Raw genomic sequence first — 112,293 nt, forward strand, 5'->3', positions numbered from 1 at the left:
TCCAAGGTAGTACCGCATGTCCTCCAGCCTAGCCAGCGACACCCCACGCCTGCCCTCCATCGACACCCTTTTGCGCCACCCTGCCTGCCTCCCGCTGATCGACCGCCACGGTCGCGACGCGGTCCTCGCCACCCTGCGGCAACTGCTCGACGACCTGCGCGACCCCGCCCGCACCGGCCAGCTCAGCACCGCCGAACTGGCCGCTGAAGTCCTGCTGGGCCGCACTGGCGAACGCTTGGCCACCCAGCAACGCAGCCAGGTCCGCCGAGTGTTCAACCTCACCGGCACCGTGTTGCACACCAACCTCGGCCGCGCCCTGTTGCCAGAGGAGGCCATCGAGGCCATGCAGACCGCCGCCCGCTACCCGCTCAACCTGGAGTTCGACCTGGCCACCGGCAAGCGCGGCGACCGTGACGACCTGATCGAGGGCCTGATCCGCGAGCTGACAGGCGCCGAAGCCGTCACCGTGGTCAACAACAACGCCGCCGCCGTGCTGCTGGCGCTCAACAGCCTGGGTGCGCGCAAGGAGGGGATCATCTCACGCGGTGAACTGATCGAGATCGGCGGTGCCTTCCGCATCCCCGACATCATGGCCCGCGCCGGCGTGAAGCTGCACGAAGTCGGCACCACCAACCGCACCCACGCCCGTGACTACGAGGCCGCCATCAGCCCGCGTACGGGCCTGCTGATGCGGGTGCATTGCAGCAACTACAGCATTCAGGGCTTCACTACCCAGGTGCCCACCGCCGAGCTGGCGCGTATCGCCCACCAACATGACTTGCCGTTGCTTGAAGACCTTGGCAGCGGCAGCCTGCTTGACCTTACCCGCTGGGGCCTGCCCTCCGAGCCGACAGTGCGCCAGGCCCTGGCTGACGGCGCCGATATCGTCACCTTCAGCGGCGACAAACTGCTGGGCGGGCCGCAAGCCGGAATCATCGTCGGGCGCAAGGAACTGATCGCCAGAATCAAGAAGAACCCGCTCAAGCGCGCGCTGCGGGTCGACAAGATCACCCTTGCCGCACTCGAAGCGGTGCTGGCGTTGTACCGCAACCCCGACCGCCTGGCCGAGCGCCTGCCCAGCCTGCGCCTGCTGACCCGCAGTCAGGCCGAAATCCAGGCCCAGGCCGAGCGCCTGGCCCCTGAAATCAAAGCCCGCCTCGGCGAGCAATGGGCGGTCAGTGTGGAGCCGGCGTTGGGCATGATTGGCAGTGGCAGCCAACCGGTGGCCCGCCTGCCAAGCGCGGCATTGTGCCTGCGCCCGCAGGTGTCGAAGAAGTTGCGCGGGCGCAGCCTGCATGTACTGGAGCGCGCCTTGCGCGGTCTGCCCGTGCCAGTGCTCGGCCGAATCGACGATGACGCCCTGTGGCTGGACCTGCGCCAACTGGATGACGAGGCCCAGTGGCTGGCTCAGTTGCCCACCCTGCAATTGGGGCCGGTACAGTGATCGTTGGTACCGCCGGCCACATCGACCACGGCAAGACCGCACTGCTCCAGGCCCTGACCGGCCAGGCCGGTGACCAGCGCCAGGAGGAGCGCGCCCGTGGCATGACCATCGACCTTGGCTATCGCTATGCGGCGTTGACCGAGGGCGCAGCGCTGACCGGCTTCATCGACGTGCCCGGTCACGAGCGCTTTATCCACAACATGCTGGCCGGCGCCCATGGCATTGATCTGGTACTACTGGTAGTCGCGGCCGACGACGGGGTGATGCCTCAAACCCGCGAGCACCTGGCGATCATCGAGTTGCTGGGCATCCCACAAGCCCTGGTGGCGATCAGCAAATGCGACCGTGTAGAGCCGGCCCGCCTGGCCGAAGTGCAGGCACAGGTCAGCGAACTTCTGGCGCCGGGCCCATATGCCGGTGCGCGGCAGTTTCCGTTGTCCAGTGTGACCGGCGAAGGTATCGATGCCTTGCGCCAGGCCTTGCTGGCCGCGCAACAGCGCGTGTGCCAGCGCAGCGTGCGCGGCGGTTTCCGCCTGGCCGTCGACCGCGCCTTTGCCGTTACCGGTGCGGGTGTGGTGGTCACGGGCACGGCGCTGGCCGGGCGGGTCAGTGCCGGTGACACCTTGTTACTGGGCAAGGCCGGCAAACCGGTGCGGGTGCGTGGCCTGCATGCGCAGAACCAGGCCGCACTGGTGGCCGAAGCGGGCCAGCGGGTGGCACTGAACATTGCTGCCGAACGCCTGGCGGTGGAGCAGGTGCGCCGGGGGGACTGGCTGGTGCCCGAGTGGCTGCATGCGCCTAGCGTGCGGGTGGATATCGAGCTGAACCTGTTGCCGGGCGAGACCCGTACCTTCGAGCATTTCAGCGCTGTGCACGTGCACCTGGGCACCCAGGATGTAACGGCCCGGGTAGCCTTGCTCGAGGGTGAAACCTTGGTGGCAGGCCAGCGCATGTTCGCCCAGTTGCTGCTCAACGCGCCGCTGCAGGCGGTACACGGCGACCGCTTGGTGCTGCGCGATCAGCGTGCCCAGCGCACACTGGGGGGCGGCAAGGTACTCGATCCGTTCGCGCCAAGCCGTCAGCGTCGCAGTGATGAGCGCCTGCGCCAATTGCAGGTGCTGCGTGATGCCGAGGACCTGGAGCAGGCCTTGCCGGCACTGCTTGCCAGCGCACCCGGGGGTATCGACCCGCAACGTGTGGAACGGCAGTTCAATCGCCTGCGCGAAACCTGGCAGTTGCCGGAAGATGTGCTGGTGGTGGCCACGCGGCAGGGCCAACTGCTGTTTGCCAGTGTCCGGTGGCAGACGCTCAAGCGCCAGGTGCTGGAGCAGTTGGTGCGGTTCCATGAACAGGAGCCCGACCAGCTCGGCCCGGACCGCGACCGCCTGCGCCGCTTTGCTGCCTTGCCGCTGGAGCGGCCCGCTTTTGTCAGCCTGCTGGATGAGTTGCTCGAAGACGGCGCCATTGCCAGCAGCGGGCCTTGGCTGCACCTGCCCGATCACAAGGTGCAGTTGAGCGAAGCCGACAGTGCATTATGGGCGAGTCTGCAACCGAAGTTGCTGGCGGGGCAATACGATCCGCCCTGGGTCCGGACGCTGGCGAGCGAGGAAAATTGTGCCGAAGCCGATGTGCGCCTGTTGCTGCGCAAGCTGGCCCGGTTGGGCCTGGTGCACCAGGTGGTGCGCGATCTGTTCTACCCCGAGGCGACGCTACAGCGCATGGCAGAGCTGCTGCTGGGGCAGGCCAGTGAAACGCCGATAGTGCAGGTTGCCGCGTTTCGCGATATGTTGGGCATCGGTCGCAAGCGCAGTGTGCAGATTCTGGAGTACTTCGACCGCATCGGCCTGACCCGGAGGGTGGCCGATCAGCGTCACATTCGCGCCGACAGCGCCCTGGCCCAGCAGCAGGCCAGGCACTGAGTTCAAGGAAGGCAATCGCGCCCGGTGGCGCGGCCGGGCTTCAAACCCGGTTGGGGACGGCAGCCGTTCCCGGGCAGGTTCGACTCCCGCTGCCTTCCGCCATTTTCTTTTGCCTGTCAGGGCCCTATCGCCGGCAAGCCAGCTCCCACAGGTACTCCACAGGCCTCAGGCCTTGTGTTATCCCTGTGGGAGCTGGCTTGCCGGCGATAGGGCCAGACCAGGCAACACTCAGGCCCGCTCCCCACACAGGTCCAGGGCAAACCACCGCTCCGCCGTGTCCACATCCAGCCCGGCCCCCAGCAACGCAACCATCTTGGCCAGCGCCGCCTCCCGGGTCATGCCCCCGCCACTGACCAGCCCGGCCCCGCGCAAGCGGTTACCCGCCGCATAGGTATCGAACACCACCGACCCCTCAGGGCACTGGCTGATAGCTGCCAGCATTACACCCCGCTGGCGTGCCGCGCTCAGCACATCCAGCAACGCCTGGTCATCCGACGGCCCGGTACCGCTGCCGTAGCACTCCAGCAGCAATCCCTGCACGCCGCTGCCCAGCAGTGCCTGCAAGTGCCCGGCCTGCAGGCCCGGGAACACCGGCACTATCGCCAGGTTGACCGGCTGGCGCGGGTGCTTGTAGCCAAGCTCGGCAGGGATCGCCGTTGCGCGCTCACTGTCACGATGGCGCGGCAGCGCGGCAAAGGCATCGAACGCCTCGCTGCGCAGCTTCGACGCCCGGCAGCCATGCAGCAGCTGCCCATGGAAGTACAGTTGCACGCCATCTTCCAGCCCTTGTTCGAACTGGCGCAGTGCGCCGCACAAGTTGCCCCAGGCGTCGCTGTCCGCGCTACCTGCAGGCAGCATCGAGCCGGTCAGCAGCACTGGCACCGGCAGGCCCAGCAGCAGGAACGACAACGCCGCGGCGCTGTAGGCCAGGCTGTCGGTACCATGCAGTACGAGCACGCCATCATGGCCAGCCACCTCTACCGCTGCGACGATGGCATCGCGCATCGCCAGCCAGTTGTGCTGTTGCATGTTGGCGCTGTCGAGCAGCGGGTTCAGTTCCTGCAAGGTCCATTGCACCTGGGGGGCGTCGGCCAACTGGGCAAAGTGTTCGCGCATGCGTGCTTCGAAGCCACCGGCGGGCGCCAGGCCTTCGGGGGTTTCGAGCATGCCGATGGTGCCCCCGGTATAGAGCACGAGGAGATTCTTTACTGCTCGCATGGGAAGTATCCGTAGCGGTGAGCGGAAGAAGGTAAGCCGCCCACGGACGGGGCGGCTGGCAGGGGAGAATATCAGCGTTGAGTCTGGACTTCGCCGACTGCTTTGTCAGTGGCTGTTTCCGCCTGCGGATTGGCAGGCCAGGCATTGCGATCCAGGTCCAGGTCGGCAAACTTGGCCGAGTCGAACACCGGTTGGTCGACGCCCGCCTTGCGCTGGTCGTCGTAGTCGCGCATCACCCGCAGGCCGACCTTGAACAGCAGGGCCAGGGCCACCAGGTTGACGAAGGCCAGGCAGGTCATGGTGATATCGGCAAAGGCGAACACAGTCGACAGGTCCTGCAACGAGCCCCATACAACCAGCGCCAGTACCAGGCCACGGAATACCATCAGTACCACACGATTGCGGCTGAGGAACTGCAGGCTGTTCTCGCCCAGGTAGTAGTTGTAGAGGATGCAGGTGAACACGAACAGCGACAGTGCCACGCTGACGAACACGCGGCCCCAGTCACCAACCACGGCGGCCAGCGAGTTCTGGGTCAGGACGATGCCGTCACCTTCGAAGCCCGGGGTGTAGAAGCCCGACAGCAGGATCAGCAGCGCGGTGCAGGTGCAGATCACGAAGGTGTCGAGGAACACGCTGAATGCCTGGACAACGCCCTGCGCACCCGGGTGTTTCACGGCGGCCACGGCTGCGACGTTTGGCGCACTGCCCAGGCCCGCTTCGTTGGCGAACACACCACGCTTCACGCCCATGACGATGGCACTGCCGAGCAGGCCGCCGAACGCTGGGTCGAGGCCGAAGGCACTCTTGAAGATGGTTTCCAGCATGGCTGGCACGTGCTCGATCTGGGTGCCGATCACGTACAGGGTCACGCCGATGTACGCCAGGGTCTTGACCGGTACCAGCAGGTCCGACACCGCGGCGATGCGCTTGATGCCGCCGATGAAGGTGATGGCCAGCAGCACGGCGAGGACGATGCCGGTGTGCTTGGGGTCGAAGGCGAAGGCGTTCTGCAGCGAGTGAGTCACGGTGTACGACTGCAGGCCGATGAAGGCGAAGCCGTAGGTGACCAGCAGCAGGACCGAGAACACGATGGCCATGCTTTTCAGCTTCAGGCCGTGCTGGATGTAGTACGCCGGGCCACCACGGTACAGGCCGTCGCCATCGGCGCGCTTGTAGACCTGGGCCAGGGTGCATTCGAAGAAGCTGCTGGACATACCCACCAGTGCGGTGACCCACATCCAGAACACGGCGCCTGGGCCACCCAGGGTCACGGCAATGCCGACACCGGCGATGTTACCGGCACCAACGCGGCCAGCCAGGCTCAGCATCAGGGCCTGGAAGGAGCTCAGCTGGCCTGCCTGGCCACGCAGCGATTCCTTGAACACACCGAACATGTGGCCGAAGTGGCGGAACTGGACGAACCGGGAGCGGATAGTGAAGTAGCTACCCAGCCCTACGATCAGCACAATGAGAAGTTTCCCCGAGAGGAAATCGTTGAGTACTTCGAGCATTGGAAAATGACCTCGATTCTTATTGTTCGTGTGGAAAGATCAGCGGACGGCAGGCGCACCGCTATTCGTGGGGCGCATGGTTGGCTATGACAAGAGCGGTTACAATTTCGCGGGTTGCTCTGATTTGGTGCAACTTGATGCTACAATTGCGCCATTCGCGTCATCTGAGTCCCGAGTCATGAGCGATCATTTCGCTACCAACCTCAAACTGGCCTGCAGCCACTACCGCTCTATCTCCGAAGTTTGCCGCCAGCTGTCGATCAACCGCGCGCAGTTCAACAAGTACCTGAGTGGGCAAAGCCGCCCGACGGCCTACAACCTCAAGCGCATCGGCGATTTCTTCGGGGTAGAAGATTACGAATTGCATTTGCCACCCGAGCAGTTCAGCCGCCTGATCGGTGCTCGCGTGTCGACCCCGGCCGAGCAGCCTGGCGACCCGATCAGTGATCTGTTCCGTCCGTTGCACGCCCATGCGGGGAACCTGTCGCGCTATTGCGGTTACTACCTGGAATATTCCAACTGCATGTCGGTTCCGGGCACGGTCCTGGTGTCATTGGTGCACCTGTGGGAGGAGCGCGGGCAGTTCCTTTTCGAACGCCAGGAACGCCAGGAGCGTTCCAGCGCCACCAACCCCCATGCCGAGGTGCGTTGCCGCTATCTGGGAGCGGCGTTCCAGCTGCAGGACCGGATGTTCCTGGTCGATTACGAGTCGCTGACGTTCAACGAGATGAGCCAGACTATCCTCATCCCCAGTTTCAAAAGCCGCATTACCCGCCTCAACGGCCTGAAGGCCGGCGTATCCAGCGGAGACCGGCGCAACCCGGCCTGCACTCGGGTTGTGTGGGACTACCTGGGAGAGGAGATCAATCGCATCAATGTCTACCGGCAGGTAAAACTGTACCAGCCGGATGATCCACGCATAGATGACGATGTGCGTGAGCGCCTTAGCGTGGGGCCGTTGCGTAACAGTCTGTTCGAAATCGAGTAATGTTTTTTCAGAGAACAAGTTGATGTAACCACTCGCCAACAGGGTTGCCTGGGTCGAGCAGCAACTTGATTGCCATGATGCAGCAAACACAGACCAGCAATGGTTTGATCAGACGGGGGCCAAAGTGTACTGCGCAGCGTGCGCCCAGTTGAGCCCCCACAAAAGCAGCGAATGCCATTGCCAGTGCCAGCGGCCAGATGATCGCCCCGCTCAGTGAAAAGACTGACAACGCGCCCAGGTTACAGGCTGCGTTCAAAAGCTTGCTTGTGCACACGGCTTGTATCAAGTGCTGGCCCAAGAGGATCACGCAGGCCAGCATGAAGAACGAGCCGACGCCAGGGCCGAAGATCCCGTCATAAAAGCCAATGATCGGTGCAACCGTGATGCAGAACAGGCTGGTCGATATCTTTGCCTTGCGCGCTTGTTCATTCGGCTTTGGACTGAAGGCAAAGTAGGCGGCTATCAGGATCAGCAGAGGTGGAACGCACGCCTGCAGAACGCTTTTGGGCACGTAAGTTATCGACAAGGCACCCAACGCCCCTCCGATAAACGACATGACAGCCATTGGACTGCCTTGTCTCCAGTCGATCATGCCTTTGCGGGCGAAGGCGCACGTAGCCGAAACCGTAGCCGAAGCCGCCTGGAACTTGTTGGTGGCAATTGCCGCCAAGGGTTCGATACCGGCAATGAACAACACCGGGAGCGTGATCAGGCCCCCGCCACCGGCGATAGCATCGAAAAAGCCGGCCATCAGTGCCACCAGTGCGAGGGTCAGAACAAGCGTTAAATCTAATTCGATCATTGCGTGTTTTCCTATGATCAGCCACGCACCAGCAGCGGGTCTTCAGCGAGCACCAGCGGTTCGGCGAAGGGGGAATATCCGAATTGACGGATAAGCAGGCGCCGGTTGTCCTGAACCATATCGCGGCCGTGCAAGGCTCGGCTGTTGTTGATCAGCAGTGCGGTGTCAGGCTGCAGGACAAACGCCAACGGTTGTGTGGTATCCAGTATTTTTTGAAAGGAGTCGAAAGCGCGCGCAGCAGCGCTGCAGGCGCGTTCATTCAGACTGAAGCGATAGCTATTGTAACGAACAGAGAAACCACCATTTGGCTCGAATTGCAGTATTGAAACTGCTTTGCCTGCATTGCCTTGTCCGTGACCGAAGCAGTCACTGCGGGTGAAGTCGAAAGACGCTGAAGTCAGTGCAAGTGTGCCCATGCTACCCAAGCGTTCAATGATTCCCCGGAGCGGGAAGACATGCGTAGGTTCATTGGCGGGGTTCCAGCGCGCAGTCAGAATCAGTGCAGAGGGAGCAGGGGAGTGAGCGTTGCTGGAAATTGTCGAGCAGTTGTAGGGCGCTTCAGTGTGCGGCCCCAAGCGCAAGCCCGCATGCGAGCTGGTTTCAACTTTCAGGCAGGGATCTTCGTCGAATCGCGGAATGCGGCCACCGCCCTTGAAGTTGCCTACCAGGCGAACCTGCTTACCCTCGTTATCTATATCGAAGGCGAAACTGCGGTGGCGCACGAGCTCCAGCAGCAGTTGATTGCGTGAGGCAAGGTATTGGCAGCGTGGGCTTTGCGCCAGGGCGGAAATGTGGGGCAGATATTCTGGTATTGGCTCGTCGGCACAAGGCATATGCCTGTACATCAAGGCAGATAGCTGGCCTTCACTGAAGCGTTGTAGCAACCCACGCTGTTCCACGCTCAAGGCTTGCTCGAGTTGATCGGCGAATATACGAGCCTGAAGTGCTACTCCTTTGGCCTCTGGGCCACCCAGGTCAGCAATGGTCTGGCTTGCAAAGGCTATGGCTTTGCTTTGCTCCGGGCTGAAATCCAGGTATGCAGCTTCCGAGTGAGGCATTGAACGTTCCTTGTACTTGTTTTTGTGAAGCTCCCCGGCTGGCAAGTGGGGGAGTCAACTATTCAATGCGGTTGTGCTGTTGCGCGGAAGTCGGCTCGTTCCTGGTATGTCGTAGGAGATTTCTGCGTGTTGCGGTATTGAACGGTGGAACTTTGAAATCACTACCGCCTGTGGCATCGAACGGGTCCGGTGTTGGACTTCCCCGCCCGGAAACCGCAAAATGACCCCTTTCCTTCAATCAACCTCTCCGGATCTGCTGACTCTATGCGTATGCGCCTAATGCTGTTGGGTGGTGGCAATGCCCTCGGGCAAGCGCTGATTCGTCTTGGGGCCGAGGAGGACATCGCATTCCTGGCTCCGCGCCCGCCCGAGAACGGCTGGACGCCGGCCAGCCTCACCCAGCTGCTCGACGATCATCGTCCCGATGCACTGGTCAACCTGGCCTATTACTTCGACTGGTTCCAAGCCGAGTCGGTCAGCGAGCAGCGCCTGGCCCAGCAGGAGCGGGCTGTGGAGCGGTTGGCAGAGCTGTGCCAGCACCACCAGATCACCCTGGTTCAGCCATCCAGCTACCGGGTGTTCGATGGTTCTCGGGCCACGGCCTACAGCGAAAAGGACGAGCCGGTACCGCTGGGCCTGCGTGGCCAGGCCCTGTGGCGCATCGAGCAGAGCGTTCGCGCGGCTTGCCCGCAACACGTGCTGTTGCGCTTTGGTTGGCTGCTCGACGAAAGCATCGACGGGGCGTTGGGCCGCTTCCTGACCCGCGCCGAGCAACCCCAGGAGCTGCTGCTGGCCGATGACCGGCGTGGCAACCCTACGCCGGTCGACGACGCCGCCCGGGTGATCCTGTCGGTGCTCAAACAACTCGATTGCAGTGCGCCGCTGTGGGGCACCTACCATTACGCCGGCAACGAGGCGACCACGCCGCTGGCGCTGGGCCAGGCGATCCTCGCCGAGGCAGGCCAGTACCGGCAGCTGGCCGTGCAGGCGCCGACGCCGCAGGCACATGCCGCACGGCCGGATGCCAGCGAAGAGCCGCAGCACGCGGTACTGGCCTGCAAGAAAATCCTTCATACCTTCGGCATCAAGCCGCGCGCCTGGCGCGCCGGCTTGCCGCCTCTACTGGACCGGTTCTACCGCCATGGCTGACGCCCCCATCCTGATCACCGGCGGTGCCGGCTTTATTGGCTCCCACCTGTGCGATGCGTTGTTGGAGAAAGGCTACGCCGTACGCATTCTCGACGATTTCTCCACTGGCCAGCGGGGCAACCTGCAGGTTGACCACCCTCGGCTGGAACTGGTTGAAGGCGATGTCGCCGATGCCAAGCTGGTCACGCAGGTTACGGCTGGCTGCAGTGCCGTGGTGCACCTGGCAGCGGTGGCCTCGGTGCAGGCCTCGGTCGAGGACCCGGTGCGGACCCACCAGAGCAATTTCATCGGTACCCTCAACGTGTGCGAAGCCATGCGCGTGCATGGGCTGCGCCGGGTGCTGTTCGCCTCCAGTGCGGCGGTGTATGGCAACAATGGTGAAGGCGAGTCGATTGCCGAAGACACTCCCAAGGCGCCGCTGACCCCCTATGCCGTGGACAAGCTGGCCAGTGAGCAGTACCTGGACTTCTACCGTCGTCAGCATGGCCTGGAGCCGGTGGTGTTCCGCTTCTTCAATATCTTCGGGCCGCGCCAGGACCCGTCCTCGCCGTATTCCGGGGTGATCAGCATCTTCTCCCAACGTGCTGTGCAGGGTTTGCCGATTACCGTGTTCGGTGATGGTGAGCAGACCCGGGACTTCCTTTACGTGGGCGACCTGGTGCAGGTGATGGTGCAGGCGCTGGAGCAGCCGCAGGTCGAGGAGGGAGCGGTGAATATCGGCCTCAACCAGGCCACATCGCTTAACCAGCTGCTGGCAGCGCTTGAGAAGGTGGTGGGTAGCTTGCCGGCGGTCAGCTATGTGGCGGCACGTTCGGGTGACATTCGCCATTCGCGGGCGGATAACCAGCGCTTGTTGGCGCGGTTCGAGTTTCCGCAGGCGACACCGATGGCCGAGGGCTTGTCGCGGCTTCTGGGTAAGGGCTGAAATTCTTGGGGGCGCTTTGCGCCCCTATCGCGACACAAGGCCGCTCCTACAGCGATCGCGCCAGGCCGAGGTTGCGCGGTAGCTGTAGGAGCGGCCTTGTGTCGCGATGGGCTGCGCAGCAGCCCCAGAATCACTCATGCCGCACCACTTTTCGCAGGCAATCCCCTGCCGCCAGCACCCGCCCATCCCGGGCCCGCACCTGCAGTGTTTCCAGCGCCTGCCCCGTATCACTATCCACCAACTCCGAACGCACCTCGCCCGCCTCGAACAGAAACCGCTCCCCCCACTGCCTCAAGCCAACCACCACCGGGAACACCGATCGCCCTTTCTCGGTCAGCACATACTCCTTGTAGGCACTGCCATCCGACGCCGGCTGCAGCGTCAGCAGCCCACTCTCCACCAGCCACTTCAGCCGTGAGGCGAGGATGTTCTTCGCCAGCCCCAGGTTCTTCTGGAATTCACTGAAGCGCCGCAGCCCATCGAATGCGTCGCGCAGGATCATCAGCGCCCAGCGGTCTCCCAGTACCTCCAGCGCCCGGGCTACGGGGCATTGCGCATTGTTTTCATCGAGCATGGACGGGGCCTTTCGTGATCATCTGGTTGCAGATTAAAACCACATTTGCTAAATAGCCAGTATGTGGTTTCAATTCGAAACCAGATTGACGAGACCAGCCCGATGAACCCTGCACTGACACGCTGGATAACCCTGCTGCTGGCCATTACCAGCGCCATGGCTGTGGCGACAGTGTATTTCGCCCAGCCTCTGCTCGAGTCGATGGCCGCTGACCTTGGCGTGGCGCAGCAGCAGATCGGTTGGGTAGTTGGCGCGACCCAGGCGGGCTACGCCCTGGGGTTGTTGCTGATCGTGCCGTTGGGTGACCTGATCGACCGCAAGCGCCTGCTGCTCGGGCAGTTGCTGTTCTCGGCCCTGGCGCTGGTTGGGGTAGGCATGGCGCCCAACTGGGCGCTATTGCTGCTGGCCCTGGCTATCACCGGGCTGATGGCGGTCATGGTGCAGGTGATGGTGGCGCATGCAGCGAGCCTTGCCGACCCCGGCCAGCAAGGGCAGGCCGTGGGCACCGTCACCAGCGGCATAGTGCTGGGCATTTTGCTGGCGCGGCTGGTCTCGGGCGGGCTTGCCGACCTGGCTGGCTGGCGCAGCGTGTACCTGATTACCGCAGGGTTGTTGATACTGCTGGCCCTGGTGCTGTGGCGCAGCCTGCCCGTGGGGCAACCGGTGTCGCTGCGGTCTGGCTACCGGGCGCTGATCGTTGCCCAGTTCAGGCTGTACCGGCACGACCGGCTGCTGCGTCAGCGCGGGTTGTTCGGCGTGTTGATCTTCGCTGCGTTCAGCGTGCTCTGGAGTGCCATGGTCATGCCCCTGAGTGCCGAGCCACTGGAGCTGAGCCATACCGCGATCGGTCTATTCGGCCTGGCGGGTGTTGCCGGCACATTGGCGGCAGCGCGCGCCGGTCGCCTGGCCGATCAGGGGCTGGGGGAGCGCACCACTGGGGTAGCGCTGATTCTGCTGGTGCTGTCATGGCTGCCCACGGCCTTCGTCGGGCATTCACTGATGGCCTTCGGGTTGGGTGTGCTGATGCTGGACTTTGCCGTGCAGGCGGTGCATGTCACCAACCAGAGCCTGCTGCTGGCCGGGCGTGGCGCAATGGCCAGCCGTTTGATCGGCGCCTACATGTGCTGCTATTCGCTTGGCAGTGGAGTGGGGGCAGTGCTGGCGAGCTGGGTGTATGCCCATTGGGGTTGGGCAGCGGTGTGTGGGCTCGGGATGGGCATCAGCTCGGTCGCGCTGGGGTACTGGTTATGGCTGCAACGCGCGAGGGCGGCCGAAGCCGCCCTGCAGTGTTCAGGTCAGAACTTGTAGCCAAGGCCGACCATGTACACCCATGGGTCGACATCGACGTCGACTTTGGTCTTGCTGTAGCCCAGTGCGGACGGGCCGTCCACGCTGGCCTTGGTGTCGATGTCGATGTACCAGACCGAAGCGTTGACCAGCAGGTTGTCGGTGATCATGTAGTCCATGCCCAGCTGGCCGGCGAAGCCGACCGAGTCCTGCAGCTCCAGGTTGCTGAAGCCCTGCTGCTTGCGGGTGCTGCTGAGGTCTTCATCGAAGAACAGCGTGTAGTTGATGCCGACGCCGGCATACGGCTGGAACTTGGAAGTTGGCTCCATCGGGTAGTACTGCAACGACAGGGTCGGTGGCAGTTGCTTGATATCGGCCAGCTTGCCGTCCAGGCCGCCGCCCAGACCTTTGACGCCGACGGTGTGCTTGAACGGGGTGGCCGCCAGCAGCTCGAGGCCGACATGGTCGGTGAGCATGTAGGCGAAGGTCAGGCCCAGTTGGGTGTCGCTGTCCAAGGTCGCCTTGGTGCCCGATACCTTGCTGCCGTCGAATTTCAGGTCGCCGCTGCTTTCGTTGGGGGCAACGGTGATGGCACCGGCACGGACGATGACATCACCCGCCTGGTGGGCGTGGGCGACAGGGGCAGCGAGCGCCAGGGCCGCGAGGGCGGCGCTGAGCAAGGACTTGTTCATGGAAGCTCCCAGAGGACGTGAGTAATCGAGTAGTCCAATGGTACGGATGCCGTTAAACAGAAAGTTTGACCCAGCTCAAAGAAGCGTCGTCACGAATTCGAAACAGTTCTCATCTCAGCTCATAAGCGTATATTTTCTCGGCTTCCATCTGGTAGCCGGCATCGGCCAGTTCGCTGCTGGAGGCTCTAACCTGCAGCTTCCCCTCGATCCAGTAGGGCTGGTAGAGGTCTTCTACGCGAACGCCCATTTCACTGAAGATGTGCACGATCTGGTTCGACGGTGGCGGTGGCACGTGGATGCACGCGCCGTAGTAGGGGACCAGCAGGAATTCGGTGGTGCGGCCTTCTTCGCTCACCTCCAGCGGCACGATGTAGCCGGGCAGTTTGATCTGCTGGCCGTCGAGGCTTTTTACCACTGGAGCATCGGGAGCCTGCTGGCGCGCCGGTGGGGCGGACTCGGCGGACAGGGCGTTGCTGAGCTGCGACATGTCGTGCAACGGCGCGAGTTGGGGCGGGATGACCGGGGCGCCTTCGGGGATGAGGGCGGGCCAGTCAAGTTCGCGGGGTTCCGAGGCCCACAGAGGCATCGCTGCTGTCAGCAGCAGGATCAGCAGCGTATGCAGTGCTGGCCTCTTCGCGGGCATGCCCGCTCCCACAGGGTTCACCACAGCCTTCGAACCTTGTGAAAGGCTTGTGGGAGCGGGCGTGCCCGCGAAGAAGGCAGTGAGGTATTGGATCATTGCACGCCCTCAGAGGTGAATGGACAAGCCGTCGGCCAGCGACTGCCGATAGGCCCGCCACGCCGGTACGCTGCCCATCAACAGCGCAGCTCCCAGGATGATAGCCAGCAACGTCCATTCATGAGCACTCGGCATGGCCAGCGGCAAGTACAAACCATAGTTGGCCTGCACATACCCTTGTGCCAGGGCGATTCCCGCATACAGCAAGCCAAGCCCTGCAGCGATCCCGACCGCCGCCAGCGACAGTGCCTCCAGCACCAGCAGCCCTGCGATATGCCACGGCCTGGCACCAACCGAGCGCAATATCGCCATCTCCCTGCGGCGTTCATTGAGGCTGGTGAGAATCGCCGTAAGCATGCCGATCAGGCCGGTCAGCACCACGAACAGCGACACCACGAACAACGCCTGCTCCGCGGTGCCCATCAGGCTCCACAGCTCCTGCAGGGCTACCCCGGGCAGGATCGCCAGCAATGGCTCGTTGCGGTATTCATTGATCTCCCGCTGCAGGCTGAATGTCGCGATCTTGCTGTTCAGGCCGAGCATGAACGCAGTGATGGCGGCAGGCTGCAGGTCCATGGTCCGTGCCTGCTCGGCGCTGATACGCCCGGCGCCACGGGCCGGCACCCCGTTGTGCCAGTCGATGTGGATGGCTTCCATGCCGCCCAGGCTGATATGCAGCGTGCGGTCGACCGGTGTGCCGGTGCGCTTGAGCACTCCGACTACGGTGAACGGCTTGTCGTCGTGCTTGACCAGGCTGATCGCGGCCACGCCGTGGGCAAGCACCAGCTTGTCGCCCAGCTTGTAGTGCAATGCCTCGGCCACTTCGGCACCCAGCACCACCTCGAACGGATCATCGGCAAACGCGCGGCCCTGGCTCAATTCCAGGTGCTGGCGGCGGCCGTACTGGTAATGGCTGAAGTAGTCGCCGGTAGTGCCCATCACCCGATAACCACGGTGCGAGTCGCCCAGCGAGATGGGGATGGCCCATTTCACCCGCGGGTCCTTGGCGTAGTGCTCATAGCTGTCCCAACGGATATTGTTGGTGGCGTTGCCGATGCGGAACACCGAGTACAACAGCAGGTTCACCGAGCCGGAGCGGGCGCCGACGATCAGGTCGGTACCGCTTATGGTGCTGGCGAAGCTGGCCCGGGCCTCGGTACGGACCCGCTCCACGGCCAGCAGCAGGCACACCGACAGGGCAATGGCGAAGGCGGTGAGGAATGCGGTGAAGCGGCGGTTGGCCAGGCTGGCCAAGGCAAGGCGGAGCAGGTACATCAGGCCTCCCGGGGCTTGGCGGCGCGGTTGAGTTCGGCCAGCGACAGGTGGCGGTCGAACAGCGGTGCCAGGCTCTGGTCGTGGCTGACGAACAGCAGGCTGGCACCGGCGGCGCGGCATTCATCGAACAGCAGGCGGATGAACGCTTCGCGGGTGTCGGCATCCAGCGCCGAGGTCGGTTCGTCAGCGATCACCAGTTCGGGTTGGCCGATCAGTGCGCGGGCGGCAGCGACCCGTTGCTGCTGGCCGATCGACAGGCTGTCGGCGCGGCGGGCCAGCAGGGCGGGGTCGTCCAGACCCAGGTGGGCCAGCAAGGTGCTGGCTGCCTGGTCGACACTGCCATGGCGTTGCTCGGCGCGGGCCTTGCGGCTGCGCGAGAAGCGGCAGGGCAGCTCGACATTTTCGCGTACCGAGAGGAACGGCAGCAGGTTGAACTGCTGGAAGATATAACCGGTGTGGTCGACCCGGAAGCGGTCACGGGCGCCTTGGCCCAGGCGGCCGAGGTCCTGGCCGAGCAACTGGATGCGGCCCTGGCCCGGTACGTTCACCCCGCCCAGCAGGCCCAGCAATGTGGTCTTGCCACTGCCGCTGGGGCCCTTGAGAAACAGGGCTTCGCCAGCCTCCAGGCGGAATGCCGGAATATCCAGCAGCGCCGGCTGGCCGGGCCAGGCAAACACCAGGTCATGCAGTTCGATCAACGGCTGGCGCATTCAGAACGCGACCGCAGCCTTGGCTGGCGTGGCTTCCGCGCCTTTCTGGCCATTGGGGCCGATCAGTTGAACGGTGATTTTCTGGGTAGCCGGGAACGCCTTGAACAGCGGAGCGAGGTCCACCTGCGCCAGTTTGTCGGGGTTGGCGCAAGTCAGCTGGTAATGGGCGCCGATGTCGCTGTGCTGGTGGCTGTGCTCGTGGTCGTCACCATCGTCGTCGGCTTTCGGGGCATCACCGAACAGCGGGCTTTCCAGTTCCTGCTGGTCTTCCTTGCAACCGGCAGCGGTGGGCAGGCCGAACAGCTTCAGTGGTTGCTCCAGCTGCTGGTGCACCGCCGCGACCTTGGCCTTGTCGGCGTCGCTGTTGGCGGCGTGTTCGAACCCGACCAGGTTCATTGCCGGGCTGTCCAGCTCCAGCTCCAGGGTGTTGCCATCGAGCACGGCATTGAGCTTGGCCACGCCATGCTCGTGGGCGCCGAGGGTGCCGTGGGCGTGGTCGTGATCATGGTCATCATCGTGGGCTTGGGCCACGGCCAGGGGCAGCAGGGCGAAGGGCAAGGCGAGCAACAGGCGACGCATGGACGACTCCGGAGCGGGCGGGAAGATCGGGTTATGTTATAACAACTTTTCCGCGTGCTGCCAGCCTGCGTGGCGCAGGTTTCATGTTGGGGTAGGATGGTGGCATTGACTTGGGTTCAGGGAATGCAGCATGAGAATTCGTGGACAGATTGGTGACTGGCCTGTGGATCTGACCATCGAGCTGGCGCCTGAAGAGTGGGCGCAACTGGGGCGGCGGATCGAATTGCCTGCGGTGGCACAGACCGCAACAGCGGAAACCGTGGCGACAACTCGTCAGGATGACGGGCAATGGACTGCGGCACGTGAGGTGTTGCGCCTGGCAGGGCAGATGAGCGGGCCGGAATTGCTGGATCGGTTGGAGGGGCTGGCTGGGAGTACGGCGGCGGGTAAACGGCTGCTGGTGCGCTTGCGGCATAGCCGTGAAGTCAAGGTGGAAAGTGGCGTGGACGCGCCGGTGTATCACTGGGTGGGATAAATCTGTATTGCCTGTGCTGGCCTCGTTCGCGGGCTTGCCCGCTCCCACAGGTATACCACCGGTATTGAATTCAGTGCGTACCCTGTGGGAGCGGGCGTGCCCGCGAACGAGGGCAAAGCCCTCGCAATAGGCCTCAGGTCAGAACATCGCCGCCGACAACTTGCGACGATACACGCCGACCAGCGGGTGATCACCGCCCAGCAGCTCGAACACCTGCAGCAACGCCTTCTGCGGCAGCCCGTTCTCATAACCACGGTTACGCTGGAACAGCTTCAACAACCCTTCCAGCGCCGCTTCATACTGCTGGCGCGCCAACTGCTGCACGCTCAGCTGATAAGCCGCTTCATCATCCTGCGGGTTCTGCGCCAGGCGGCTTTTCAGGTCAGCCACTTCCGGCAGACTGGCGGCCTGGCGCAGGAAGGTCAGTTGTGCCTTGGCGCCGGCCAGTGCAGCTTTGTGCTCGTCAGTCTTGACCGCATCCAGCACCACCTGGGCTTCACCCAGCTCCCCGCGCTCGGCCAGGCAACGGGCATACAGAATCAGTGCCTCGGCATTGCTGTTGTCCTCACCCAGCAGTGCCTGCAACAGTGCTTCGGCCTCGGCAAAACGGCTTTCGGCAAAAAGTCCCTTGGCCTGCTCCAGCGGCGAGGCGGTAGGCGCGGCAGGCAGTTGCACGTGCGGCTCGAGCATCGCGCGGATCGCCGATTCCGGCTGCGCACCGGCAAAACCGTCCACCGGCTGGCCGTCCTTGAACAGCACCACGGTCGGCAGGCTGCGGATGCCGAACTGGGCAACTACCTGTTGCTCCACGTCACAGTTGATCTTGGCCAGCAGCAACTCGCCCTGGTAACCCTCGGTGATCTTCGCCAGCAGCGGCATCAGTGCCTTGCACGGCGCGCACCACTCAGCCCAGAAGTCCACCAGCACCGGTTTGTGGAAGGAGTTCTCGATAACCAGTTGCTGGAAGGTGGCATCGGTAGCGTCGAAAATGTAAGGCGTGTCTTGGGTCATCGCGACTCTCGCAAACTCGTGGATAACACCACTATAAGGTGTCGCGGCTGGCGTGGTACAGGCTGACCCGGCGGAATTCGTGCGGCTCGGCCAGGTCCGGCAGGGTCAGCGCTTCCAGCACGCCCAGCTGCTGGTACAGCGGGTGGCTGAAGTCGCGTACCCGCGAGTCGGCCACCAGCGCCTGGCGCCCGCGGCCGAGGAAGGCATCCAGCAGCGGCAGGTTGGCGCGGTCGTACAGCACGTCGGCAACCAGGATCAGGTCGAAGCGATCGTCTTCGGCGAAGAAATCGCTGCTGTAACCCAGTTCCACCCCGTTCAGCGCGGCATTCGCGCGGCAGGCATCGAGTGCCAACGGGTCGAGGTCGCAGGCCACCACTTCCAGCGCACCGGCGCGGGCGGCGGCAATACCGGCGATACCGGAGCCGGCGCCAAAATCCAGCACGCGCTTGCCGGCTACCCATTGCGGGTGCTCGGCCAGGTAACGGGCCATGGCCAGGCCGCTGGCCCAGCAGAAGCTCCAGTAGGGCGGTTCTTCAAGAATGCGCCGGGTCTCTTCGCTGCTGAAGGCGCGGTCCATGTTCTGGTCGTCGATCAGCCACAGCTTGAGGTCGCAGCCGGGCAGCTCGCTGACGACAAGACGCGCTTCGCCGATCATGCCGCTGAGGGCCTGTTGCAGGGGCTGTTGTAGGGAGACTGGCGCCACTTACGGCGCCTTCTCGAAACGCAGCGGGCCGATGGCCTGGGTCTGGGCCTGGGTAATGCGCACCGGCGGCAGGTGCATGATCAGCTGGCCAGAGCTGCTGGCGCGGCCGCGCAGCTCGACCCGGGCACCGGCGGGGAAGGCCTCGGGGTTGAAGCGCAGTTGGTAGGGCAGGGCCTGGCCGGTGCCGGTCAGGTTGCTGCTGGCCAGCAAGCGTTGTGGGCGGTCGCGTTCGTCGATGACCAGCAAGGCCAGCTCCACGTCGGCACCGGCGGGGATTTCCAGCAAGGTGCCGCTCAGCTCGCGCTGGTAGGCCGGCAGCGGGCCCAGTACTGCGGTCGGCTTGGCCGTGCGGGCTGGCGTGGGTGCCGGAGGGGTGTCGGGCTTCGGCCTGTCGCTGCTGCAGGCGGCGAGCAGGGCGGCGCAGCACAGCACGACGAGCGCTCGATAGTGCATGGGGTAGTCCTTCACGGGCAGATTTCCCATGGATGTTAACCCCTTTGGCTTGTCTTGCCAGTGGGATGCGCTACCATGGCCCTCCCTTTTTTTGTTGCCTGCCACCATGCACTGTCCCTTTTGCGGTGCCAACGACACCAAGGTCATCGACTCTCGCCTCGTCGCCGAGGGCGAGCAGGTGCGCCGCCGCCGCGAATGCGTCGCCTGCGGCGAGCGCTTCACCACCTTCGAAACCGCCGAGCTGGTGCTGCCCCGGCTGATCAAGCAGGACGGCACGCGCCAACCCTTCGACGAAGAAAAACTGCGCGCCGGCATGCAGCGGGCACTGGAAAAACGCCCGGTCAGCGTCGAGCGTCTGGAAGCTGCGCTGGCGCATATCAAGAGCCGCCTGCGTGCCACCGGCGAGCGTGAAGTCAAATCGCTGGTGGTGGGTGAGATGGTCATGGCCGAGCTGCGCAAGCTCGACGAAGTGGCCTATATCCGTTTTGCCTCGGTTTACCGGCGCTTCCAGGACCTCGACGAGTTCCGCGAAGAAATCGACCGCCTGGCTCGCGAGCCGGCTAAAGAGTGACCATGCCCAGCCAAGCTGCCATCCTCGACGCCCACTACATGGCCCGCGCGCTGGAGCTGGCGCGCAAGGGCCTGTACACCACCCACCCGAACCCGCGCGTAGGCTGCGTGATCGTGCGCGATGGCGAGGTGGTCGGCGAAGGCTGGCATGTGCGCGCCGGCGAGCCGCATGCCGAAGTGCATGCCCTGCGACAGGCTGGTGAGCGTGCCCGTGGCGCCTGTGCCTATGTCACCCTCGAGCCGTGCAGCCACCATGGCCGCACGCCGCCGTGCGCCGAAGCGCTGGTCAAGGCCGGGGTAGCACGGGTGGTAGCCGCCATGCAGGACCCCAACCCGCAAGTGGCGGGGCAGGGCCTGCGGCGCCTGGCCGAGGCCGGTATCGAAGTGGCCAGCGGCGTGCTCGAGGCCGAGGCCCGCGCACTCAACCCCGGTTTCCTCAAACGCATGGAGCACGGCCTGCCGTTCGTTCGCGCCAAGCTGGCCATGAGCCTGGATGGCCGCACCGCCATGGCCAGTGGCGAAAGCCAGTGGATCACCGGCCCGGCCGCCCGCTCGGCGGTGCAGCGCCTGCGTGCCCGCTCCAGCGTGGTACTTACCAGCGCCACCAGCGTGTTGGCCGACAACGCGCGGATGACCGTGCGCGGCGCCGAGCTGGGCCTGGATGCCGAAACCACTGCCCTGGCTCTCAGCCGCACACCGCTGCGAGTGCTGATCGATGGCCACCTGCGCCTGCCGCTGGATGCGCCGTTTTTCCAGGCTGGCCCGGCGCTGGTGGTGACCGCTGTCGCAGATGACCCGCGCTATGCCGCTGCCGGCCACGAACTGCTCAGCTTGCCGGGTGACAATGGCCATGTAGACCTGTCGGCGTTGCTGCAGGCCCTGGCGGCCCGCGGCATCAACGAAGTCCTGCTGGAAGCCGGTGCCGGCCTGGTCGGCGCCTTCGCCCGGCAAGGCCTGATCGACGAGTACCAGCTGTTCGTCGCCGGCACTTTCCTTGGTTCCCAGGCCCGTCCGCTGTTGGACTGGCCACTGGACAAGATGAGCGAAGCGCCGCGGCTGAAAATTACTGAAATGCGCGCAGTGGGCGATGACTGGCGGGTCACGGCCATCCCCCTGCCGGCACCCCGCGTATAATGCCTGGCTTGCCCTGCGCAAAACGTTTTTGAGGAAGACCCCATGTTCACCGGCATCATCGAATCCATCGGCACCATCCGCAGCCTGACCCCCAAGGGTGGCGACGTGCGCGTATACGTCGAAACCGGCAAGCTCGACCTGGGTGACGTCAAGCTCGGCGACAGCATCGCCGTCAACGGCGTGTGCCTGACCGCCGTCGAACTGCCGGGCGACGGCTTCTGGGCCGACGTCAGCGTCGAAACCCTCAAGCGCACCGCCTTCATCGACCTCAAGAGCGGCAGCAAGGTCAACCTGGAAAAAGCCCTGACTCCCACTACCCGGCTGGGCGGGCACCTGGTCAGCGGCCACGTCGACGGGGTCGGCGAAATCATCTCGCGCAGCGATAACGCCCGCGCCATCCAGTTCCGCGTGCGTGCACCGAAGGAACTGGCCAAGTACATCGCCCACAAGGGTTCGATCACCGTCGACGGCACCAGCCTGACGGTCAACGAGGTCAATGGCGCCGAGTTCGAGCTGACCATTGTCCCGCACACCCTGTCCGAAACCATCATGGCCGACTACCGTGCAGGGCGTCGGGTAAACCTTGAGGTCGACCTGCTGGCCCGTTACCTGGAGCGTCTGCTGCTGGGTGACAAGGCTGCCGAACCGAGCAAGGGCAGTGGCATTACCGAAAGCTTCCTGGCCGCCAACGGCTTCTTGAAATCCTGATTGAGAAGGGGGTGCCGCGTGGCGCTCAACAGCATCGAAGAACTGGTCGAAGACATCCGCCAGGGCAAAATGGTCATCCTCATGGATGACGAAGACCGCGAGAACGAAGGCGACATCATCATGGCGGCCGAGTGCTGCCTGCCTGAGCACATCAACTTCATGGCCAAGCACGCCCGCGGCCTGATCTGCATGCCGATGACCCGCGAGCGCTGCGAGACCCTGAAGCTGCCGCTGATGGCGCCGCGCAACGGCTCGGGCTTCGGCACCAAGTTCACCGTGTCGATCGAAGCCGCCGAAGGTGTCACCACCGGCATCTCCGCCGCTGACCGCGCACGTACCGTGCAGGCGGCAGCCGCCAAGGACGCCAAGGCCGAAGATATCGTCAGCCCTGGCCACATCTTCCCGCTGATGGCCCAGCCTGGCGGTACCTTGGCCCGTGCCGGCCACACCGAGGCCGCATGCGACCTGGCACGCATGGCCGGTTTCGAGCCAAGTGGCGTGATCTGCGAAGTGATGAACGACGACGGCACCATGTCGCGCCGCGCCGAACTGGAAGTGTTTGCCGCCGAGCACGGCCTGAAGATCGGCACCATCGCCGACCTGATCCACTACCGCATGATCCACGAGCGCACCGTGCAGCGCGTCTCCGAGCAACCGGTCGAGAGCGAGCTGGGTGAGTTCAACCTGGTCACCTACCGCGACGCGGTGGAAGGCGACGTGCACATGGCCTTGACCCTGGGCAAGATCTGCGCCGAAGAGCCGACCCTGGTCCGCGTACACAACATGGACCCGCTGCGCGACCTGCTGCTGGTCAAGCAACCGGGCCGCTGGAGCCTGCGCGCCGCCATGGCTGCCGTGGCCGAGGCCGGCAGCGGCGTGGTATTGCTGCTGGGGCACCCGCTGGACGGCGACGTGCTGCTGGCGCACATCCGCGAAAGCGCTGGCGATGCACCAGTCAAGGCACCGACCACCTACAGCACCGTGGGTGCAGGTTCGCAGATCCTGCGCGACCTCGGTGTGCGCAAGATGCGCCTGATGAGTTCGCCGATGAAGTTCAACGCGATATCCGGATTCGATCTGGAAGTTGTAGAATACGTGCCCTCCGAGTGACTTGAGGCGGCAGTGACGCCCTCCAGCTCGAGTCCATACCCCTGTCGAGGCCGCCAGCATGCGGCCTCGCTCTTGAAGATGAGAATATCGGAATGACCCTGAAGACCATCGAAGGTACCTTCATCGCCCCCAAAGGTCGCTATGCTTTGGTGGTTGGCCGCTTCAACAGCTTCGTCGTCGAAAGCCTGGTAAGCGGTGCCGTTGATGCCCTGGTACGCCACGGTGTCAGCGAAAGCGACATCACCATCATCCGTGCCCCGGGTGCATTCGAAATCCCGCTGGTGGCACAGAAGGTCGCCCAGCAAGGCGCCTACGACGCGATCATCGCCCTGGGCGCCGTGATCCGTGGTGGTACCCCGCACTTCGAATACGTGGCGGGCGAATGCACCAAGGGCCTGGCCCAGGTGTCCATGGAGTTCGGTGTTCCGGTGGCCTTCGGCGTACTGACCGTCGACTCCATCGAGCAGGCCATCGAGCGTTCCGGCACCAAGGCCGGCAACAAAGGTGCTGAAGCTGCCCTGTCCGCTCTGGAAATGGTCAGCCTGCTGGCGCAGTTGGAGGCCAAGTGATTAGCGACGAAAGCGATCGTTTCAACCCGCGCGATCCAAAACCTGCGGATGCCGGCAAGCCATCGAAGAGTGCCAAGCGCCGCGAAGCCCGCAAGCTCGCGACCCAGGCACTGTACCAGTGGCACATGGCGCAGCATTCGCTGAACGAGATCGAAGCGCAGTTCCGGGTCGATAACGATTTCTCCGATGTCGACGGCGCTTATTTCCGCGAGATCCTGCATGGGGTCCCGGCGATCAAGAGCGAAATCGACAGCGCCCTGAAGCCATGCCTGGACTTGGCACTGGAAGAGCTCGACCCGGTCGAGCTGGCCGTGCTGCGTCTGTCTACCTGGGAGTTCATCAAACGCGTCGACGTACCGTACCGCGTGGTGATCAACGAAGGTGTCGAGCTGGCCAAGGTCTTCGGTGCCACCGATGGCCACAAGTTCGTCAACGGTGTGCTGGACAAGCTGGCCCCGAACCTGCGCGAAGCAGAAGTCAAGGCGAACAAGCGCTGATCCTGGCGCTTGCGGACCATGGGTGAGTTCGAGCTGATCAGCCATTACTTCGCCGCCGCGCCCTGTGCGCAAGGCGGTGAAGGCGTGGCCCTTGGCATTGGTGACGACTGCGCCTTGCTGGGCCTTCCTGCCGGCGAGCAACTGGCGGTGTCCACCGACACCCTGGTTGCCGGGGTGCATTTTCCGGCTCTGTGCGACCCTTGGTTGCTCGGCCAGCGCTCGCTGGCCGTGGCGGCCAGCGACCTGGCTGCCATGGGCGCTACCCCCATCGGCTTCACCCTTGCCCTGACCTTGCCCGAGGTCAGCGCCGACTGGCTGCAAGCCTACGCCAGCGGCCTCAACCGCATGGCCGGCCACTGCCAGCTAAGCCTTATCGGTGGCGACACCACTCGCGGCCCCCTGAGTATCACCATAACCGTGTTCGGCCGGGTTCCGGTGGGGCAGGCGTTGCGCCGTGATGGCGCTCGCCCGGGCGACCTGCTTTGCGTCGGGGGCGAGTTGGGTAACGCGGCAGGGGCTTTGCCGCTGGTGCTGGGCCAGCGCCAGGCCGATGCCGCGCTGGCGCAACCGTTGCTCGACCATTACTGGTCGCCGTCGCCGCAGTTCGCCCTGGGCCAGTTGCTGCGCGGGCGTGCAACTTCGGCACTGGATATTTCCGACGGCCTGCTGGCCGACTGCGGGCATATCGCCAAGGGCTCCCGCGTGGCGCTCGAAGTGAACCTGGAGCAGGTGCCGGTGTCATCCGCCCTGCAGGGCTTGCTCGGCGCCGAGGCGGCCGTACACGCGGCGCTGACCGGTGGCGATGACTACGTGCTGGCGTTCACCTTGCCGCCAGCCGAGCTTTCATACCTGCAGGCACAAGGCCTGGCGGCATTCCACGTCATCGGGCGGGTGCTCGAAGGGCAGGGTGTGTGCCTGCGCGACCGGCAGGGCCAGGACATCACCCCGCGGCAACGCGGCTATCAACATTTTAGGGAGACACCGTGACCGATCACCCCAACCAGGTGCCTGCGGAGTTTGTTCCGCCTTCGGTCTGGCGCAACCCGTGGCACTTCATCGCCTTCGGTTTCGGTTCTGGCACCTTGCCAAAGGCGCCGGGCACCTGGGGCTCGCTGGTGGCCATACCGTTCATCCCGCTGTGGCAGATGCTGCCCGACTGGGGCTACTGGCTGTTGCTGGGCGTGAGCATGCTGTTCGGCTTCTGGCTATGCGGCAAGGTCGCCAATGACTTGCGCGTGCACGACCATGAAGGCATTGTCTGGGACGAGATCGTCGGCATGTGGATAACCCTCTGGCTGGTGCCGGAAGGCTGGCAGTGGCTGCTGGCGGGGTTCCTGATGTTCCGCTTCTTCGACATTCTCAAGCCGTGGCCTATCCGCTGGGTCGACCGCCATGTGCATGGGGGCGTTGGCATCATGCTCGACGATATCCTGGCTGGCGTGTTTGCCTGGCTGGGGATGCAGGTTCTGGTTTGGGCGGTTGCCTGATACAGGGAGCGTGTGAATGGCCATGAGGACCGTGCTGCTGGCAATGCTGCTGAGCCTTGCCCCGTGGGCGGCGGCTGCCGAGGGTGTGCCGAAACAGATCCACCTGGTCAGCGAAGAGTGGCTCGACTACACCAACGCCGACGGTACCGGGGTAGCCTGGGACGTGCTGCGCAAGGTGTTCGAGCCGGCCGGGGTCAAGGTAGTGACCCAGAGCGCGCCCTACAGCCGTGCGGTCGGGCTGGTGAAGCGTGGCGAGGCTGACGCCTGGGTAGGCTCGTACAAGGAAGAGAACGACGACAACCTGTACCCGCGCTGGCACTTCGACATGGACCACATCTACGCGCTAGGGTTGGTCGGCAAGCCAGTGCCTACTCGGCAGACCATAGGTCGCTACCGCTTGGCCTGGGTGCGTGGCTACGACTTCGGTAGCTATCTGCCCGATGTGCATGACTTCCGCGAAGTCCAGCGCCGCGAAGGCATCCTGCCGATGCTCGAGCATGACCGTGTGGACTTCTACATCGATGCGCTGACCGAGATCGACTATGTGCTCGGCCAGACCTCCCAGCCCGAGCGCTTCCGCCGCACCCATGTGGCCGAACTGCCGCTGTACCTGGCCTTTGCCCGCAGCGACCAGGCCAAGGCCCTGCGCGACCTGTTCGACAAGCGCATGGCCGAGTTGGTGCGCAGTGGTGAGCTGAAGCCGATCTTCGAGCACTGGCAGCAGCCGTATCCGTTCAGCCCGGATAGCAAACCACATTGAGCAACCCGTTTCATCGGCTGACACGGGCCCTGTGGGAGCGGGCGTGCCCGCGAAGAATCCACCGCGGTGGGAGGCACCGGCTACGCCGGTGTTCGCGGGCATGCCCGCTCCCACAGGATCGAGTACAGACCTCTGCTAAGCATCGAACTTTTCGATCTTACCCCACGGTATTCAGCCAGCCCACATCCCCCAACCTGCTGATACAATCGGCCCACGAGAAATTTAAACTTATTCCAGGAGCACAACGTGCCCGTCGTCTTTGTTGCCGCCTCTAAACTCCCGACTCCCTTCGCGACCTTCACCATGCATGGCTTCCTCGACGAAGCCACTGGCCGTGAGCACGTGGTGCTCAGCCTGGGTGACATCGCGGACGGCCAGCCGGTGCTGGGGCGCCTGCACTCCGAGTGCCTGACTGGCGATGCCCTGTTCAGCCAGCGCTGCGACTGCGGCTCGCAGCTGGAAGCCGCGCTGCAGGCCATCGCCCGTGAAGGCCGTGGCGTGCTGCTGTACCTGCGCCAGGAAGGCCGTGGCATCGGCCTGCTGAACAAGATTCGCGCCTACGAGCTGCAGGACGGTGGCGCCGATACCGTCGAGGCCAACGAGCGCCTGGGCTTCGCCGCCGACCAGCGCGACTACGCCATGTGCCTGCCGATGCTGGAGCACCTGGGCGTGAAGTCGTTGCGCCTGATGACCAACAACCCGCGCAAGGTCAAAGCCCTGACCGACATGAACATCGTCGTCGCCGAGCGCGTACCGCTGCACACCGGGCACAACCCGCACAACCGCTACTACCTGGCAACCAAGGCCGGCAAGCTGGGCCACATGCTGGGTAACGAGCACCAGGGCGAGGTGCCTCAGGCGTGACCCGCGCCGAGGTCAAGCGGCGCCTGGCGCTGGCCTGGTGGCAATACCTGGCGGTGGGCCTGGTGCCGCTGCCAGTGATGGCCTGGGCCTTCGGTGGCGGTGATGCGCTGGCCTCGGTGCTGGCCATGCCACTGTTCATTGCCGGCGCGGCGACCATGTTCCTCAGCCTGCCGCGCTTCGGTGCCTACAAGCGCGCCCTCATCGCCACTTCCAAGGTGCTCGGCACTGGAGAAGAGCCCGCCGCCTGGATCGAACTGGCGCGGGTGCGGCGCCTGGCTATGTTGTATGCCTGCTTCCCGGCCTGGGTCGCCGCTTTGTCGGTGCTGGTCGGCCTCGAGGCGGTGCCGCAGATCCTGCTGGCGTTGTCCACTGCAGTGGTGCTGTACCTCTATCGTATTCCACGCCAGCTCGGCTGATGCGCCTGCTGCCCGGCCTGTTGGCGCTGCTCGTCTGCTCCGCACTGGCCGCCGAACCCCTGCGAGTGGTCAGCCTGGCCCCGTCGATGAGCGAGATCATGCTCGAACTGCAGGCCGATGACCTGCTGGTCGGTGTGCTCGACGGTGGCGAACGGCCGGCGGCGCTGCGCGAGTTGCCCTCGGTGGGGCGCCAGGGGCAACTGGACCTCGAACGCCTGCTCAGCCTGCGCCCCGACCTGTTGCTGCTGTGGCCGGGCAGCGTGCCGCCGGCCCAACGCGACCAGCTCAAGCGCCTGGGTATCGCAACGTATAGCGCAGAACCCCATGACATCGACCAGCTGATCGAGCAGATCGAAGCCATCGCCGAACGAATCGGCCGTGCCGAACAGGGCCATCGGTATGCCCAGGCCCTGCGTGACCGGTTGCGGCAGCTGCGCCGGCAGTATCGACGGGACGATCCCCTGCAGGTGTTCTACCAGGTCTGGGACCGACCGCTGTACACGCTCGGTGGCCGGCAGGTGGTCAGCGATGCCCTGGCCGTTTGCGGCGCGCGTAATGTCTTCGCCGATCTCACCCAGGCGGCGCCGCAGGTAAATGTGGAGTCTGTGCTGCTGCGCAACCCACAGGTCATTCTGGCGGGTGATCAGGCGCAGCTGGAGAGTTGGAAGGCCTGGCCGCAACTGCGTGCGGTTGCCGATGATCGTTTACTGGTGGTGCCAGACAAAGGCCTGGAGCGGCCTAGTGGGCAGATGATCGAAGCTACGGCGCGTTTGTGTGCGTTGCTCGAGGCTAAAGCACCAACGCCCAGGTGAGGTTCTGCTAGGGCTGCGCCCTCGATCGCTGGCAAGCCAGGCTCCTACAGGGATAGCGCATGGCTTGAGGCTGGCGCGGTCGAGGTGGGAGCTGGCTTGCCGGCGAAAGGGCCGCAAAGCGGCCCCCAAGGGATTACAACCCGAGCCTGGCCATCCGAGCCTTCACCGAAGCCTCGATCCCAGCCGCATCCAGCCCGCACTCAGCCAGCATCTGCGCCGGCTTGGCATGCTCGACATAGATGTCCGGCAACCCCAGGTGCAGCAGCGGTTTCACGATCGCCTGGCTGGCCAGGAACTCACCCACAGCCGCACCGGCACCGCCCATGATGGCGTTTTCTTCGATGGTCACCAGCAGCTCATGGCTTGCGGCCAGTTCCAGCACCAGTGCCTCGTCCAGCGGTTTGACGAAGCGCATGTCGACCACGGTAGCGTTGATCTGCTCAGCCACCTGCATGGCCTCGGCCAGTTGCACGCCGAACACCAGCAAGGCGACTTTCTCGCCCTGGCGACGGACCACGCCCTTGCCGATTTCCAGCGGCTCCAGGTCACCGCTGATCGGCGCGTTCGGGCCGGTGCCACGCGGGTAGCGCACAGCCGCCGGGCCGTTGTACAGGTGGCCGGTGCTGAGCATCTTGCGCAGCTCGTTTTCGTCGCTTGGGGTCATCACCAGCATGCCCGGGATGCAGCGCAGGTATGACAGATCGTAGCTGCCCGCGTGGGTCGGGCCGTCTTCGCCGACCAGGCCGGCGCGGTCGATGGCGAACAGCACGTCAAGATTCTGTACCGCCACGTCGTGGATCAGCTGGTCGTAGGCGCGCTGCAGGAAGGTGGAGTAGATCGCCACCACCGGCTTGCTGCCCTCGCAGGCCATACCGGCCGCCAGGGTCACGGCATGTTGCTCGGCGATCGCCACGTCGAAGTAACGCTCCGGGTAGCGCTCGCTGAACTCGACCAGGTCGGAGCCTTCCTTCATCGCCGGGGTGATGCCCACCAGGCGGTTGTCGGCGGCAGCCATGTCGCACAGCCACTGGCCGAACACCGCGGAGTATTTCGGGCCGCTGGCTTTCTTCGGTGCGGCGGGTTTGTCGGCCGGCTCCAGCTTGGTGATGGCGTGGTAGCCGATCGGGTCGATCTCGGCCGGGGCGAAGCCCTTGCCCTTCTTGGTCACCACGTGCAGGAACTGCGGGCCCTTGAGGTCACGCATATTCCGCAGGGTGGCGATCATGGTCGGCAGGTCGTGGCCGTCGATCGGGCCGATGTAGTTCCAGCCCAGTTCTTCGAACAGCGTGCCCGGCACCAGCATGCCCTTGGCGTACTCCTCGGTGCGGCGGGCGATTTCCCAGGCGCCTGGCAGGCGCGACAGCACTTTCTTGCTGCCTTCGCGCATGCTCGCGTAGGTGCGGCTGGAGAGGATCTTGGCCAGGTAGTTGGACAGGCCGCCGACATTGCGCGAAATCGACATGTCGTTGTCGTTGAGGATCACCAGCATGTCGGCGTTGACTTCCTGGGCGTGGTTCAACGCCTCGAAGGCCATGCCGGCGGTCAGCGCGCCGTCACCGATCACAGCGATCGACTTGCGGTCGCTGTTCTGCAGGCGGGCGGCAATGGCCATGCCCAGTGCAGCGCTGATCGAGGTGCTGGAGTGGCCGACGCCGAAGGTGTCGTACTCGCTCTCGCTGCGGCGCGGGAAGGCGGCGATGCCGTCCTTCTGGCGCAGGCTGAGCATGCGGTTACGGCGCCCGGTGAGGATCTTGTGCGGGTAGGCCTGGTGCCCCACGTCCCACACCAGCCGGTCGTCGGGGGTGTCGAAGACGTAGTGCAGGGCGATGGTCAGCTCGATGACACCCAGGCCGGCACCAAAATGCCCACCGGTCTGACCCACGGTGTAGAGCAGTTCCTGGCGCAGTTCGTCGGCCAGGGTCTCCAGGTCGGCTTCGGCCAGCCGGCGCAGGCCGGCAGGCGTGTCAGCGCGGTCGAGCAACGGCGTGACCGGGCGTTCGCGGGGGATCTCTTGAAACGTCGTGGGCATCAGGCGAGTCGTTATAGGTGTGTGAAGACGCGGCAGTTTACCCCATTGTAGGAAATACTGCCCATTCAACCACGGGTTACGCGGCCCCTGTGGGAGCGGGTTCACCCGCGAATGCGGCGGTAAACTCAACATCGCATTCGCGGGTAAACCCGCTCCCACAGGGATTGGTGTCGTTGCTTAATTGCGGCGTTCGACGATGTAACGCGCCAACGCCCGCAGCGGTTCGGCCTTTTCGCCGAACCCTTGCAGTGCGACCAGCGCCTGGTCGCGCAGTTCGATCGCATAGGCCTTGGCCGCTTCCAGGCCCAGCAGCGCCGGGTAGGTCGGTTTGTCACGGGCGATATCGGCCCCTTGGCGTTTGCCCAGGGTGGCGGTATCGCTTTCCACGTCGAGAATGTCGTCCTGCACCTGGAAGGCCAGGCCGATCGCCTGTGCATAGGTCTGCAAGGCATCCAGTTGCGCCTGTTCGGCGCGGGCGCTGGCCAGGGCGCCGAGGCGCACGCTGGCTTCGATCAGCGCGCCGGTCTTGTGCCGGTGCATGAACTCCAGCGCCTGCTGGTCCAGCTTCAGGCCAACCGAGCCCAGGTCGATGGCTTGGCCACCGACCATGCCTGCCGGGCCGGCAGCCTTGGCCAGGGCCTGGACCATGGCCAGGCGAATGCTGTCAGCCTGCGGGCTCAGACGCGGGTCGAGCAAGGCGCTGAAGGCCAGACTCTGCAAACCGTCGCCGGCGAGGATCGCGCAGGCTTCATCGAAGGCTTTGTGGGTGGTCGGCTGGCCGCGGCGCAGGTCGTCGTCATCCATGGCCGGCAGGTCGTCATGCACCAGCGAGTACGCGTGGATCAGTTCCACCGCACAGGCTGCGCCGTTGGCCTGTTCGGCCGGGGCGCCCAAGGCTTCGCAGGCCGCATAGGCCAACAGCGGACGAACGCGTTTGCCACCGTTCATCACGCTGTAGCGCATGGCGGCGTAAAGGCGTTCGAGTTCTTTGGTCGGGGCGACGAACAACGGTTCGAGGGCGGCGTCGACCCGCGCCTGGCAGCTGGCCTGGTAGGTGCCGATCATGCTTCCGGCTCCGCGTCGAAGGGCTGAGCAGCCAGTTCGCCATCGCGTTCCAGCAGGATTTGCACCTTCTGTTCGGCCTGGGCCAGGGCACCCTGGCAATCGCGGGTCAGGGCGATGCCTTGCTCGAAGGCGGCCAGCGACTCTTCCAGCGACAACTCGCCGTTCTCCAGGCGCTCGACCAGTGCTTGCAGGTCTGCGAGGGATTGCTCGAAATCGAGGGAGGCTTTTTTGCGGGCCATGGCGACTGTCTCGGTGGCATTCAGAACGGCGCGACACTAGCAGAGCGGGGCGGGGGGAGCAAACTTCAGGGGCAACGCTGTTGGTTTCAAGGGCCCTTTCGCGGGCTTGCCCGCTCCCACAGGTACATCACAGTCTTCAAGACCTGTAGTGCACCTGTGGGAGCGGGCAAGCCCGCGAATGGCCCCAAGGTGGCCTGTCAGGCTGGCTCTGCTTCCAGCTCCAGCATGGCCTCACGGTACCGCGCCAGTTCCTCGATGGTCAGCACCGGCAGATTGTATTGCCGCGCATACACCGCCACTTGCTCGCCACGGGCCATCGTGCCATCGGGGTTCATCAGTTCGCACAGCACTGCCGCCGGGCGCAACCCGGCCAGGCGTGCCAGGTCCACCGAGCCTTCGGTGTGGCCACGGCGGGTCAGCACCCCGCCATTGCGGGCGCGCAGCGGGAATACATGCCCCGGGCTGACGATATGGCGCTGCTCCGCAGTAGAGCGCAATGCCGCGCCAATGGTGGTGATGCGGTCCTGGGCGGACACCCCGGTGGTAATGCCTTCCGCCGCCTCGATGGTGACGGTGAAGCCGGTGCCATGGCGGGCCTGGTTGTTCTGCACCATGGGTGCCAGTTGCAGTTCGTCGACGGTGGCCTCGTCCAGGCACAGGCAGACGATGCCGCTGCAATCGCGAATCATCATGGCCATGGTCTGCAGCGAGATGTTCTCGGCGGCGGCGATGATGTCCGCTTCGTCCTCGCGGTCGTCGTCGTCGAGCAGCAGCACAGGGCGCCCGGCCCGGAAGGCGGCGATGGCGGCGCTGACATTGGGGAATTGCGGGTGGTGCGTGGTGGACATGAAACGCTCCTCGTGAATGATCGATGAACGTCTCGGGGCGAACAAAATGCGCGCGCAGGGGCGCCCGGATGGCCCCTGCCTGACGCCTTCTTTCATCCGGACTATGACCGTCGGCTCTGGAGTCTCACCAGATCTGCTGACCCCCGACATGGCCGGGGCGCTCGCGGGCTCATCTTTCGATTTACCGCCGGTGGGGACTTTCACCCCGCCCTGAAGACCCGCCAAGCATACAGCACATTGCCACCTCGCTGGCAACCCACGGCTCTACGACCTTTGGCGGTATCATTCGGCTATGCATTCGAGGAACAACCCCATGGACATTCTCCAGGTCGCCGGCGGCAAGCCGGTCAAGTTGTGGACCGACGGCGTACCGGTGGAAGACGACGCCCGCAAGCAACTGCTCAACACGGCCAGGATGCCGTTCATCTTCAAGCACCTGGCAGTGATGCCGGACGTGCACCTGGGCAAGGGCTCGACCATCGGCAGTGTGATACCCACGGTTGGCGCGATCATCCCCGCCGCGGTGGGGGTGGATATCGGCTGCGGCATGATCGCCGCGCGCACGTCGCTGCACGCCCGCGACCTGCCGGACAACCTGCATGGCCTGCGCAATGCCATCGAGCACGCCGTGCCGCATGGCAAGACCTTCGGCAAACGTGACCAGGGCGCCTGGGCCGATGTGCCAGCCAAGGCGGACAAGGCCTGGGGGCAGCTGGCCGGGCGCTTCAAGGCCATCACCGACAAGTACCCGCGGCTGGAGAAGACCAATAACCGCCATCACCTGGGGACGCTGGGCGGCGGCAACCACTTCATCGAGGTGTGCCTGGATGAGGCCGACCGCGTCTGGTTCATGCTGCACAGCGGCTCCCGGGGCGTGGGCAATGCCATCGGCAACCTGTTCATCGAACTGGCCCAGGCCGACATGCGCCAGCACCTGGTCAACCTGCCGGACAAGGACCTGGCGTATTTCGAGGAAGGCAGCCGCCATTTCGCCGACTACGTCGAAGCGGTGGAGTGGGCGCAGGATTACGCCAGGCAGAACCGCGAACTGATGATGCTGGCGGTGGTCGGTGCGGCTCGCAAGGCGCTGGGCAAACCGTTCGAGGCCAGCCTGGAAGCGGTGAACTGCCACCATAACTATGTGCAGCGCGAGCAGCATTTTGGCCGAGAGGTGCTGGTGACGCGCAAGGGGGCGGTGTCGGCGCAGCAAGGGCAGTTAGGCATCATTCCCGGCTCGATGGGGGCCAAGAGCTTCATCGTGCGAGGGCTGGGCAACGAGGAGTCTTTCTGTTCCTGCAGCCATGGTGCCGGCCGGGTGATGAGCCGGACCAAGGCCAAGAGCCGCTTCACCGTGGAAGACCAGCGGCGGGCCACGGCGCATGTGGAATGCCGCAAGGACAAGGAGGTGATCGACGAGATCCCCATGGCCTACAAGGACATCGATGCGGTGATGCGCGCGCAGCAGGACTTGGTGGAGGTGGTGCACACCTTGCGGCAGGTGGTGTGTGTGAAGGGCTGACGGGTTTACCGAGATATCCCTTCATTCGAGCCGTGGTATGACTTCTGATAATCAGATTTTTCCCGTTGCGCGTAGGCCATTTCTGAAATAGCTTCCTAGCGCCCTTGAGCCATTGCGGTGGTGTTCCTGGCGGCCTAGTGTGGCCCTGTCGTTGCCAAATCAGCGACCGGGCCTGCAAGCCTGTCCAGAGCAAAATGCCGATCACCGATGCCAATGGCATGCCATTGCGCGCGCTTAATGGTGGCTGCGTACGGGAGGTTTTCGAACCTGCCGGATTTTGCTCTCTGCCGGTCTTGCAGACCCGTACGTGGCTGCCACCCATCACACTGCAAGTCATGAGTGGCAGCTCTAGCCAACCTAATAGAGAGTGTCACCATGCTTAAGATTGTTCCTGATCCACCCCACGATATTCATTCCCTTGAAGACACCCTGATCCAGGCCACGGACTACGTGCTGTGCGCCACAACCGTGGTGCATCAGGCAATGTTGTTGCAGCCCAAGTCGCCAGCGTCGATTTTGATGATGACGTCGATGCATGAACTGGAGACGCTGCGGGCTTTGCTGGAGTCGGCATTGATTCAGGTGCAGATGCCCACTGGGCCCAGGACTTTGCACTAGGGCATAAGCAATGTGTTGCCTGTTCCGACCTCTTCGCGGGCACGCCCGCTCCCACAGGATCTTCACAGTACTCAAGACTTGCACAGTACCTGTGGGAGCGGGCGTGCCCGCGAAAGGGCCAGAGCAAGCAGTCGAGAAATTTCAGGGGGATTCAACAATGACCACAGAAGACACCCAGTTCACCGTCGGCAAAACCACCTTCTACCAGGGCGAACACGGCACCCATCCACTGTTCCGCATCGAGCCCGGCATCCCCTGCCGCGATGCCCGCGAGCAGTCCTCAGAGTTGATGGGCTATGTCCGCGAACTGACCATCACCGGCCTGATGGATGAGAAACCGATGATGATCTGGGCTGCGCACTACCTGAGTGCGATGGCCAAGGCGCTGATGGATGATGCTGAGTTGGGCATGAAGCAGTGAGTGCTTGCCTTCAGTTCGCATGAGGGCCGCAAGGTGTTCGCCTTGGCAATTTCAGCGCCTATGAGACCGAGCGCCGCCCGCGCGGCGCTCGGTCGTAACCTGCCTTCAGTCTTTATGCATGTGCTGCTTGCCATCGCGATGAGTATGGGCCTTTGAATGCCCCTCATCATGCTGGCTTGCGCCCGAGGCCTGCTCACCATGATGGCCAGGCACGTTGCCGCGGTGCTGGCCTTCATGGTTGTGCATTTCACTTTCGCCACCACCATGCTGGTGGCCGCCACTGGCCGCGACCATCGTTTTGTACTGCTGGGCGTTCAACTGGGGGAGCTGATCCAGGAAGGCGACGATGCCCCAGATGTATTCATCGCCCATGCTCTTGCCCCATGCCGGCATGCCGGAGGCCTTGATGCCGTGCTTGATGATCCAGAACGCCGCAGCGGGGTCGCCACCGATCCCGCTTTTGGTCAGGTTGGGGGGCGATGGATACAGAGCCTGGCTGAGCTCGGTCTTCTCGACGCCAGGGGCAAGGTGACAACCGATGCACATGGCGTTGTAGTTACCGGCGCCGGCACCAATCAGCGTTTCATCTTTCAGGTCCGGCACCTCGATGTCCCTGGCCCGTACTGCGATCGAGCGGTCCCGTGCCATGGCCAGAAAGGCATGCACGGCGGGGAAATGGGGATCATCGGCCCCGACGTTGACCAGGCCGGAGTACGCAGCACCCAGCACGGCCACGCTGGCCACCGCGCCTGCTGCAACAAGCGTTGTTATTGTTCTTTTCATGTCTGGTTCTCAAAACCACATGCGGATACCGGCCACGAAACGCGCTTCATCCACATCACCACCCTCGTCGCGGACGAAATCAGCGGTTTTGCCGTAGGAGCGGTTCCAGGTGACGCCGATGTAGGGGGCGAACTGGCGGACAATTTCATAGCGCAGGCGCAGCCCGACTTCGGTATTGGCCAGGCCGGAACCCACTCCGCGCCCAGGGTCGTTCTTGCCATAGAAATTGGCTTCAGCGGTCGGCTGCAGGATCAGGCGGTTGGTCAGCAGAATGTCGTAGTCGCCTTCCAGGCGCGCGGCAGTCTGGCCGTTCTCGCCAATGAACGCGGTGGCTTCGGCTTCGAAGTCGTAAAGCGCCATGCCCTGGATACCGAACGCCGCCCAGGTCTGGGGGGATTCAGGCTTGAAGTCCTGGCGCACCCCGGCAACCACATCCCACCATGGGCTGATCGAGCGGCCGTACAGCAGCTGCAATTCGGCATCCTCGGTGACACCGTTGGTGCGTTCACCTTCGGAGCGGATCCACAGCCGGTTGATATCGCCGCCTACCCAGCCAGAAGCATCCCAGGCCAGCGTGCTGCCTTCATCCGCATCCTGGTACTCGAGCTGATCCAGCAGGAAGAAGCTGTTGATAGCACTGTCGTGCATCTGATGCCCACCCAATGGGGGGAAGGCTGCCTGGCGGTCGGCATCGGTCAGCACCGGGATCGGGGTACGGCTGGTCGTCGGCGTATCCGTCGAGCCGTGGTTCATTTTCGAATGATCCATCGCTTCATGGTTCATGGCTCCATGATCCATGGCCCCATGATCCATGCCCGGCATGCTGCCATGATCCATCTTGCCGTGGTCCATCATCGAATGGTCCATTTCTTCAGCGGCGAAGCTGGGCGCAGCGCCCAGCACGCCGAGCGAAACGGTCAATGCCAGCAGCGATGGTCGTGCCAGGCTATTGAGCATCTTTCCCTGCCTCGGCTTTGTCGCTGCCATGGGATTCCATCATCTTGCCGTGGTCCATGCCTTGCATCGAGCCATGGTCCATACCCTTCATCGAACCGTGGTCCATGCCCTTCATGGCGCCATGATCCATGCCCTTCATCGAACCATGGTCCATGCCTTGGGCACCCTTGGCTTTTGCGGCATCGGCAGGCTGCTGATTGTTGTCGCCGGACCACGACGACGGGGCATAAACGGCAAACAGGCCGGCCATTGCAGCAGAGAGGAAAAACGCGCTTCGTTTCATTGGTTTGCTCATCTCGGATCTCCAGTTCATTCGTCCACACGGACTTCGCGGAACATGCCCATTTCCATGTGGAACAGCAGGTGACAGTGATAGGCCCAACGTCCTAAAGCATCTGCAGTGACGCGGTAGCTTCGTTTTGAGCCAGGCGGCATGTCGATCGTGTGTTTGCGCACCATGAAGTTGCCGTTCTCATCCTCCAGGTCGCTCCACATGCCATGCAGGTGGATGGGGTGGGTCATCATGGTGTCGTTGACCAGGGTGATGCGCAGGCGCTCGCCATACTTGAGGCGCAGTGGCTCGGCATCGGAAAACTTGATGCCGTCGAAGGACCAGGCGAACTTTTCCATGTGGCCGGTAAGGTGCAGCTCGATTGTGCGACCAGGCGCGCGGCCGTCCGGGTCCGGGAAGGTGCTGCGCAGGTCCGCATAGGTCAGCACACGGCGGCCGTTGTCACGCAGCCCGATGCCCGGATCGTCCAGTTTTGGTGTCGGGGTCATGGTCTGCATGTCGACCAGCGGGTTGTTGCTCTCGGAGTCTGGGTGGCTCTGCATGGGCGCGCTGGTATCAGCCATGTCGCCATGGTCCATGCCGGCCATGTTGTCGTGGTCCATGCCTGCCATGCTGCCGTGGTCCATGCCAGCCATGCCGCCATGATCCATGCCCATATCGCTCATGGAAATGGTCGGCCGTGGATCGACAGCGGGAACAGGGGCCTGCAAGCCCTCGCGAACCGCCAGGGTGCCCCTGGAATACCCGGTACGGTCCATGGATTGGGCGAAAATGGTGTAAGCCTGCTCGCTTTCGGGTTCGACGATGACATCGTAGGTTTCGGCAACGGCAATGCGGAACTCGTCGACCGAAACGGGCTTTACATGCTGCCCATCCGCCGCGACAACCGTCATCTTCAGGCCGGGAATTCGCACATCGAAATACGTCATGGCCGAGCCGTTGATGAAGCGCAGGCGGATTTTCTCGCCCGGCTTGAACACGCCCGTCCAGTTACCGTCGGGGGCCTGGCCGTTCATCAGGTAGGTGTAGGTGTAGCCGCTCACGTCAGCGAGATCGGTGGGGCTCATTTTCATCTCGGCCCACATCTTGCGGTCGGCTACTGCGGCGGACCAGCCCATTTCGCTCACATCGTTGACGAAATCGCCCACCGTGCGCTTGTGGTAGTTGTAGTAGTCGGACTGCTTCTTGAGCTTGGACAGCACCCGTGCAGGGTCTTCATCCGTCCAGTCGCTGAGCATGACCACGTAGTCCCGGTCATAGGTGAACGGCTCAGGTTCTTTCGCATCGATGACCAGGGCACCATACACCCCGACCTGCTCCTGGAAACCGGAGTGGCTGTGGTACCAGTAGGTGCCGTTCTGCTGGACCTTGAACTTGTACTCATACATGCCGTCGGGGGCGATGCCATGGAAGCTCAGGCCCGGCACGCCGTCCATGTTCGCCGGCAGGATGATGCCGTGCCAATGGATGGAGGTGTCCTGCTGCAAGCGGTTGCGCACACGCAGCGTGACGGTATCGCCTTCGCGCCAGCGCAGGATGGGCCCGGGTATGGAGCCGTTGATGGCCATCGCGGTGCGCGCAGCGCCGGTAATGTTGACCGGCAGCTCACCGATGTAGAGGTCGAAGTCGGTGCCGCTCAGCACACTCGGTTGGCCCGGGCTGGTCACGGCCCAGACCGGCGCGCGCCACATGCCAAGCCCGCCAAGCAGTCCGGTAGCGGCAAGGCCTTTGACGAAGGAGCGTCTGGTGGTTTTGCTTTGCATGCCGTTGCGTCCAGTCAGTCGAAAAGTTGCTGGTATTCAGGCGGTTGAACGCCCCAGCCGTGGGTCGAGAAGCCCCACAATCTTCCTTAACGCTAGCGGACCTGCGCTGTCAGCTGGCTGAGCTTCAGATTACTTTTCTGTCAGCTTGTGGTGGGTCAAATTCAGTAAGCGCGCCTCCCATCCTATGGGAGCGGGTTCACCCGCGAAGAATGCGACACGGTGTATGGCACCGGCTTTGCCGGTGTTCGCGGGTAAACCCGCTCCCACAGTGCCCTGCGAAATCTTTGGGTTATGTATTCTGTGGGAGCGGGCGTGCCCGCGAAGGGCTGCAAAGCAGCCCCATCAAGGGGCTCTTTGGCCTGGCCGCTACTCGATGCGCAGCGCCGCGACCGGATGCAAGCGAGCCGCCCGCACGGCCGGTGCCAGGCCGGCGAGAATACCGAGCAGCGCCGCCAGCAGCAGCGCCAGCAGCAGAAACAGCGGTTGCAGCGCCAAGGGCAGGCTCGGCATGGCCAGGTGCAGTAGCCCCAGCAGCAGGCCCATCAACAGCAGGCCAAGCAGGCCACCGGCCAGGGACAGCAGCGTCGCTTCAGCGAGAAACAACCCAAGTACCTGCCGCGGACTGGCGCCAATCGCCCGCAACAGGCCGATTTCTGCCGTGCGCTCGCCCACAGTGGTCGTCATGATGGTGAGAATGCCGACGGCGCCGACCAACAGCGAAATGCCCCCCAAGGCACCAATGGCCAGGCTCAGGGTGCCGAGAACGCGGTTGAAGCTGCGCAGCATGTCGTCCTGGGTGGTCAGGCTGAAGTCCTCCGCACCGTGTCGTTCGCCGAGCACCTCGCGAATCTGCCGGCTCAACGCCCGTGAAGTGGTACCGGCGCCAAACACCACATGGGCTTTGACCACCCCGGTGCGGTTGAACAGGCTTTCCGCCCAGTCCACTGGGATGTAGGCGATATCGTCGAGGTTGAAACCGAGCAACTGGCCTTTCTCCGCCATCACGCCGATCACCCGGAAACGTACGCCGCCGACGCGGATCAGCTCACCCAGCGGGTTGCGCGCCCCGAACAGCTCGGTACGCAGCTGATGGCCGAGCACCACATAGGGCGGCGAACGGCCGTCACGGGCCGGGGGCAGGAACTCGCCCAGGCTCAGTTGCATGCGCCAGGCCTGCGCCATCTGATGGCCGCCACCGAGAATGTCGCTGCGTCGGCTCAGTTGACCGAACTGGATATTCCCGCTGCCCTGAATGATCGGCACCGCCGCCTCGACATGCGGCAAGCGCCGCAGGGCGTCGGTGTCACTGATGGTCAGTGGCCGCACGCTGCCAAGCAGGCCGCCGAGGCCGCTGGTCTGGGTCTTGCCCGGGCGCACGGTGATGATCCGCGTACCAAACTGCGAGAAGTTCTCCAGCACGTAGCCGCGCACGCCTTCGCCTATGGCCGTGAGCAGCGCCACGGCGGCTATGCCGATCGCTACCCCGAGCAGGGTCAGCAGGCTGCGCAGCGGGCGGCAGGTCAGCGCCGAGCTGGTCAGCCGGAAACCATCTTGCCAGCGCATCAGTGCGCCCCCGGCGGGCGTAGCGCCGCCACCGGCTCCAGCGCCGAGGCCCGAGCGGCAGGCAGCCAGGCGAAAAGCAGCGCCGTGCCGAGTGCCAGCAGCACGGCGCCAACCCGCGCCCACCAGGGGGCATAGAGCGGCAGATCGAACGCCAGGCGCCCCAGCCAGAGCAAGGTTTCGGCCAGCAGCAGCCCTGCCAGTGCCCCTGTCAGGGCCAACAGCGCCGCCTCGCCGAGGAACAGCAGGCGCAGCTGCGCCGCCGTCACGCCTATGGCTTTGAGCAGGCCGATCTCGGCGCTGCGCTGGCTCACTGCAATCCAGGTCACGTTCATGATCAGGATGCCTGCCACCAGCAGGCTGATCGCGGCAATGCCAGCCACCGCCAGGGTCAGCACCGCGAGTATCTGGTCGAAGGCGCTGAGCAGGCTGTCCTGGCTGACCAGGGTGACGTCCTCCTCACCCTCGTGGCGCTCCTTGAGCGTGGCGAGTATCAGCTGCTTGCTACGGTCGAGAAAGCTCGGACCATGCACCTCGACAAACACCCGCGACAACCCCTCGCTATTGAACAAGGCCTGGGCGCTGGCCACCGGGATGATCAACATCTCGGCGAAATCCATCCCCAGCGATTCGCCCCGCTCGCCGAGAATGCCAACCACCCGGAAGCGCCGGTCGCCAGCGCGCAACCATTCACCCAGGGCCGGGCGAGCCCCGAACAGCTCGCGCCGGAGTTTGCCGCCGATCACGCAGACGGCTTCGGCCTGCTCAGGGTCCAGCGTCGGCAGGGGTTGGCCCTGGACGACCGTCAGTTGGCGAATGGCGAAGAAGTCCCGGGTGGTGCCCAGCGTCAGCACCTCACGATTGCGGTTGCCGACTATCACCTCCATCTGCCCGGCCTGCTGCGGCGCGACCCGGCGGATGCCCGGCAACCGGGTGATGGCCTGGACATCCTGCAAGGTCAACTCGTGTGGCGTCAGGCCGGTGAGCGGCGGCATTCGCCCGGTGGTTTCCTTGCGCCCCGGGAAAACGATGAGGATGTCGCGCCCGAGCAGCGAGAATTCGTTCAGGACGAAGGCCCGCGCCCCCGCGCCAAGACCGGTGAGCAGATTGACCGCGACCACCCCGATAGCGATGGCCAGCAGTAGCATCAGGCTGCGTGAGCGATGCCCGCGCAAGGCACCTAGCCAGAAGCCCAGGGCATCGGCAGCGCGCATCAGGCCAGCGCCCACTGCGGCGCAATACTGTGGATCCGCCCGTCACGCATGTGCAGCTGGCGCTGTGCACGGGCGCCCAGGTTGGCATCGTGGGTCACCACTATCAGGGTCAGGCCCTCGCCGTTGAGCTCCTCCAGCAGGCTGAAGACCTCGGCGCCGGCTTGGCTATCGAGATTGCCGGTGGGTTCGTCGGCCAACAGCAGCGCCGGTTGCATGACCATCGCCCGGGCGATCGCCACGCGCTGGCGCTGGCCACCGGACAGCTCGGCCGGGCGGTGGGCAATGCGCTCGCCCAGCCCCAGTCGTGCCACCAATTGGCTGCTGCGCTTGCGCCGTTGTGCCGCACCAATGCCGGCGAGGACCATCGGCAGCTCGATGTTTTCCAGCACCGTCAGCCGTGCGATCAGGTGGTAGGACTGGAACACGAAACCTATCAACCGGCTGCGCAACTGGGCGCGGCGCGCCTCGCTCAGCGCCGCCGTGGCCTCGCCCTGCAGCCAGTATTCGCCGGCGCTCGGCGCATCGAGCAGGCCGAGGATGTTCAGCAAGGTCGACTTGCCCGAGCCCGACGGGCCCATCACCGCCATGTAGTCACCGGCGGCGATGTCCAGGTCCAGGCCATCCAGCCCCATCACCTGCTGTTCGCCCAACTGGAAGCTGCGGCTACCGCCGCGCAGGCGGATCATTTCTCGGTCTCCGCGGCATCCACCGGGATCACCGCCACGGTATCCTTGAGCCCTTCCTGCTCGTGGCTGGCGACTATGCGTGCGTCCTCGTCCAGCCCTGCAAGCACCTCGGTCCAGCGCCAGTTGCTCAGCCCGGTTTGCACCTGCACCTCGCGCAACACCCGGGCGCTCGGGTCATATCGCAGCACACGCTGCCCCTCCAGCAGGGTCTCGGTGGGGATGCGCAAGGCACCCGCGTGCTGCTCCAGGAGGATCTCGACATCGGCGCTATAGCCGGTGAGCAGGGCCAGGTCTGCCGGCGGCTGGTCGAAGCGCACCTCGACATCGACGGTGCGCGCCTGCTTCTCCAGTTCGCGCACATAGGGCGCGATGCGGCTGACGCGGCCGGTGAAATGCTGACCACGGAAGGCATCCAGGCTGATCCGTACGGCGGTTCCTGGGTGAACCCGGGCAGCGTCCACCTCATCGATCGGTGCTTCTACAAACAGGCAGCTGTCGTCGATCAGGTCGACTGCCGGCGGCGTGGGAATACCTGGCGGGGAAGGGGTGACGAACTCGCCGAGTTCGCCGTTGATTTCTGCGACGATGCCGGCGAATGGTGCACGCAGAGTTGTCTGTTCCAGCAGTGAACGCTGCAACTGCAGGCTGGCGTCGGCCTCGCGGATCAGCACGGCACTGGCACTGCACATCAACTTCGCCAGGTTGGCCTTGGTCGTGGCCTGATCGAGGCGGTCGGCGGCAATCAACTTGCGGTCGGCCAACTGGCCGAGGCGATCAAGGTCGCGCCGGTCCAGCAGAGCTTGCTGGCAGCGCTGTTCGCGGCTGTTGCGCTGGGCCTCCAGCCGCGCCTCGGCCTCCTGCAGCCTTGCCTGTTGCTCGTCCTGCCGAAGCCGCATGAGCACCTGACCCGGCTGGACCCGCTGGCCCTCGCTGACCAGCAACTCGGCAACCTGGCCGCCGACATTGAAGGACAGGTGCGAGCGTCGACAGGACTTCAGCGTACCCGCGCGCGTGTTGGCCACCACCGTCTCAACCGGCCCCCGCTCAACTTCCAGCAGCCTGACCTGCACTGGCTGCGGTCGACTCAACCAGCCGCCCAACACCACGAGACAAGCCAGGATCGACGAGCCAATCAATAATTTGCGCATGGACTACACCTCCTCCCATATGGCTTGAGCCTAGATCAGGAGGGTGAAAGCTCCACGCGAAACGCCATTTATCCGACGATTTTCGGATGAGTGTTAGCATGGTGTCAGATAAATGGCGAATGAGATTTTTTTCGCTCACGCAACGGCCATTCCCCGGCCATGGGAAGGCTGCAGAAAGTCTCAGAGGATGAGAATGGCGGGCATTAAAAAGCCGGCTTGTGGCCGGCTTCTCGGGGACGCTTCCGACTAATTTATGGTAAGCCGCAATCGCCTTAACAGTGTGGCCATCAAGGGCCTGAAAGAGATGGCAGATGCCCGTGTGGGATATCGCCGAGCCCTCTGGACCGCGGCTTGCGCCGGTCGGGGCTGAATGTGGGGCGTAGCATACAAGGGCGCGCGCAGGATGCCCAGCAAAAAATGGCACAGGTTTGTTTCAGTCAGGCCGTTGCTGGCGAAAATGCGACCAGTGGAACACCCAGCCCAGGATCTTCAGCCCTTGTGTCTGGCGCTGGGCGGCGGTGTAGCGTTCGACCGCATAGTTGCGCCGATCATGGCTGTGCAGGTACAGCGTGCCGTGCTGGCCGAGGCTGAGGTTGTTAACCCTGAGCACGCCGTTGTGCAGCAGGGCATAGGTTTCGCCCTCGACCACCTGGGTCATGCCCAGGTCGATGGCCAGGGTAGCTTGCAGCGGAATCAGCGGGGTCATGTTGCTGGCGGGCATGGCCAGGCAGATGGCGTCGTCGGCATGCACTCCCAACCCTTTCAGGGCTTTTGCGGGCAGGCACAGGTGTTTGCCGGCCACGGGCGACAGCAGGCCGTTGTGCAGCTCGTAAAAGGGCACCTTCAATGTACGGCCGCCTTGCGCCGATAGCGGCGTGGGCGGGTTGGCGGGCGCCGGCCCCGGTGGGCAGGTGCGCAGGATCGGGTTGTGGTGTTTGGGGCCTTCGCCCGTGCGCAACCAGCGACGATGCACGCAGAACAGGTCCGCCATTTCGTCCAGCCGGGCCAGGGGCACGCCGCGCTTGAGCCAGTTGTTGACGTGCTGGGGCGTGACGCTGCGCTGGGCGGCGAAATCGGAAGGGGTCAGGCCACATTCGTGGAGGAGGGCTTTGAGTCTGTCACCGGATGTGTTCATGGCGGCGAGTGTAGCGGCGGGGTGCCAGCAAGGATATGAACCGGATGTTGATGGGGCTTGTGTGAAAAGCGCCTGTTTGTAGGGCGTTGGAGTAGGACTGCGTAGGATTTTTTACTCTCCCAAGCAAGTGCGCGGTTCCTGTGGGAGCGGGCGTGCCCGCGAAGAGGCCAACGCGGTGGCTGGCACCGGCTGCGCCGGTGTTCGCGGGCACGCCCGCTCCCACAGGGATCGCGCCAGCATTTAGAATTTGAGCAAGGCAGTTGCTCCCACAAAAGTGCTGCGCAGGAAGGTCATCCAGTGTCAGGGCGACCAGCCATCCATCAGGCATAAAAAAACCCCGCCGAGGCGGGGTTCTTCATGCAACCGGCATCAGCCCTTGTAGGCAGCAACCGATTTGGTGATCGCGGCGCGGGCGGCGTCAGCGCCTTCCCAGCCTTCGATCTTGACCCACTTGCCCTTCTCGAGATCTTTGTAGTTGGCAAAGAAGTGCTCGATCTGCTGGATCAGCAGGGCTGGCAGGTCGGTGTATTCCTTCACGTCGACATACAGTTGCGACAGCTTGTCGTGAGGAACAGCGATGACCTTGGCGTCGCCGCCGCCGTCGTCGGTCATGTTCAGCACGCCGACCGGACGGGCGCGGATAACCGAACCTGGGGCTACCGGGTAAGGGGTAACGACCAGCACGTCCAGCGGATCACCGTCATCGGCCAGAGTGTTCGGGATGAAGCCGTAGTTGGCTGGGTAGAACATCGGGGTAGCCATGAAACGGTCGACGAACAGGGTATCGCTGTCCTTGTCGATCTCGTATTTGATCGGCGCGTGGTTGGCCGGGATCTCGATGGCGACGTAGATGTCGTTCGGCAGGTCTTTGCCCGCCGGAATCTTGCTGTAGCTCATTGGGCAGTGCCCCCGTGTTTGACCAAAAAAGTGGCGGCGATTATAGGCACATTCTGCATGGGCATGCCACGCCTGGCCTGATGTGCGGCCCCGTCAGGCGTGGCTTTCGCGGTATTCCGGGTGTTCGGCCTGCAGCCGGCACAGGCGCGCCAGCGGGTCTTGGCGGTAGAACAGCGACAACTGGCGGTAGACCTGTGGATAAGCCTGTTGCAGCAGGTCGGGAGCACTAAAGAAGTACTCGCTGGTTACGGCAAAGAATTCTGCGGGGTTCTCTGCGGCATATGGATCGATGGCGGTTTCGGCGTCGGGGTTGGCGTCCAGCTGGCGGTTGAGGTCGTCATAGGCCTGTTGCATGGCGGTTGCCCATTCATCCACGGGCATGCCGCTGTGCAGCGGCGGCAGGCCATTGGCATCACCATTGAGCATGTCGAGCTTGTGCGCCAGTTCATGGATAACCAGGTTGTAGGCCTCCCAGCCACCACTGGCCAGCACGCCGCTCCAGGCGAGGATGATCGGGCCCTGCTGCCAGGCTTCGCCGCTGTGCTCACCGTCCCACACGTGCTCCACGCCACTGGCATCGCGGTGGCGCTGGGGGCTCTTGAAATCGTCGGGGTAGAGGATGATTTCGTGGAAACCCTGGTACCAGTTCAGCTCGCCCAGGTGCAGCAGCGGCAACTGCGCCTGGGCCGCCAGCAACAGGCGCTGCTCGTCATCCGGCTCGACGCCGGGCAGGCAGGTGAGGTGCTTGTCGAGCAGGAACAGGATGCAGGCTTCACGCAGCCAGCGATCCTCTTCGTCAGTGATGCCGTCCAGCATTGGCAGGCGCTCGCGCACGGCCTGCCATTGCTGGGGGGTGATGGGATAGCGCGCCAGGGTGCGCTTGCGCCGCCAGGCGCTGAACGACCACATCGGCAAGTTTCAGTGCGCTTTGGCCGTGCGGCCCAGACGGCCACGCAGCAGGCCGAGGATCATCGGTACCAGCGACAGGATGATGATGCCCACCACCATCAGCGACAGGTGCTGTTTGATGAATGGCACGTTGCCGAAGAAGTAGCCCAGGGTCACCAGGCCGCCGACCCACAGTAGCGAACCGGCGACGCTGAAACCGAGGAAGCGCGGGTAGTGCATGTGGGCGATGCCGGCGACGAACGGCGCAAAGGTGCGCAGGATGGGCAGGAAGCGCGCCATGGTCACGGTCTTGCCGCCGTGGCGTTCATAGAAGTCGTGGGTACGCTGCAGGTAGTCGCGACGGAAGATCTTCGAGTTGGGGTTGTTGAACAACCGCTCGCCCGTCGTGCGGCCGATCACATAGTTGGTGCTGTCGCCGAGGATCGCGGCGGCCATCAGCAGGCCGGCCAGCAGCAACGGGTCCATGCCGCCACCGGCGGCCACGGCGCCGGCAATGAACAGCAGCGAATCGCCAGGCAGGAAGGGCATGACCACCAGCCCGGTTTCACAGAAGATCACGGTGAAGAGGATGGCGTAGATCCAGGGACCGTAGTTGGTGACCAGCAGATCGAGGTAGGCATCGAGATGCAGGATAAGGTCCAGCGGGTTGAAATCCATGTACAGCACCTGTGTTCTTGGGCGTAGGCTCGGTTACCTGCGGATGGGTAAATTTTCACACACGACAGGTGGGCCATTATACGGCTAAGTCAGGATCATGCCCGGGGAGTTTGTAGCGGGGGGTTACGGCAGGGGGGTATTCCTGTACCGGCCCTTTCGCGGGCATGCCCGCTCCCACAGGGATATCACTGCTTCCTAAGGCTGTGCTGTACCTGTGGGAGCGGGCGAGCCCGCGAAAGGGCCGGTGCAGGTCAATCCTGGCTGATCGGCAGGATATAGCTCTTGAACTCGTTATCCTCACGAAACCCGATGGATTCGTAAGTCTTGTGCGCTACCTCATTGTCCGCGCTGGTCGACACCCGCATGCGCACGGCGTTGGTTTCCTTGGCCATTTTCTTCGCCTCGCGCATCAGGTGGTCGGCCACCAGCATGCGCCGCGAGTCCTCGGCCACGTAGATATCGTTGAGAATCCATACCCGCTTCAGCGACAGCGACGAGTAGCTCGGGTACAGCTGGCAGAAGCCCAGCAGCTTGCCGTCATCATCATCGGGTAGCGCCAGGTAGATCACCGACTCATCCCGCTTCAGGCGCTTTTCCAGGAAGCTGCGCGAACTGTCGGGGTAGGGTAGCTGCCCATAGAACTCGCGGTATTTGACGAACATCGGCGTAAGCAGATCGAGGTGTTCCAGGGTTGCCTTGATGATGCGCATGTGCGGCCCTCAGAGTCCATTAGGGGAAACAGCGGATTGCCAGCAGCTTTCAAAGGCATGCTGCCCAATGCTTGGCGCAAGTGCAATCCGCCTTCCGTGACATGTTTTTTATCCTTTGCCGAGCAGGAAGTTACCTTTCTGGCCGGTGCTGTTTTCGCTCTCCAGGCTATGGACCTCGGCCTCGTCCTTCAGATTCACCCCGGAAAGCTGGCGCCGGCAGGCTTCGCGCATCAAGTACAGCAAGCGGTGCGCCGCCATGCCATAACTCAGGCCCTCCAGGCGGATGTTGGAAATGCAGTTGCGGTAGGCATCGGTCAGGCCGACCTTTGGCGCATAGGTGAAGTACAGGCCAAGGCTGTCGGGCGAGCTGAGCCCCGGGCGTTCGCCGATCAGCATCACGGTCATCCGTGCGCCCAGCAGTTCACCGACCTCGTCGGCCACTGCCACGCGGCCCTGCTGCACCAGCACCACCGGGGCGCTGGTCCAGCCGTCGGCGGCGGCCTGTTCCTCGAAGCGCGCCAGGAACGGCAGGGTGTGGCGGTGCACGGCCAGCGCCGATAGGCCGTCAGCGACGACGATGGCCAGGTCGACCCCGCCGGGGTTGGCCTGGGCATGCTGGCGCAGCACGGCAACCGAATCTTCGCTCAGCCGTCGCCCCAGGTCCGGGCGTTGCAGGTACTGGTTGCGGTCGCTGGCGGCGCTGTGCAGCACCAGGCTTTCGCGCCCGCGGTCACTCAGCTGGGTAGCCAGGCCGGCATGGTCGAAGGCCAGATGCACGGCATCGCGTGCCTGGGCGTGGGCAAACTGGAAGTCCAGCTGCGCACCGGTCGGCAGGCTGGTGCCGGTGCGGCCCAGGGCTATGCGCGCCGGGGTCAGGTTGCGCAGGGCCAGCCAAGGGTTGTCGGGGGTAGGCGTGCGGTGGTCCATGGTCATCCCTATGCAAGCTGTGCCAAGGCCTGGCGGAAGGCCGGCGGCAGGTTGTCACCAAAGCGCACCCGGCCATCGGCCTGGGTGAAGATGCCGGTGCGGGCCAGCCATGCCTCGAATTCCGGCCCGGGCTTCAGGCCCAGGGTCTGGCGTGCATACAGCGCGTCGTGGAACGAGGTGGTCTGGTAGTTGAGCATGATGTCGTCGGAGCCTGGGATGCCCATGATGAAGTTGATCCCGGCCACGCCCAGCAGGGTCAACAAGGTGTCCATGTCGTCCTGGTCGGCTTCGGCGTGGTTGGTGTAGCAAATGTCGCAACCCATCGGCACTCCCAGCAGCTTGCCGCAGAAGTGGTCTTCGAGGCCGGCGCGGATGATCTGCTTGCCGTTGTACAGGTATTCGGGGCCGATGAAACCGACCACCGTGTTGACCAGGAACGGCTTGAAGTGGCGGGCCACGGCATAGGCGCGGGTTTCACAGGTCTGCTGGTCGACGCTGTGGTGGGCGTTGGCCGACAGCGCGCTGCCCTGGCCGGTTTCGAAGTACATCAGGTTCTGCCCGAGGGTGCCGCGTTTCAGCGAAAGGCCTGCTTCGTAGCCTTCCTGCAGCACGTTCAGGTTGATGCCGAACCCGGCGTTGGCCGCTTCGGTGCCGGCGATGGACTGGAATACCAGGTCCAGTGGCACGCCACGGTTGATCGCCTCGATCGAGGTGGTGACGTGGGTCAGCACGCAGGCCTGGGTGGGGATGTCGTAGCGCTGGATGATGGCGTCGAGCATCTCCAGCAGGGCGCAGATCGAGGCGATGCTGTCTGTGGCCGGGTTGATGCCGATCATGGCGTCGCCGTTGCCGTACAGCAGGCCGTCGAGAATGCTGGCGGCGATGCCGGCTGGCTCGTCGGTCGGGTGGTTGGGCTGCAGCCGGGTCGACAGGCGCCCGCGCAGGCCCATGGTGCCACGGAACCGGGTGACCACGCGGATCTTCTGTGCCACCAGCACCAGGTCCTGCACGCGCATGATCTTCGACACCGCTGCAGCCATTTCTGGCGTCAGCCCGGGTGCCAGGCTGCGCAGGCTGTCCTCGTTGGCCTCTTCGCTCAGCAGCCAGTCGCGCAGGCCACCCACGGTCAGGTGGCTGACCGGGGCGAAGGCCTGGGCGTCGTGAGTGTCGATGATCAGGCGCGTGACTTCATCATCTTCGTAAGGGATCAGCGCTTCGTTGAGGAAATGCGTCAGCGGGATATTGGCCAGGGCCATCTGCGCGGCGACCCGTTCGCCATCATTGCTGGCCGCGACGCCCGCCAGGTAGTCCCCCGAGCGGGCGGGGCTGGCCTTGGCCATCACTTCCTTGAGGCTGTCGAAGCGGTAGACCAGGTGGCCGACCGTGTGTACGAAACTTGCCATACAGACTCTCCAGAGCCGCGGGTTGCCCCGCGGCGGGTGGCGGCGATCAGTGCAAGGCCTTTTCGGCCTTCTGGATCGCGGCGAATTCCTCTTCCGGTGTACCCGCGACCAGGTGGTGGCGGCTGTAGAAAGCAAAGTAGGCAATTAATACCGCATAGATCACTGCGGCGCCAATCACCACCCGTGGGTCTACCAGGAAACCGGCGACCACAGCGATGCAGGCCAGTACCAGTGCCAGGCCCGAGGTGAAGATGCCACCAGGGGTGCGGTATGGGCGCTCCATCTTCGGCCGACGGATGCGCAGGGTGATGTGCGCGGCCATCATCAGCACGTACGACAGGGTAGCGCCGAACACCGCCACCAGGATCAGCAGGTCACCTTGGCCAGTCAGCGACAGGGCAAAGCCAATGATCCCGGGGATGATCAAGGCCAGTACCGGGGCCTTGCTCTTGTTGGTTTCCGACAGCTTGCGCGGCAGGTAACCGGCGCGGGACAGGGCGAAGATCTGCCGGGAGTAGGCGTAGATGATCGAGAAGAAGCTGGCGATCAGCCCGGCCAGGCCGACCAGGTTGACGAAGCCGCCCATCCAGGTGCTACCGCCGTAGGCTTTGGACAATGCTTCCACCAGCGGGTTGCCGGACGCTTTCAGTGCTTCGGAGCCTGCGCCGCCAGGGCCGACCACCAGGATCAGCAGGGCGAAGGCCAGCAACACCAGCATGGCGCCGATCAGGCCGCGTGGCAGGTCACGCTTGGGGTTCTTGGTTTCTTCGGCAGCCAGCGGCACGCCCTCTACGGCAAGGAAGAACCAGATGGCATAGGGGATGGCCGCCCACACGCCAACATAACCGAACGGCAGGAAGCTGCTGGCGCCCACAGCGTCCGTTTTGGCGATGTCGAACAGGTTGGCTGCATCAAAATGGGGCACCATGCTCACCAGGAACACGGCCAGAGCGATGGCTGCGATGGCGGTGATGATGAACATCAGCTTCAACGCCTCACCCACGCCAAAGATGTGGATGCCGATGAACACGATGTAGAACGCCAGGTAGATCATCCAGCCGCCGATGCCGAACAGTGACTGGCAGTAGGCGCCGATGAACACCGCGATGGCGGCGGGGGCGATAGCGTACTCGATGAGGATCGCCGTGCCGGTGAGGAAGCCGCCCCAGGGGCCGAAGGCGCTGCGGGCAAAGCCGTAGCCGCCGCCTGCGGTGGGGATCATCGACGACAGCTCGGCCAGCGAGAAGCACATGCACAGGTACATGGTGGCCATCAGCAGGGTGGCGAGGAACATGCCGCCCCAGCCGCCCTGGGCCAGGCCGAAGTTCCAGCCGGCATAGTCGCCGGAGATGACGTAGGCCACGCCCAGGCCGACCAGCAGGACCCAGCCGGCGGCGCCTTTTTTCAGTTCACGTTGCTGGAAATAGTCCGAGCCGACTTTTTCGAAGTCGACGGAAGAGCCTGCCGGCGAGCCGGCGGAATGATCGCTTGGCATAGATTCACCTGTTGTTTTTCTTGGTGGCCGGACGGGTTCCGGGCCGATGGTGATGGGTACTGCAGGAAGCGAGCCAGAGCGGTTGGTGCTCTGGATATTGTGTTTGCAGGTCCGGCCTCATCGCCGGCAAGCCGGCTCCCACAGGTACTGCACAGGTCTGGAATCCCCTGCGATCCCTGTGGGAGCTGGCTTGCCGGCGATGGGCTGCAAAGCAGCCCCGAGGCCATCCCAGGTTTAGAAGAAGCCCAACGGATTGATGTCGTAGCTCACCAGCAGGTTCTTGGTCTGCTGATAGTGGTCGAGCATCATTTTGTGCGTCTCACGCCCGACCCCCGACTTCTTGTAGCCACCGAACGCGGCATGCGCCGGGTACAGGTGGTAGCAGTTGGTCCACACGCGGCCAGCCTTGATCCCACGGCCCATGCGGTAGGCACGGTTGATGTCGCGGGTCCACACGCCGGCACCCAGGCCGAACTCGGTGTCGTTGGCGATTGCCAGGGCTTCGGCTTCGTCCTTGAAGGTGGTGACGCTGACCACCGGGCCGAAGATTTCTTCCTGGAACACGCGCATCTTGTTGTTGCCCTTGAGCAGGGTCGGCTGGATGTAGTAACCGGTGGCCAGCGAGCCCTCCAGTTTTTCGACCTTGCCGCCGGTCAGCAACTCGGCGCCTTCCTTCTGGGCGATGTCGAGGTACGACAGGATCTTCTCGAACTGCTGTTGCGAGGCCTGGGCGCCGACCATGGTGTCGGTGTCCAGCGGGTCGCCGCGCTTGATCTGCAGCACCTTCTTCATCACCACTTCCATGAACTGCGGGTAGATCGACTCCTGCACCAGTGCCCGTGACGGGCAGGTGCATACCTCGCCCTGGTTGAAGAACGCCAGCACCATGCCTTCGGCCGCCTTCTCGATGAAGCTTGGCTCGGCTTGCATGATGTCTTCGAAATACACGTTCGGCGACTTGCCGCCCAGTTCGACGGTGGACGGGATGATGTTCTCGGCGGCGCATTTCATGATGTGCGAGCCAACCGGGGTCGAGCCGGTGAAGGCGATCTTGGCGATGCGCTTGCTGGTGGCCAGTGCTTCACCGGCTTCGCGGCCATAGCCTTGCACCACGTTGAGCACACCAGGTGGCAGCAGGTCACCGATCACTTCCAGCAGCACGGTGATGCCCAGCGGGGTCTGTTCGGCTGGCTTGAGCACCACGCAGTTGCCGGCGGCCAGTGCCGGGGCGAGCTTCCAGGCGGCCATCAGGATCGGGAAGTTCCACGGGATGATCTGCCCGACCACGCCCAGTGGCTCATGGATGTGGTAGGCCACGGTGCCTTCGTTGATTTCCGCGGCGCCGCCTTCCTGGGCGCGGATGCAGCCAGCGAAGTAGCGGAAGTGGTCGACCGCCAGCGGAATGTCGGCATTGAGGGTTTCGCGGATCGGCTTGCCGTTGTCCCAGGTTTCGGTAATGGCCAGCAGTTCGAGGTTCTGCTCGATACGGTCGGCGATCTTCAGCAGAACGTTGGAGCGGTCCTGCACTGAAGTGCGGCCCCAGGCGTCGGCCGCAGCGTGGGCTGCATCCAGGGCTTTATCGATGTCTTCGGCAGTGGAGCGAGGGAATTCAGCGATCAGCTTGCCATTCACCGGGGAGGTATTTTCGAAGTACTGCCCCTTTACCGGAGGAACGAACTCACCACCGATGTAGTTGCCGTAGCGGCTCTTGAAGGAAACCTTCGCGCCTTCGGTACCGGGATGTGCGTAACGCATGGTGTGTCTCCTGGCTATTGTGTTTGTTAGGGAGTTGGAAAGCGTAGAGCAAAGGTTGGGCCAGCGTTTCGAGCGCCAGGAAAATCAATGACTTGGCTCGGTTCTTTGGGCCTGGCCCACGATCTCTGTGCCAGCGCCGGTACGCGCGGGGGTGACACTTTGTGCCATTTGCGACACGTAACCGGAGGGTGCATTGCAAAGCCTTCCCGGGTGGAGGATGCTGGCGGGACTCTCTATCTGCGGAGAACTACAACAATGCAGAGCAATCATTTCAGTCGCCATGCCCAGCAAGTCCATACCGTCGCCCATGGTGGGGCCGGAGAGGGTGGCAGTGACCCGTCCATCGCCCGCTCCTGGCTGCGCTGCCTGGAGGACTACCACCTCGACCCGTCGGTGATCGAGGCTCCGGTGGTGCTCGAGCATGGGCGCCTGCTGGAAAGCCGCGAGCGCCTGCGCCAGGTGCTGCAGATTGCCGACCATGAAATGAACAGCCTGCACCAGCAGCTTTCCGGGGCCGGCCATGCGGTGCTGCTGACCGATGCCCGTGGGGTGATCCTCAATTGCGTCAGCGCGCCGACCGAGCGGCGCAGCTTCGAGCGTGCCGGGCTGTGGCTGGGCGCTGACTGGAGCGAGGCGCGCGAGGGCACCAACGGCATCGGCACCTGCCTGGTCGAGCGCCAGGCGCTGACCATCCACCAGAACGAGCACTTCCGTGGCCGCCACACCGGCCTGACCTGCTCGGCCAGCCCGGTGTTCGACCCGCATGGCGAGTTGCTTGCAGTGCTGGATGTGTCTTCGGCGCGGCCCGACGTTTCCCGGCAGAGCCAGTTCCACACCATGGCTTTGGTCAACCTGTCGGCGAAGATGATCGAAAGCTGCTACTTCCTGCGCCATTTCGAACAGCAATGGCTGCTGCGTTTTCACCTGCAGGCCGAGTCGGTCGGCCTGTTCAGCGAAGGCCTGCTGGCGTTCGACGGTGACGGGCGCATCTGCGCCGCCAACCAGAGTGCGCTGAACCTGCTGGGCACGGTGCGTGGTGGCGTGCTGGGCAAACCGCTGGAACGCTTTTTCGCTTGCAGCCACGACGAACTGTTCAGCCGCGCCACGCCCAGCGGCAGCACGGCCTGGCCGCTGCATACCCTGGACGGGCGCCAGGTGTTCGCCAGCCTGCGTGGCCAGGCGCGCGCACCGGTGTGGTCGGTACCAGCCGCCCAGCCGCGGCCCACGCGGGAAGTGGAGCCGCTTATCTGCCTGCTCGACCCCGCCTTGCAAAACGACTTCCGCCGCAGCGTGCGGGTGTTCGAGCGCGATGTGCCGCTGTTGCTGCGCGGCGAGACCGGCTGTGGCAAGGAGGCTTTTGCCCAGGCCGTGCACCAGGCCAGCGAGCGGCGCGGCAAGCCGTTCGTCGCCATCAACTGCGCCTCGATCCCGGAAAGCCTGATCGAGAGCGAACTGTTCGGCTATCGCGGCGGCAGCTTTACCGGTGCACGCAAGGAAGGCATGCGCGGCAAGCTGCTGCAGGCCGATGGCGGCACCTTGCTGCTGGACGAGATTGGCGACATGCCACTGGCCCTGCAAACCCGCCTGCTGCGCGTGCTGGAGGAGCGCCAGGTGGTGCCGATCGGTGGCGAGCCGCAGGCGGTCGACGTGCGCATTGTCAGCGCTACTCACCGTGACCTGCTGGAACGGGTGGAGCAGGGCAGTTTCCGCGAGGACCTGTATTACCGGCTGAATGGCCTGGAAGTGGCATTGCCTGCGGTGCGCGAGCGCAGTGACAAGGCGCAGTTGCTGGACTTTCTGCTGCGTCAGGAGGCGCAGGGAGAACCGATCGATATCGAGCCCAGGGCGCGGCAGGCACTGCTCGACTTCGCCTGGCCGGGCAACGTGCGGCAGATGCGCAACGTGCTGCGTACCCTGGTGGCACTTTGCGAAGACTCTCGCATCGTGTTCCCGGATCTCCCAGCCATTGTTCGCGAGGGCTTCGCCCTCGATCGCCGGCAAGCCAGCTCCCACCTCGATCGCAGTGGCTTCAGGCCATGTGCAATCCCTGTGGGAGCCGGCTTGCCGGCGATAGGGCCAGAGCAGGTAGCACAAGACAGTTGCTCCCTCAGGGTGAATGGGGCTTTCGAAGCTGGCGCTATACCCGTGGGAGCTGGCTTGCCGGCGACAGGGTCTGCCGCATTGGAGGACGCCGAGCGCCATGCGCTGTTGGCGACCCTGGAGGCAAAACACTGGCACCTCACCCGTGTCGCAGAGCACTTGGGCATCAGCCGCAATACCTTGTATCGAAAACTGCGCAAACACGGCATCACCAGGGCCGACTGAGCGAAACATCTGGTGCGATTTGTCGCGCCCTGGGCTACCCTGCCTCGATGTTTTGCGAGGTCGACCATGCATATTCACATTCTCGGTATTTGCGGCACTTTCATGGGCTCGCTGGCGGTGCTGGCCAAGGAACTTGGCCACCGCGTCACCGGCTCGGACGCCAACGTCTATCCCCCGATGAGCACCCAGCTTGAAGCCCAGGGCATCGAGCTGACCCAAGGCTATGACCCGGCCCAGCTGGACCCGGCGCCAGATCTGGTGGTCATCGGCAACGCCATGTCGCGTGGCAACCCGGCGGTGGAGTACGTGCTGAACAAGGGCCTGCCCTATGTTTCCGGCCCGCAGTGGTTGGCCGACCACGTGTTGCAGGGCCGCTGGGTGCTGGCCGTTGCCGGTACCCACGGCAAGACCACTACCAGCAGCATGCTGGCCTGGGTGCTGGAACACGCTGGCATGAGCCCGGGCTTCCTGATTGGCGGTGTGCCGCAGAACTTCTCGGTGTCGGCGCGCCTTGGCGATACGCCGTTCTTCGTGGTCGAAGCCGACGAGTACGACAGCGCCTTCTTCGACAAGCGCTCGAAGTTCGTCCACTACCACCCGCGCACGGCGATCCTCAACAACCTTGAGTTCGACCATGCGGACATCTTCCCCGACCTGGCCTCGATCGAGCGGCAGTTCCACCACCTGGTGCGCACCATCCCCAGCGAAGGCCTGGTCATCCATCCCACCACCGAGCAGGCGCTGGAGCGAGTGATCGGTATGGGTTGCTGGACCCCGGTGCAGACCACCGGTGAAGGAGGCCAGTGGCAAGCCCGTCTGCTCAGCCCCGACGGCTCGCGCTTCGAAGTGCTGTTCGACGGCGAAGCGCAGGGCGTGGTGGACTGGGCGCTGACTGGCCAGCACAACGTCGCCAACGCCCTGGCTACCCTCGCAGCGGCGCGCCATGTAGGCGTGGTGCCAGCCATGGGCATCGAAGGCCTGAGCGCCTTCAAGAGCGTCAAGCGGCGTATGGAGAAGGTTGCCGAAGTGCAGGGCGTGACCATCTACGATGACTTCGCCCACCACCCGACCGCCATCGCCACCACCCTAGACGGCCTGCGCAAGCGCGTTGGCGAAGCCCCGGTGATCGCCGTGATCGAGCCGCGCTCCAACTCGATGAAGCTCGGTGCCCACCGTGACGGCCTGCCGGAAAGCGTCAACGACGCCGACCAGGTGATCTGGTACGCCCCGGCCAACCTTGGCTGGGACCTGGCTGCCACCGCCGCGCAATGCAAAGTGCCCAGCGTGGTGGCCGACAGCCTCGAAGCGATCATCGAGCGGGTCAAGGGCCAGGCCCGCCCAGGTACCCATGTGGTGATCATGAGCAACGGCGGCTTCGGCGGCCTGCACGGCAAGCTGGCCGAGGCACTGAAGTGAGCGGGCCGGAACGCATCACCCTGGCCATGACGGGCGCCTCTGGTGCCCAGTATGGCCTGCGCCTGCTCGACTGCCTGGTGCGTGAGGACCGCGAGGTGCACTTCCTGATCTCCAAGGCCGCGCAACTGGTGATGGCCACCGAGACGGACGTGGTGCTGCCGGCCAAGCCACAGGCGATGCAGGCCTTCCTCACCGAATATACCGGCGCTGCCGACGGGCAGATCCGCGTGTATGGCAAGGAAGACTGGATGTCGCCGGTGGCCTCGGGCTCCGGCGCCCCGGCGGCAATGGTCGTGGTGCCCTGTTCCACCGGCACGTTGTCGGCGATTGCCACCGGTGCCTGCAACAACCTGATCGAACGTGCTGCTGACGTTACCCTCAAGGAGCGCCGCCAACTGATCCTGGTGCCGCGCGAGGCGCCGTTCTCCACCATCCACCTGGAGAACATGCTCAAGCTGTCGCAGATGGGCGCGGTGATCCTGCCGGCGGCGCCGGGCTTTTATCACCAGCCGCAGACCATCGACGACCTGGTCGACTTCGTGGTGGCGCGCATTCTCAACCTGCTGAACATTCCCCAGGACATGTTGCCGCGCTGGGGTGAGCACCACTTCGGGGTGGATGATTGAAGCGAGCGCTGGTGGGCTTGCTGGCGCTGGTGCTGCTCGGTGGCTGCGCCACGGTGCGCACGCTGGATGCCAACAAGCCCGGGGCACCGGTGGTGTATGCCGGTACCCGGCTGGACTTGTATGTGATCAATGGCGGGTGCTGCCCGCGGGATCGTTACGGGGCTGAGGCGCCTGCGTATCCGGGGCTGGACCTGCCGGGTAGCATGTTGCTCGATACCTTGTTGCTGCCGTTGTCGTTGCTGACAGCGGCCGGTGTAGGCTTCCAGGCCACTGGTGGCCTGTAAGGGCCCTTTCGCGGGTAAACCCGCTCCTACAGGATCTGTGTAATCTTCTTGTGATCACTGTACCTGTGGGAGCGGGCGTGCCCGCGAAGAGGCCATCACAAGTGAAGCCTACTTCTTGCCCAACCTGCGCAACTCATCCGACTCCACAATCCGCACCCCGTCCTCTTCCTCCAGCGCCAGCCGCCACAGCGCCCGGGCCAAGGTACAAGCCTCGATCCCCCGATACTTCCCGGGGATCAGCCTGGCAAACGGCGAAGCCAACTGTTCGCCGAGCCGCGGCTCGACCCGCTCACCCAGCAGCAACGACGGCCGCACGATGGTCAGCTGCGGCCAATCCTGAGCCTTGAGTGCCTCCTCCATCTCACCCTTGACCCGGTTGTAGAAAATCGACGATTTCGGGTCGGCGCCCAATGCACTGACCACCAGCAGATGCCGCGCGCCCAACTCCCGGGCACGCTTGCTGAAAGCCACCACCATGTCCAGGTCCACCGCGCGGAAGGCCGATTCGGAACCGGCCTGCTTCAGCGTGGTGCCCAGGCAGCAATAGGCGATATCGACCCGCCCACCCAGTTGTGGAAGGAACACAGCCGGGTCGCCTACCGGGTTTTCCAAGTGCGGGTGCTCGGCCAATGGCCGGCGGGTAGGCGCCAGTACGCGAGTGATGGTGGGCTCGTTGAGCAGGCGGTCGAGCAGGTGTTCACCTGTCAGACCCGTGGCACCGGCAAGCAGGACATGCTGAGGCGTCAAATACATGATGTCTCTCCCTTGTTACACACAAGCTTAGTGGCTGCCGGGCGTTTGCGCCTGTTCCCCCACGTTGGCCTGTGCGGCGTTACGCAATGCTTCTTCGGCCTGTTGCCGGCGCAGGTGCTGCCAGTGCTCAAGCACGTTCGGCGGCGCCCACAGCTGCGGTTCGGAGGCCTCGAAACCTTCCCTTTGTTCTCTTTCGGCAACGCTGGCGCGCGCCAGTTCAAACGCCTGTTTCAGGTCGTCGGTCTGGTTCAGCGCTTCGGCGAACAGGGCATCGCCGAAATAGGTGAAATCGGCTTCTTCCGAGCAACCGAAAGACACGCGGTCGGCCCGGGCGGCGGTCATGATCAGCGTGCGCTCATCTTTGAGCGGCGTGATGTAGCCCCCTGAATAGCAGGCGGATATGACAATCACCTTGTCGCGGTTCTTCAGCGGTGCCAGCGCGCTCGCCAGCTCGTCGGCAGACAGATCGGCCAACTGCAGGCGCGGTTGGTCGAGTACCAGCTGATGGTCCTGGCTGCCATGACTGGTGAGATAGATGAACACCAGGTCTTCGGGGCCGCTGCGCTCGGCCAGGGTGCGGGCGGCGCGGGTCAGGTTTTCGCGTGTGGCCATGGCTCGGGTGGTCATGTGGTCGCGGTGGTTGACCAGGGTCACCTGGCCACTGGCGCCAAAGCGCACCTTGAGCATGTTGCTGACATAGTCGGCTTCGCGCATGAACACGCTCTGCTGGCCATCGCCGGCCACCACCAGGCTGTATAGCTGAACTGGTGGCGCCGAGCGCGGTACCCGGGCCAGCGCTTCATCCAGCAAACGGCCCTGGTTGAGCAGCGCCAGGTCCAGCGGGTCGGGCAGCAGCTTGCCGTTCTGGTCGCGTACGCGCACGCCGTTGCTCCAGGTGCCACTTTCGACCTTGCCGTTGGCCAGGATCAGCCGGCCCTGGCCGTGGTAGGCATCGTTGAGAAAGCCACCGATGTACTTGCTGCCGTCGGCCAGCTGCAGGCTGCCCTGGCCCGACAGGCGCCAGTCGGCGAAGGTGCCTTTGTAGTGGCTGCCATCGCTGCCCAGCAGTTCGCCTTCGCCAACCAGCGAGCCGTCCTTGAATTCGCCGATCCACACATCACCATCGGCATTTTCGTAGCGGCCACGGCCTTCCAGGCGGTTGTCCTTGAACTCGCCGATGTACTGCTCGCCGTCAACGCTGTCGTAGGTGCCGCTGCCTTCCAGCTGGCCATTGATGAAGTGGCCGCTGAACTGGTTGCCGCTGGCATCGCTGCGCACCCCGGCGCCGTTGGGCTTGCCCTTGGCGAACAGGCCCTGGTAGCGGCTGCCGTCGGCCAGTTCCAGCTCGCCGGCGCCTTCGTACAGGTCGTCCTTGAACTGGCCGCGGTAGGTCTGGTCGGCTTGCTTGAGGGTGCCTTCGCCGTCGCGGCGGCCGTGGCTGAAGGTGCCGGCATAGTGGCTGCCCGGGGTAGTCAGCTCGCCCAGCCCCTGGAACAGCCCTGCGGCGAACTGGCCGCGATACACCTCGCCGTTGCGGCCGTGCCATTCGCCCTGGCCGTGCCATTGGCCGTCCTTGAAGGTACCGGCGTACCAGCTGCCGTTGGGGTAGTCGATCCGGCCCTCGCCTTGCAACAGGCCATCGACCACCTGCCCCCGGTACCGCCCACCGTCAGGCAGGCGTGCGTCCGGCGGGAGCAGCGATTCGCCATCGCCGCAGGCGGCGAGCAGCAGGACCAGGGTGACGGGGAGCAGTGAACGCATGGCGAGAACCGGGCAATAGGTCTGCCGAGTATGACGCAGAATGGGATCCTGAAACAGCGAACGCATGTGCTGGCGCAGCTCTCGAGCCTGCACTGCATCCAAAAGCTGGCACGGAACCTGTGGGAGCGGGCGTGCCCGCGAACACCGGCGAAGCCGGTGCCATGTACCGTGTGGCTTTCTTCGTGGGTGAACCCGCTCCCACAGGTATTGCGGTGACCTTCAGCTTTGCGCAATACCTGTGGGAGCGGCTTTAGCCGCGAACACCGGCGAAGCCGGTGCCATCCACCGAGTTGCCTGATTCGCGGGCACGCCCGCTCCCACAGGTTACGTGTTGCCTTTGAGGTGCAATCAGCGCACGCCCGGCGAAACGATGATCTTCACGTTCTCCTCCTTGTTGTTGACCAACTCCTCGAAGCCCAGCTCGACAATCTGCTCCAGCCCGATCCGCCCGGTCACCAGCGGGCCAATGTCCAGCCTGCCGTCAGCGATGAAGGCAATCACATCTGCAAACTCGCCGTTGTACGCCAACGCTCCCAGCACCTGCTTTTCGGTGGATACCAGTTCGAAGAAGTTGAACTCGCTAGGCTCCTCGAATATCCCCACCAACACGCACTTGCCCGCCTTGCGGATGGTGTCGATGGCCAGCTTGGCCGTGTGCTTGTTGCCGATGCATTCAAAACTCACATCCGCGCCCAGCCCGGCAGTGAGCTTGCGGATTTCCACCAGGGCGTCGCACTGGCTGGGGTCCAGCACCACGCTGGCGCCAACCTCTTTGGCCTTGGCCTTGCGCGCCGAGGACATTTCCAGGGCGATTACCTGCGCCGCGCCAGCCGCCTTGGCACACATGATGGTGCACAAACCGATGGTGCCGGCTCCAACTACCACCACCGTCTGGCCAAGCAGGCTGCCGGCCTTCTTTACCGCATGCATGCCCACCGCCAGCGGTTCGATAAGCGCCCCGGCCTCTGCCGGGAAACCCTGCGGTAGCCGATACAGCAGGTTGGCGGGCACGTTGACCAGTTCGGCAAAGGCGCCGTTGTTCATCAGGCCGGTGAAGGCCAGGCGCTCGCAGATGTTGTACAGGCCGTGGGTGCAGTAGTAGCAGGTGCCGCAATGCTGGCAGGCGTCCGCAGCCACCGGGTCACCGACGACAAAACCTTCCACGCCTTCACCCAGCTTGGCGATCTGGCCGCAGAACTCGTGGCCGAGGATGCACTGGCCCTGGATGCCGGTCAGCGGGTGCGGTGCCTCCACCGGGATGAATACCGGGCCAGCGACGTATTCGTGCAGGTCGGAGCCGCAGATGCCGCACCAGTCCACCTTGATCTGCACCCAGCCGGGCGCAGGGTCGGCCGGCAGGGGCACCTGTTCGACGCGAATATCATTGCGGCCATGCCAGACGGCGGCGCGCATGTGGGTGTGGCTCAGGTCGTTCATTGTTGTTCTCCAGGCTCACGGAAAGGGCTTAGTGCTTGCGCAGGAACGCGACCAGTTGCTGGTTGACCTGTTCGGCCGCCTCCATTTGCACCATATGGCCAGCCTCGGGCAGCACCAGCACTTCAGCCTCCAGCCCTTCGGCATGGCTGGCCGGGATGATCGCGTCCTTGCCGCCCCACACCACCAGGGCCGGGTGTTGTCCCAGCACCCCGCGCAGGTCGTGGCGCTGCCGGTCGCCGTCGGCGATGTCCGATGCCAACAGGCGCAACGCGTCGTCCACGCCTTCCAGGCGCTTGAACTTGAGCATGTCTTCAAGCATCTGCCGCGTTACCAGTACGGGGTCGGCAAACAGCTGTACCATCTGCGGTTTGAGGGCATTGCGGTTGGCGGCAGCGACGAAGCCTTGCAGGTACTGTCCGTTGATCTCCTCGCCCAGCCCGGCACTGGCCACCAGGCTCAGGCTGGCCACCCGTTGCGGCGCCAGGCGCGCCACGTTCAGGCTGACCGCGCCGCCCATGGAGTGGCCGGCCAGGTGGGCCTTGGCGATGTCCAGGTGGTCGAGCAGGGCCAGCACGGCTTCGCTCAACTCATCCAGGTCGCCCCGTTGCAGGGCCTTGGCCGACTCGCCATGGCCCGGCAGGTCGAGGGCGATTACCCGTCGCTCGGCAGCCAGCGCCGGGTGGTTGAACAGCCAGTTGTTGAGGTCGCCACCAAAACCGTGCACCAGCACCAGCGGCGTGCCGCCTTCACCCAGCTCGAACCAGCGAAACTGCCGGCCAGCCACTTCAGCCTTCTGTGGCGCCGGCCCTTGGGCTTGGTCGGCGCCACCCTCGGCGACGAACTCGGCCTGGAAGCGCTGCACCACGGCATCGATTTCGGTTTCTTCGGCTTCGCCTTCCACCACCACCGCCAGCAGGGCTCCGACCGGCAGGGTTTCATCAGGCCTGGCCACCTGACGGCGCAACACACCGCTGAACGGGGCTTCGACGCTGCTGCTGATCTTGTCGGTCTCGACGTCCAGCACCTCGTCGCCCTTGTTGATTTCGTCACCTTCCTGTTTCAGCCAGGCATCCACCCGGCCCTCGGTCATCGACAGGCCCCACTTGGGCATGGTCAGGGTATGGATCTGGCTCATGCGGCACTCCTTGCAGCGTCGATCACCTTGCGCACGGCGGCCTCGATTTTCGCCGCGTCAGGGATGTACAGGTCTTCCAGTGCATCGGAGAACGGCACAGGAGTATGCGGGGCGGTGACCATTTCGATCGGGCCCTTGAGCGCGCCGAAGGCCTTCTGTGCCACCAGCGCGCTGATATCGGTGGCCATGGAGCAACGCGGGTTGGCTTCGTCGATCACCACCAGGCGGCCGGTCTTTTCCACGCTTTCCAGGATGCTGTCCTCGTCCAGCGGGCTGGTGGTGCGCAGGTCCAGCACCTCGCAGTCGATACCCTGGCGGGCCAGGTTGTTGGCGGCCTCCAGCACCACATGCACCATGCGGCCATAGGTGACCAGGGTCACGTCGTCACCATCGCGCAGGAAGTTGGCTTCGCCGAACGGCACGGTGTAGACCTCTTCCGGCACCTCGCCTTGCATGCTGTACAGCAACTTGTGCTCGCAGAAGATCACCGGGTCGTTGTCGCGGATCGCCTGTATCAACAAGCCCTTGGCATCGTACGGCGAGGACGGGCAGACCACCTTCAGGCCGGGAATGTGCGTCCACAGCGAAGTGAGCATCTGCGAGTGCTGGGCAGCCGCGCGCAGGCCGGCGCCGTACATGGTGCGCATCACCAGCGGGGTGACCGCCTTGCCACCGAACATGTAGCGGAACTTGGCGGCCTGGTTGAGGATTTGGTCCAGGCAGCAGCCGGCGAAGTCGACGAACATCAGCTCGCACACCGGGCGCAGGCCCTGGGTGGCAGCACCGACGGCGGCGCCGACGTAGCCGATTTCCGACAGCGGCGCGTCGAGCACGCGCCCCGGGAACTGGTGGTAAAGGCCCTTGGTCACGCCCAGCACGCCACCCCAGGCATCATCTTCGCCGGGGGCACCGGCGCCGCCGGCAACGTCTTCGCCAATGATGAACACCGTGTTGTCGCGGCGCATTTCCTGGGCCAGGGCTTCGTTGATGGCCTGCTGGTAGCTGATCTTTCTTGCCATGGTGATTCTCCTGTTGTTCTTGTAATCCGCGGCTCAGGGGTAGGCGACGTAGACGTCGGTGAGCAGGTCGGCGGGCTGTGGCTTGGGATCGGACTTGGCGCGGCGCACGGCGTCTTCGATCAGGTCCTCGACGCGGGCGTCGATGGCGTCCAGTTGCGCAGCCGTGAGCAGGCCGGCGCGGGTGGTCTTGTTGCGGAACTGCATGAGGCAGTCGCGGGATTCGCGCAGGTTCTTCACCTCGTCCGGGGCGCGGTAGGTTTGTGCATCGCCTTCGAAATGGCCGTAGTAGCGGCTGAGCTTGACCTCGATCAGCGACGGGCCTTGCCCGGAACGCGCACGATCGATGGCAGCGCCGGCGGCCTCGTACACGGCAAAGAAGTCGAAACCGTCGATGGTGACACCGGGCATGCCGAACCCGGCCGCGCGATCGGCGATATGGTCGCAGGCAACCGACCAGGTCGAGGCGGTGGCTTCGGCGTAGCCGTTGTTCTCGGCCACGAAGATGCACGGCAGGTTCATGATCGAGGCCATGTTCATGGCTTCGAACACGGCGCCTTCGTTGGAAGCGCCATCGCCGAAGAAGGCCACCGATACATCGTCGCGGCCTTTGATCTTGGCCGCCAGCGCCGCCCCGGCCACCAGCGGAGCGCCGGCACCGACGATGCCGTTGGCGCCGAGCATGCCTTTTTCCAGGTCGGCGATGTGCATCGAACCGCCCTTGCCGCCGCACACGCCGGTCTTTTTGCCGTAGATTTCGGCCATCATGCCGTACACGTCCACACCCTTGGCGATGCAGTGGCCGTGGCCGCGGTGGGTCGAGGCGATACAGTCGCTATCGCGCAGGTGGGCCATGACTCCGGCGGCGGAAGCCTCTTCGCCGGCATACAGGTGCACGAAGCCAGGGATCTCGCCGGTGGCGAACTCGACGTGCAGGCGTTCTTCGAAGGCACGGATGGTGCGCATCACTTCATAGGCATGCAGCAGTTGTTCGGTACTGAGTTGATTGGACATCTTGTTGTTCTCCGGGGTTGTCTCAACACGGGTTTGCAGGGTGCAGCCGATGGCCACGGGGCACGGCCAGCAAGTGATGGCGGGCGGCGTGCGCCAGTACGGCCTCGACGTCCACGCTCAATGGGCCTTGGTGGTCGAGGGTGATGGTGGGGCTGTCATGCTCGGCGAATTCGATTTCGCGCTCGCCGTCCAGCGCCAGGGTGCCGCTGGCCAGGCTCAGGCGATGGGCTACGCCGGGCGTCAGGGCGCCGCTGGCGGTGATGCCGCAGCCTTGCAGCAGGCCGGGTGCCAGTGGTGCGAGCAGCGCTTGTTCGGCACCGGGGTTCAGGCGTACCCAGGCACCGTGCGGGTCCTGCCGCGAGACCGGGCACCACAGGCCGCACAGGGCCGAGAGGCCGATGGCATGGGGTTCGGCGAAACACGCGAAGACTTCGCAAAGGTCTTCGCTGCGGCTCAGTGCCCGAGCGCCGATGAAGCGCTGAGGCGACACCGCCACCTCCACCAGTGCCCATTCGGCAAGCTGTTGTTCGGGCACCTTCACCAGCAGGCGCTTGTTGCGGCGCAGGCCGATGCTGGCTGGTACCCGTCCGCTGGCAAGCAGGCCGCCGGCCAGGCCGGCGCTGGTGGCCTCGCGCAGTTCGGGGAAGGCATTGTTGGTGCCGGTGGACAAGGTCAGCAGCGGCACGTCCCCGGCCTCGGCAGCGACTGCCTTGTGGGTGCCGTCGCCGCCAAGCACGGCGATCATCGACACACCGCGCTCGACCATTTGGCGGGTGGCCAGGCGGGTATCGGCAACGGTCTGGGTCAGCGGCAGGTCGAGGATTTCGATGGCCGGCCAGTGCTGGTCATGGGCGACCGGGCCCTGGCTGGCCTTGAGCACGGCAGCGGCGATGCCGGTCATGTCGCTGGGCAGCAGCACCTGGCCGATGCCGGTAGCACCGAAGGCAGCGAGCAGGCGCTGGATCGCCGATGCCTTGTCGGTACTCGAATAGAGCCCGGCATTGGCAGTCAGGCGGCGCAGGTCGCGGCCAGAGGCAGGGTTGGCAATGATGCCGACAGTTGGGGCGGGTAGCGGCATGGCGCACCTCGTTTCTTGTTTGCCAGTGCCGGAGCAAGCGCGGTGCCAGTTTTCCTTGGGTTGGCTGAAATCACCGGGGCAGAGCGGTTTCGTTGCGCTCTGGCCGGAACGTATGGCCGGGCTGGCGAGACGCCGGGTGCCAGCTGAGGTATGGCATGGCCGAGACGCTGAGACGCTGCGTCTCAAGCCGGCCGGTAATCACGCAGTGCTTGTCGGGGCATGCCTGGAAGCGCTTAATGGCCGGACAACGATAAAAACAGCAACGAGAACCGGAGGGCCTGAATGCTTGCCGCGAACTCCCGAGCCCATGTCGACTGCGTCAGCAGGGTGCTGAAGAATGCCGACCGCCTGCCGCAGGCGCCGGTGCCACCGCTGATCCTCGATTCATGGCGCCGTTCCATGGAGCTGTACCGCCTCGACCCCGGGTCCCAGCAGGGGCCGCGCATTCTGTCCCAAAGCCTGCTCAACGAATGCCGCGAGCGCGCCGAACTGTTCCTGCGTATCGCCAGCGATGCCGTGGCCCGCCTGCATGAGCGGGTGCGCGGTGCCGACTACTGCGTGCTGCTCACCGACGCCCTGGGGCGCACCATCGATTACCGGGTCGAGTCGGCCATCCGCAACGATTGCCGCAAGGCCGGGCTGTACCTGGGCACCTGCTGGTCGGAGGGCGAGGAGGGCACCTGCGGCGTGGCGGCGGTGTTGACCAGCAAGGCGCCGGTCACGGTGCACAAGCGCGACCACTTCCGCGCCGCGTTCATTGGCCTGACCTGTACGGCGGCACCGGTCTTCGACCCGCTGGGCGAGTTGCTGGGCGTGGTGGATGTCTCGGCCTTGCAGTCGCCGGACGACCGCCGCAGCCAGCACCTGATCCGCCAATTGGTCGAGCAGACTGCGCGCGAGATCGAAAATGCCTTCTTCATGCACAGTGCCCAGGGCCATTGGGTGATGCGTGCCCATGGCACGCCGGGCTATGTGGAAAGCCAGCCCGACTACCTGCTGGCCTGGGATGGCGATGGCCGCCTGCAGGCGATCAACAGCCTGGCGCGCCAGCGCCTGGTGGAGCATCTGGGGCGTTTGCCCGAGCACATTGGCGAGCTGTTCGACATGGATCAGTTGCGCCGCGTGAACGCATCGTCTGCGCAACGCCTGCCGGGCCTGGGTGGGCTGTACGGCCGGGTCAGCGCCCCCCGCCAGCGCCAGCGTGCGCAGCCGTTGCGCCAGGCCCAGGACGCCCGTATCGAGCAGCATCTGCGGCTGGCCACGCGGGTCAAGGACTGCAATCTGGCGGTGCTTGTGCAAGGCGAGACGGGGGCTGGCAAAGAGGTGTTCGCCCGCCAGCTGCATCAGCAAAGCCTGCGTCGCGATGGCCCGTTCGTCACCCTGAACTGCGCGGCCATCCCGGAAAGCCTGATCGAGAGCGAGCTGTTCGGCTATGTGGCCGGGGCCTTCACCGGGGCTTCCAGCAAAGGTATGCAGGGGCTGTTGCAGCAGGCCGATGGCGGCACGCTGTTCCTCGACGAAATCGGTGACATGCCGCTGAACCTGCAAACCCGGTTGCTGCGCGTGCTGGCGGAGGGTGAAGTGGCGCCGCTGGGCGCGGCGCGGCGGGAGCGGGTGGATATCCAGGTGATTTGCGCGACCCACCGCGATTTGGCGGCGATGGTGGAGGATGGGCGTTTTCGCGAGGATCTTTACTTCCGCCTGGCCAATGCCCGCTTCGAATTGCCGCCGCTGCGCGAGCGTGAGGACCGCTTGGGGTTGATTCACCAGTTGCTGGCCGAGGAAGCCGAGGCCTGCGGAGTCGAGGTGGTGTTGGCGGATGATGCGCTGCAGGCGCTGCTGGTTTACCGCTGGCCGGGGAATTTGCGCCAGCTGCGGCAGGTGTTGCGCTATGCCTGTGCGGTGAGCGATGACGGGCGGGTGCAGGTGCAGGACCTGCCGCAGGAGGTGCGCGGCGAGATGGTCGCTTCGGCAGAAAGCAGCATGTCCTGTCCGGCCCGGCAGTTGCTGCTGGATGCGCTGATCCGCCATCGCTGGAAGCCGGCCGATGCGGCGCGGGCTCTGGGAATATCGCGGGCAACCTTGTACCGGCGGGTGCATGAGCACCACATCGAGATGCCGCGGATGAAGGGGTAGGACCCGGGGGCTGCTTTGCAGCCCAATCGCCGGCAAGCCAGCTCCCACCTCGACCGCATAGACCTCAAGCCGTGTGCAATCCCTGTGGGAGCTGGCTTGCCGGCGATGAGGCCCTGACAGGCAATAAAAAACCCCGGAACAAGTCCGGGGTTTTCAGTACATCACACTACGCGATCACTCCTGGCTCCCACCTCGACCGCATAGACCTCAAGCCGTGTGCAATCCCTGTGGGAGCTGGCTTGCCGGCGATGAGGCCCTGACAGGCAATAAAAAACCCCGAAACGGGTCCGGGGTTTCGGTACATCACACTACGCGATCACTCCTGGCTCCCACCTCGACCGCATAGACCTCAAGCCGTGTGCAATCCCTGTGGGAGCTGGCTTGCCGGCGATGAGGCCCTGACAGGCAATAAAAAACCCCGAAACGGGTCCGGGGTTTCGGTACATCACACTACGCGATCACTCCTGGCTCCCACCTCGACCGCATAGACCTCAAGCCGTGTGCAATCCCTGTGGGAGCTGGCTTGCCGGCGATGAGGCCCTGACAGGCAATAAAAAACCCCGGAACAAGTCCGGGGTTTTCAGTACATCACACTACGCGATCACTCCTGGCTGGCCAGTTTGTGCTCGAGGTAGTGAATGTTGACGCCGCCTTTGCAGAAGCCTTCATCACGCACCAGGTCGCGGTGCAGCGGGATGTTGGTCTTGATGCCGTCGACGACGATCTCGTCCAGGGCATTGCGCATGCGCGCCATGGCTTCGTCGCGGTCCTTGCCGTAGGTGATCAGCTTGCCGATCAGCGAGTCGTAGTTCGGCGGAACCGAGTAACCGCTGTACAGGTGCGAATCAACACGCACGCCGTTGCCGCCCGGGGCGTGGAAGTGCTTCACCTTGCCTGGGCTCGGGATGAACTTCTTCGGGTCCTCGGCGTTGATACGGCATTCCAGCGCATGGCCACGGATGACCACGTCTTCCTGGCGGAACGACAGCTTGTTGCCAGCGGCGATGCTCAGCATCTCCTTGACGATGTCGATACCGGTCACCATCTCCGACACCGGGTGCTCAACCTGCACGCGGGTGTTCATCTCGATGAAGTAGAAGCGGCCATTCTCGTACAGGAACTCGAAAGTACCCGCACCACGGTAGCCGATCTCGATGCACGCATCGACGCAGCGCTTGAACACTTCCTGACGGGCTTTCTCGTCGATGCCCGGGGCTGGCGCTTCTTCCAGTACCTTCTGGTGACGGCGCTGCAGCGAGCAGTCACGGTCACCCAGGTGAATGGCGTTGCCTTGGCCGTCGGACAGTACCTGTACTTCCACGTGGCGTGGGTTGGTCAGGAACTTCTCCAGATAGACCATCGGGTTGCCGAAGGCTGCACCGGCTTCGGTACGGGTGAGCTTGGCCGAGGAAATCAGGTCCTCTTCCTTGTGCACCACACGCATGCCGCGACCACCACCGCCACCGGCGGCCTTGATGATCACCGGGTAGCCGACGTCACGAGCAATCGCCAGGGCGACTTCTTCATCTTCCGGCAGCGGGCCATCGGAGCCCGGTACGGTCGGTACGCCCGACTTGATCATCGCGTCCTTGGCCGAAACCTTGTCGCCCATCAGGCGAATGGTGTCGGCTTTCGGGCCGATGAAGGCGAAACCGGATTTTTCCACCTGCTCGGCGAAGTCGGCGTTTTCCGCCAGGAAGCCGTAGCCCGGGTGAATCGCGGTGGCGCCGGTCACTTCGGCGGCAGCGATGATCGCCGGGATATGCAGGTAGGAATCCTTGGACGATGCAGGGCCGATGCAGACCGACTCGTCTGCCAGGCCCAGGTGCATCAGTTCACGGTCGGCGGTGGAGTGCACGGCGACTGTCTTGATACCCAGCTCTTTGCAGGCACGCAGGATCCGCAGGGCAATTTCCCCGCGGTTGGCGATCAGGACTTTTTCGAGCTTCCCAGACATCGTTGGCTCTCCGCGATTCAAACGATGGTGAACAGCGGCTGGTCGAACTCAACCGGCTGGCCGTCTTCTACCAGGATGGCGTCGATGACACCGCCGACATCGGCTTCGATGTGGTTCATCATCTTCATGGCTTCGACGATGCACAGGGTGTCGCCCTTCTTCACGGTCTGGCCAACTTCAGCGAAGTTCGGCGAGGTCGGCGAAGGCTTGCGGTAGAAGGTACCTACCATCGGCGAGCGGATGACGGTGCCTTTCAGGGCCGGGGCGGCGGCAGCGGCTTCAGCGGCCGGAGCGGCAGCGGCGGCGACCGGGGCAGCAGCAGGGGCAGCGGCTACCGGAGCCGGTGCGAAGTACTGCTGGGCAGCTGGGGTCTTGCTGTGACGGCTGATACGGACCGACTCTTCGCCTTCCTTGATCTCCAGTTCGTCGATGCCAGACTCTTCCAGCAGCTCGATCAGTTTCTTGACTTTACGGATATCCATTAATCATCAACTCCCAAAGGTTCGGTCAGGGGGCGAAATACAAAAAAACGTATCTGAAACGTTTCTCTCGAACCCTGGCCCACTGAGGCCAGGGTTTTCATCATTTGGGCTGTGCGTTGGCAGCCAGTTGTTCCAGCGCGGATTCCAGGGCCAGGCGATAACCGCTGGCGCCCAGGCCGCAGATCACCCCTACTGCAACATCGGAAAAGTAGGAGTGGTGGCGGAACGGTTCGCGTTTGTGCACGTTGGACAGGTGCACTTCGATGAATGGGATGCTCACCGCAAGCAATGCGTCACGTAATGCGACGCTTGTGTGGGTGAAAGCAGCCGGATTGATCAGGATGAAGTCCACACCCTCATTGCGTGCGGCGTGAATGCGGTCGATCAGTTCGTATTCGGCGTTGCTCTGCAGGTACTGCAGATGGTGGCCTGCGGCGCGGGCACGTTGCTCCAGGTCCTGGTTGATCTGGGCCAGGGTCACGGCGCCGTAGTGGCCAGGCTCGCGGGTACCGAGCAGGTTGAGGTTGGGGCCGTGGAGCACCAGTAGCGTTGCCATCTGCGGATTCCTTGGATTTGTAGGGCAATTCGACACAGCGCGGCGAGTGTGCCGTAAAGCGACGGCAAGTGTCCAGTTCCCGGCAATAGCCAGCACGATGTCCGAGGTTCGCGCGAAGTATGTGACCAAATAATTAGATTTGGTCACTGATTTCTGGATTTTTCACAGCTCGCGGGAAGTTATAGACCGACTTTACCGCGCACGCGTGTGAGAATTCGCGCAAATTCACCGGCATTTATCTCCCCAATGACCCGATCAGCGGTTATTTCGCTACCGTTCGCGGCAAAGAACAGCAGGGCGGGCGGGCCGAACAGCTGGTAGCGATCGAGCAGGCTGCGTTGTTCGGCATTGCTTTCGGTGATGTCAAAACGCAGCAGCTTGAAGCCGGCCAGTTGCGCTTGCACCTGCGGAGCGGTGAGCACCTCGCGTTCGATCACTTTGCAGCTGATGCACCAATCGGCGTACCAGTCCAAGAGCACCGGCTGGCCGGCTGCCTTGGCCTGGGCCAGGGCAGCGTCCAGTGCGGCGGGGGTAGTGATGGTCTGCCAGCTATCCGCCTGCACCGCCGGCCCGTTGCCGGTGGCCACAAGGGTTGCCGGCGGCAACGGGCGCAGTGGGTCGCCCTGGCCGCTGAGGGCGCCGTACCAGCAGGCCAGGGCGTACACCAGCAGGGCCAGGCCGAGCAGTTGGGCCAGGCGCTGGCGTGCGGTCTTGACGACGAACTCGAGGGCACCGAGGAACAGCGCCACGCCAGCGGCGAGGAAGCCGACCAGCAGCAAAGTCAGCGGGCCTGGCAGCACTCGGCTGAGCAAGCCGATGGCCAAGCCCAGTAGCAGGACGCCGATGGCATTCTTCACCGTGTTCAGCCAGGGGCCGCTTTTCGGTAGCCAGGCCGCGCCACCGGTGGCCACCAGCAGCAATGGTGCGCCCATGCCCAGGCCCAGGGCGAACAGCTTGAATGCGCCGCCCAGGGCATCGCCGCTGGCGCTGATGTACAGCAGCGCACCGGCCAGCGGCGCCGACACACAGGGCGAAACCAGCAGGCTGGAGAGTACGCCCAGTATTGCCGCGCCCAGCAGCGAGCCGCCCCGGGTGTGGCTGGCCACATTGTTCAGGCGGTTGCTCAGGGCTTGCGGCAGTTTCAGTTCGAACAGGCCGAACATGGCCAGGGCGAATACCACGAAAAACAGAGCGAAGGGCACCAGTACCCAGGCCGACTGCAGGCGCGCCTGCAGGTTCAGGCCGGCGCCGAACAACCCCATCAACGCACCGAGTACCGCAAAGCTGGCCGCCATCGGCAGCACATAGGCAAGCGACAGCGCCAGCCCGCGCAGGCCGCCGGCCTGGCCGCGCAGCACCACGCCGGAAAGGATCGGCAGCATCGGCAGCACGCAGGGGGTGAACGTCAGGCCGACCCCAGCGAGGAAGAACAGCAGCAGCGACTTCCAGGTCCAGGCGTGTTCACCGCCGGCCGGGGTGCTTTTGCCGCCTTCGCCATCGATGCTCAGGCGTGCGGTTTCTGGCGGGTAGCACAGGCCTTTGTCGGCGCAGCCCTGGTAGCCCACCAGTAGGGTGAAGGCGCGCGGGTCATTGCGCGGCAGCTCGATATCGAGCACGCCGTGGTACACCTCGACATCGCCGAAGAACTCATCGTGCTTGGCCTCGCCCTTGGGGATGCTTGGTGTGCCCAGGGCAATGTCGGCCGGTTCGGTGCGGAACTGGAAACGGTGGCGATAGAGGTAGTAGCCGTCGGTTGCGACGAAGCGCAGCTTGATGGTTTGCGCATCGGCCTGGACCAGGCTGAGCTTGAACGCTTCGTGTACCGGCAGGAAGTCGGCGTTGTTGGCCAGCGAAGCTGCGCCGAGGGTGGCGCTGGGGCGGTTGTCGAGCAGGCCCGTGGCGAAGGCAGGGCTGGCCAGCAGCAGGAACAGCAGGAAAAACAGGCGGCGCATGGCGGACTCGCGAGGTGGAACGTGCTGGGCATGATAGCGGAGTTGGTGCGGGTTGGGGCCATGCTGGTGGTAAACCCGCACCCACCTCGTCCGCATAAACCTCAAGCCATGCGTTATCCCAGTGGGAGCGGGCATGCCCGCGAAGAGGCCGGTACAGGCCAACCTAGACTCTGAAGGCCCGCACCGCCCGGTTCAGTTCACCACCCAGGCTCAGCAACTGCTCGCCTTGCTCGCGCCCCTCGCCAATGCGCTGCAGGTTGTCCTCACCCAGCTCATGAATCCGCTCGCTGTGGTCGCGAATCTCACTCACGGCACCACTCTGCTGCGCCGTGACATCGGCAATCCGCACCGCAGTGTCCGAAATGGTGCGAATGGCACAGACGATCTCGTCCAGCGCCCCGTCCGCCGCCTGGGCCTGGTTGGCCGTGGCCTCGGCATGCTCAAGCTGCGCACGCATCCCGGCCACCGAACTTCTGGCTGCCTGCTGCAAGCGGTCGATCAGTGCCTGAATCTCGCCGGTCGCCCCGGTGGTGCGCTGTGCCAGCGAACGCACCTCATCGGCCACCACGGCAAAACCACGGCCCATCTCACCGGCGCGGGCCGCTTCGATCGCGGCATTCAGCGCCAGCAGGTTGGTCTGCTCGGCAATCGAGCGGATCACCGTCAGGACGCCGCCGATGGTGGCCGACTCCTCCGCCAGTTGCTCGATCATGCGGGCGTTGCCCTGCACCTCGTCGACCAACTCACGCAAGCCCGACAGGCTCTGGCCGATCACCGCCTGGCCCTGCTCCACTGCACGCCCGGCATCGCGGCTGGCGTCGGCTGCGGCGCTGGCGTCGCCAGCTACTTGCTGGATGGTCGCTTCCAGTTCACCCAGGGCATCGCGGATCTGCCCTGTATCGCCGGCCTGGCGTTCGGCACCGTCATGCAGGGCGGCGCTCATGCCGGCCAGGGCGTGGCTGCTGCCAGCCACCTGCTCGGCGTTGTGGCGTATGGTGCCGACCAGCTCTACCAGATACTGACGCAGGCGGTTGAGCGATTCCTGGATGTCGCGCAGTTCGCGGTTGGTCCTGCCCAGGGCGATGGCCTCGGCGAAATCACCCTCGGCCCAGCGCGACAGGGCAGGGGCCAGGCCGGTCAGGGTGCGCGCCAGGCGGCGTTGCAAGGTGTCGATCAGCAGGGCGATAAGCAGGATCAGGCCGATCATCAGACCCTGGATGATGCGCACTTCAGCGGCAATTTTCGCATGCTGGGCGCGTACCTCGGGCTCCAGCGCCGCAATGGCCTGTTGCACGGCCTCCAGGCGCTGGCCGGTGCTGGCAGCCAGGGCGACGCGGCGCTCGATCTGTTCGCGGGTGCGCTGCAGTTCGGCCGGGTAGCGGCCGAGCAGGCTCTGCAGTTCGCGCTTGAGGCCGACGGCAATGTCTTCCTGCAGGGCGCTGGCCTGGGTTTCCAGGCCCATCATCGCGGCGAAGTCGTCGGCACCGGACTCGGCGCTACGGGTTACGCCGAGCAAGGGCAAGGCATCGATCGCCTGGGCCTGGGCACGGATCAGCTGCAGCTCACGCTCCACTTCGTCGGCCAGCTCCGGGCGGCCGCTGCTGACCAGCTTGTCCCGGGCCAGCGACAGGCGACCGAGGTGCACGGTGGCGTCGAGCAGTGGCACCAGGTAGCGGTTTGCGTCGGCGTTGCCGCTGTCGCGGGCGTAGCCGGCCAGTTGTTCGAAGTTGGCGCCCAGTTCCCGCTCGGCTTGCAGCAGCAGGGCTTGCGGGTCGCCGGCCAGCTTGCCGGCGGCCAGCAGCTCCTCGGCGGTAAAGGCCTGCAGGCTGTCCAGGCTGGGGCGCAGTTTGTCGGCCAGTTCGCTGGGCCACTCGGCCAGCGCGGCCTGCAACTGCTGGTTGGCCTCCATCGCCGCGGCATGGCGCAGGGCATCGCCGCTGCCCAGGTACGCCTGGATGTTGTGGGCCGCCTGGTTCTGGAACTGCTGGGACAGGCCCAGGTAGCGCTCCATCAGTTGGTAGGGGCGCTCCAGGGCCCGTTGCGACCACCACAAGGTGGCGCCCAGGGCGATACACACGGTTACCAGCAACAGGGTGTTGAAATTGGTCAGCCACTTCAGGCGCATAGCCGCGAGCTTCCTGCGGGGGAGGGAGAGGTCGGTGGCTGAAGTTATTGCGATTTTGTGACGGGGTGATGACGACAGGGGGTTGGCGCCATAAAAAAGTGGCACAGTGCCTGTATCTGTTTTGCCTGTACTGGCCTCTTCGCGGGCTCGCCCGCTCCCACAGGATATCTACCAGACCTGAACGCAGCGCAATCCCTGTGGGAGCGGGCAAGCCCGCGAATAGGCCGGTACAGGCGATGAAGAACTCAGGGCTCTACACGCACCACACAATTACGCCCGGCATGCTTGGCCCGATACAGCGCCTCGTCCGCCGCACTGGCCATGGTCAGCGCATCCAGCCCCTCATCCAACTGCACCACCCCTGCACTGAAGGTGCACTGCAAGTCCCGTGGCTGCGCCGGGTAGAGGATCTCGGCAAAGCGCCGGCGGATTTCGTCCAGCACCTTGTGCGCCGCGTCCAGTGCAGTATTGGGCATCACAATGGCGAACTCTTCACCGCCGTAACGGCCAATGAAATCGGTCTTGCGCAAGCGCTGCTTGAGAAACAGCGCCAGGCTCTTGATCACCCGGTCGCCCATGGGGTGGCCGTGGCGGTCGTTGATCTTCTTGAAGTGGTCGATGTCGAGCATGGCAAAGCACAACGGCAGCTGCTCGCGACGGGCGCGGAAGCTGCAGTCTTCCAGCAATTGCAGGATGTGGGTGTGGTTGTACAACCCGGTCAGGCTGTCGCGCACCATGCGCGCCTTCAGGTGCCGGGCGCGGGCGGCGCGGTTGCGCACGGTGGTGATCAGGTGGCGTGAGCGAAACGGCTTGGTCAGGAAGTCATCACCGCCTTCGCTCATGGCATCCAGCTGCTTGTCCAGGTCGTCCTCGGCAGACAGATAGATGATCGGCACACTCACATAACGGTCGCTGTGGCGGATCACCTTGGCCAGTTCGGGGCCGGTGCAGGCCGGCATGTACAGGTCGAGGATGATCAGGTCGGGCTGGAAGTCAGCCAGCTCGGCCATGGTGCGGATCGGGTCGGTCAGGCTGCGGGTGATCATGCCGGCGCTGGCCAGCACGCGCTCGGTGTACAGCGCCTGGGTGCGTGAGTCGTCGATGACCAGTACGCGCAACGGGTCGTGCTGGGTTGCATTGGTCAGCAGTTCGACCTTTTCCAACAGGCTGGAGGCTTCCAGGGTGCCGGTAAGGAAGTCCTGGCCACCGGCGCGCACGGCGGCCAGGCGGGTCGGGGTGTCGGTTTCGTGATGGCTGAAGAACAGCAGCGGTATATGTCGGGCCAGCCCCTGATGCATCTGGGCAGCCAACAGCAGGCCTTGGCCGGCACCGTTGAAGTCGACATCCATGATGATGGCCGAGGGCGGGTATTCGCTGATCGAGGCCTGAAACGCCGCGGCGCTGGCAAGCGCCTGCACCACCAGGCCAAAGAATTCCAGTTGCTGGGCCAGGCGCTGGGCGCGCTCGTGGTCCTGCAGCAGGATGTACACCGGCTTGCGCAGGGGCGGCAGCAGCACCTGATCGAGCGGGTCGTCCTTGCGCAGGCCGCTACGCGTCAGCTGTTGGGCGGGGCACAGCGGGCTCGGCTCGGCTGCTTGGCTCATGTCCTGGCTACTTGTAGGTTGGGGTGTGCAGGGGCAATGATGGCTCTATGCTAGCAGTTCTTTTCAGGTGCGTGAGTGCCCTGCGTCAACAAAGCGGCCAGAACGAATATTCAGTTGCTGACCGATTGGTCGCTTATGCGTAAGGCGGTGTCTGCTTTATAGTGCTGCCACGCGGGCTTGCCGTGGCACCCTGGCGTAGGCCTGTGGTCCAAGCCCCTGAACCGTCGTGACTGATTAAGGACAAAGCCATGCTGGACTGGAAAAACCGCGAGGCCAAAGCCGAGCCCCGCGAGCGTGTCGACGGCCGTGGCGCCGCCGCCCGTAGCTATCTTGGCGGCCTCTGGAGCCGTGCCCTGGGGACCCTGATCGGGTTGTACCTGCTGGTGTGCATCGGCCTGGGCTGGTACTGGAGCCAGGAGCCGGAGCTGTTCCCGGTGCAGCAGAACGCCCAGGCCGCAGCCGAGCGTACCGGCCAGCAGATGGTGGTGGGCTACACCACTATCGAAACCCTCAAGACCGTGGCCGGCACCTTGCTGAACAAGCCTGGTGGCTACATTTCCAACGACCGCTTCCCGCCCGGGCTGTGGATGGACAACATGCCGAGCTGGGAATATGGCGTGCTGGTCCAGGTGCGCGACCTGTCCCGTGCCTTGCGCAAGGACTTCGCCCGTTCGCAGTCGCAGTCGACCGAAGACGCCGACCTGGCCAAGGCCGAGCCGCGTTTCAACTTCGACAACAAGAGCTGGATCCTGCCGTCGAGCGAGTCGGAGTTCGAAGAGGGCATCAAGTCGCTTACCCGCTACCAGACCCGTCTGGCTGCCGGCGACAAGGGCGCAATCTTCTATACCCGTGCCGACAACCTGAACAACTGGCTGGGTGACGTGGCCACCCGCCTGGGCTCGCTGTCGCAGCGCCTGTCGGCCAGCGTTGGCCGGGTCAAGCTCAACACCACGCTGAAGACCGAGTCGCTGGTCGCCGGCCAGGCGCCGCAGGTGGACGAGGAGCTGGTGGAAACCCCATGGCTGCAGATCGACAACGTGTTCTACGAAGCTCGTGGCCAGGCCTGGGCGCTGTCGCACCTGCTGCGCGCCATCGAGGTGGACTTTGCCGACGTGCTGGCGAAGAAGAACGCCACGGTCAGCGTGCGCCAGATCATCCGTGAGCTGGAAGCCTCGCAGGAAGCCCTGTGGAGCCCGATGGTGCTCAACGGCAGCGGCTTCGGCATGTGGGCCAACCACTCACTGGTCATGGCCAACTACATTTCCCGGGCCAACGCGGCGGTCATCGACCTGCGTCAGCTGCTGTCGCAGGGTTGATGATGGCGATCAGCCCGAACGAGGCCGCCCACCGGGCGGCTTCCGACCGAGAACTGGTCACCTGGGTGGATGAAGCCGACCGGGTGCTGGGTGCCTTGCCCCGGGCCGAACTGCGCGAGCGCGGCCTGATAGGGCGTTGCACGTTCATTCTGCTGTTCAACAGTGCCGGTGAACTGTGTGTGCACCGGCGCACCCTGAGCAAGGCGCTGTACCCGGGTTACTGGGATGTGGCGGCAGGCGGCATGGTGACGGCCGGGGAGGCGTATGCCGATTCGGCGGCGCGGGAGCTGGCCGAGGAGCTGGGGATCGACGGTGTGGAGCTGCGTTTTCATGAGCGGTTCTACTTTGACCAGCCGGATAACCACTTGTGGTGTGCGGTGTATTCGGCGGTGTCGGATGCGCCGTTGCGGTTACAGCCGGAAGAGGTGATCGAGGCGCGGTTCATTGGCCTGGAGCAGGCTGAGCAAGAAAGCCTGACCAAGCCGTATTGCCCGGACTCGTTGGCGGCGTTGCAGCGCTATAAAGCCAGCCTGGGATAGTTGTTTTGGCAGTGCCGGCCCTTTCGCGGGCACGCCCGCTCCTACAGGGACAGTGCAATGTTCGAGAGCGGCGTCGGGCCTGTGGGAGCGGGCGTGCCCGCGAATAGTCGCAAAACATTCGCAAAATGCCGCATTCCAGTACTTAGCAACAGCTGGATTTATCGTTACACTGCGCGCCCTTTTCGGGCTGCCGCAGGTCTTGCGGCAGTAGCGCCGCCCCTGCCAGAGTGGGGCTTCGCGGTCGGGCTCAACCCCCTGGGGCCGACCAGTTTTTGTCCTCAGCACAGAGGAACAAAAGTGGCCAAGAAAGCTTCTTCCTTCGCCGCCCTTGGCGGTCTCGTTTACTCCACCGACACCGGTCGGCACTGCCCCGACTGTAGCCAGCCGGTGGATGCCTGTACCTGCAAGCAGCAGGTCATCCCCGAAGGCGATGGCATTGCCCGTGTGCGCCGCGAAAGCAAAGGCCGCGGCGGCAAGACCGTGACCACCGTCACCGGCGTGCCGCTGCCGCTCGATCAGCTCAAGGAGCTGGCCTCTACCCTCAAGCGCCGCTGCGGTACCGGTGGCGCCCTGAAGGATGGGGTCATCGAAATCCAGGGCGACCATGTCGAACTGCTGATCGGTGAGCTGACCAAGCAGGGCTTCAAGGCGAAAAAATCCGGCGGCTGATGCGGCCACGCGATTTTTTGCCCAGTGCTTTCTAAACTCGTTGCCGTGACCAGGGTCTATCCAGGGCACGGACGAATCGTCATTTTTGGCTTTTACACTGCGCCCGCCTCCTTGCGGGGCAGTGTCTTCGACTTATCTATAGGGGACTTGAATGTCCGTACGACGCACACGCAAAGACGATGGTAGCCAATGGACCGTGGCCGACAGCCGCAGTGTTTATGGCATCCGCCATTGGGGCGCTGGTTATTTCGCCATCAATGAAGCCGGGCGCGTCGAAGTACGCCCCAACGGCCCGAAAAGCGCACCGATCGACCTGTTCGAACAGGTCGACGAATTGCGCCAGAGCGGCCTGTCGCTGCCATTGCTGGTGCGCTTCCCCGACATTCTGCAGGACCGCGTGCGCCAGCTGACCGGCGCCTTCGATGCCAACATCGCGCGCCTGGAATACCAGAGCAAGTACACCGCGCTGTACCCGATCAAGGTCAACCAGCAGGAAGCGGTGGTGGAAAACATCATCGCCACGCAGAACGTCTCCATTGGCCTGGAAGCCGGCTCCAAGCCTGAGCTGCTGGCTGTGCTGGCGCTGGCGCCGAAGGGTGGCACCATCGTCTGCAACGGCTACAAGGACCGCGAGTTCATCCGCCTGGCGCTGATGGGCCAGAAGCTCGGCCACAACGTGTTCATCGTCATCGAGAAAGAGTCGGAAGTGGCTCTGGTGATCGACGAGGCCGCCGAGCTCAAGGTCAAGCCGCAAGTCGGCCTGCGCGTGCGCCTGTCGTCGCTGGCCTCGAGCAAGTGGGCCGACACCGGTGGCGAGAAGTCCAAGTTCGGCTTGTCCGCCGCCCAGCTGATTTCGGTGGTACAGCGCTTCCGCGATGCCGGTCTGGACCAAGGTATCCGCCTGCTTCACTTCCACATGGGCTCGCAGATCGCCAACCTGGCGGACTACCAACACGGCTTCAAGGAAGCCATCCGTTACTACGGTGAGCTGCGTGCGCTGGGCCTGCCGGTCGACCATATCGACGTTGGCGGTGGTCTGGGCGTGGACTACGACGGTACCCATTCGCGCAATGCCAGCTCGATCAACTACGACATGGACGACTACGCCGGCGTTGTTGTGGGCATGCTCAAGGAATTCTGCGACGCGCAGGGCCTGCCGCACCCGCACATCTTCTCCGAGAGCGGCCGTTCGCTGACCGCGCACCACGCCATGCTGGTGATCCAGGTGACCGACGTCGAGAAGCACAACGACGACGTGCCGACCATCGAGAACAAGGAAGCCCTGCCCGAGACCGTGCAGTGGCTGGTCGACCTGCTCGGCCCGACCGACATCGAGATGGTGACCGAGACCTACTGGCGCGCCACCCACTACATGGGTGACGTGGCTGCGCAGTATGCCGATGGCAAGATCAGCCTGGCCGAGAAGGCCCTGGCCGAACAGTGCTACTTTGCCGTGTGCCGCCGCCTGCACAACTCGCTGAAAGCCCGCCAGCGCTCGCACCGCCAGGTGCTGGACGAGCTGAACGACAAGCTGGCCGACAAGTACATCTGCAACTTCTCGGTGTTCCAGAGCCTGCCGGACACCTGGGCCATCGGCCAGGTACTGCCGATCATCCCGCTGCACCGCCTGGACGAAGAGCCGATGCGTCGTGCCGTGCTGCAGGACCTGACCTGCGACTCCGACGGCAAGATCAACCAGTACGTCGACGAGCAGAGCATCGAGACCAGCATGCCGGTGCATGCGGTGAAGGAGGGCGAGGACTACTTGCTGGGTGTGTTCCTGGTCGGTGCTTACCAGGAAATCCTCGGTGACATGCACAACCTGTTCGGTGACACCGACTCGGTGAACATCTACCAGAACGCCGACGGTAGCGTGTACCACGCCGGTATCGAGACCCACGACACCATCGAAGACATGCTGCGCTATGTGCACCTGTCGCCGGAGGAGTTGATGACGCATTACCGTGACAAGGTGGCCAGCGCCAAGATCACTGCGCGGGAGCGGACTCAGTTCCTGGATGCTTTGCGCCTTGGTCTGACTCGGTCTTCGTACCTGTCGTCGTGATCCTCGGGGGCCGCTTTGCGGCCCATCGCGACACAAGGCCGCTCCTACAGGGGACCGCGAAACCACATGGAATTGCGGTTTCGCGGGAAATCGCGGCGCGAGCTGTTGTAGGAGCGGCCTTGTGTCGCGATCTGAGGGCGCAGCCCTCACCGCGTCATACTCGGTAATGATCCACCGGCGATGCATTTGATCGCCATGCCTATCCTGTGAATGCAATGTTCAAAGGAAGTCGACATGGATCGTCACGGCAACCATCGCTTGCGCCAAGGGCGCTTTTCAGAGCCAGGCCGGCTCTACCTGCTAACCACCATCACACGCCATCGCCTCCCGTTGTTCGAGAACCTCTGGTTTGCGCGTTCGGCCATTCAGCAATTGCGGCTGAGTGATCGAGAGGGGAGTTGCCGTTCGCTGGCCTGGGTCTTGATGCCGGACCATTTGCACTGGCTGATCGAGCTCGGCCCGACCAGCCTGGGCAAACTCATGTGTGCCTTCAAGTCGCGAAGCAGTTGCGCGCTCTACCGTACAGGTGCCGAGCGACAGCACATCTGGCAACCCGGCTTTTACGACCGGGCGCTGCGCAAGGAGGAGGATGTAAAGGCCGCTGCCCGCTACATCATAGCCAATCCCATTCGGGCTAGCCTGGTGCGGCGGGCTGGTGATTATCCACATTGGGATTGTGTGTGGCTGTGAATCCGCAGGTGATCGCGATACCAGGCCGTCCCACAATCCATGTAGGAGCGGCCTTGCGTCGCGATGGGCCGCAAAGCGGCCCCGGCATTACTGAATCCACTCACCTTTTTCCTGCAACCGCCATCCCACCCACCCCAACGTCACCGCCCGCAACCCCATGAACCCGAGAAACGCCAACCACAACCCATGGTTGCCAAACCCACTCATGAGCACCCCCAAGGGCAGCGCAATCACCACCGAAACCAACATCGCATTACGCATCTCCCGCGCCCGGGTCGCGCCTATGAACAAGCCATCCAGCAAATAACTCCACACCGCAATCAACGGCAGCAATGCCAGGTACGGCAGGTACGGATAAGCCGCTGCCCGCACACTCTCGATGTCGGTCTGCAAATCGATGAACAGGTGCCCGCCCAGCAGGAACAACCCGGCAAACCCCAGACTGGTGATCTGCGACCAGCCACAGGCCACCACCAGCGAGCGGCGCAATGTGTCGCGGTCGCGGGCGCCAATGGCATGGCCGCACAAGGCCTCTACCGCGTGCGCCAACCCGTCAAGCGCATAGGCAGTCAGCAGCAGGCCGTTGAGCAGCAGGGCATTGGCCGCCACAGTGGCTTCGCCCAGACGAGCGCCTTGCACGGTGATCAGCAGGAACACCAGTTGCAGCGCCAGGCTGCGCAGGAAGATGTCGCGGTTCACCGCCAGCAGCGGCCGCCAGGCCTGCCAGCGCTTGAGCGCCGCCCACACGATCTGCCCCGGGTAGGCGCGCAGGGCCGGGCGGGTCAGGGCCAGGCCGAGCAGGGCGGCACTCCATTCGGCGATCACCGACGCCCGCGCCGAACCCAGCACGCCCCAGTCCAGGCCAAGCACGAACCACAGGTTCAAGGCGATGTTCAGCAGGTTGGTGGTCAGCAGGATGGCCAGTGGCGCCCTGGCGTTCTGGGTGCCGAGGAACCAGCCGACCAGGGCGTAGCTGGCCAGTGCCGCGGGCAGGCCGAGCAGGCGGGTATGGAAGAAGTCTTCGGTGGCTTGCTGCAGGGCCGCGCTGGGTTCCATCGCGTGCAGCGCCAGCTGGCTGAAGGGCAGTGCCAGCAGGCCGATCAGCAGGGCGAAGCCGACCGCCAGCAACAGCCCTTGTACCAGTACCTGGCGCAACGCTGCCCCGTCGCCTCGGCCGGCGGCCTGGGCGGCGAAGCCGGTGGAGCCCATGCGCAGGAAGCCCATCAGGCCGACCATGAAGGTGAACAGCGTGGCGCCCACGGCTACGGCACCCAACTGGTGGGCGTGGGGGAGGTGGCCGATGACCGTGCTGTCGACCAGGGCTACCAGCGGCACGGAGATGTTGGACAGGATCATCGGCGCGGCCAGGGCCCAGACCTTGTGGTGGGTGGGGCGGTGCTGCCAGTCGGTGGAGAGTTGGGACATTTGCATTCCATGGGACCCTGGGGCCGCAGCGCGCCCCTTCGCGGGCACGCCCGCTCCCACAGGATAGTGTTGTTCTTGCGGCCGGCGCCGAACCTGTGGGAGCGGGCAGGCCCGCGAAGGGGCGCGAAGCGGCCCTCCTTTTAACGAATGGCACAGTGTAACGGCCTGGCAACCAATGCGCGCAACGCCAGGTACTGCACCCGCCATTGCGCTATAGTTGCTGCCCTCACGTACACGCTGCCAAAGAGTTCTACTCCATGTTCAACAAAGGATTGTTGCTGGCCTGCGCGCTGGCTTTGCTCAGTGCCTGTGACTCTTCGACGCCGGACAAGCCGGCGCCATCCGAAAAGCCGGCGGCCACTGCGCCCGCCGCCACCCCGGCACCCCAACGCGAAGACCCTGCCGTACTCGCCAAACGCTACGAGGGCCGCGAGCTGACGGTGCTGGATGTTTCCGAGGTGCAGCTCGATGGCGCCGCGACGCTGTCGATCAGCTTCTCCGCGCCGCTGGATGCCAAGCAGGACTTCGCCAGCAAAGTGCACCTGGTCGACACCGTCAAAGGCAAGCTCGACGGCGCCTGGGAACTGTCCGACAACCAGATGGAGCTGCGTCTGCGCCATCTGGAGCCGCAGCGCAAGCTGGTGCTGACCGTCGACAAGGGCCTGCTGGCGGTCAATGGCAAGCAACTGGACAGCGAGTCGATCAGCCGCCTGGAAACCCGCGACATGCAGCCGACCATCGGCTTCGCCAGCCGCGGTTCGCTGCTGCCCACGCGCCTGGCCGAGGGCCTGCCGGTGATCGCCCTCAACGTCGACAAGGTCGATGTCGAGTTCTTCCGCGTGAAGCCGGACATGCTCTCGACCTTCCTGGTCAACTGGGGGCGCAACAGCAGCCTTTACTACTACCAGTCCAAGGAAACCCTGGACATGGCCGATCTGGTCTACAGCGGCCGCTTCGACCTCAACCCCGCACGCAACACCCGCGAGACCGTGCTGCTGCCGATCGCCGGCATCAAGCCGCTGCAGGAGCCAGGCGTGTACCTGGCGGTGATGCGAGCCTCGGGCACTTACGACTACTCGCAACCAGCGACCCTGTTCACTCTCAGCGACATCGGTGTGTCCGCGCATCGCTACCGTGACCGCCTCGATGTGTTCGCCCAGGCCCTGGAAGGTGGCAAGGCGATGAACGGCGTCAACCTGGAAATCCATGACGACAAGGGCAAGCTGCTGGCTCAGGCCAGCACCGACAGCGATGGCCACGCCCAGCTGCCGATCACGCCCAAGGCCGACACCCTGATCGCCACCCAGGGCGTGCACACCACCCTGCTGCGCCTGAGCAGCGCGGCGCTGGACCTGGCCGAGTTCGACATCACCGGCCCGCAGGCCAACCCGCTGCAGTTCTTCATCTTCGGCCCGCGTGACCTGTATCGCCCCGGTGAAACGGTGTTGCTCAACGGCCTGCTGCGCGACCAGGACGGCAAGCCGGTCAAGGCGCAGCCAGTGAGCGTGGAAGTGCGTCGCCCGGATGAGCAGGTCAGCCGCAAGTTCGTCTGGGAAGCCGACGGCAATGGCCTGTACCAGTACCAGCTGCAGCTGGCCAGCGAGGCCCCGACTGGCCGCTGGCAACTGCTGCTCGACCTGGGCGGCGGGCGCAAGCAGGTGTATGAATTTCTCGTCGAAGACTTCCTGCCCGAGCGCCTGGCGCTGGAACTCAAAGGCAGCAGCAAACCGTTGTCTCCGGATCAGGATGCGCGTATCCAGGTCAATGGCCGTTACCTTTACGGCGCCCCGGCTGCCGGCAACCGCCTGAGCGGCCAGGCCTATGTTCGCCCGCTGCGCGAGGCGGTACCGGCGCTGCCTGGCTACCAGTTCGGCTCGGTCACCGAAACCGAGCTGAACCAGGACCTGGAGCTGGACGAAGTCACCCTTGACCAGGCCGGCAAGGCCGTGGTCGATATCGAAAGCCGCTGGGCCGAAGCCCGCTCGCCGCTGCAACTGACCGTGCAGGCCAGCCTGCAGGAGTCCGGTGGCCGGCCGATTACCCGCCGCCTGGAACAACCCATCTGGCCGGCCGAGCGCCTGCCAGGCCTGCGTGGCCTGTTCGACGGCGAGGAAACCGACAGTGACGGGCCGGTGGAGTTCGAGTTCCTGGTGGCCGACCGCAACGGCAAGAAACTGGCGGCCAACGACCTCAAGGTGCGGCTGGTGCGCGAGCGCCGCGACTACTACTGGAACTACTCGCAGAGCGATGGCTGGAGCTACGCCTACAACGAGAAGTTCCTGACCCAGAGCGAAGAGACCGTAAGCGTCAAGGCTGGCTCCACCGCCAAGCTGAGCTTCCAGGTGGAATGGGGCCCTTACCGTGTCGAGGTGGAGGACCCGGAGACGGGCCTGGTGTCCAGCGCGCGCTTCTGGGCAGGCTATCGCGCCCAGGACAACGCCGAAGGCGGCGCGGTGCGGCCGGACCAGGTCAAGCTGGCGCTGGACAAACCGGCCTACGCCGACGGCGCTACCGCCAAGGTCACCGTCACCCCGCCCGCAGCCGGCAGTGGCTACCTGATGATCGAGTCCAGCGATGGCCCGCTGTGGTGGCAGGAGATCGACGTGCCCGCCGAGGGCAAGACGTTCGATGTGCAACTGGACAAGCAGTGGGCACGCCATGACCTGTACATCAGCGCGCTGGTGATCCGCCCGGGTGAGCGCAAGGCCAACGCCACGCCGAAACGCGCGGTGGGCGTGCTGCACCTGCCGCTGAACCGCGCCGAACGCAAGCTGGCGGTGAGCCTGCAGGCTCCGGAAAAAATGCGCCCGAAGCAGCCGCTGAACGTGAAGATCAAGGCTGCAAATGCCGATGGCAGCGTGCCTGAACAGGTGCATGTGCTGTTGTCGGCGGTGGACGTGGGCATCCTCAACATCACCGACTTCAAGACCCCCGACCCATTCGCCAGCCTGTTCGGGCGCAAGGCTTACGGTGCTGACCAGCTGGATATCTACGGCCAGTTGATCGAAGCCGGCCAGGGCCGCTTGGCCAGCCTGGCATTTGGTGGTGACGCAGCGATGGCCAAGGGTGGCAAGCGCCCCAACACCACGGTTACCATCGTCGCTCAGCAGAGCCTGCCGGTGACCCTGGACGACAAGGGCGAGGGCCAGGCCACGGTCGATATCCCCGACTTCAATGGCGAACTGCGGCTGATGGCCCAGGCCTGGACCGAGGAACAGTTCGGCATGGCCGAAGGCAAGACCGTGGTCGCCGCGCCGCTGATCGCCGAGCTCTCGGCGCCGCGTTTCCTGGCCGGTGGCGACCGTACCAGCCTGGCGCTGGACCTGGCCAACCTGTCTGGTCGTGCCCAGCATCTGAATGTTGAAATCAGCACCGAAGGGCAGCTGAGCCTGGCGGCCAACGCCGTGCAAAACGTAGCCCTGGCTGAAGGCCAGCGCTCGACGCTGATGATCCCGGTACAGGCCCAGGGTGGCCTGGGGCAGGGCAAGGTACATGTGCGGGTTACTGGCCTGCAGCTGCCGAACGAGCCGACCGGCGCGTTCGAACGCGAGTGGACGCTGGGCGTGCGCCCGGCCTACCCGGCGATGCTCAAGCACTACCGCGTGGCCTTGAAGGACCAGCCATGGACCCTGCCTGAAGCAGACCTGGCCGCCTTCGAACCCGCCGGGCTTGAAGCCAGCCTGGCCTTGTCGAGCCGGCCACCGCTGAACCTGGCCGAGCAGATCCGTGCCCTCGAAGCCTACCCCTACGGTTGCCTGGAGCAGACCACCAGCGGCCTCTACCCGTCGCTGTACGCCGATGCCGACAGCCTCAAGCGCCTGGGCATCAAGGGCGAGCCAGCCGATGTGCGCAAGCGCAAGATCGAGATGGGTATCGAGCACCTGCTAGGCATGCAGCGCTACAACGGCAGCTTCGGCCTGTGGAGCTCGGACAGCGAAGAAGAATACTGGCTGACCGCCTATGTCACCGACTTCCTGCTGCGCGCCCGTGACCAAGGCTATGGTGTGCCGGCCGAAGCGCTGAAGAAGGCCAGCGAGCGCCTGCTGCGCTACCTGCAGGAGCGCAACCTGATCGAAGTCGACTACAGCGAGAACGCCGAACACACCCGCTTCGCCGTGCAGGCCTATGCGGCATTGGTGCTGTCGCGCAGCCAGCAGGCGCCTCTGGGGGCACTGCGCGGCTTGTTCGAACGCCGCGCCGACGCCCGCTCTGGCCTGCCACTTGTGCAACTGGCGGTGGCGCTGGACAAGATGGGCGACAAGCCGCGTGCCGAGCAGGCCCTGCAGGCGGGCCTGGGCATCAGCCGCGGTAAAGGCTGGATGGCCGACTATGGTAGCGCCCTGCGCGACCAGGCACTGATCCTGGCGCTGCTGCAGGAAAGCAACCTGGCCAGCCGCCAGGTCGACCAGCGCCTGTTCGCCCTGTCGGATGAGCTGGCGGCCAACCGCTGGCTGTCGACCCAGGAGCGCAATGCGCTGTTCCTGGCCGGCCGTGGCCTGCTGGGCAAACCGGAAGGCCAGTGGCAGGCGCGCCTGGACAGCGCGGGCGAAGTGCGCGAGTTCAACAATGCCGAGTCCGGCATGAAGCTCGAAGGCCCGTTGCTGGCTTCGCCATTGAGTGTGCAGAACCAAGGTAGCGAAACTCTGTACCAGCAACTGACCTTGTCGGGTTACCCACGCCAGGCGCCTGCGGCCGGTGGCAATGGCATGCAGATCCGCCGTGAGTACCTGGGCATGAATGGCCAGCCGTTGGACCTGCATAACCTGCGCAGCGGAGACCTGGTGCTGGTGCACCTGGCGCTCAAGGCTGAAGACCGGGTGCCGGATGCGCTGGTGGTGGACTTGCTACCGGCGGGCCTGGAGCTGGAAAACCAGAACCTGGCGCAAAGTGCCGCCAGCCTGGAAAACGCCAGCAGTGCGGTGAAGGAATGGCGCGAATCGATGCAGAACGCCAGCGTGGTGCACCAGGAGTATCGGGATGATCGTTACGTCGCCGCGCTCAAGCTGGACAGCTATGGCACCACCCACCTGCTGTACCTGGCTCGGGCGGTGACCCCGGGCACCTATCGCGTGCCGCCGCCGCAGGTTGAATCGATGTACCGGCCAAACCTGCAGGCCGTGGGGGATGGGCAAGGGGAGATGACCGTAAAAGCCCGCTAGAATTTTGTCGCCTTTACCGGCCTCATCGCCGGCAAGCCAGCTCCCACAGGATGGAGCATGGCTTGAGGGCGACGCGGTCGAGGTGGGAGCTGGCTTGCCGGCGATTGGGCCGCAACGCGGCCCCCGGCCTTGTTCAGTGAATCACCCAGCTCATCACCCACAACCCCAACAGCAGCCAGATGATCCCGAGGATGATCGAGGCGCGCATGAACGCGCGGATTGCCGAGTACAGCAGCACCAGCCCGATGATCAGGGCGAGGATGCTGAGAAGCGAGGTCTCCATGCCCAAGGTGCGCGCCAGGCCATCGATGAAATTGCCACCGGCACTGGCCAGCAGGTTGAACAGCCCGCTCAATGCGTCGACGATGAAGCGGATCAACGACCCCAGCGCCTGGCCCAGCCACTCGAAAAAACCTTCTACATGCATAGTTGCTTCCTGATGAACGAATCGGCGATGTTGCCGTTCCCAAGCCTTTGGCCATCACCTGGCCAGGTCGGTTCCCGATGCCAAGCTTAACGCGGCCGCATACCCGTGCGGGCAGGCTGTTGCGCGCCACGGTGATCGGCATGCTGGTACTGTTCGGCCTGTTGTGGCTGGCCGACCGCCTATGGCCGCTGCCCATGCCCGGAGACGACCTGGCCCGCGTGGTGCTGGCCGAGGACGGCACGCCGTTGTGGCGCTTTGCCGATGCCGATGGTGTATGGCGCTACCCGGTCAGCTCCGACGAGGTCTCGCCGCTGTATCTGCAGGCGCTGCTCACCTACGAAGACCGCTGGTTCTACAGCCACCCCGGGGTCAACCCGCTGGCCCTGGCTCGCGCTGCCTGGCTGAACCTGCGTGGCGGGCGTGTGGTGTCGGGCGGCAGCACGCTGTCGATGCAGGTCGCACGCCTGCTCGACCCGCATGAGCGCACCCTGGCCGGCAAGCTGCGCCAACTATGGCGCACGGCACAGCTGGAATGGCACTTGTCCAAGCGCGAAATCCTGCAGATCTACCTGGACCGCGCGCCCTTCGGCGGCACCCTGCAGGGCGTGGCGGCGGCCAGCTGGGCCTACCTTGGCAAGTCGCCCATGCACCTGACCCCGGCCGAAGCGGCACTGCTGGCCGTGCTGCCCCAGGCGCCCAGCCGCTTGCGCCCGGACCGTCACCCCGAGCGTGCGCAGCGCGCCCGGGACAAGGTGCTGCAACGCCTGGCCGAATACCAGGTGTGGCCGGCTCAGCAAATCCGTGAGGCTGCCGAAGAGCCGCTTGTACTGGCGCCACGTCAGGAGCCGGCTCTCGCCCCGTTGCTGGCCCGGCGCCTGAACAGCGCCGACAGCCCGCCGCTGATCCGTACCACACTCGACGCCGCACTGCAGCGGCGCCTCGAAGACCTGCTGCTGGGCTGGCGGGCACGGCTGCCGGAGCGCACCTCCGCCGCCATCCTGGTGGTCGATGCGCAGACGATGGCGGTGCGTGCCTACCTGGGTTCTATCGACCTGGCCGACGAGCGCCGCTTCGGGCATGTCGACATGGTGCGTTCGTTGCGCTCGCCGGGCTCCACCCTCAAGCCGCTCCTCTACGGTATGGCGCTGGATGACGGCCTGATCCATTCCGAGTCGTTGTTGCAGGATGTGCCGCGACGCTATGGCGACTACCGCCCCGGCAACTTCTCCATGGGCTTCAGCGGGCCGGTGTCGGCCAGTTCGGCGCTTGCGCTGTCGCTCAACCTGCCGGCGGTGCAGCTGTTGGAGGCCTATGGTCCGAAACGCTTTGCCGCGCAACTGCGCATGGCGGGCATGCCGCTGATATTGCCGCCTCTGGCAGAGCCCAACCTGTCGTTGATCCTGGGTGGCGCGGGCAGCCGCCTGGAGGACCTGGTGGGTGGCTACGCTGCGCTGGCGCGGGGTGGCAATAGTGCGAGGGTGCGCCTGCAACCACAGGATCCGTTGCTGGAACGGCGCCTGCTGTCGCCAGGGGCGGCGTGGATCATCCGGCGCATCCTCAGCGGCCAGGCGCGCCCCGACCGCGACCCGCATGCCGAGCTGGTGCAACGCCCGCAACTGGCGTGGAAGACGGGCACAAGCTACGGCTTTCGCGATGCCTGGTCGATCGGCGTGGGCCCGCGCTACCTGATCGGCGTATGGATTGGCCGCCCCGATGGCACCCCGGTCCCCGGCCAATTCGGGCTGGCTTCGGCAGCGCCGCTGATGCTGCAGGTGCACGACCTGCTGAGCAACCGTGACAGCCAGCGTGGCATCAGCGTGCCGGTGGAGCGGGTGCCGGCGAACGTCGGCGTGGCTGCGATCTGTTGGCCACTGGGCCAGCCGATGAGCAAAAAGGACCCCAACTGCCGGCGTCAGCGTTTCGCCTGGACTTTGGACGGCACTACGCCGCCAACCCTGCAGGCCGCCGACCAGCCACTCGGCCTGGGCCTGCGCGAAAGCGTATGGGTCAACGACCAGGGGCTGCGCGTCGATGGCAGTTGCCCGGGCGCCAAGGCCCGCGATATCGCCCTATGGCCCGCCCCGCTGGAGCCTTGGCTGCCACGTGTGGAGCGGCGTGCGGCGCGCCTGCCGGCCATCGATCCGGCCTGCCCGCCGCATGTGCCGGCCAGCGCGCCACCGCTTTCGATCGTGGGCGTGCGCCCGGGCGACAACCTGCGCCGCCCGGCCACCAGCAGCGAGCCGTTGCAACTGCATGTGTCGGCGCTGGGCGGCGGCGGTCGGCGCTGGTGGTTCCTCAACGGCCAGCCATTGGGCGAAACCCAGGGCCAGGACAGCCTGCTGGTGCGCTTCCAACAGGTAGGCCAGGCCGAAATCAGCGCGCTGGATGAAAGCGGCGAGACGGCGCGCGTGGCGTTCCAGGTCAGCGAGTAGCCGTTCGACGAGGGCCGAGGCAGCACCTACGCTTGCAGGTAACGGGTGTGACCGGCTGGCGCCCCTGATGCCTGTAAATCAAGCAATTTGGGGCCGCTTTGCGGCCCTTCGCGGGCACGCCCGCTCCCACAGGTTTGGTGCTGGGTTCAGGAAAGCGCGATCTCGGTGGGAGCGGGCGCGCCCGCGAAGTGCTGCAACGCAGCCCCAGGGAACATGGAGCGCCCTATGCGTCCTCTGGCCGTGCCCCTGTTGTTGCTGCCTTGGGTACTTGCGGCCCATGCCGAGCCTTTGCCAGGTTTTCTCGACAGCCATGAGTACGAACGTCGCCTGCCCGGCGCCAACCTGCCGATAGACGCCTACCGTTCGGTCAGTGCTCACCTGCAGCTGGCCGGGAAGTATGGCGACAGCCGCGCGTGGGCGCCTGCGAATACCCGGCTGGTGCTGCATAAAGTGCGCTTCGAAGGCGGCACGGTGTTCCCCTTGAGCGACCTGCGCGAACACTACCAACCGCTGATCGGGCACCAGACCACGTTGGGCGAGCTGCAGCAGTACACCGCGCGCCTGACCCAGCGCTATCGGCAGGAAGGCTACCTGTTGTCGTACGCCTACCTGCCGCCGCAGGAAGTGGCCGATGGCCGGGTCAATGTGGTGCTGGTCGAAGGTTATATCCGTGATTACCGCGTGGACGGCGATATCGGCCCGGCCGGCGCCTATCTGCATCAGCTGCTGGAGCGGCTTGCCACCGAGCGCCCGCTGACCCGAGAAACGCTGGAGCGCTACCTGGGCCTGGCCGAGCGCCTGCCGGGGGTAACGATAGAGCCGCAGCTGGCCGTGGCGCAAACCGCTGATGGTGCTGCGCGGTTGACCGTGCATGCGCAGCGCAAGCCGTTCAGCGCTGCTGTTATCGTTGCTGATGGCAACCGCGACGATGCGCAGGCGCTGCTGACGGCAACCAGCCACGCCCAGACCCGCTTTGCCGAACAGATCGAGGCCAGCCTGTTGCTGCCGCCGGGGGATGACCAGGTGCATTACCAGCGCCTGGCCTACAGCCAGTACCTGGACGCGGGCGGCAGCCAGCTGCTGCTGTCGGCTTCGCGCTACCGCAGCGAACCCGGCACGCGGATTCGTCTGGACGATGGCCGTGACATCACCCGCAAGCGCGACAGCGATCGCTATGCGATCGGCCTGCGCCAGCCGGTGATCGTCAGGCCGGATGAATGGATGGTGGTGCAGGGGCAGGTGTATTCGGTCAGTGAGCACTTCGAGGACCGGGTAGATGGGTTGCCATCGGCACGGGACTACGACACCTACGTGCGTGCGCTGTCATTCGAGGGCGACTGGCGCAAGGTGGAAGAGGGCCGTTTGCGCATCGTCAGCGCCGGGGTCTATCAGGGCCTGGATTATCTGGGGGCGCGTAGCGATGCCGACTACGATCTGGATTTTCTGCGGTTGCGGCTTTCCGGTTTGCAGAGCGACAGGTTGCTCGGTAACTGGCAGGGGGTGGTGTCTGGTGCGATGTACTGGAGTGATGACCGCTTGCCCGGCAGCGAGCGTGCGGGGTTTGGCGGGCAGAGTTTCGGCCGTGGCTACCCGCGCGACCAGGCGGACGGGGACAAGGGCTGGGGTGTGGCTTACGAGGTGAACTACAGCATGCACGCCAACTGGCTGGCGTTGGTGCAGCCCTATGTGGTGTTGGACACGGCGCAGGCATGGCATAACCGAGGGCCTGTAGAGGATGCCCACCTGGCTTCGGCGGCGCTTGGAGTGCGATTGGGCGATGGGCGCTTGTTCAATGTGGCGCTGGAGGTGGCCAAGCCTTTGGCTGATGTGGCATTGGACAGCCTGGACCGCGGGCCTCGGCTGACTTTGACGCTTGGCGTTCAGATGTAAGGGGTCGCTGTGGGAGCGGGCGCGCCCGCGAAGAATCCAACGCGGTGCATGGCACCGGCTGCGCCGGTGTTCGCGGGCGCGCCCGCTCCCACAGGTGTCGCGATGTGCTGCAACGCAGCCGCCAAAATCTTGAAGCTACCTGCTTAGTGGGTAGTAAACCGCTGATGCACTGGCGACGAGCTGGGTGTCAGTGCCAGTGCCAGCTGGGTGCGGTTGTGCATGTGGGTCAGGCGCAGCACCTGCGACACATACAGCTTCACGGTATTCTCGGTAATGCCCAGCTCACAAGCGATCTGGTAGTTGGTCTGGCCCTTGCCCACCAGGCGGGCTACTTCCAGCTGGCGTGGCGACAGCTTCTCGAACGCCGCTGGCAGTTCGCTTTCACTCTCGTCCACATCGCTGGCACGCCGGTGCATGCCCTGGCCCCGGGCTTTTTGCAGGTCCTGGTAAAGCTCGTCCATCGACTCTGCCAGCTCTTGCAGACGCTGGCTCAACCCGCCCAGCTCGCGGAAGCTGCGCTGGCGCTCCTGCACGGCCTGTTCCTGGCGGCGTACGCCCTCCAGCAGTTCATCGAGGTCCATGGGTTTCTGGTAGTAATCGGCAAAGCCCTCGCGCAACGCTCGGATCACATCCTGCTTCTCCGCTCGACCGGTCACCATGATGGCCTCGAACGCGCGCTGCCCGCCTTGTATCTTCAGTTCGCGGACCAGTTCAATACCATCACGACCAGGCATGTGCAGGTCACAGATGACCACGCCAATGGCCTCGTCTGCCAGGTAACGTTCCACGGCTTCGTCAGTGGAGTGGGCCGGCAGGCAGCGGTAACCCTTGGTTTCGAGAAACTCACACAATTGTTCGACTATCACTGGTTGGTCATCGACCACCAATATCTTCACATCACTGAATGCTCTGGACACGATCAACTCCCTGTCGTTACGCGGTCCTGCTCCCGGGCCAAGCGCTTTGCAAACTAAAAATAGTCGGGGGTAGTGGATTTGTACAAGTTACAAATTCTGTACAGCCATCGGACCACGAGATTGCTCACTGGATCCATACAGCAGTCAAAAGAAAACCGGTGAGCACATAGGGGACGAACGCCTGCTTGTCACCCATTTCCTCGGTCAAAGCCTGCAAGCGCTTTTTTACCTTGGGGTTGAGCAACGTCCACAGGCGCCGGCGGGTAAGCAGCCACAGCAGCACGCTGACACCGGCGCCGATGAAGGTGCCAAGTACGTATTGCGGGCTGGTGGCCAGGGCCAGGGCGCCCATCAGCTTGACGTCATCGGCACCGAAGCGGCCGAGCATGTAACCGGGCAGGGTCAGCAACATGACGATGGCCAGCGCCCATCCGGCATCGCTGGCATCGGCGCCGATCCAGCTGCGGCCAGTGGCGAAAAGCCAGGCCAGGGCGCAGGCAGCCACACCCAGGGTGAGCATGTTGGATATCTGGCGTTGACGCACGTCCTGTTCGGAGCACAAGGCAAGCCACAGCAGGAGAACAATGCTTTGCATTGGCAGGTCGCCCTTCCCAAATGTTGAACACATCTACCCGGTCAGTCAGGTTTCCTTAAGTGAAGATAGACGGGAACCTGCGGGGAGTGGAGCGGGAGAGGGAAAAAGGCGTGGCCGGGATGGATTTTGTCGTAGCTGGCACAGGTACGTGCCGTTGAAAATCTTGCGCGATCCCTGTAGGAGCGGGCGAGCCCGCGAACACGGGCGAAGCCTGTGCCATCCACCGCGGTGCCTGTTTCGCGGGCATGCCCGCTCCCACAGGTCCGCGGCGCCAATTGAGTTTGTGTTTGAGCGTTACTTCCTGCTCCCCGGCGGGTAGTTGGCCAACACCTTGGTCACGGTGTTCTGGATCGCGCTGTTGCGTTCCTCGGGGCTTGGCGGGTAGTTGTTCATGATCTGCTCGGCACTGCCGCGCCACACCAGCTTGCCGTCACGCCCATCGAACAGGTCGATCTGGATAGTGGCGACCTTGTAGTCGACGCTGCGGGTTTCGTTGTACATCGGCCCACCCCAGTAGCCGCCCCAGTAGCCTCCCCAGCCACCGCCGTAGTTGGTGGTGATCTGTTGCTGGCGCTGCTCGACGATCAGGTACGCGCGCACTGTCACGTCCGGCCGGGCGCCGCCTTGTACCGGGCGCAGGCCACGCTGGTCGAGTTGGCTTGCGACTGCCTGGCGAATGCGTTGCTCGGTGAGGTCGCTCTTGATTCGTGGGTCATCCGGGCGGTACTGCAGGCCCGGTTCCTGCCATGCCCAACTGCGGTAGGCGGCAAAGTCACGGCTGGCATCGAAATCCTGCTGGACGTTATTGCTGGAGCAGGCGGCGAGCAACAACGCGAATGACAGTAGAACGAGACGGCGCAACATGATGGTTCTCCGTTGGATATCAACTGGGAGGATAGCCGTTGAGCGCCTTGTGCACAGAATCGCGCAGGGCGCTTTCGCGTTCACGCGGCGAGTCCTTGTCGCTGCCGCTTTCGGCACTGGCACTCCATACCGGCTGGCCGCTGCGGGCGTCGTACAGGTCGATACGCACCACCATCACCTGCACTTCGTAGGTGCGCACGATGGGCACGCTGGCATAGCCCCCATAGCCATGGCGGTAGCCGCCATAGCCGACACCGCCATAGGGATACGGGCCGTAGTAAGGGTCGTAGGCATCGTAGTCACGTACCTGGCGCAAGCGCTTTTCCAGGCGTATGTCGGCGCTGACCAGCAAGTCGCCGGGGCCGCCCCGGGCGGGACGCAGGCCATGCTGGTCCAGTGCGCCGCTGACGGCATCGGCCAGTTGCGCCGGGTCGGTATCGACCGAGCCACTGGGCAACTGGCCGTTGAGCCAGCTCCAGCTACGGTAGTGCCCGTAATCACGGGCCGGTGTCGGGTAGGCACTGGCATCGAAGGTGCTGGCCGCCTGGGCCGGTGCCGGTGGTAACGGGCGGCTGCTGGCCACGTAGGGGTTGCTGCCCTGGCAGCCAGCCAGGGCAAGCGGCAGCACGGCCAGGCACAACAGACGGTAAGGCATGTATTCCTCCCGGCGGGCAGGTCAACGGGGGCGGCAGACCCAGTGCAGGTAGCGGCCGAGCCCGGCGAAGCTGGGGTGTCGACGGTAGGCCAGTTCCATTTCCAGCAGGTCGAGCAGCTCGGCCTTGCCTTGGAATTCCTTGGGCATGTAGTCGTGGAACACCCGCACGCCACTTTCGCTTTCAACCTGCCACATAGGATCAAGTTGCGCCCTGAGTTCCCGTGGATCAAGCGGTTTTTGCGGGGTCAGGCTCTGCTTCTCACCTTCCAGCCGGTTGCTGCGCAACTTGCGGAAATGGCCCTTGAGCAGGTTGCGATAGACCAGGGCGTCGCGGTTGTAGAAGGCCAGCGACAGCCACCCGGAAGGGGCCGTGAGCTGGTGCAGCACCGGCAGGATGCTTTCGGGCTCGGCCAGCCATTCGAGCACGGCATGGCATAGCACCAGATCGTAGGGTTCGGTCAGCTGGCCAAGCAGGTCTTGCCAGGGGGCCTGGATGAAGGTGGCCGGTTGGCCGGCTTCGGCAAAGCGCGCCCGTGCGCCGTCGAGCATGGGCGCGGCGGGTTCGGCCAGGGTCAGCTGGTGGCCGCGCTGGGCCAGCCACAAAGCCATGTGACCCAACCCGGCACCGATGTCGAGGATGCGCAGCGGGCGGTCAGGCAGGGCTTCGGCCAGGTCGGCCTGCAGCACGGCCAGGCGGATCGCGCCCTTGGCGCCGCCGTAGATCTTTTCGGCAAAGCGGGTAGCCAGCTCATCGAAGTGACGGTCGTTCATCGGGCGAAGCGCCTCTCGCTGTCGGCCAGCTTGGCTCGCACTACCTGGTCCATGTCCAGGCCAAGTTCGCTGCACAGCAGCAACAGGTAGAGCACCACATCGCCGATTTCCTGGCCGGCATGGGCCAGCTTATCGGCTGGCAGCTGGCGCGATTGGTCTTCGCTCAGCCACTGGAAGATTTCCACCAGCTCGGCCATTTCGACACTGGCGGCCATGGCGAGGTTCTTCGGGCTGTGAAAGCCGCGCCAGTCGTTGTTGTCGCGGATCTGGTGCAGGCGTTGGGTGAGTTCTTGCAGATTCATCGGGGGTCTCCTAATGCTGCATAGCTTCTGCGCAGGCCCGATGCAAAGCAAGCGTATACCGCCAAGACAGACATGGTCCCTGTAGGAGCGGCCTTGTGTCGCGATGGGGCGCGAAGCGGCCCCGGCGATGCCAGCGGCGAAGCTGATAATTTGGGGCCGCTTCGCGCCCCATCGCGACACAAGGCCGCTCCTACAGAGGGGCCCAGCGCCCGAACATATGCAGAATCCCTCCATGCCCATCCAGCCGCAGCTCTCCCGCAGTCCCCGCCTCACTGGCACCGAGCACCACCTCCGATGGCAACCGCACCGGCTTGCGGAAATCCACCTCGAAGGCAAAGCCACTGTGCGGCAGGTGCCCGCGCAGTGCCGCCAGGGCCATGGCCTTGCTCCACATGCCATGGGCAATGGCCGTGGGGAAGCCGAACAGCCGCGCACTGGCCGCGCTGAGGTGGATCGGGTTGTAGTCCCCGCAAACCTTGGCATAACGCCGGCCGATATCGCTGTCGGCGTACCAGCGGGTCGCCTCTTGCAGCGCTTGCGGTTCGTCCTCGGCAGGCTCACCTGCCTGGCTTTCCAGCTTCAGCCCGCGCACCAGCATACGGCTGGTCTCGCGCCAGAGCAGGCCGATGCCGTCTTCGGCTTCGGTGACCAGGTCGAAGGTGCCGCCCTTGGCATGCGCTTGCAGATTGCCTGCATGCACCGCAAAGCGCAGCCCTTCGATACCGCCCAGCGGGCGCAGCACCTCGATGCGGTTGTGCAGGTGCACCAGGCCGAGCAGCGGGAAGGGGAAGTTTGGCGCGGTCATCAACTGCAGCTGCAGCGTGAACGCCATGACATGGGGATAAGTACCCGGCAGGCGGCCATCGTCGGTGAAGTGGCACAACCGTCGATAGGCGGCCAGGTTGCCCGGCTGGACGCGGATGAAGCAGCGCAGGCCGTCGTCCGGCAGCTGGTCGCCGCTGATGCTGCGCTTGCTGGCCGCGCGCAGGTACAGGCTGGTGCGCGAAGCCGGGCTGTGCAGGTCGTGCCAGTGTCGGCTCATGCTCAAGCCCCCATCAAGGCCTGGCCGCATACCCGCAGCACCTGGCCGTTGACTGCACCGGAGCCTGGCTGGCTGAGCCAGGCGATGGCTTCGGCGACATCCTGCGGGCGGCCGCCCTGGCCAAGCGAACTCAAGCGTCGCCCGGCCTCGCGCAGGCCCATGGGCATGGCGGCGGTCATGTGGGTTTCGATGAAACCGGGGGCCACGGCATTGATGCTGCCGCCGCGCTCGGCGAGCCGGGGTGCCCACGCTTGGGCCAGGCCGATCAGCCCGGCCTTGCTCGCGGCATAGTTGGCCTGCCCGCGGTTGCCGGCGATACCGCTGACCGAGGCCAGCAGGGTGATGCGCGCGTTTTCACCCAGGGCGCCGTTGTCGTACAGCGCCTGTGTCAGCACCTGCGGTGCCTTGAGGTTTACCGCCAGCACCGCGTCCCAGTATTCCGGGGTCATGTTGGCCAGGGTCTTGTCGCGTGTGATACCGGCGTTGTGCACCACGATGTCGACGCCGTCGGGCAGGGCCGCAAGCAGTTGCGTTGCCGCGTCGCCGGCGCAGATGTCCAGGGGCAGCGCCTTGCCACCCAGGCGTGCGGCCAGGGCGTCGAGGTCCTGGCTGGCTTGGGGCACATCCAGCAGCAGTACGTCGGCACCGTCCCGGGCCAGGGTTTCGGCAATGGCGGCACCGATGCCCCGCGCGGCACCGGTCACCAGGGCGCGGCGCCCAGCCAGCGGCCGGGTCCAGTCCTCGACCTGGCTGGCGCAGGCATGCAGGCGCAGCACCTGGCCAGAGATAAAAGCGCTTTTGGGCGAGAGGAAGAAGCGCAGGGCGCCTTCCAGCTGACCCTCCGCGCTTGGGCCGACATACAGCAACTGCGCGGTCGCACCGTTGCGCAGTTCCTTGGCCAGCGAGCGGCTGAAGCCTTCCAGGGCTCGTTGGGCAATGCTGGCCAACGGGTCGTCGAGGCTTTCTGGCGCGCGGCCCAGCAGCACCACATGGGCGCACGATGCCAGGCTGCGCAGCAGTGGCTGGAAAAATTCGCGCAACTGCTTCAACGCGTCGCTGTCGGACAGGTCACTGGCATCGAATACCACGGCCTTGATCTTCGGCCCCAGACCAGCCACCCATGCCTCGGCCTGGAGGTTGTCGGTATTGAAGCTGTAAAGCGTGTCGGTCAGGCGCGGGGCAATGGCTTCGACCTGGCTCGCCAGTGGCCCGCCACCCAGTACCAGGGCACCTTCGACCGGGCGCAGGCGGCCTGCCTGCCAACGCTCCAGCGGCGCTGGACGTGGCAGGCCAAGGGCATCCACAAGGCGGCGGCCGAGGTTGGAGTTGGCAAAGCCGAGGTAGCGATCGCTCATGAGTGGGTCTCCCGGAAGGCAAGCTTGAAAGTGTGGACCAACTTTGTGGCAAGGTCGTTCGAATGCGGCAAAAACACCTAGGCTGTACGGATCAAATTGTTTCAGGAGGAACAAGCGCATGCGTTCACTTCGCCGGGTCGCGATCCTGGGCGGCAACCGAATTCCCTTCGCCCGTTCCAATGGCGCCTACGCCACGGCCAGCAACCAGGCGATGCTCACCGTCGCCCTCGAAGGGCTGATCGAACGCTACCGCTTGCATGGGTTGCGCATGGGGGAGGTGGTGGCTGGCGCTGTGCTCAAGCACTCGCGAGACATGAACCTGACACGTGAGTGCGTGCTGGGTTCGCGCCTGTCGCCGCTGACGCCAGCCTATGACATCCAGCAAGCCTGCGGGACGGGGCTAGAGGCGGCACTGCTGGTGGCCAACAAGATTGCCCTGGGGCAGATCGACTGCGGCATAGCCGGCGGTGTGGACACCACCTCCGATGCGCCGATTGCGGTCAACGAAGGCCTGCGCCACATCTTGCTGCAGGCCAACCGCGGCAAAAGCCTGGGCGAGCGGCTAAAGCCATTCCTCAAGCTGCGCCCTCACCACCTGAAACCCGAATTGCCGCGCAACGGCGAGCCGCGCACCGGTTTGTCTATGGGCGAGCATTGCGAACGCATGGCCCAGGCCTGGCGCATTGGCCGTGCCGAGCAGGACGAGCTGGCGCTGCTGAGCCACCAGGCGCTGGCTGCCGCGTACGCCGAAGGGTGGCAGGATGACCTGCTGACGCCGTTTCTGTCGTTGACCCGTGATAACAACCTGCGCCCCGACCTGACGCTGGAACAATTGGCCAAGCTCAAGCCAGCCTTCGACCGCAGCGGGCAGGGCACGCTGACGGCGGGCAACTCCACACCGCTGACCGATGGTGCTTCGCTGGTGTTGCTGGGCAGCGAGGAATGGGCCGAGCAGCAGGGGCTGTCGGTGCTGGCCTATCTGGTCGATGGTGAAACCGCTGCGGTGGATTTCGTTACTGGTCGCGAAGGGCTGTTGATGGCGCCGGTGTATGCGGTGCCGCGGCTGTTGGCGCGCAATGGCCTGACGCTGCAGGACTTTGACTATTACGAGATTCACGAAGCCTTTGCTGCCCAGGTGCTGTGCACGCTCAAGGCCTGGGAAGATGCCGATTATTGCCGCGAACGGCTGGGGCTGGATGCGCCGCTCGGGGCGATTGACCGCAGCAAGCTCAACGTCAAGGGCAGTTCGCTGGCGGCCGGGCACCCGTTTGCCGCGACCGGGGGGCGGATATTGGCCAACCTGGCCAAGCTGCTGGCGAGGTCGGGGAAGGGGCGGGGGTTGATATCGATCTGCGCTGCGGGTGGGCAGGGGGTGACCGTCATCGTCGAGCGCTGAGCTGTTAGGCTTGTCTGGTCAGAACTAAAAGAAACCACCATGCCCATCATCGGACACCCCCGCCCCATTCCGGCGCTGGACCACCTGCCCAGGCCGCTCTATGCACGAGCCGAAAGTCTTGGCGCCGGCTCCTGGACCACCCGCCACCAGCACGACTGGGTGCAGTTTTCCTATGCCATCAGCGGCGTCCTCGGGGTGTATACCCAGGAAGGCAGCTACTTCGCCCCGCCCCAGTGGGGCGTGTGGATACCAGCCGATGCCGAACACGAAGTGGTCACCTCTATGCAGGCCGAAATGCGCAGCCTTTACGTGCGCCGGGATGCCTGCCCGTGGGCCCCGGAGCAATGCCGGGTACTGGAAGTGACCCCGTTGGCGCGCGAACTGATCAAGCAGTTCTGCCTGTTCCCGGCAGACTACCCGGAGGGTGACAGCGCCGAGGCGCGGCTGGTGGCGGTGTTGCTCGACCAGTTGCGCATGCTGCCCGAGGTCGGTTTTTCGCTGCCACTGCCACGGCACCCGGGGTTGCTGGCGCTGTGCAATGGGCTGATCGCTGCACCGGACCAGTCGCAGACCTTGCAGCAGTGGGCGCGAGAACTGGGGTGCTCGGAGAAGACGCTGATGCGGCTGTTCCAGCGGGAGACGGGCTTGAGTTTTCGCAACTGGCGGCAGCGTATGCGGCTGTTGTCATCGCTGGCGCTGCTGGAGGCGGGGGAGAGTGTGACCGAGGCGGCGTTGGGGTGTGGGTATGACTCCACCTCGGCTTACATTGCGGCGTTCAAGCAATTGTTCGGTGCGACGCCGGGGGAATTGAGGCTTTAGTGATTGGTCGCCTGTGCCGTCCTCTTCGCGGGCGCGCCCGCTCCCACAGGATCGCCGCAGCTTTGCAAGCTGTGCAGTACCTGTGGGAGCGGGCGTGCCCGCGAAGAGGCCGGCGCAGGCAACACATCAGGTACGGAACCTGCGCACCAGTGCATCCAGCTCATTGGACAACCCGGCCAGGCTCTCCGAATCCATCCGCGCCGCCTGGGCCAGTTCGGCCACCAGTTGCGCATCGCCGTGAATCTGGCTGATGTGCCGGTTGATGTCTTCGGCCACCTGGTGCTGCTCTTCGGCCGCCGTGGCAATCTGGGTGTTCATGTCGCGGATCACATCCACCGACTCGCGGATCTGCCCGAAGCTGTCACGGGCCAGGCCGATGCGGCTCACCGACTGCTGCGAAACCTCCAGGCTGGCGTGCATCTGTGCGGCCACCTCGGCAGTGCGGTTGGCCAGGTTGCCCAGCAGGCCGTCGATCTCTGCGGTGGAGTCGGCAGTGCGCTTGGCCAGCGCCCGCACTTCGTCGGCAACCACGGCAAAGCCACGGCCCTGCTCGCCGGCACGGGCCGCTTCGATGGCGGCGTTGAGTGCCAGCAGGTTGGTTTGCTCGGCAATCGAGCGGATGGTGCCGAGGATCGACTGGATGGCGTTGCTGTCACGCTCCAGCTGCTGGATCGACTGCGCCGACTGTTCTATCTCCTGGCTCAGGCGGTCAACGCTATGTACCGCGGCATCGATTTGCTGCTGGCCTTCGCGGGCCTGTTGCTGGCCGCTGTCGGCCGACTGTGCCGCCTGGCTGCAGGAACGTGCCACTTCGTTGGCGGTGGCGACCATTTCGTGGAAGGCGGTAGAGACCATGTCCACCGCTTCGCGCTGGCGGCCTGCGGCTTCGGCCATGTCGCTGGAAACGCGGGTCGAGCTGCTGGAGGTGCTGAGTATCTTGCTGGCGGCAGCCCCGATGTGCTGGATCAGGCTGCGAATGGCACCGAGGAACTGGTTGAACCAGCTGGCCAGTTGTGCGGTTTCGTCGCGGCCACGGATTTCCAGGTTGCGGGTCAGGTCGCCCTCGCCCTGGGCGATATCTTCCAGGCCGCTGGTGACGCTGTTGATCGGGCGCACGATCAGCTTGGCGAAGGTGGCACCGACCACGGCGAACAGCGCGGCCAGTACCAGGGCCACCACGCCGATCAGCCAAGTCAGGCGGGTGGTGGTCTGCATCACTTCGCTTTGTTCGATCAGGCCGATCAGGGTCCAGCCCAGCTGTTCGTCCGGGTAGATGTTGGCCATGTAGCGCACGCCATTCAGTTCCACTTCGGCCAGCCCCTTGCCGTGCTTGGCCAGCTCGGCGTACCCGTCGCCAAAGCTCGCCAGTTGCTTGAAGTTATGCTTGGCGTCACGAGGGTCGACCAATACGTTGCCGTTGTTTTCCACCAGTAGCACGTAGCCGCTTTCGCCCAGCTTGATCTGCTGGACGATCTCGGTAAGGCCTTTGAGCGAGACGTCGACGTTGACCACGCCACCAGGGTTGCCCAGTTGGTTGGCGACGGTGCGCACGGTGCTGACCAGCACGGCGTCGTCGGCAGCCCAGTAGTAGGCGCCGGTACGCAAGGTCTTGCCAGGGTTGGCCATTGCCAATTGGTACCAGGGGCGGGTGCGCGGGTCGTAATTGACGAACTTCTGCCCGGCCGGCCAGCCGACATAGCCACCGTCATTCACCCCGTAGGATAGGTACGCATAGCTGGGATGCGTGGTGGCCAGGCGGGTCATGAACTCCAGCAGCTTGTTGGCCTGGTCGCCCAATTCGTAGGACGGGGTTGCGCTCATGTACTTGTTCAGTTCGCTACCCGTGGCGGCGACCATCGGCTGCGCAGCCAGGTACTCGACGTTCTGGTTGATGCCCTGGAAGAAGATGTTCATCGCGTTGCTGACCTGGCGGATTTCCCGGCTGCTGCCATCGAGGAATCCGTCGCGGGCTTCGCCACGCAGGTTGAGGACCACCAGGGTGGCCACAAGGATGATGGGCAAGCTGGCGATGACCGCGAATGCCCAGGTCAGTTTCTGTTTGATGCTCATCGACGCTCCCGGATTTGTTATTTTCGACACACGAGGCAGGTAACAATTGCATCGGCAGCATCCGGGTTTAATGTAGGAAAACGCCCGTATTTATTGGATAAAGTCGCAGTTGGTGACTATTCGGTCGTGTTTGGACGTATATGGCATACCAAACGTTGCGGGTGGCTCAGTGACAGCAGCCATTAGCAGAGCCATTGGCCAGATCCTTGAGGATCGGGCAGTCCGGGCGCTCGTCTCCCTGGCAGTGCGATACCAGTTCGCCAAGGGTGTCGCGCAGGCTCACCAGCTCTTCGATGCGCCGGTTCAGCTCATCGATGTGTTGCATGGCCAGCGCTTTCACATCGGCGCTGGCACGCTGGCGGTCCTGCCACAAGGTCAACAGCTTGCCGACCTCCTCGAGGGAAAAGCCCAGGTCGCGGGAGCGCTTGATGAAGGCCAGGCTGTGCAAGTCTTCCGCCTGGTAAAGGCGGTAGCCGCTGTCACTGCGCGTGGCGGGTTTGAGCAGGCCGATGGACTCGTAGTAACGGATCATCTTGGTGCTGAGCCCGCTGCGGCGGGCGGCCTGGCCGATGTTCATGGAGCCTCCTGGGTGTTGCTGGTGGGTTTCCACGCCTTGAGCCACAGTGCGTTGCTCACCACGCTGACGCTGGACAGGGCCATGGCGGCGCCGGCCAGTACCGGGTTGAGGTAACCCAGCGCGGCCAGCGGGATGCCGATCAGGTTATAGATGAACGCCCAGAACAGGTTCTGGCGGATCTTCGCATAGGTCTTGCGGCTGATCTCCAGGGCGGCCGGTACCAGGCGTGGGTCGCCGCGCATCAGGGTGATGCCGGCGGCCTGCATGGCCACGTCGGTACCGCCCCCCATGGCAATGCCGATATCGGCGGCGGCCAGCGCCGGCGCATCATTGATGCCATCCCCGACCATGGCGACCACGCCATCCTGCTTGAGTGCAGTCACGGTCGCGGCCTTGTCGGCCGGCAGCACTTCGGCATGCACGTCGTCGATGCCCAGGGCATCGGCCACCACTTTGGCGCTGCCGCGGTTGTCGCCGGTCAGCAGGTGGCTGCTGATGTGTTGCGCATGCAGGGTATCGATTGCCTGCGCGGCGCCGGGCTTGAGGCTGTCACCAAAGGCGAACAAGCCCAGCACACGCGGCTGCGCGCCGCGTTCGATAAGCCATGACAGAGTGCGCCCCTCGGCTTCCCAGGCCTGGGCCTTGGCGGCCAGGTCGCCGGGTGGCAGGGCGCTTTCATCGAGCAGGCGGCGGTTGCCCAGGGCCAACTCGCGGCCTTCCACGCGCCCGGCAATACCACGCCCGGTCAGCGACTGGCTGTCGGCAACGCCAGGCACGTCCAGGCCCTGTTCGGCACAGGCATCCAGTACCGCCTTGGCCAGCGGGTGTTCGCTGCCGCGCTGCAGGGCACCGGCCAGGCGGTGCAGGTCGGCGCTGCTGCCCACCTGCGCCTGGCTGTGGACAACGCGCGGGCTGCCGGAGGTGAGGGTGCCGGTCTTGTCGAACACCACGCGGTTGACCGCATGGGCGCGCTCCAGGGCTTCGGCGTCCTTGATCAGGATGCCATGGCGGGCGGCGACCCCGGTGCCGGCCATGATCGCGGCGGGTGTGGCCAGGCCGAGGGCGCAGGGGCAGGCGATGACCAGTACCGCGACGGCATTGATCAGCGCGGTTTCCAGTGGCGCGCCAGCCAGCCACCAACCGACCAGGGTGATCAGCGCCAGTACCAGCACGGCCGGGACGAATACCTGGCTGACCCGGTCGACCAGCTTCTGGATCGGTGCCTTGGCCGCCTGGGCGTCTTCCACCAGGCGGATGATGCGTGCCAGCACGGTTTCGGTACCCAGTGCCTGGGTGCGTACCAGCAGCCGGCCTTCGCCGTTGATAGCGCCACCGGTGACCCTGTCCCCTGGCTGCTTGGGCACCGGCAGGCTCTCGCCGCTGATCAAGGCTTCATCGGCATGGCTGCTGCCGTCTTCCACCACGCCATCGACCGGGAAGCGCTCGCCGGGTTTGACCAGTACCAGGTCGCCGAGGCGCAGTTGTGCAATGGCCACGTCCTCTTCCTGGCCATCGACCAGGCGCACGGCCTGTTCCGGGCGAAGGGCTTCGAGGGCACGGATGGCGCTGGCAGTCTGGCGCTTGGCACGGCTTTCCAGGTACTTGCCCAGCAGCACCAGGGCAATCACCACGGCCGAAGCTTCGAAGTACAGGTGAGGGGCCATGCCGGCGGGGGCTTGCGCCCACTGGTACAGGCTCAGGCCGTAGCCGGCGCTGGTGCCCAGGGCTACCAGCAGGTCCATGTTGCCAGTCCCGGCGCGCACGGCTTTCCAGGCGGCCACGTAGAACCGCGCGCCGAGAATGAACTGCACCGGTGTGGCCAGCAGGAACTGCACCCACGCTGGCAACATCCAGTGCACGCCAAACGGCTGCACCAGCATTGGCACCACCAACGGCAGGGCGAGCAGCAACGCTGCGCCGACCGCCAGGCGTTCGTTACGCAGGCGGTGCTGGGCAGCGTGCTGGTCGTCCTTGGCGGTTTGCGGCAGGCTGGCGCTGTAGCCGGCCTTTTGCACGGCGTCGATCAGCAGGTTGTCGTCGAGGGCCGCGAGCACTTCGAGGTGAGCGCGTTCGCTGGCCAGGTTGACGCTGACCCGTTCAACACCCGGCAGCTTGCCGAGAGCGCGCTCTACGCGGCCGACGCAACTGGCGCAGGTCATGCCGCCAATCTGCAGTTCGACGGTGCGGGTGGGCACGCCATAGCCGGCTTCGCGTATGGCCTCGACCAGCGCGGGCAGACTGTTGGCCGGGGCCTGGACCCGGGCCTGTTCGGTGGCGAGGTTGACGCTGACCTGTTCAGTGCCGGTGACCTTGCGAAGGGCGCGTTCGACCCGGCCGGCACAACTGGCGCAGGTCATGCCGGAGATCGGCAGGTCGTATGTGGTGGATGCGGGCATGGCTCTCCTCCTTGGACAGGCCTCCAGCATCAACCTTGCCACGCAGGTAAGGTCAATAGCCCAGGCCGGCTCGCTTCAACTCCAGCCCATATTGCCCCATGGCGATGCGGTATTTGTTGATCTGGCCCGCCTGCAGGTTCAGTCGTGTGCTGCGTTGGTCCTCGACACCCGGGGCGCAGCCGGGCATTTGCCCGGGCAGCAGGCGCAGGCGCACGTCCACCGGGCCGGGCGGCAGGTTGAACGAGGTGGACTGCTCCTGGAACACGCGCCCGGAGAGCTGGTCGTTGAGGTAGATGCCGATTTCGCAACTGGTGGCCACCTCCAGACGCTCCCGGGAAATGATCAGCACGCTGTAGTCCGAGTTGCCCTCGGCGCTGGCCGGTGGCACTGCAGCCAGCGTGCTCAATAGCCCGACGACGCCCAATGCTGCCCTGAACATGAAGAATCTCCTGCTTGCCTGATCATCAAAGGCGCAGCTTGGCCGACGCGCGCGCGGATTTCCACCCCGGCTGGTGTCGGCAAGTCTTGACCTTGCCCCGATGGCAAGCTTGAGACTTGTGGAAAACCTGAAGGAGGTAACCCCCATGCAAGTGTTCAATGTACAAGGCATGACCTGTGGCCATTGCGTGAAAGCCGTGACCCGGGCGGTGCAGGAACAGGATGCCGCGGCCAAGGTGGAGGTCGATCTGGCGGCCAGGCAGGTACGGGTGCAGAGCGAGTTGGCTCAGGAGCAGATCCTCACGGCCATTCGCGATGAGGGTTATCAGGTCGAGGCGGCCTGAATACTGACCTGTGGGAGCGGGCGTGCCCGCGAACACCGGCGTAGCCGGTGCCATCCACCGCGCCGCCTGATTCGCGGGCACGCCCGCTCCCACAGAGGGCGCTCCAGGCTCGGTATTGTTGCAAATGTTTTCATGTCGATAGGGCCCGCAGCAGGTAGAATCGAGCACTTGCTTAGCCTGCTATGGATTCCTGATGAACCTGCGAATGGTGCTCATCCTGGGCGCACTCAGTGCGTTCGGGCCCTTGGCGATCGACTTCTACCTGCCCGCCTTCCCGGCCATGGCGCAGGCGTTCGCCACCGATGAAAAACACGTCCAGGCCACTTTGGCCGCCTACTTCCTTGGCCTGTCCATCGGGCAACTGGCCTACGGGCCGGTGGCTGACCGCTTTGGCCGACGCAAGCCGCTGATGTTCGGGGTGACCCTGTTCACCCTGGCGTCACTGGCCTGTGCCTATGCCCCCAACCTCGATACCCTGGTGCTGGCGCGGTTTGTCCAGGCGTTGGGCGGTTGCGCCGGGATGGTGCTTTCGCGGGCCATCGTCAGTGACAAGTGCGACCCGGTGGCCTCGGCCAAAGTGTTCTCGCAGCTGATGCTAGTCATGGGCCTGGCGCCAATCCTGGCACCGATGCTGGGCGGGGTGCTGGTGAACGTGGCCGGCTGGCAATCGATCTTCCTCGCCCTGAGCCTGTTCAGTGCCGGCTGCCTGCTGGCGGTCAGCCTGGGCCTGCCGGAAAGCCTGCCCGAGCACATACCGCGGCAACCGCTGTCTGGCGCCATGCGCCAATACTTGCGCCTGTTCGCTGACCGGGTGTTCGTCGGCCATGCCCTGACCGGTGGTATCGCCATCGCCGGCATGTTTGCCTACATCGCCGGTTCACCTTTCGTGTTCATCAAGCTCTACGGCGTGCCGGCCGAGCATTACGGCTGGTTGTTCGGCACCAATGCCGCCGGCTTCATCCTGGTGGCGCAGGTGAATGCACGCTTGCTGGCCAAGCGCGGGCCGGCGTTTCTGTTGGCGCGTGCGGTGTGGCTGTACCTGGCTGCGGGCCTGGTGTTGCTGGCCGTGGCGGCAACGCGGCCAACACAGCTGTGGCCACTGCTGGTACCGCTGTTCGTCTGCATCTCCAGCCTTGGCTGCATCATCCCCAACGCCTCTGCCTGTGCCATGAGCGGGCAGGGCGCTCGGGCTGGCAGTGCCTCGGCGCTGATGGGCTGCCTGCAGTTCAGCGTTGCCGCCGGTGCAGCGGCGCTGGTGGGGCTGCTGCATGATGGCAGTGCGGTACCGATGGCGCTGGTGATCAGCCTGTGCGGGGCGCTGGTGGTCAGTGTCGCGCTGCTGACCCGACGCTTGCCGGCCAAGGCTCCCGCATAAGCGGGTGAGGTGCCTGCAGGCGGGTTTCCAACGTGGCGACGAAGGCACGCGCCTCGGCCTCGCTGCGGAAACTGACCACGTGTTGATCGAGCTGGACCTGCCAGGGGCAGGCGGGGTTTCGGCTCGACGCACTGACGACAATTTTCATCGCGGCATACCTCCAAAGGGGGGAGAGCGGATGAAGTGTAGCGCTGCACCTTCTGCCTGCCATGACCTGCATCAGTGTCCTGACTGACGGTCGGCAAGAACGTTTTCTACATGTTTTTTCCAGCTTGGGGTGCAATGCCTGCAAGCACGTGGAACCTTCGCTTTGGCTTGCGCTACTTGTGGAAATTGCTTGTCGGCCGCGTCCGAAGTTGCATCCGGTGTTTTTTCCGCCTGTCGTTCCCGGGCTCCTGCCATGTGTGCCGGGCTGCTTGCCCACGCGGTCCGGGCAGCTTTCACGCACTGTTCCGCTGCCTGCCATGGGTAGGCATACCCAGTGGTATTTTGCCTGTGGCACCACTGCGCGGCGCTGCCTGAATGGCGTTTTTTGCGGCTTATACTGGCGAACCAGGCCAGTGCCAGCGAGAGGCGCTTCCCTGCCAGGGGTGGCCATCGCATCCACACAGTGAACTTGCAGGGAGTTACAGGGACATGAACGCAGCCAGCAGTATCAGCCAGATTGCCAGCCTGATGGCCGACCCCAAGCGCAGTGCCATGTTGTGGGCATTGATCGACGGCACGCCGCGGCTGGCCAACGAGCTCGCGGTAATGACAGGCCTGACCTCGTCATCGGCCTGCGCTCATCTTTCGTTGTTGTCGTCGGCCGGTTTGCTCCGGCACGAAGCGCGGGGGCGCAAGCGCTACTTCCGGCTGGCCACCCCGCAAGTCGGGGCAGCGGTGGAGGCCCTGGCCAGTGTCCAGTTGGAGAGTGCCAGGGGGGAGCGGGCCAAGGCACCGGTATCACCGCTGCCCATGTCGATACGCAGGGCGCGTCGCTGTGGCGATCACCTGGGTGGGGAACTGGCCGGTGAGCTGTATCACCGTCTGGTGGTGGCCGGCTGGCTGGAGGGTAGTGGTCGGCAGTTGATGGTAAGCGAAGAGGGGCGGACGCAGCTGGCTTTGGTCGGGGTCTACATCGATGCCTTGGCGCCGCACCAGCAACGTGGCTGCGTGATCTGCCGCTGCACCGAGTGGAACGACCAGGGGCCGCACCTGGGCGGCGTGCTGGGGCAGGCCTTGTTCCGGCTGTTCCTGCAATCTGGCTGGATGCGCGAGGCCGAGGACTCGCGGGCATTGCATATTTCTGCGTTGGGTATCCAGCAGATCAATCGCATTGCCCGCGTGCCGACGTTGCAGGTAGGTTGACGGCGCCACAGATATGTCGCCGTCAGGTCATTCAGGCCAGCCGGGCATCCAGGCTGTTCTGGGCCAGTCGACGGGCCTGGTCTTCGGTCATGCCCAGATGGGTGTACAGGGCGTGGAAGTTTTCGGTGACATAGCCGCCGAAGTAGGCCGGGTCGTCAGAGTTGACCGTGACCTTCACGCCGCGCTCGAGCATCTCGAGGATGTTGTGTTGGCTCATGTGGTCGAACACGCACAGCTTGGTGTTCGACAGCGGGCACACCGTGAGCGGGATCTGCTCGTCGATGATGCGCCGCATCAGGCGCTCGTCCTCGATGGCGCGCACACCGTGGTCGATACGCTTGACCTTCAGCAGGTCCAGGGCTTCCCAGATGTACTCGGGCGGGCCTTCCTCGCCGGCATGGGCAACGGCGACCAGGCCTTCGCTGCGGGCGCGGTCGAACACTCGCTGGAACTTGCTCGGGGGGTGCCCCATTTCCGAGCTGTCCAGGCCAACGGCGATGAACGCATCGCGGAATGGCAGGGCCTGGTCAAGGGTTTTCTGTGCTTCATCTTCGCTGAGGTGGCGCAGGAAGCTGAGGATCAGGCCACTGCTGATGCCCAGTTGCTCGCGACCGTCCTTCAACGCCTGGTTGATGCCGTTGAGCACCACCTCGAAGGGGATACCGCGGTCGGTGTGGGTCTGTGGGTCGAAGAACGGTTCGGTGTGGATCACGTTCTGCGCCTTGCAGCGTTGCAGGTAGGCCCAGGTCAGGTCGTAGAAGTCCTGCTCGGTGCGCAGCACGTCGGCGCCCTGGTAATACAGGTCGAGGAACTCCTGCAGGTTGTTGAAGGCATAGGCACCGCGCAAGGTCTCCACATCGGCCCAAGGCAGGGCGATCTTGTTGCGCTCGGCCAGGGCGAACAGCAGCTCGGGCTCCAGCGAGCCTTCCAGGTGCAGGTGCAGTTCGGCCTTGGGCAGGGCGTTCAACCAGTCATACATGGTGGGTCATCTCGATCAGGTACGGTTGCCGCCATTCTACAGAGCCTGGCCGGGCATTGCGCACGGCCAGGCTGCGACCTGGTGAATCACCAGACCAAGGGTTCGCCCTTGTAGTTGATGAAGCGCAGGCCGCCGTTACCGCTTTGCGCCTTGATCTGTTCAAGCATGCCGCGGGTGCTGGTCAGCACGTCGATCTCGGCGTTTTCACCGCCCATGTCGGTTTTCACCCAGCCCGGGTGCATGGCCAGCACGCACAGGTCGGGGCGTTGTTGCTCGACGACGAAGCTGTTGATCATCGAGTTCAGGG

The 112,293-nt window shown here is 64.4% G+C and carries 104 protein-coding genes, 1 tRNA gene, 1 pseudogene and 1 riboswitch (1 of these 107 cut by a window edge); of the genes and pseudogenes, 41 read left to right on the forward strand and 65 right to left on the reverse strand.

Translation table 11 applies throughout. The features are described from left to right. The first annotated feature begins 16 nt into the window (after positions 1-16). From selA to AC2T3R_RS02490, 3 genes are all read left to right on the forward strand, one after another. Positions 17-1,444 (forward strand): L-seryl-tRNA(Sec) selenium transferase, encoded by a 1,428-nt coding sequence (gene selA / locus AC2T3R_RS02480; RefSeq protein ID WP_410953382.1) that lies wholly within the window; start codon positions 17-19, stop codon positions 1,442-1,444. After that, on the forward strand, positions 1,441-3,363 hold the full coding sequence (selB, locus tag AC2T3R_RS02485; protein WP_486744596.1) for a selenocysteine-specific translation elongation factor: 1,923 nt from the start codon (positions 1,441-1,443) through the stop codon (positions 3,361-3,363). Before selA ends, selB begins: the two co-directional genes overlap by 4 nt. Positions 3,364-3,369: 6 nt before the next feature. After that, positions 3,370-3,465: transfer RNA gene (locus AC2T3R_RS02490), tRNA-Sec, on the forward strand. Between the two features lie 126 nt (positions 3,466-3,591). Here the strand turns inward: AC2T3R_RS02490 and AC2T3R_RS02495 are convergent. Next, a complete protein-coding gene (locus AC2T3R_RS02495) occupies positions 3,592-4,581 on the reverse strand; it encodes an asparaginase (RefSeq protein ID WP_410953380.1) in 990 nt (329 codons plus the stop codon). 71 nt (positions 4,582-4,652) lie between these two features. Then, positions 4,653-6,095 carry an alanine/glycine:cation symporter family protein gene (locus tag AC2T3R_RS02500; protein ID WP_013970656.1) on the reverse strand — a complete coding sequence of 481 codons (1,443 nt, stop codon included), beginning with the start codon at positions 6,093-6,095 and terminating at the stop codon, positions 4,653-4,655. Between the two features lie 178 nt (positions 6,096-6,273). Here AC2T3R_RS02500 and AC2T3R_RS02505 point away from each other — a divergent pair, with 178 nt between their 5' ends. Further along, complete coding sequence (locus AC2T3R_RS02505; RefSeq protein ID WP_025337507.1) at positions 6,274-7,083, forward strand: helix-turn-helix domain-containing protein; 810 nt, start codon at positions 6,274-6,276, stop codon at positions 7,081-7,083. A 7-nt stretch (positions 7,084-7,090) separates the two neighbouring features. On the opposite strand, the gene AC2T3R_RS02510 is transcribed toward AC2T3R_RS02505, so the two are convergent. After that, complete coding sequence (locus tag AC2T3R_RS02510) at positions 7,091-7,885, reverse strand: TSUP family transporter (RefSeq protein ID WP_013970658.1); 795 nt, start codon at positions 7,883-7,885, stop codon at positions 7,091-7,093. Between the two features lie 17 nt (positions 7,886-7,902). Further along, positions 7,903-8,943: a Fe(II)-2OG oxygenase family protein gene (locus tag AC2T3R_RS02515; RefSeq protein ID WP_486744598.1), complete on the reverse strand. Its 1,041-nt coding sequence runs from the start codon at positions 8,941-8,943 to the stop codon at positions 7,903-7,905. A gap of 264 nt (positions 8,944-9,207) precedes the next feature. Between AC2T3R_RS02515 and AC2T3R_RS02520 the strand changes: the two genes are divergently transcribed. Both AC2T3R_RS02520 and AC2T3R_RS02525 read left to right on the forward strand, forming a co-directional pair. After that, positions 9,208-10,092, forward strand: coding sequence for a sugar nucleotide-binding protein (locus AC2T3R_RS02520; RefSeq protein ID WP_024086179.1), 885 nt, complete (start codon positions 9,208-9,210; stop codon positions 10,090-10,092). Further along, positions 10,085-11,017, forward strand: coding sequence for an NAD-dependent epimerase/dehydratase family protein (locus tag AC2T3R_RS02525; protein ID WP_410953378.1), 933 nt, complete (start codon positions 10,085-10,087; stop codon positions 11,015-11,017). Before AC2T3R_RS02520 ends, AC2T3R_RS02525 begins: the two co-directional genes overlap by 8 nt. Before the next feature lie 130 nt (positions 11,018-11,147). Here the strand turns inward: AC2T3R_RS02525 and AC2T3R_RS02530 are convergent, their stop codons facing one another. Beyond that, positions 11,148-11,591 carry a winged helix-turn-helix transcriptional regulator gene (locus tag AC2T3R_RS02530; RefSeq protein WP_013970662.1) on the reverse strand — a complete coding sequence of 148 codons (444 nt, stop codon included), beginning with the start codon at positions 11,589-11,591 and terminating at the stop codon, positions 11,148-11,150. Between the two features lie 102 nt (positions 11,592-11,693). On the opposite strand from AC2T3R_RS02530, the gene AC2T3R_RS02535 reads away from it, so the two are divergent. Further along, positions 11,694-12,899: an MFS transporter gene (locus tag AC2T3R_RS02535; protein WP_410953690.1), complete on the forward strand. Its 1,206-nt coding sequence runs from the start codon at positions 11,694-11,696 to the stop codon at positions 12,897-12,899. Here the strand turns inward: AC2T3R_RS02535 and AC2T3R_RS02540 are convergent. From AC2T3R_RS02540 to AC2T3R_RS02560, 5 genes are all read right to left on the reverse strand, one after another. Beyond that, the gene (locus AC2T3R_RS02540; RefSeq protein WP_054572942.1) at positions 12,887-13,570 is read right to left on the reverse strand and encodes an OmpW/AlkL family protein; all 684 of its coding nucleotides are present in this window, start codon (positions 13,568-13,570) and stop codon (positions 12,887-12,889) included. The genes AC2T3R_RS02535 and AC2T3R_RS02540 overlap by 13 nt on opposite strands. Positions 13,571-13,679: 109 nt before the next feature. Beyond that, a complete protein-coding gene (locus AC2T3R_RS02545) occupies positions 13,680-14,192 on the reverse strand; it encodes a DUF3299 domain-containing protein (protein WP_410953693.1) in 513 nt (170 codons plus the stop codon). Positions 14,193-14,318: 126 nt separating this feature from the next. After that, on the reverse strand, positions 14,319-15,584 hold the full coding sequence (locus tag AC2T3R_RS02550) for an ABC transporter permease (RefSeq protein WP_112254086.1): 1,266 nt from the start codon (positions 15,582-15,584) through the stop codon (positions 14,319-14,321). Next, on the reverse strand, positions 15,584-16,294 hold the full coding sequence (locus tag AC2T3R_RS02555; RefSeq protein WP_025337516.1) for an ABC transporter ATP-binding protein: 711 nt from the start codon (positions 16,292-16,294) through the stop codon (positions 15,584-15,586). The genes AC2T3R_RS02550 and AC2T3R_RS02555 overlap by 1 nt, the downstream gene beginning before the upstream one ends. Beyond that, positions 16,295-16,873 carry a DUF2796 domain-containing protein gene (locus AC2T3R_RS02560; RefSeq protein WP_410953689.1) on the reverse strand — a complete coding sequence of 193 codons (579 nt, stop codon included), beginning with the start codon at positions 16,871-16,873 and terminating at the stop codon, positions 16,295-16,297. Positions 16,874-17,003: 130 nt separating this feature from the next. On the opposite strand from AC2T3R_RS02560, the gene AC2T3R_RS02565 reads away from it, so the two are divergent. Then, complete coding sequence (locus AC2T3R_RS02565) at positions 17,004-17,348, forward strand: hypothetical protein (RefSeq protein ID WP_023663079.1); 345 nt, start codon at positions 17,004-17,006, stop codon at positions 17,346-17,348. 138 nt (positions 17,349-17,486) lie between these two features. On the opposite strand, the gene trxA is transcribed toward AC2T3R_RS02565, so the two are convergent. The 3 genes from trxA to AC2T3R_RS02580 are packed head-to-tail and all read right to left on the reverse strand — an operon-like array spanning position 17,487 to position 19,515. Next, positions 17,487-18,359 carry a thioredoxin gene (trxA, locus tag AC2T3R_RS02570; protein WP_013970670.1) on the reverse strand — a complete coding sequence of 291 codons (873 nt, stop codon included), beginning with the start codon at positions 18,357-18,359 and terminating at the stop codon, positions 17,487-17,489. A 31-nt stretch (positions 18,360-18,390) separates the two neighbouring features. Continuing rightward, positions 18,391-19,014 carry a class I SAM-dependent methyltransferase gene (locus AC2T3R_RS02575; RefSeq protein WP_410953692.1) on the reverse strand — a complete coding sequence of 208 codons (624 nt, stop codon included), beginning with the start codon at positions 19,012-19,014 and terminating at the stop codon, positions 18,391-18,393. Between the two features lie 48 nt (positions 19,015-19,062). Then, entirely contained in the window at positions 19,063-19,515 is a 453-nt protein-coding gene (locus AC2T3R_RS02580; protein WP_322491826.1) for a YbaY family lipoprotein, read from the reverse strand. 106 nt (positions 19,516-19,621) lie between these two features. Here AC2T3R_RS02580 and nrdR point away from each other — a divergent pair, with 106 nt between their 5' ends. The 12 genes from nrdR to AC2T3R_RS02640 all read left to right on the forward strand — a co-directional run bounded on the left by nrdR (position 19,622) and on the right by AC2T3R_RS02640 (position 28,442). After that, positions 19,622-20,086, forward strand: coding sequence for a transcriptional regulator NrdR (gene nrdR / locus AC2T3R_RS02585; RefSeq protein ID WP_003255402.1), 465 nt, complete (start codon positions 19,622-19,624; stop codon positions 20,084-20,086). Between the two features lie 2 nt (positions 20,087-20,088). Continuing rightward, on the forward strand, positions 20,089-21,219 hold the full coding sequence (gene ribD, locus AC2T3R_RS02590; protein WP_410953688.1) for a bifunctional diaminohydroxyphosphoribosylaminopyrimidine deaminase/5-amino-6-(5-phosphoribosylamino)uracil reductase RibD: 1,131 nt from the start codon (positions 20,089-20,091) through the stop codon (positions 21,217-21,219). Positions 21,220-21,261: 42 nt separating this feature from the next. Beyond that, on the forward strand, positions 21,262-21,927 hold the full coding sequence (locus tag AC2T3R_RS02595; protein ID WP_003255399.1) for a riboflavin synthase: 666 nt from the start codon (positions 21,262-21,264) through the stop codon (positions 21,925-21,927). An 18-nt stretch (positions 21,928-21,945) separates the two neighbouring features. After that, complete coding sequence (gene ribBA / locus AC2T3R_RS02600; RefSeq protein ID WP_003259341.1) at positions 21,946-23,037, forward strand: bifunctional 3,4-dihydroxy-2-butanone-4-phosphate synthase/GTP cyclohydrolase II; 1,092 nt, start codon at positions 21,946-21,948, stop codon at positions 23,035-23,037. 92 nt (positions 23,038-23,129) lie between these two features. Continuing rightward, positions 23,130-23,606: a 6,7-dimethyl-8-ribityllumazine synthase gene (gene ribH / locus AC2T3R_RS02605; protein ID WP_003255395.1), complete on the forward strand. Its 477-nt coding sequence runs from the start codon at positions 23,130-23,132 to the stop codon at positions 23,604-23,606. Continuing rightward, positions 23,603-24,103 (forward strand): transcription antitermination factor NusB, encoded by a 501-nt coding sequence (gene nusB, locus AC2T3R_RS02610; protein ID WP_013970674.1) that lies wholly within the window; start codon positions 23,603-23,605, stop codon positions 24,101-24,103. The genes ribH and nusB overlap by 4 nt, the downstream gene beginning before the upstream one ends. Before the next feature lie 18 nt (positions 24,104-24,121). Continuing rightward, positions 24,122-25,090 (forward strand): thiamine-phosphate kinase, encoded by a 969-nt coding sequence (gene thiL, locus AC2T3R_RS02615; RefSeq protein WP_410953687.1) that lies wholly within the window; start codon positions 24,122-24,124, stop codon positions 25,088-25,090. Then, positions 25,087-25,590: a phosphatidylglycerophosphatase A family protein gene (locus AC2T3R_RS02620; protein WP_004376077.1), complete on the forward strand. Its 504-nt coding sequence runs from the start codon at positions 25,087-25,089 to the stop codon at positions 25,588-25,590. Before thiL ends, AC2T3R_RS02620 begins: the two co-directional genes overlap by 4 nt. Before the next feature lie 16 nt (positions 25,591-25,606). Then, positions 25,607-26,350, forward strand: a complete 744-nt coding sequence (locus tag AC2T3R_RS02625; protein ID WP_486744599.1) for a substrate-binding periplasmic protein — start codon at positions 25,607-25,609, stop codon at positions 26,348-26,350. Between the two features lie 246 nt (positions 26,351-26,596). Next, positions 26,597-27,214 carry a GTP cyclohydrolase II gene (gene ribA / locus AC2T3R_RS02630; RefSeq protein ID WP_003260612.1) on the forward strand — a complete coding sequence of 206 codons (618 nt, stop codon included), beginning with the start codon at positions 26,597-26,599 and terminating at the stop codon, positions 27,212-27,214. Beyond that, a complete protein-coding gene (locus AC2T3R_RS02635; protein ID WP_075044459.1) occupies positions 27,211-27,630 on the forward strand; it encodes an MFS transporter in 420 nt (139 codons plus the stop codon). The genes ribA and AC2T3R_RS02635 overlap by 4 nt, the downstream gene beginning before the upstream one ends. Continuing rightward, positions 27,630-28,442, forward strand: a complete 813-nt coding sequence (locus AC2T3R_RS02640) for a cobalamin-binding protein (protein ID WP_486744600.1) — start codon at positions 27,630-27,632, stop codon at positions 28,440-28,442. Before AC2T3R_RS02635 ends, AC2T3R_RS02640 begins: the two co-directional genes overlap by 1 nt. A 133-nt stretch (positions 28,443-28,575) precedes the next feature. Here the strand turns inward: AC2T3R_RS02640 and dxs are convergent, their stop codons facing one another. From dxs to ribB, 4 genes are all read right to left on the reverse strand, one after another. Next, entirely contained in the window at positions 28,576-30,471 is a 1,896-nt protein-coding gene (gene dxs / locus AC2T3R_RS02645) for a 1-deoxy-D-xylulose-5-phosphate synthase (RefSeq protein ID WP_024086183.1), read from the reverse strand. Positions 30,472-30,648: 177 nt separating this feature from the next. Then, positions 30,649-31,536, reverse strand: coding sequence for a (2E,6E)-farnesyl diphosphate synthase (gene ispA, locus AC2T3R_RS02650; protein WP_039614624.1), 888 nt, complete (start codon positions 31,534-31,536; stop codon positions 30,649-30,651). Next, complete coding sequence (locus AC2T3R_RS02655) at positions 31,533-31,775, reverse strand: exodeoxyribonuclease VII small subunit (RefSeq protein WP_003255380.1); 243 nt, start codon at positions 31,773-31,775, stop codon at positions 31,533-31,535. The genes ispA and AC2T3R_RS02655 overlap by 4 nt, the downstream gene beginning before the upstream one ends. Before the next feature lie 197 nt (positions 31,776-31,972). Further along, positions 31,973-32,623, reverse strand: coding sequence for a 3,4-dihydroxy-2-butanone-4-phosphate synthase (gene ribB, locus AC2T3R_RS02660; protein WP_061303931.1), 651 nt, complete (start codon positions 32,621-32,623; stop codon positions 31,973-31,975). Between the two features lie 80 nt (positions 32,624-32,703). Next, positions 32,704-32,845: riboswitch (FMN riboswitch) on the reverse strand. Between the two features lie 91 nt (positions 32,846-32,936). On the opposite strand from ribB, the gene AC2T3R_RS02665 reads away from it, so the two are divergent. The 3 genes from AC2T3R_RS02665 to AC2T3R_RS02675 all read left to right on the forward strand — a co-directional run bounded on the left by AC2T3R_RS02665 (position 32,937) and on the right by AC2T3R_RS02675 (position 35,181). Continuing rightward, positions 32,937-34,142 (forward strand): RtcB family protein, encoded by a 1,206-nt coding sequence (locus tag AC2T3R_RS02665; RefSeq protein ID WP_486744602.1) that lies wholly within the window; start codon positions 32,937-32,939, stop codon positions 34,140-34,142. 375 nt (positions 34,143-34,517) lie between these two features. Continuing rightward, positions 34,518-34,760 carry a hypothetical protein gene (locus AC2T3R_RS02670; protein ID WP_085721427.1) on the forward strand — a complete coding sequence of 81 codons (243 nt, stop codon included), beginning with the start codon at positions 34,518-34,520 and terminating at the stop codon, positions 34,758-34,760. Between the two features lie 157 nt (positions 34,761-34,917). Then, entirely contained in the window at positions 34,918-35,181 is a 264-nt protein-coding gene (locus tag AC2T3R_RS02675) for a DUF3077 domain-containing protein (protein WP_085617830.1), read from the forward strand. A gap of 105 nt (positions 35,182-35,286) precedes the next feature. On the opposite strand, the gene AC2T3R_RS02680 is transcribed toward AC2T3R_RS02675, so the two are convergent. From AC2T3R_RS02680 to exaC, 17 genes are all read right to left on the reverse strand, one after another. Beyond that, positions 35,287-35,964 carry a c-type cytochrome gene (locus tag AC2T3R_RS02680; RefSeq protein WP_486744603.1) on the reverse strand — a complete coding sequence of 226 codons (678 nt, stop codon included), beginning with the start codon at positions 35,962-35,964 and terminating at the stop codon, positions 35,287-35,289. 9 nt (positions 35,965-35,973) lie between these two features. Beyond that, entirely contained in the window at positions 35,974-36,921 is a 948-nt protein-coding gene (locus AC2T3R_RS02685) for a copper resistance protein B (RefSeq protein ID WP_486744604.1), read from the reverse strand. Next, positions 36,911-37,234 carry a hypothetical protein gene (locus tag AC2T3R_RS02690; RefSeq protein WP_085665397.1) on the reverse strand — a complete coding sequence of 108 codons (324 nt, stop codon included), beginning with the start codon at positions 37,232-37,234 and terminating at the stop codon, positions 36,911-36,913. The genes AC2T3R_RS02685 and AC2T3R_RS02690 overlap by 11 nt, the downstream gene beginning before the upstream one ends. Beyond that, positions 37,231-38,976, reverse strand: a complete 1,746-nt coding sequence (locus AC2T3R_RS02695) for a copper resistance system multicopper oxidase (RefSeq protein WP_486744605.1) — start codon at positions 38,974-38,976, stop codon at positions 37,231-37,233. Before AC2T3R_RS02695 ends, AC2T3R_RS02690 begins: the two co-directional genes overlap by 4 nt. 366 nt (positions 38,977-39,342) lie before the next feature. Further along, positions 39,343-40,539, reverse strand: a complete 1,197-nt coding sequence (locus tag AC2T3R_RS02700) for an ABC transporter permease (RefSeq protein WP_486744606.1) — start codon at positions 40,537-40,539, stop codon at positions 39,343-39,345. Continuing rightward, a complete protein-coding gene (locus AC2T3R_RS02705) occupies positions 40,539-41,750 on the reverse strand; it encodes an ABC transporter permease (protein ID WP_410953618.1) in 1,212 nt (403 codons plus the stop codon). Before AC2T3R_RS02705 ends, AC2T3R_RS02700 begins: the two co-directional genes overlap by 1 nt. Continuing rightward, entirely contained in the window at positions 41,750-42,436 is a 687-nt protein-coding gene (locus tag AC2T3R_RS02710) for an ABC transporter ATP-binding protein (protein ID WP_039614639.1), read from the reverse strand. The genes AC2T3R_RS02705 and AC2T3R_RS02710 overlap by 1 nt, the downstream gene beginning before the upstream one ends. Next, positions 42,433-43,584, reverse strand: a complete 1,152-nt coding sequence (locus AC2T3R_RS02715) for an efflux RND transporter periplasmic adaptor subunit (RefSeq protein ID WP_486744607.1) — start codon at positions 43,582-43,584, stop codon at positions 42,433-42,435. Before AC2T3R_RS02715 ends, AC2T3R_RS02710 begins: the two co-directional genes overlap by 4 nt. 433 nt (positions 43,585-44,017) lie before the next feature. Beyond that, the gene (locus AC2T3R_RS02720) at positions 44,018-44,719 is read right to left on the reverse strand and encodes an XRE family transcriptional regulator (protein ID WP_015268796.1); all 702 of its coding nucleotides are present in this window, start codon (positions 44,717-44,719) and stop codon (positions 44,018-44,020) included. Between the two features lie 369 nt (positions 44,720-45,088). Then, a complete protein-coding gene (ppa, locus tag AC2T3R_RS02725) occupies positions 45,089-45,616 on the reverse strand; it encodes an inorganic diphosphatase (protein ID WP_003255365.1) in 528 nt (175 codons plus the stop codon). A gap of 93 nt (positions 45,617-45,709) precedes the next feature. Further along, positions 45,710-46,525 (reverse strand): M90 family metallopeptidase, encoded by an 816-nt coding sequence (locus AC2T3R_RS02730; RefSeq protein ID WP_013970691.1) that lies wholly within the window; start codon positions 46,523-46,525, stop codon positions 45,710-45,712. A 9-nt stretch (positions 46,526-46,534) separates the two neighbouring features. Continuing rightward, a complete protein-coding gene (locus tag AC2T3R_RS02735; RefSeq protein ID WP_015268798.1) occupies positions 46,535-47,182 on the reverse strand; it encodes a DedA family protein in 648 nt (215 codons plus the stop codon). Positions 47,183-47,433: 251 nt separating this feature from the next. Continuing rightward, a complete protein-coding gene (locus tag AC2T3R_RS02740; RefSeq protein WP_003257044.1) occupies positions 47,434-47,892 on the reverse strand; it encodes a GNAT family N-acetyltransferase in 459 nt (152 codons plus the stop codon). A 108-nt stretch (positions 47,893-48,000) separates the two neighbouring features. Next, on the reverse strand, positions 48,001-48,819 hold the full coding sequence (gene eutC / locus AC2T3R_RS02745) for an ethanolamine ammonia-lyase subunit EutC (RefSeq protein WP_061303939.1): 819 nt from the start codon (positions 48,817-48,819) through the stop codon (positions 48,001-48,003). A gap of 8 nt (positions 48,820-48,827) precedes the next feature. Beyond that, positions 48,828-50,222, reverse strand: coding sequence for an ethanolamine ammonia-lyase subunit EutB (locus AC2T3R_RS02750; RefSeq protein WP_486744609.1), 1,395 nt, complete (start codon positions 50,220-50,222; stop codon positions 48,828-48,830). A gap of 46 nt (positions 50,223-50,268) precedes the next feature. After that, positions 50,269-51,717, reverse strand: coding sequence for an ethanolamine permease (gene eat, locus AC2T3R_RS02755; RefSeq protein WP_410953615.1), 1,449 nt, complete (start codon positions 51,715-51,717; stop codon positions 50,269-50,271). 234 nt (positions 51,718-51,951) lie between these two features. Beyond that, a complete protein-coding gene (gene exaC / locus AC2T3R_RS02760; RefSeq protein WP_012270312.1) occupies positions 51,952-53,472 on the reverse strand; it encodes an acetaldehyde dehydrogenase ExaC in 1,521 nt (506 codons plus the stop codon). A gap of 255 nt (positions 53,473-53,727) precedes the next feature. Between exaC and AC2T3R_RS02765 the strand changes: the two genes are divergently transcribed. The 4 genes from AC2T3R_RS02765 to AC2T3R_RS02780 all read left to right on the forward strand — a co-directional run bounded on the left by AC2T3R_RS02765 (position 53,728) and on the right by AC2T3R_RS02780 (position 58,123). Further along, positions 53,728-55,797: a sigma-54-dependent Fis family transcriptional regulator gene (locus AC2T3R_RS02765; protein WP_410953614.1), complete on the forward strand. Its 2,070-nt coding sequence runs from the start codon at positions 53,728-53,730 to the stop codon at positions 55,795-55,797. A 66-nt stretch (positions 55,798-55,863) separates the two neighbouring features. After that, positions 55,864-57,213, forward strand: coding sequence for a UDP-N-acetylmuramate:L-alanyl-gamma-D-glutamyl-meso-diaminopimelate ligase (gene mpl, locus AC2T3R_RS02770; RefSeq protein WP_015268803.1), 1,350 nt, complete (start codon positions 55,864-55,866; stop codon positions 57,211-57,213). Next, a complete protein-coding gene (ubiX, locus tag AC2T3R_RS02775) occupies positions 57,210-57,839 on the forward strand; it encodes a flavin prenyltransferase UbiX (RefSeq protein ID WP_013970698.1) in 630 nt (209 codons plus the stop codon). The genes mpl and ubiX overlap by 4 nt, the downstream gene beginning before the upstream one ends. Further along, positions 57,836-58,123 carry a YceK/YidQ family lipoprotein gene (locus AC2T3R_RS02780; protein ID WP_015268804.1) on the forward strand — a complete coding sequence of 96 codons (288 nt, stop codon included), beginning with the start codon at positions 57,836-57,838 and terminating at the stop codon, positions 58,121-58,123. The genes ubiX and AC2T3R_RS02780 overlap by 4 nt, the downstream gene beginning before the upstream one ends. A gap of 108 nt (positions 58,124-58,231) precedes the next feature. Here AC2T3R_RS02780 and AC2T3R_RS02785 read toward each other — a convergent pair whose 3' ends face one another. The 7 genes from AC2T3R_RS02785 to AC2T3R_RS02815 all read right to left on the reverse strand — a co-directional run bounded on the left by AC2T3R_RS02785 (position 58,232) and on the right by AC2T3R_RS02815 (position 66,317). Then, positions 58,232-58,876: an oxidoreductase gene (locus AC2T3R_RS02785; RefSeq protein WP_013970700.1), complete on the reverse strand. Its 645-nt coding sequence runs from the start codon at positions 58,874-58,876 to the stop codon at positions 58,232-58,234. A 27-nt stretch (positions 58,877-58,903) separates the two neighbouring features. Further along, entirely contained in the window at positions 58,904-60,637 is a 1,734-nt protein-coding gene (locus AC2T3R_RS02790) for a C13 family peptidase (protein ID WP_486744611.1), read from the reverse strand. 348 nt (positions 60,638-60,985) lie between these two features. After that, entirely contained in the window at positions 60,986-62,050 is a 1,065-nt protein-coding gene (locus tag AC2T3R_RS02795; protein WP_410953622.1) for a 2,3-butanediol dehydrogenase, read from the reverse strand. Positions 62,051-62,102: 52 nt separating this feature from the next. Further along, a complete protein-coding gene (locus AC2T3R_RS02800; protein WP_486744612.1) occupies positions 62,103-63,209 on the reverse strand; it encodes an acetoin dehydrogenase dihydrolipoyllysine-residue acetyltransferase subunit in 1,107 nt (368 codons plus the stop codon). Beyond that, positions 63,206-64,228 (reverse strand): alpha-ketoacid dehydrogenase subunit beta, encoded by a 1,023-nt coding sequence (locus AC2T3R_RS02805; protein ID WP_486744613.1) that lies wholly within the window; start codon positions 64,226-64,228, stop codon positions 63,206-63,208. The genes AC2T3R_RS02800 and AC2T3R_RS02805 overlap by 4 nt, the downstream gene beginning before the upstream one ends. Before the next feature lie 33 nt (positions 64,229-64,261). Further along, positions 64,262-65,239, reverse strand: coding sequence for a thiamine pyrophosphate-dependent dehydrogenase E1 component subunit alpha (locus AC2T3R_RS02810; protein WP_410953612.1), 978 nt, complete (start codon positions 65,237-65,239; stop codon positions 64,262-64,264). 22 nt (positions 65,240-65,261) lie between these two features. Next, positions 65,262-66,317, reverse strand: a complete 1,056-nt coding sequence (locus AC2T3R_RS02815) for an ATP-NAD kinase family protein (protein ID WP_410953611.1) — start codon at positions 66,315-66,317, stop codon at positions 65,262-65,264. Between the two features lie 282 nt (positions 66,318-66,599). Here AC2T3R_RS02815 and AC2T3R_RS02820 point away from each other — a divergent pair, with 282 nt between their 5' ends. Next, positions 66,600-68,453, forward strand: coding sequence for a sigma-54-dependent Fis family transcriptional regulator (locus tag AC2T3R_RS02820; RefSeq protein WP_410953610.1), 1,854 nt, complete (start codon positions 66,600-66,602; stop codon positions 68,451-68,453). 601 nt (positions 68,454-69,054) lie between these two features. Here the strand turns inward: AC2T3R_RS02820 and accC are convergent. From accC to AC2T3R_RS02850, 6 genes are all read right to left on the reverse strand, one after another. After that, positions 69,055-70,410, reverse strand: coding sequence for an acetyl-CoA carboxylase biotin carboxylase subunit (gene accC / locus AC2T3R_RS02825; protein ID WP_003257054.1), 1,356 nt, complete (start codon positions 70,408-70,410; stop codon positions 69,055-69,057). A gap of 17 nt (positions 70,411-70,427) precedes the next feature. Continuing rightward, complete coding sequence (accB, locus tag AC2T3R_RS02830) at positions 70,428-70,892, reverse strand: acetyl-CoA carboxylase biotin carboxyl carrier protein (protein WP_003257055.1); 465 nt, start codon at positions 70,890-70,892, stop codon at positions 70,428-70,430. Positions 70,893-70,992: 100 nt separating this feature from the next. Then, positions 70,993-71,448 carry a type II 3-dehydroquinate dehydratase gene (gene aroQ / locus AC2T3R_RS02835; RefSeq protein ID WP_003255330.1) on the reverse strand — a complete coding sequence of 152 codons (456 nt, stop codon included), beginning with the start codon at positions 71,446-71,448 and terminating at the stop codon, positions 70,993-70,995. A gap of 179 nt (positions 71,449-71,627) precedes the next feature. Continuing rightward, complete coding sequence (locus AC2T3R_RS02840) at positions 71,628-73,400, reverse strand: protein-disulfide reductase DsbD (protein ID WP_410953660.1); 1,773 nt, start codon at positions 73,398-73,400, stop codon at positions 71,628-71,630. 163 nt (positions 73,401-73,563) lie between these two features. Continuing rightward, positions 73,564-75,525: a methyl-accepting chemotaxis protein gene (locus tag AC2T3R_RS02845; protein ID WP_486744615.1), complete on the reverse strand. Its 1,962-nt coding sequence runs from the start codon at positions 75,523-75,525 to the stop codon at positions 73,564-73,566. 245 nt (positions 75,526-75,770) lie between these two features. Beyond that, a complete protein-coding gene (locus AC2T3R_RS02850) occupies positions 75,771-77,129 on the reverse strand; it encodes a diguanylate cyclase (protein ID WP_486744616.1) in 1,359 nt (452 codons plus the stop codon). Positions 77,130-77,377: 248 nt separating this feature from the next. Between AC2T3R_RS02850 and AC2T3R_RS02855 the strand changes: the two genes are divergently transcribed. From AC2T3R_RS02855 to AC2T3R_RS02875, 5 genes are all read left to right on the forward strand, one after another. Next, positions 77,378-78,445 carry a DUF2333 family protein gene (locus AC2T3R_RS02855; RefSeq protein ID WP_013970713.1) on the forward strand — a complete coding sequence of 356 codons (1,068 nt, stop codon included), beginning with the start codon at positions 77,378-77,380 and terminating at the stop codon, positions 78,443-78,445. A gap of 2 nt (positions 78,446-78,447) precedes the next feature. Next, the gene (locus AC2T3R_RS02860) at positions 78,448-78,984 is read left to right on the forward strand and encodes an NUDIX hydrolase (protein ID WP_217190798.1); all 537 of its coding nucleotides are present in this window, start codon (positions 78,448-78,450) and stop codon (positions 78,982-78,984) included. A gap of 297 nt (positions 78,985-79,281) precedes the next feature. Next, positions 79,282-79,653 carry a translation initiation factor Sui1 gene (locus tag AC2T3R_RS02865; protein ID WP_003257057.1) on the forward strand — a complete coding sequence of 124 codons (372 nt, stop codon included), beginning with the start codon at positions 79,282-79,284 and terminating at the stop codon, positions 79,651-79,653. 151 nt (positions 79,654-79,804) lie between these two features. Next, on the forward strand, positions 79,805-81,718 hold the full coding sequence (gene speA, locus AC2T3R_RS02870; protein WP_025337567.1) for an arginine decarboxylase: 1,914 nt from the start codon (positions 79,805-79,807) through the stop codon (positions 81,716-81,718). Between the two features lie 234 nt (positions 81,719-81,952). Beyond that, complete coding sequence (locus tag AC2T3R_RS02875; RefSeq protein ID WP_486744617.1) at positions 81,953-82,408, forward strand: REP-associated tyrosine transposase; 456 nt, start codon at positions 81,953-81,955, stop codon at positions 82,406-82,408. Between the two features lie 87 nt (positions 82,409-82,495). Here the strand turns inward: AC2T3R_RS02875 and AC2T3R_RS02880 are convergent, their stop codons facing one another. Continuing rightward, entirely contained in the window at positions 82,496-83,833 is a 1,338-nt protein-coding gene (locus AC2T3R_RS02880) for an MATE family efflux transporter (RefSeq protein WP_486744618.1), read from the reverse strand. Between the two features lie 257 nt (positions 83,834-84,090). On the opposite strand from AC2T3R_RS02880, the gene AC2T3R_RS02885 reads away from it, so the two are divergent. Continuing rightward, entirely contained in the window at positions 84,091-88,992 is a 4,902-nt protein-coding gene (locus tag AC2T3R_RS02885; RefSeq protein WP_486744619.1) for an alpha-2-macroglobulin family protein, read from the forward strand. 133 nt (positions 88,993-89,125) lie between these two features. Here AC2T3R_RS02885 and AC2T3R_RS02890 read toward each other — a convergent pair whose 3' ends face one another. Further along, positions 89,126-89,419: a hypothetical protein gene (locus AC2T3R_RS02890; protein ID WP_025337571.1), complete on the reverse strand. Its 294-nt coding sequence runs from the start codon at positions 89,417-89,419 to the stop codon at positions 89,126-89,128. 77 nt (positions 89,420-89,496) lie between these two features. Here AC2T3R_RS02890 and pbpC point away from each other — a divergent pair, with 77 nt between their 5' ends. Together pbpC and AC2T3R_RS02900 are read left to right on the forward strand one after the other, a co-directional pair. Further along, positions 89,497-91,851, forward strand: a complete 2,355-nt coding sequence (gene pbpC, locus AC2T3R_RS02895) for a peptidoglycan glycosyltransferase PbpC (RefSeq protein ID WP_410953665.1) — start codon at positions 89,497-89,499, stop codon at positions 91,849-91,851. Between the two features lie 225 nt (positions 91,852-92,076). After that, positions 92,077-93,741, forward strand: a complete 1,665-nt coding sequence (locus tag AC2T3R_RS02900) for a ShlB/FhaC/HecB family hemolysin secretion/activation protein (RefSeq protein ID WP_486744620.1) — start codon at positions 92,077-92,079, stop codon at positions 93,739-93,741. A gap of 143 nt (positions 93,742-93,884) precedes the next feature. On the opposite strand, the gene AC2T3R_RS02905 is transcribed toward AC2T3R_RS02900, so the two are convergent. The 8 genes from AC2T3R_RS02905 to AC2T3R_RS02940 form a co-directional block, all read right to left on the reverse strand. Beyond that, positions 93,885-94,658: a response regulator gene (locus AC2T3R_RS02905; protein WP_410953667.1), complete on the reverse strand. Its 774-nt coding sequence runs from the start codon at positions 94,656-94,658 to the stop codon at positions 93,885-93,887. 124 nt (positions 94,659-94,782) lie between these two features. Further along, positions 94,783-95,253 (reverse strand): prepilin peptidase, encoded by a 471-nt coding sequence (locus tag AC2T3R_RS02910; RefSeq protein WP_013970724.1) that lies wholly within the window; start codon positions 95,251-95,253, stop codon positions 94,783-94,785. 294 nt (positions 95,254-95,547) lie between these two features. Then, positions 95,548-96,117, reverse strand: coding sequence for a DUF4136 domain-containing protein (locus tag AC2T3R_RS02915; protein ID WP_023661913.1), 570 nt, complete (start codon positions 96,115-96,117; stop codon positions 95,548-95,550). A 19-nt stretch (positions 96,118-96,136) separates the two neighbouring features. Further along, the gene (locus AC2T3R_RS02920; RefSeq protein ID WP_003257064.1) at positions 96,137-96,772 is read right to left on the reverse strand and encodes a DUF4136 domain-containing protein; all 636 of its coding nucleotides are present in this window, start codon (positions 96,770-96,772) and stop codon (positions 96,137-96,139) included. Positions 96,773-96,793: 21 nt separating this feature from the next. Continuing rightward, entirely contained in the window at positions 96,794-97,543 is a 750-nt protein-coding gene (locus AC2T3R_RS02925) for a methyltransferase domain-containing protein (protein ID WP_015268825.1), read from the reverse strand. Continuing rightward, on the reverse strand, positions 97,540-97,845 hold the full coding sequence (locus AC2T3R_RS02930) for a MazG-like family protein (protein WP_013970728.1): 306 nt from the start codon (positions 97,843-97,845) through the stop codon (positions 97,540-97,542). Before AC2T3R_RS02930 ends, AC2T3R_RS02925 begins: the two co-directional genes overlap by 4 nt. Before the next feature lie 190 nt (positions 97,846-98,035). Next, positions 98,036-98,887, reverse strand: a complete 852-nt coding sequence (locus tag AC2T3R_RS02935; protein ID WP_486744621.1) for a MaoC family dehydratase — start codon at positions 98,885-98,887, stop codon at positions 98,036-98,038. 2 nt (positions 98,888-98,889) lie between these two features. After that, a complete protein-coding gene (locus AC2T3R_RS02940; RefSeq protein WP_486744622.1) occupies positions 98,890-100,242 on the reverse strand; it encodes a 3-oxoacyl-ACP reductase in 1,353 nt (450 codons plus the stop codon). Between the two features lie 118 nt (positions 100,243-100,360). On the opposite strand from AC2T3R_RS02940, the gene AC2T3R_RS02945 reads away from it, so the two are divergent. Both AC2T3R_RS02945 and AC2T3R_RS02950 read left to right on the forward strand, forming a co-directional pair. Next, positions 100,361-101,638 carry an acetyl-CoA C-acetyltransferase gene (locus tag AC2T3R_RS02945; protein WP_023662416.1) on the forward strand — a complete coding sequence of 426 codons (1,278 nt, stop codon included), beginning with the start codon at positions 100,361-100,363 and terminating at the stop codon, positions 101,636-101,638. 39 nt (positions 101,639-101,677) lie between these two features. Continuing rightward, the gene (locus AC2T3R_RS02950) at positions 101,678-102,457 is read left to right on the forward strand and encodes an AraC family transcriptional regulator (RefSeq protein ID WP_039614661.1); all 780 of its coding nucleotides are present in this window, start codon (positions 101,678-101,680) and stop codon (positions 102,455-102,457) included. 126 nt (positions 102,458-102,583) lie between these two features. Here AC2T3R_RS02950 and AC2T3R_RS02955 read toward each other — a convergent pair whose 3' ends face one another. The 5 genes and pseudogenes from AC2T3R_RS02955 to AC2T3R_RS02975 all read right to left on the reverse strand — a co-directional run bounded on the left by AC2T3R_RS02955 (position 102,584) and on the right by AC2T3R_RS02975 (position 107,939). After that, positions 102,584-103,351 carry a methyl-accepting chemotaxis protein gene (locus AC2T3R_RS02955; protein WP_410953671.1) on the reverse strand — a complete coding sequence of 256 codons (768 nt, stop codon included), beginning with the start codon at positions 103,349-103,351 and terminating at the stop codon, positions 102,584-102,586. A gap of 90 nt (positions 103,352-103,441) precedes the next feature. Then, positions 103,442-104,527: pseudogene (locus AC2T3R_RS02960) on the reverse strand (HAMP domain-containing protein); the annotation flags it as partial. A 166-nt stretch (positions 104,528-104,693) separates the two neighbouring features. Next, the gene (gene cueR, locus AC2T3R_RS02965) at positions 104,694-105,104 is read right to left on the reverse strand and encodes a Cu(I)-responsive transcriptional regulator (RefSeq protein WP_061303951.1); all 411 of its coding nucleotides are present in this window, start codon (positions 105,102-105,104) and stop codon (positions 104,694-104,696) included. Further along, a complete protein-coding gene (locus AC2T3R_RS02970; RefSeq protein ID WP_486744623.1) occupies positions 105,101-107,500 on the reverse strand; it encodes a heavy metal translocating P-type ATPase in 2,400 nt (799 codons plus the stop codon). Before AC2T3R_RS02970 ends, cueR begins: the two co-directional genes overlap by 4 nt. A gap of 52 nt (positions 107,501-107,552) precedes the next feature. After that, positions 107,553-107,939: a hypothetical protein gene (locus tag AC2T3R_RS02975; protein ID WP_061303955.1), complete on the reverse strand. Its 387-nt coding sequence runs from the start codon at positions 107,937-107,939 to the stop codon at positions 107,553-107,555. 145 nt (positions 107,940-108,084) lie between these two features. Here AC2T3R_RS02975 and AC2T3R_RS02980 point away from each other — a divergent pair, with 145 nt between their 5' ends. Beyond that, positions 108,085-108,282, forward strand: a complete 198-nt coding sequence (locus AC2T3R_RS02980; RefSeq protein ID WP_410953670.1) for a heavy-metal-associated domain-containing protein — start codon at positions 108,085-108,087, stop codon at positions 108,280-108,282. A gap of 193 nt (positions 108,283-108,475) precedes the next feature. Beyond that, the gene (locus AC2T3R_RS02985) at positions 108,476-109,657 is read left to right on the forward strand and encodes a multidrug effflux MFS transporter (protein WP_123085630.1); all 1,182 of its coding nucleotides are present in this window, start codon (positions 108,476-108,478) and stop codon (positions 109,655-109,657) included. On the opposite strand, the gene AC2T3R_RS02990 is transcribed toward AC2T3R_RS02985, so the two are convergent. After that, positions 109,608-109,805, reverse strand: coding sequence for a hypothetical protein (locus tag AC2T3R_RS02990; RefSeq protein ID WP_075044510.1), 198 nt, complete (start codon positions 109,803-109,805; stop codon positions 109,608-109,610). The two genes, AC2T3R_RS02985 and AC2T3R_RS02990, sit on opposite strands and share 50 nt — an antisense overlap. A 488-nt stretch (positions 109,806-110,293) precedes the next feature. Between AC2T3R_RS02990 and AC2T3R_RS02995 the strand changes: the two genes are divergently transcribed. Continuing rightward, on the forward strand, positions 110,294-111,007 hold the full coding sequence (locus tag AC2T3R_RS02995; protein ID WP_013970739.1) for an ArsR/SmtB family transcription factor: 714 nt from the start codon (positions 110,294-110,296) through the stop codon (positions 111,005-111,007). A 31-nt stretch (positions 111,008-111,038) separates the two neighbouring features. Here the strand turns inward: AC2T3R_RS02995 and AC2T3R_RS03000 are convergent, their stop codons facing one another. Beyond that, on the reverse strand, positions 111,039-111,986 hold the full coding sequence (locus AC2T3R_RS03000; protein ID WP_410953673.1) for an adenosine deaminase: 948 nt from the start codon (positions 111,984-111,986) through the stop codon (positions 111,039-111,041). 86 nt (positions 111,987-112,072) lie between these two features. Further along, a protein-coding gene (locus AC2T3R_RS03005) for an SDR family oxidoreductase (protein ID WP_015268838.1) crosses the window boundary here: on the reverse strand, positions 112,073-112,293 show its final stretch. The gene runs 466 nt beyond the window's last position; the window shows 221 of its 687 coding nt (coding positions 467-687); the start codon falls outside the window, past its right edge; its stop codon occupies positions 112,073-112,075.

This window comes from Pseudomonas sp. PVC-5-1 (genome assembly GCF_057444345.1).

Bases quoted from the DNA above. Each gene is read 5' to 3' on its own strand.
- selA (WP_410953382.1), top strand. From the start codon at position 17: ATGTCCTCCAGCCTAGCCAGCGACACCCCACGCCTGCCCTCCATCGAC.
- AC2T3R_RS02495 (WP_410953380.1), bottom strand. From the start codon at position 4,581: ATGCGAGCAGTAAAGAATCTCCTCGTGCTCTATACCGGGGGCACCATC.
- AC2T3R_RS02500 (WP_013970656.1), bottom strand. From the start codon at position 6,095: ATGCTCGAAGTACTCAACGATTTCCTCTCGGGGAAACTTCTCATTGTG.
- AC2T3R_RS02505 (WP_025337507.1), top strand. From the start codon at position 6,274: ATGAGCGATCATTTCGCTACCAACCTCAAACTGGCCTGCAGCCACTAC.
- AC2T3R_RS02510 (WP_013970658.1), bottom strand. From the start codon at position 7,885: ATGATCGAATTAGATTTAACGCTTGTTCTGACCCTCGCACTGGTGGCA.
- AC2T3R_RS02515 (WP_486744598.1), bottom strand. From the start codon at position 8,943: ATGCCTCACTCGGAAGCTGCATACCTGGATTTCAGCCCGGAGCAAAGC.
- AC2T3R_RS02520 (WP_024086179.1), top strand. From the start codon at position 9,208: ATGCGTATGCGCCTAATGCTGTTGGGTGGTGGCAATGCCCTCGGGCAA.
- AC2T3R_RS02525 (WP_410953378.1), top strand. From the start codon at position 10,085: ATGGCTGACGCCCCCATCCTGATCACCGGCGGTGCCGGCTTTATTGGC.
- AC2T3R_RS02530 (WP_013970662.1), bottom strand. From the start codon at position 11,591: ATGCTCGATGAAAACAATGCGCAATGCCCCGTAGCCCGGGCGCTGGAG.
- AC2T3R_RS02535 (WP_410953690.1), top strand. From the start codon at position 11,694: ATGAACCCTGCACTGACACGCTGGATAACCCTGCTGCTGGCCATTACC.
- AC2T3R_RS02540 (WP_054572942.1), bottom strand. From the start codon at position 13,570: ATGAACAAGTCCTTGCTCAGCGCCGCCCTCGCGGCCCTGGCGCTCGCT.
- AC2T3R_RS02550 (WP_112254086.1), bottom strand. From the start codon at position 15,584: ATGTACCTGCTCCGCCTTGCCTTGGCCAGCCTGGCCAACCGCCGCTTC.
- AC2T3R_RS02555 (WP_025337516.1), bottom strand. From the start codon at position 16,294: ATGCGCCAGCCGTTGATCGAACTGCATGACCTGGTGTTTGCCTGGCCC.
- AC2T3R_RS02560 (WP_410953689.1), bottom strand. From the start codon at position 16,873: ATGCGTCGCCTGTTGCTCGCCTTGCCCTTCGCCCTGCTGCCCCTGGCC.
- AC2T3R_RS02565 (WP_023663079.1), top strand. From the start codon at position 17,004: ATGAGAATTCGTGGACAGATTGGTGACTGGCCTGTGGATCTGACCATC.
- trxA (WP_013970670.1), bottom strand. From the start codon at position 18,359: ATGACCCAAGACACGCCTTACATTTTCGACGCTACCGATGCCACCTTC.
- AC2T3R_RS02575 (WP_410953692.1), bottom strand. From the start codon at position 19,014: ATGATCGGCGAAGCGCGTCTTGTCGTCAGCGAGCTGCCCGGCTGCGAC.
- AC2T3R_RS02580 (WP_322491826.1), bottom strand. From the start codon at position 19,515: ATGCACTATCGAGCGCTCGTCGTGCTGTGCTGCGCCGCCCTGCTCGCC.
- nrdR (WP_003255402.1), top strand. From the start codon at position 19,622: ATGCACTGTCCCTTTTGCGGTGCCAACGACACCAAGGTCATCGACTCT.
- ribD (WP_410953688.1), top strand. From the start codon at position 20,089: ATGCCCAGCCAAGCTGCCATCCTCGACGCCCACTACATGGCCCGCGCG.
- AC2T3R_RS02595 (WP_003255399.1), top strand. From the start codon at position 21,262: ATGTTCACCGGCATCATCGAATCCATCGGCACCATCCGCAGCCTGACC.
- ribH (WP_003255395.1), top strand. From the start codon at position 23,130: ATGACCCTGAAGACCATCGAAGGTACCTTCATCGCCCCCAAAGGTCGC.
- thiL (WP_410953687.1), top strand. From the start codon at position 24,122: ATGGGTGAGTTCGAGCTGATCAGCCATTACTTCGCCGCCGCGCCCTGT.
- AC2T3R_RS02625 (WP_486744599.1), top strand. From the start codon at position 25,607: ATGGCCATGAGGACCGTGCTGCTGGCAATGCTGCTGAGCCTTGCCCCG.
- AC2T3R_RS02640 (WP_486744600.1), top strand. From the start codon at position 27,630: ATGCGCCTGCTGCCCGGCCTGTTGGCGCTGCTCGTCTGCTCCGCACTG.
- dxs (WP_024086183.1), bottom strand. From the start codon at position 30,471: ATGCCCACGACGTTTCAAGAGATCCCCCGCGAACGCCCGGTCACGCCG.
- ispA (WP_039614624.1), bottom strand. From the start codon at position 31,536: ATGATCGGCACCTACCAGGCCAGCTGCCAGGCGCGGGTCGACGCCGCC.
- AC2T3R_RS02655 (WP_003255380.1), bottom strand. From the start codon at position 31,775: ATGGCCCGCAAAAAAGCCTCCCTCGATTTCGAGCAATCCCTCGCAGAC.
- ribB (WP_061303931.1), bottom strand. From the start codon at position 32,623: ATGTCCACCACGCACCACCCGCAATTCCCCAATGTCAGCGCCGCCATC.
- AC2T3R_RS02665 (WP_486744602.1), top strand. From the start codon at position 32,937: ATGGACATTCTCCAGGTCGCCGGCGGCAAGCCGGTCAAGTTGTGGACC.
- AC2T3R_RS02670 (WP_085721427.1), top strand. From the start codon at position 34,518: ATGCTTAAGATTGTTCCTGATCCACCCCACGATATTCATTCCCTTGAA.
- AC2T3R_RS02675 (WP_085617830.1), top strand. From the start codon at position 34,918: ATGACCACAGAAGACACCCAGTTCACCGTCGGCAAAACCACCTTCTAC.
- AC2T3R_RS02680 (WP_486744603.1), bottom strand. From the start codon at position 35,964: ATGAAAAGAACAATAACAACGCTTGTTGCAGCAGGCGCGGTGGCCAGC.
- AC2T3R_RS02685 (WP_486744604.1), bottom strand. From the start codon at position 36,921: ATGCTCAATAGCCTGGCACGACCATCGCTGCTGGCATTGACCGTTTCG.
- AC2T3R_RS02690 (WP_085665397.1), bottom strand. From the start codon at position 37,234: ATGAACTGGAGATCCGAGATGAGCAAACCAATGAAACGAAGCGCGTTT.
- AC2T3R_RS02695 (WP_486744605.1), bottom strand. From the start codon at position 38,976: ATGCAAAGCAAAACCACCAGACGCTCCTTCGTCAAAGGCCTTGCCGCT.
- AC2T3R_RS02700 (WP_486744606.1), bottom strand. From the start codon at position 40,539: ATGCGCTGGCAAGATGGTTTCCGGCTGACCAGCTCGGCGCTGACCTGC.
- AC2T3R_RS02705 (WP_410953618.1), bottom strand. From the start codon at position 41,750: ATGCGCGCTGCCGATGCCCTGGGCTTCTGGCTAGGTGCCTTGCGCGGG.
- AC2T3R_RS02710 (WP_039614639.1), bottom strand. From the start codon at position 42,436: ATGATCCGCCTGCGCGGCGGTAGCCGCAGCTTCCAGTTGGGCGAACAG.
- AC2T3R_RS02715 (WP_486744607.1), bottom strand. From the start codon at position 43,584: ATGCGCAAATTATTGATTGGCTCGTCGATCCTGGCTTGTCTCGTGGTG.
- AC2T3R_RS02720 (WP_015268796.1), bottom strand. From the start codon at position 44,719: ATGAACACATCCGGTGACAGACTCAAAGCCCTCCTCCACGAATGTGGC.
- ppa (WP_003255365.1), bottom strand. From the start codon at position 45,616: ATGAGCTACAGCAAGATTCCGGCGGGCAAAGACCTGCCGAACGACATC.
- AC2T3R_RS02730 (WP_013970691.1), bottom strand. From the start codon at position 46,525: ATGTGGTCGTTCAGCGCCTGGCGGCGCAAGCGCACCCTGGCGCGCTAT.
- AC2T3R_RS02735 (WP_015268798.1), bottom strand. From the start codon at position 47,182: ATGGATTTCAACCCGCTGGACCTTATCCTGCATCTCGATGCCTACCTC.
- AC2T3R_RS02740 (WP_003257044.1), bottom strand. From the start codon at position 47,892: ATGCGCATCATCAAGGCAACCCTGGAACACCTCGATCTGCTTACGCCG.
- eutC (WP_061303939.1), bottom strand. From the start codon at position 48,819: ATGGACCACCGCACGCCTACCCCCGACAACCCTTGGCTGGCCCTGCGC.
- AC2T3R_RS02750 (WP_486744609.1), bottom strand. From the start codon at position 50,222: ATGGCAAGTTTCGTACACACGGTCGGCCACCTGGTCTACCGCTTCGAC.
- eat (WP_410953615.1), bottom strand. From the start codon at position 51,717: ATGCCAAGCGATCATTCCGCCGGCTCGCCGGCAGGCTCTTCCGTCGAC.
- exaC (WP_012270312.1), bottom strand. From the start codon at position 53,472: ATGCGTTACGCACATCCCGGTACCGAAGGCGCGAAGGTTTCCTTCAAG.
- AC2T3R_RS02765 (WP_410953614.1), top strand. From the start codon at position 53,728: ATGCAGAGCAATCATTTCAGTCGCCATGCCCAGCAAGTCCATACCGTC.
- mpl (WP_015268803.1), top strand. From the start codon at position 55,864: ATGCATATTCACATTCTCGGTATTTGCGGCACTTTCATGGGCTCGCTG.
- AC2T3R_RS02785 (WP_013970700.1), bottom strand. From the start codon at position 58,876: ATGTATTTGACGCCTCAGCATGTCCTGCTTGCCGGTGCCACGGGTCTG.
- AC2T3R_RS02790 (WP_486744611.1), bottom strand. From the start codon at position 60,637: ATGCGTTCACTGCTCCCCGTCACCCTGGTCCTGCTGCTCGCCGCCTGC.
- AC2T3R_RS02795 (WP_410953622.1), bottom strand. From the start codon at position 62,050: ATGCGCGCCGCCGTCTGGCATGGCCGCAATGATATTCGCGTCGAACAG.
- AC2T3R_RS02800 (WP_486744612.1), bottom strand. From the start codon at position 63,209: ATGAGCCAGATCCATACCCTGACCATGCCCAAGTGGGGCCTGTCGATG.
- AC2T3R_RS02805 (WP_486744613.1), bottom strand. From the start codon at position 64,228: ATGGCAAGAAAGATCAGCTACCAGCAGGCCATCAACGAAGCCCTGGCC.
- AC2T3R_RS02810 (WP_410953612.1), bottom strand. From the start codon at position 65,239: ATGTCCAATCAACTCAGTACCGAACAACTGCTGCATGCCTATGAAGTG.
- AC2T3R_RS02815 (WP_410953611.1), bottom strand. From the start codon at position 66,317: ATGCCGCTACCCGCCCCAACTGTCGGCATCATTGCCAACCCTGCCTCT.
- AC2T3R_RS02820 (WP_410953610.1), top strand. From the start codon at position 66,600: ATGCTTGCCGCGAACTCCCGAGCCCATGTCGACTGCGTCAGCAGGGTG.
- accC (WP_003257054.1), bottom strand. From the start codon at position 70,410: ATGTCTGGGAAGCTCGAAAAAGTCCTGATCGCCAACCGCGGGGAAATT.
- accB (WP_003257055.1), bottom strand. From the start codon at position 70,892: ATGGATATCCGTAAAGTCAAGAAACTGATCGAGCTGCTGGAAGAGTCT.
- aroQ (WP_003255330.1), bottom strand. From the start codon at position 71,448: ATGGCAACGCTACTGGTGCTCCACGGCCCCAACCTCAACCTGCTCGGT.
- AC2T3R_RS02840 (WP_410953660.1), bottom strand. From the start codon at position 73,400: ATGCGCCGCCTGTTTTTCCTGCTGTTCCTGCTGCTGGCCAGCCCTGCC.
- AC2T3R_RS02845 (WP_486744615.1), bottom strand. From the start codon at position 75,525: ATGCGCCTGAAGTGGCTGACCAATTTCAACACCCTGTTGCTGGTAACC.
- AC2T3R_RS02850 (WP_486744616.1), bottom strand. From the start codon at position 77,129: ATGAGCCAAGCAGCCGAGCCGAGCCCGCTGTGCCCCGCCCAACAGCTG.
- AC2T3R_RS02855 (WP_013970713.1), top strand. From the start codon at position 77,378: ATGCTGGACTGGAAAAACCGCGAGGCCAAAGCCGAGCCCCGCGAGCGT.
- AC2T3R_RS02860 (WP_217190798.1), top strand. From the start codon at position 78,448: ATGGCGATCAGCCCGAACGAGGCCGCCCACCGGGCGGCTTCCGACCGA.
- speA (WP_025337567.1), top strand. From the start codon at position 79,805: ATGTCCGTACGACGCACACGCAAAGACGATGGTAGCCAATGGACCGTG.
- AC2T3R_RS02875 (WP_486744617.1), top strand. From the start codon at position 81,953: ATGGATCGTCACGGCAACCATCGCTTGCGCCAAGGGCGCTTTTCAGAG.
- AC2T3R_RS02880 (WP_486744618.1), bottom strand. From the start codon at position 83,833: ATGTCCCAACTCTCCACCGACTGGCAGCACCGCCCCACCCACCACAAG.
- AC2T3R_RS02885 (WP_486744619.1), top strand. From the start codon at position 84,091: ATGTTCAACAAAGGATTGTTGCTGGCCTGCGCGCTGGCTTTGCTCAGT.
- AC2T3R_RS02890 (WP_025337571.1), bottom strand. From the start codon at position 89,419: ATGCATGTAGAAGGTTTTTTCGAGTGGCTGGGCCAGGCGCTGGGGTCG.
- pbpC (WP_410953665.1), top strand. From the start codon at position 89,497: ATGCCAAGCTTAACGCGGCCGCATACCCGTGCGGGCAGGCTGTTGCGC.
- AC2T3R_RS02900 (WP_486744620.1), top strand. From the start codon at position 92,077: ATGCGTCCTCTGGCCGTGCCCCTGTTGTTGCTGCCTTGGGTACTTGCG.
- AC2T3R_RS02910 (WP_013970724.1), bottom strand. From the start codon at position 95,253: ATGCAAAGCATTGTTCTCCTGCTGTGGCTTGCCTTGTGCTCCGAACAG.
- AC2T3R_RS02915 (WP_023661913.1), bottom strand. From the start codon at position 96,117: ATGTTGCGCCGTCTCGTTCTACTGTCATTCGCGTTGTTGCTCGCCGCC.
- AC2T3R_RS02920 (WP_003257064.1), bottom strand. From the start codon at position 96,772: ATGCCTTACCGTCTGTTGTGCCTGGCCGTGCTGCCGCTTGCCCTGGCT.
- AC2T3R_RS02925 (WP_015268825.1), bottom strand. From the start codon at position 97,543: ATGAACGACCGTCACTTCGATGAGCTGGCTACCCGCTTTGCCGAAAAG.
- AC2T3R_RS02930 (WP_013970728.1), bottom strand. From the start codon at position 97,845: ATGAATCTGCAAGAACTCACCCAACGCCTGCACCAGATCCGCGACAAC.
- AC2T3R_RS02935 (WP_486744621.1), bottom strand. From the start codon at position 98,887: ATGAGCCGACACTGGCACGACCTGCACAGCCCGGCTTCGCGCACCAGC.
- AC2T3R_RS02940 (WP_486744622.1), bottom strand. From the start codon at position 100,242: ATGAGCGATCGCTACCTCGGCTTTGCCAACTCCAACCTCGGCCGCCGC.
- AC2T3R_RS02945 (WP_023662416.1), top strand. From the start codon at position 100,361: ATGCGTTCACTTCGCCGGGTCGCGATCCTGGGCGGCAACCGAATTCCC.
- AC2T3R_RS02950 (WP_039614661.1), top strand. From the start codon at position 101,678: ATGCCCATCATCGGACACCCCCGCCCCATTCCGGCGCTGGACCACCTG.
- AC2T3R_RS02955 (WP_410953671.1), bottom strand. From the start codon at position 103,351: ATGGCCGAAGCCGCAGGCCGCCAGCGCGAAGCGGTGGACATGGTCTCT.
- cueR (WP_061303951.1), bottom strand. From the start codon at position 105,104: ATGAACATCGGCCAGGCCGCCCGCCGCAGCGGGCTCAGCACCAAGATG.
- AC2T3R_RS02970 (WP_486744623.1), bottom strand. From the start codon at position 107,500: ATGCCCGCATCCACCACATACGACCTGCCGATCTCCGGCATGACCTGC.
- AC2T3R_RS02975 (WP_061303955.1), bottom strand. From the start codon at position 107,939: ATGTTCAGGGCAGCATTGGGCGTCGTCGGGCTATTGAGCACGCTGGCT.
- AC2T3R_RS02980 (WP_410953670.1), top strand. From the start codon at position 108,085: ATGCAAGTGTTCAATGTACAAGGCATGACCTGTGGCCATTGCGTGAAA.
- AC2T3R_RS02985 (WP_123085630.1), top strand. From the start codon at position 108,476: ATGAACCTGCGAATGGTGCTCATCCTGGGCGCACTCAGTGCGTTCGGG.
- AC2T3R_RS02990 (WP_075044510.1), bottom strand. From the start codon at position 109,805: ATGAAAATTGTCGTCAGTGCGTCGAGCCGAAACCCCGCCTGCCCCTGG.
- AC2T3R_RS02995 (WP_013970739.1), top strand. From the start codon at position 110,294: ATGAACGCAGCCAGCAGTATCAGCCAGATTGCCAGCCTGATGGCCGAC.
- AC2T3R_RS03000 (WP_410953673.1), bottom strand. From the start codon at position 111,986: ATGTATGACTGGTTGAACGCCCTGCCCAAGGCCGAACTGCACCTGCAC.